At 33.9% G+C, this 115343-nt stretch carries 88 protein-coding genes, 1 tRNA gene, 1 other RNA gene, 2 pseudogenes, 1 riboswitch and 2 other annotated features; of the genes and pseudogenes, 68 read left to right on the forward strand and 24 right to left on the reverse strand.

The features are described 5' to 3' along the window. Window positions 1-20: 20 nt before the first annotated feature. Window positions 21-1114 (reverse strand): annotated as a pseudogene (locus ACYUJ6_RS01305) ([FeFe] hydrogenase, group A); the annotation flags it as partial. A gap of 365 nt (window positions 1115-1479) precedes the next feature. Between ACYUJ6_RS01305 and hcp the strand changes: the two are divergent. Next, entirely contained in the window at window positions 1480-3132 is a 1653-nt protein-coding gene (gene hcp, locus ACYUJ6_RS01310; RefSeq protein WP_461844098.1) for a hydroxylamine reductase, read from the forward strand. A gap of 227 nt (window positions 3133-3359) precedes the next feature. Here hcp and ssrA read toward each other — a convergent pair. The 4 genes from ssrA to ACYUJ6_RS01330 form a co-directional block, all read right to left on the reverse strand. After that, window positions 3360-3720: a transfer-messenger RNA gene (ssrA, locus tag ACYUJ6_RS01315) on the reverse strand. A 187-nt stretch (window positions 3721-3907) separates the two neighbouring features. Further along, entirely contained in the window at window positions 3908-5302 is a 1395-nt protein-coding gene (locus tag ACYUJ6_RS01320; protein WP_461844099.1) for a hypothetical protein, read from the reverse strand. Window positions 5303-5437: 135 nt separating this feature from the next. Then, a complete protein-coding gene (locus ACYUJ6_RS01325; RefSeq protein ID WP_461844100.1) occupies window positions 5438-5773 on the reverse strand; it encodes a cupin domain-containing protein in 336 nt (111 codons plus the stop codon). 443 nt (window positions 5774-6216) lie between these two features. Beyond that, on the reverse strand, window positions 6217-6369 hold the full coding sequence (locus tag ACYUJ6_RS01330; protein WP_461844101.1) for a hypothetical protein: 153 nt from the start codon (window positions 6367-6369) through the stop codon (window positions 6217-6219). A 153-nt stretch (window positions 6370-6522) separates the two neighbouring features. Between ACYUJ6_RS01330 and ACYUJ6_RS01335 the strand changes: the two genes are divergently transcribed. Beyond that, complete coding sequence (locus ACYUJ6_RS01335; protein ID WP_461844102.1) at window positions 6523-7440, forward strand: fused DSP-PTPase phosphatase/NAD kinase-like protein; 918 nt, start codon at window positions 6523-6525, stop codon at window positions 7438-7440. Window positions 7441-7512: 72 nt separating this feature from the next. Here the strand turns inward: ACYUJ6_RS01335 and ACYUJ6_RS01340 are convergent, their stop codons facing one another. After that, window positions 7513-8193, reverse strand: a complete 681-nt coding sequence (locus ACYUJ6_RS01340) for a hypothetical protein (RefSeq protein WP_461844103.1) — start codon at window positions 8191-8193, stop codon at window positions 7513-7515. 488 nt (window positions 8194-8681) lie between these two features. Here ACYUJ6_RS01340 and ACYUJ6_RS01345 point away from each other — a divergent pair, with 488 nt between their 5' ends. Further along, a complete protein-coding gene (locus ACYUJ6_RS01345; RefSeq protein ID WP_461844104.1) occupies window positions 8682-10553 on the forward strand; it encodes a cell wall-binding repeat-containing protein in 1872 nt (623 codons plus the stop codon). A 257-nt stretch (window positions 10554-10810) separates the two neighbouring features. On the opposite strand, the gene ACYUJ6_RS01350 is transcribed toward ACYUJ6_RS01345, so the two are convergent. Continuing rightward, the gene (locus ACYUJ6_RS01350) at window positions 10811-12415 is read right to left on the reverse strand and encodes a GxGYxYP domain-containing protein (protein WP_461844105.1); all 1605 of its coding nucleotides are present in this window, start codon (window positions 12413-12415) and stop codon (window positions 10811-10813) included. A 173-nt stretch (window positions 12416-12588) separates the two neighbouring features. Here ACYUJ6_RS01350 and ACYUJ6_RS01355 point away from each other — a divergent pair, with 173 nt between their 5' ends. The 9 genes from ACYUJ6_RS01355 to hydE all read left to right on the forward strand — a co-directional run bounded on the left by ACYUJ6_RS01355 (window position 12589) and on the right by hydE (window position 25387). Beyond that, window positions 12589-13350 (forward strand): DeoR/GlpR family DNA-binding transcription regulator, encoded by a 762-nt coding sequence (locus ACYUJ6_RS01355; RefSeq protein WP_461844106.1) that lies wholly within the window; start codon window positions 12589-12591, stop codon window positions 13348-13350. Window positions 13351-13367: 17 nt separating this feature from the next. After that, window positions 13368-14636, forward strand: a complete 1269-nt coding sequence (locus ACYUJ6_RS01360; RefSeq protein ID WP_461844107.1) for a four-carbon acid sugar kinase family protein — start codon at window positions 13368-13370, stop codon at window positions 14634-14636. Beyond that, window positions 14629-15624 (forward strand): 4-hydroxythreonine-4-phosphate dehydrogenase PdxA, encoded by a 996-nt coding sequence (pdxA, locus tag ACYUJ6_RS01365; RefSeq protein WP_461844108.1) that lies wholly within the window; start codon window positions 14629-14631, stop codon window positions 15622-15624. Before ACYUJ6_RS01360 ends, pdxA begins: the two co-directional genes overlap by 8 nt. A gap of 19 nt (window positions 15625-15643) precedes the next feature. After that, entirely contained in the window at window positions 15644-16891 is a 1248-nt protein-coding gene (locus ACYUJ6_RS01370) for an MFS transporter (RefSeq protein ID WP_461844109.1), read from the forward strand. A gap of 104 nt (window positions 16892-16995) precedes the next feature. Further along, window positions 16996-18129, forward strand: a complete 1134-nt coding sequence (locus ACYUJ6_RS01375; protein ID WP_461844110.1) for a glycerate kinase family protein — start codon at window positions 16996-16998, stop codon at window positions 18127-18129. A gap of 114 nt (window positions 18130-18243) precedes the next feature. Next, window positions 18244-18468: a binding site (T-box leader), on the forward strand. A gap of 82 nt (window positions 18469-18550) precedes the next feature. Further along, window positions 18551-19981 (forward strand): proline--tRNA ligase, encoded by a 1431-nt coding sequence (gene proS / locus ACYUJ6_RS01380; protein ID WP_461844111.1) that lies wholly within the window; start codon window positions 18551-18553, stop codon window positions 19979-19981. Window positions 19982-20271: 290 nt separating this feature from the next. Continuing rightward, entirely contained in the window at window positions 20272-22152 is a 1881-nt protein-coding gene (gene ftsH / locus ACYUJ6_RS01385; RefSeq protein WP_461844112.1) for an ATP-dependent zinc metalloprotease FtsH, read from the forward strand. A gap of 15 nt (window positions 22153-22167) precedes the next feature. Beyond that, on the forward strand, window positions 22168-24300 hold the full coding sequence (locus tag ACYUJ6_RS01390; protein ID WP_461845408.1) for a HelD family protein: 2133 nt from the start codon (window positions 22168-22170) through the stop codon (window positions 24298-24300). A 52-nt stretch (window positions 24301-24352) separates the two neighbouring features. Then, a complete protein-coding gene (hydE, locus tag ACYUJ6_RS01395; RefSeq protein WP_461844113.1) occupies window positions 24353-25387 on the forward strand; it encodes a [FeFe] hydrogenase H-cluster radical SAM maturase HydE in 1035 nt (344 codons plus the stop codon). Window positions 25388-25398: 11 nt separating this feature from the next. Here hydE and ACYUJ6_RS01400 read toward each other — a convergent pair whose 3' ends face one another. Further along, window positions 25399-26481 (reverse strand): PRK06851 family protein, encoded by a 1083-nt coding sequence (locus ACYUJ6_RS01400; RefSeq protein ID WP_461844114.1) that lies wholly within the window; start codon window positions 26479-26481, stop codon window positions 25399-25401. Window positions 26482-26637: 156 nt separating this feature from the next. After that, window positions 26638-26818: riboswitch (Lysine riboswitch) on the forward strand. Window positions 26819-27055: 237 nt separating this feature from the next. On the opposite strand from ACYUJ6_RS01400, the gene ACYUJ6_RS01405 reads away from it, so the two are divergent. The 5 genes from ACYUJ6_RS01405 to trpS all read left to right on the forward strand — a co-directional run bounded on the left by ACYUJ6_RS01405 (window position 27056) and on the right by trpS (window position 40222). After that, window positions 27056-28258: an aspartate kinase gene (locus ACYUJ6_RS01405; RefSeq protein WP_461844115.1), complete on the forward strand. Its 1203-nt coding sequence runs from the start codon at window positions 27056-27058 to the stop codon at window positions 28256-28258. 34 nt (window positions 28259-28292) lie between these two features. Continuing rightward, complete coding sequence (gene lysA, locus ACYUJ6_RS01410) at window positions 28293-29588, forward strand: diaminopimelate decarboxylase (protein ID WP_461844116.1); 1296 nt, start codon at window positions 28293-28295, stop codon at window positions 29586-29588. A gap of 96 nt (window positions 29589-29684) precedes the next feature. Beyond that, window positions 29685-38306 carry a GH36-type glycosyl hydrolase domain-containing protein gene (locus ACYUJ6_RS01415; protein ID WP_461844117.1) on the forward strand — a complete coding sequence of 2874 codons (8622 nt, stop codon included), beginning with the start codon at window positions 29685-29687 and terminating at the stop codon, window positions 38304-38306. Between the two features lie 121 nt (window positions 38307-38427). Then, window positions 38428-38802, forward strand: a complete 375-nt coding sequence (locus ACYUJ6_RS01420; protein WP_461844118.1) for a desulfoferrodoxin — start codon at window positions 38428-38430, stop codon at window positions 38800-38802. 108 nt (window positions 38803-38910) lie between these two features. Next, window positions 38911-39149, forward strand: a binding site (T-box leader). A gap of 59 nt (window positions 39150-39208) precedes the next feature. Beyond that, window positions 39209-40222 (forward strand): tryptophan--tRNA ligase, encoded by a 1014-nt coding sequence (trpS, locus tag ACYUJ6_RS01425; RefSeq protein ID WP_461844119.1) that lies wholly within the window; start codon window positions 39209-39211, stop codon window positions 40220-40222. Between the two features lie 82 nt (window positions 40223-40304). On the opposite strand, the gene ACYUJ6_RS01430 is transcribed toward trpS, so the two are convergent. The 3 genes from ACYUJ6_RS01430 to ACYUJ6_RS01440 all read right to left on the reverse strand — a co-directional run bounded on the left by ACYUJ6_RS01430 (window position 40305) and on the right by ACYUJ6_RS01440 (window position 43309). Beyond that, window positions 40305-41897 (reverse strand): peptide chain release factor 3, encoded by a 1593-nt coding sequence (locus ACYUJ6_RS01430; protein ID WP_461844120.1) that lies wholly within the window; start codon window positions 41895-41897, stop codon window positions 40305-40307. 137 nt (window positions 41898-42034) lie between these two features. Continuing rightward, window positions 42035-43021, reverse strand: a complete 987-nt coding sequence (locus ACYUJ6_RS01435; protein ID WP_461844121.1) for a phosphatase PAP2 family protein — start codon at window positions 43019-43021, stop codon at window positions 42035-42037. A gap of 132 nt (window positions 43022-43153) precedes the next feature. Further along, window positions 43154-43309: a hypothetical protein gene (locus tag ACYUJ6_RS01440; protein ID WP_461844122.1), complete on the reverse strand. Its 156-nt coding sequence runs from the start codon at window positions 43307-43309 to the stop codon at window positions 43154-43156. 199 nt (window positions 43310-43508) lie between these two features. Between ACYUJ6_RS01440 and ACYUJ6_RS01445 the strand changes: the two genes are divergently transcribed. Continuing rightward, entirely contained in the window at window positions 43509-44069 is a 561-nt protein-coding gene (locus tag ACYUJ6_RS01445; RefSeq protein ID WP_461844123.1) for an ECF transporter S component, read from the forward strand. A gap of 116 nt (window positions 44070-44185) precedes the next feature. Here the strand turns inward: ACYUJ6_RS01445 and ACYUJ6_RS01450 are convergent, their stop codons facing one another. Next, complete coding sequence (locus tag ACYUJ6_RS01450; RefSeq protein ID WP_369703707.1) at window positions 44186-44347, reverse strand: zinc-ribbon domain-containing protein; 162 nt, start codon at window positions 44345-44347, stop codon at window positions 44186-44188. Window positions 44348-44751: 404 nt separating this feature from the next. On the opposite strand from ACYUJ6_RS01450, the gene ACYUJ6_RS01455 reads away from it, so the two are divergent. The 3 genes from ACYUJ6_RS01455 to tyrS all read left to right on the forward strand — a co-directional run bounded on the left by ACYUJ6_RS01455 (window position 44752) and on the right by tyrS (window position 47885). Beyond that, the gene (locus ACYUJ6_RS01455; RefSeq protein ID WP_461844124.1) at window positions 44752-45900 is read left to right on the forward strand and encodes an AlbA family DNA-binding domain-containing protein; all 1149 of its coding nucleotides are present in this window, start codon (window positions 44752-44754) and stop codon (window positions 45898-45900) included. A 139-nt stretch (window positions 45901-46039) separates the two neighbouring features. Continuing rightward, window positions 46040-46450: a hypothetical protein gene (locus ACYUJ6_RS01460; protein WP_461844125.1), complete on the forward strand. Its 411-nt coding sequence runs from the start codon at window positions 46040-46042 to the stop codon at window positions 46448-46450. A gap of 214 nt (window positions 46451-46664) precedes the next feature. Beyond that, window positions 46665-47885: a tyrosine--tRNA ligase gene (tyrS, locus tag ACYUJ6_RS01465; RefSeq protein ID WP_461844126.1), complete on the forward strand. Its 1221-nt coding sequence runs from the start codon at window positions 46665-46667 to the stop codon at window positions 47883-47885. A 77-nt stretch (window positions 47886-47962) separates the two neighbouring features. Here the strand turns inward: tyrS and rimI are convergent, their stop codons facing one another. The 4 genes from rimI to ACYUJ6_RS01485 are packed head-to-tail and all read right to left on the reverse strand — an operon-like array spanning window position 47963 to window position 50940. Next, on the reverse strand, window positions 47963-48412 hold the full coding sequence (rimI, locus tag ACYUJ6_RS01470; RefSeq protein WP_461844127.1) for a ribosomal protein S18-alanine N-acetyltransferase: 450 nt from the start codon (window positions 48410-48412) through the stop codon (window positions 47963-47965). Then, the gene (gene tsaB / locus ACYUJ6_RS01475; protein ID WP_461844128.1) at window positions 48405-49118 is read right to left on the reverse strand and encodes a tRNA (adenosine(37)-N6)-threonylcarbamoyltransferase complex dimerization subunit type 1 TsaB; all 714 of its coding nucleotides are present in this window, start codon (window positions 49116-49118) and stop codon (window positions 48405-48407) included. The genes rimI and tsaB overlap by 8 nt, the downstream gene beginning before the upstream one ends. 4 nt (window positions 49119-49122) lie before the next feature. Next, complete coding sequence (tsaE, locus tag ACYUJ6_RS01480) at window positions 49123-49578, reverse strand: tRNA (adenosine(37)-N6)-threonylcarbamoyltransferase complex ATPase subunit type 1 TsaE (protein WP_461844129.1); 456 nt, start codon at window positions 49576-49578, stop codon at window positions 49123-49125. A 57-nt stretch (window positions 49579-49635) separates the two neighbouring features. Then, the gene (locus ACYUJ6_RS01485) at window positions 49636-50940 is read right to left on the reverse strand and encodes an HD-GYP domain-containing protein (protein WP_461844130.1); all 1305 of its coding nucleotides are present in this window, start codon (window positions 50938-50940) and stop codon (window positions 49636-49638) included. A 368-nt stretch (window positions 50941-51308) separates the two neighbouring features. Here ACYUJ6_RS01485 and ACYUJ6_RS01490 point away from each other — a divergent pair, with 368 nt between their 5' ends. From ACYUJ6_RS01490 to ACYUJ6_RS01515, 6 genes are all read left to right on the forward strand, one after another. Next, the gene (locus ACYUJ6_RS01490) at window positions 51309-52247 is read left to right on the forward strand and encodes a metal ABC transporter substrate-binding protein (protein ID WP_461844131.1); all 939 of its coding nucleotides are present in this window, start codon (window positions 51309-51311) and stop codon (window positions 52245-52247) included. An 83-nt stretch (window positions 52248-52330) separates the two neighbouring features. Beyond that, window positions 52331-52406 (forward strand) — tRNA-Trp (locus tag ACYUJ6_RS01495). Window positions 52407-52668: 262 nt separating this feature from the next. Then, the gene (locus tag ACYUJ6_RS01500) at window positions 52669-52884 is read left to right on the forward strand and encodes a hypothetical protein (RefSeq protein ID WP_461844132.1); all 216 of its coding nucleotides are present in this window, start codon (window positions 52669-52671) and stop codon (window positions 52882-52884) included. Next, the gene (locus tag ACYUJ6_RS01505; RefSeq protein WP_461844133.1) at window positions 52856-53050 is read left to right on the forward strand and encodes a type I restriction-modification enzyme R subunit C-terminal domain-containing protein; all 195 of its coding nucleotides are present in this window, start codon (window positions 52856-52858) and stop codon (window positions 53048-53050) included. Before ACYUJ6_RS01500 ends, ACYUJ6_RS01505 begins: the two co-directional genes overlap by 29 nt. Window positions 53051-53494: 444 nt before the next feature. Continuing rightward, window positions 53495-55375, forward strand: a complete 1881-nt coding sequence (locus ACYUJ6_RS01510) for an RNA-binding domain-containing protein (RefSeq protein ID WP_461844134.1) — start codon at window positions 53495-53497, stop codon at window positions 55373-55375. A gap of 106 nt (window positions 55376-55481) precedes the next feature. After that, complete coding sequence (locus ACYUJ6_RS01515) at window positions 55482-56882, forward strand: ISAs1 family transposase (protein ID WP_461844135.1); 1401 nt, start codon at window positions 55482-55484, stop codon at window positions 56880-56882. Between the two features lie 307 nt (window positions 56883-57189). On the opposite strand, the gene ACYUJ6_RS01520 is transcribed toward ACYUJ6_RS01515, so the two are convergent. Further along, window positions 57190-57369 (reverse strand): hypothetical protein, encoded by a 180-nt coding sequence (locus ACYUJ6_RS01520; protein ID WP_461844136.1) that lies wholly within the window; start codon window positions 57367-57369, stop codon window positions 57190-57192. Window positions 57370-58323: 954 nt separating this feature from the next. Between ACYUJ6_RS01520 and ACYUJ6_RS01525 the strand changes: the two genes are divergently transcribed. The 12 genes from ACYUJ6_RS01525 (at window position 58324) to ACYUJ6_RS01580 (ending at window position 70169) form a co-directional block, all read left to right on the forward strand. Next, entirely contained in the window at window positions 58324-59874 is a 1551-nt protein-coding gene (locus ACYUJ6_RS01525; protein WP_461844137.1) for a type I restriction-modification system subunit M, read from the forward strand. After that, window positions 59864-60640, forward strand: a complete 777-nt coding sequence (locus ACYUJ6_RS01530) for a restriction endonuclease subunit S (protein WP_461844138.1) — start codon at window positions 59864-59866, stop codon at window positions 60638-60640. The genes ACYUJ6_RS01525 and ACYUJ6_RS01530 overlap by 11 nt, the downstream gene beginning before the upstream one ends. A 157-nt stretch (window positions 60641-60797) precedes the next feature. Then, entirely contained in the window at window positions 60798-61649 is an 852-nt protein-coding gene (locus tag ACYUJ6_RS01535; RefSeq protein ID WP_461844139.1) for a hypothetical protein, read from the forward strand. A gap of 15 nt (window positions 61650-61664) precedes the next feature. Next, on the forward strand, window positions 61665-62009 hold the full coding sequence (locus ACYUJ6_RS01540) for an STAS-like domain-containing protein (RefSeq protein ID WP_461844140.1): 345 nt from the start codon (window positions 61665-61667) through the stop codon (window positions 62007-62009). 20 nt (window positions 62010-62029) lie between these two features. Further along, window positions 62030-62608 (forward strand): hypothetical protein, encoded by a 579-nt coding sequence (locus ACYUJ6_RS01545; RefSeq protein WP_461844141.1) that lies wholly within the window; start codon window positions 62030-62032, stop codon window positions 62606-62608. 210 nt (window positions 62609-62818) lie between these two features. Continuing rightward, window positions 62819-63067 carry a YgiT-type zinc finger protein gene (locus ACYUJ6_RS01550; RefSeq protein WP_461844142.1) on the forward strand — a complete coding sequence of 83 codons (249 nt, stop codon included), beginning with the start codon at window positions 62819-62821 and terminating at the stop codon, window positions 63065-63067. A gap of 125 nt (window positions 63068-63192) precedes the next feature. Beyond that, window positions 63193-66366, forward strand: coding sequence for a type I restriction endonuclease subunit R (locus ACYUJ6_RS01555; protein WP_461844143.1), 3174 nt, complete (start codon window positions 63193-63195; stop codon window positions 66364-66366). 26 nt (window positions 66367-66392) lie between these two features. Beyond that, the gene (locus tag ACYUJ6_RS01560; protein ID WP_461845409.1) at window positions 66393-66779 is read left to right on the forward strand and encodes a MarR family winged helix-turn-helix transcriptional regulator; all 387 of its coding nucleotides are present in this window, start codon (window positions 66393-66395) and stop codon (window positions 66777-66779) included. An 11-nt stretch (window positions 66780-66790) separates the two neighbouring features. Further along, window positions 66791-67291, forward strand: coding sequence for a GNAT family N-acetyltransferase (locus ACYUJ6_RS01565; protein ID WP_461844144.1), 501 nt, complete (start codon window positions 66791-66793; stop codon window positions 67289-67291). 138 nt (window positions 67292-67429) lie between these two features. After that, window positions 67430-68719 (forward strand): transposase, encoded by a 1290-nt coding sequence (locus ACYUJ6_RS01570; protein ID WP_461843288.1) that lies wholly within the window; start codon window positions 67430-67432, stop codon window positions 68717-68719. Between the two features lie 270 nt (window positions 68720-68989). Next, on the forward strand, window positions 68990-69757 hold the full coding sequence (aroD, locus tag ACYUJ6_RS01575; RefSeq protein ID WP_461844145.1) for a type I 3-dehydroquinate dehydratase: 768 nt from the start codon (window positions 68990-68992) through the stop codon (window positions 69755-69757). 202 nt (window positions 69758-69959) lie between these two features. Beyond that, window positions 69960-70169, forward strand: a complete 210-nt coding sequence (locus tag ACYUJ6_RS01580; protein WP_461844146.1) for a hypothetical protein — start codon at window positions 69960-69962, stop codon at window positions 70167-70169. Between the two features lie 277 nt (window positions 70170-70446). Here ACYUJ6_RS01580 and ACYUJ6_RS01585 read toward each other — a convergent pair whose 3' ends face one another. Further along, on the reverse strand, window positions 70447-71262 hold the full coding sequence (locus ACYUJ6_RS01585) for a hypothetical protein (protein WP_461844147.1): 816 nt from the start codon (window positions 71260-71262) through the stop codon (window positions 70447-70449). Between the two features lie 432 nt (window positions 71263-71694). On the opposite strand from ACYUJ6_RS01585, the gene ACYUJ6_RS01590 reads away from it, so the two are divergent. Further along, entirely contained in the window at window positions 71695-73167 is a 1473-nt protein-coding gene (locus tag ACYUJ6_RS01590; protein ID WP_461844148.1) for a hypothetical protein, read from the forward strand. A gap of 84 nt (window positions 73168-73251) precedes the next feature. On the opposite strand, the gene ACYUJ6_RS01595 is transcribed toward ACYUJ6_RS01590, so the two are convergent. The 3 genes and pseudogenes from ACYUJ6_RS01595 to ACYUJ6_RS01605 form a co-directional block, all read right to left on the reverse strand. After that, window positions 73252-73743 carry an exosporium glycoprotein BclB-related protein gene (locus tag ACYUJ6_RS01595; protein WP_461845410.1) on the reverse strand — a complete coding sequence of 164 codons (492 nt, stop codon included), beginning with the start codon at window positions 73741-73743 and terminating at the stop codon, window positions 73252-73254. Further along, on the reverse strand, window positions 73707-75176 hold the full coding sequence (locus ACYUJ6_RS01600; protein WP_461845532.1) for a hypothetical protein: 1470 nt from the start codon (window positions 75174-75176) through the stop codon (window positions 73707-73709). The genes ACYUJ6_RS01595 and ACYUJ6_RS01600 overlap by 37 nt, the downstream gene beginning before the upstream one ends. A gap of 13 nt (window positions 75177-75189) precedes the next feature. Next, window positions 75190-75705 (reverse strand): annotated as a pseudogene (locus ACYUJ6_RS01605) (DNRLRE domain-containing protein); the annotation flags it as partial. Between the two features lie 285 nt (window positions 75706-75990). Between ACYUJ6_RS01605 and ACYUJ6_RS01610 the strand changes: the two are divergent. From ACYUJ6_RS01610 to ACYUJ6_RS01725, 24 genes are all read left to right on the forward strand, one after another. Next, the gene (locus ACYUJ6_RS01610) at window positions 75991-76401 is read left to right on the forward strand and encodes a universal stress protein (RefSeq protein WP_461844149.1); all 411 of its coding nucleotides are present in this window, start codon (window positions 75991-75993) and stop codon (window positions 76399-76401) included. Between the two features lie 656 nt (window positions 76402-77057). Further along, window positions 77058-78953: an anaerobic carbon-monoxide dehydrogenase catalytic subunit gene (gene cooS, locus ACYUJ6_RS01615; protein ID WP_461844150.1), complete on the forward strand. Its 1896-nt coding sequence runs from the start codon at window positions 77058-77060 to the stop codon at window positions 78951-78953. Window positions 78954-79167: 214 nt separating this feature from the next. Next, complete coding sequence (locus ACYUJ6_RS01620) at window positions 79168-79944, forward strand: ATP-binding protein (RefSeq protein WP_461845411.1); 777 nt, start codon at window positions 79168-79170, stop codon at window positions 79942-79944. Next, window positions 79945-81621 carry a formate--tetrahydrofolate ligase gene (locus ACYUJ6_RS01625; RefSeq protein ID WP_461844151.1) on the forward strand — a complete coding sequence of 559 codons (1677 nt, stop codon included), beginning with the start codon at window positions 79945-79947 and terminating at the stop codon, window positions 81619-81621. A gap of 20 nt (window positions 81622-81641) precedes the next feature. Then, the gene (locus ACYUJ6_RS01630) at window positions 81642-82274 is read left to right on the forward strand and encodes a cyclodeaminase/cyclohydrolase family protein (protein ID WP_063600847.1); all 633 of its coding nucleotides are present in this window, start codon (window positions 81642-81644) and stop codon (window positions 82272-82274) included. Window positions 82275-82376: 102 nt separating this feature from the next. Further along, window positions 82377-83231, forward strand: coding sequence for a bifunctional 5,10-methylenetetrahydrofolate dehydrogenase/5,10-methenyltetrahydrofolate cyclohydrolase (locus ACYUJ6_RS01635; protein WP_461844152.1), 855 nt, complete (start codon window positions 82377-82379; stop codon window positions 83229-83231). 27 nt (window positions 83232-83258) lie between these two features. Then, window positions 83259-83909 carry a methylenetetrahydrofolate reductase C-terminal domain-containing protein gene (locus ACYUJ6_RS01640; RefSeq protein ID WP_461844153.1) on the forward strand — a complete coding sequence of 217 codons (651 nt, stop codon included), beginning with the start codon at window positions 83259-83261 and terminating at the stop codon, window positions 83907-83909. A gap of 23 nt (window positions 83910-83932) precedes the next feature. After that, window positions 83933-84814: a methylenetetrahydrofolate reductase gene (locus ACYUJ6_RS01645; RefSeq protein WP_461844154.1), complete on the forward strand. Its 882-nt coding sequence runs from the start codon at window positions 83933-83935 to the stop codon at window positions 84812-84814. A gap of 34 nt (window positions 84815-84848) precedes the next feature. Then, window positions 84849-86231: a dihydrolipoyl dehydrogenase gene (gene lpdA / locus ACYUJ6_RS01650; protein ID WP_461844155.1), complete on the forward strand. Its 1383-nt coding sequence runs from the start codon at window positions 84849-84851 to the stop codon at window positions 86229-86231. A gap of 181 nt (window positions 86232-86412) precedes the next feature. Beyond that, window positions 86413-87186: an ATP-binding protein gene (locus ACYUJ6_RS01655; protein WP_461844156.1), complete on the forward strand. Its 774-nt coding sequence runs from the start codon at window positions 86413-86415 to the stop codon at window positions 87184-87186. Between the two features lie 18 nt (window positions 87187-87204). After that, entirely contained in the window at window positions 87205-88149 is a 945-nt protein-coding gene (gene acsD, locus ACYUJ6_RS01660; RefSeq protein WP_461844157.1) for an acetyl-CoA decarbonylase/synthase complex subunit delta, read from the forward strand. A 37-nt stretch (window positions 88150-88186) separates the two neighbouring features. After that, window positions 88187-89539: an acetyl-CoA decarbonylase/synthase complex subunit gamma gene (gene acsC, locus ACYUJ6_RS01665; RefSeq protein WP_461844158.1), complete on the forward strand. Its 1353-nt coding sequence runs from the start codon at window positions 88187-88189 to the stop codon at window positions 89537-89539. Between the two features lie 107 nt (window positions 89540-89646). Next, on the forward strand, window positions 89647-90432 hold the full coding sequence (acsE, locus tag ACYUJ6_RS01670; protein WP_461844159.1) for a carbon monoxide dehydrogenase/acetyl-CoA synthase methytransferase subunit: 786 nt from the start codon (window positions 89647-89649) through the stop codon (window positions 90430-90432). Window positions 90433-90466: 34 nt separating this feature from the next. Continuing rightward, the gene (gene acsB / locus ACYUJ6_RS01675; protein ID WP_461844160.1) at window positions 90467-92593 is read left to right on the forward strand and encodes an acetyl-CoA decarbonylase/synthase complex subunit alpha/beta; all 2127 of its coding nucleotides are present in this window, start codon (window positions 90467-90469) and stop codon (window positions 92591-92593) included. Window positions 92594-92674: 81 nt separating this feature from the next. Beyond that, entirely contained in the window at window positions 92675-93049 is a 375-nt protein-coding gene (gene gcvH, locus ACYUJ6_RS01680; RefSeq protein ID WP_461844161.1) for a glycine cleavage system protein GcvH, read from the forward strand. A gap of 40 nt (window positions 93050-93089) precedes the next feature. Then, the gene (acsV, locus tag ACYUJ6_RS01685) at window positions 93090-95024 is read left to right on the forward strand and encodes a corrinoid activation/regeneration protein AcsV (protein ID WP_461844162.1); all 1935 of its coding nucleotides are present in this window, start codon (window positions 93090-93092) and stop codon (window positions 95022-95024) included. Between the two features lie 146 nt (window positions 95025-95170). Beyond that, entirely contained in the window at window positions 95171-95365 is a 195-nt protein-coding gene (locus tag ACYUJ6_RS01690; RefSeq protein ID WP_461844163.1) for a CooT family nickel-binding protein, read from the forward strand. 33 nt (window positions 95366-95398) lie between these two features. Continuing rightward, window positions 95399-95719: a zinc transporter gene (locus tag ACYUJ6_RS01695; RefSeq protein ID WP_461844164.1), complete on the forward strand. Its 321-nt coding sequence runs from the start codon at window positions 95399-95401 to the stop codon at window positions 95717-95719. 133 nt (window positions 95720-95852) lie between these two features. Next, the gene (locus ACYUJ6_RS01700) at window positions 95853-96485 is read left to right on the forward strand and encodes a DUF3786 domain-containing protein (RefSeq protein ID WP_461844165.1); all 633 of its coding nucleotides are present in this window, start codon (window positions 95853-95855) and stop codon (window positions 96483-96485) included. A gap of 73 nt (window positions 96486-96558) precedes the next feature. After that, on the forward strand, window positions 96559-97401 hold the full coding sequence (locus ACYUJ6_RS01705; RefSeq protein ID WP_461844166.1) for a formate/nitrite transporter family protein: 843 nt from the start codon (window positions 96559-96561) through the stop codon (window positions 97399-97401). 183 nt (window positions 97402-97584) lie between these two features. After that, a complete protein-coding gene (locus tag ACYUJ6_RS01710) occupies window positions 97585-99024 on the forward strand; it encodes an FAD-dependent oxidoreductase (protein ID WP_461844167.1) in 1440 nt (479 codons plus the stop codon). Between the two features lie 105 nt (window positions 99025-99129). After that, entirely contained in the window at window positions 99130-100389 is a 1260-nt protein-coding gene (locus ACYUJ6_RS01715; protein WP_461844168.1) for an NAD(P)/FAD-dependent oxidoreductase, read from the forward strand. 4 nt (window positions 100390-100393) lie between these two features. Beyond that, the gene (locus ACYUJ6_RS01720) at window positions 100394-100780 is read left to right on the forward strand and encodes a DUF1667 domain-containing protein (protein WP_461844169.1); all 387 of its coding nucleotides are present in this window, start codon (window positions 100394-100396) and stop codon (window positions 100778-100780) included. 161 nt (window positions 100781-100941) lie between these two features. Then, window positions 100942-101538 (forward strand): DUF1836 domain-containing protein, encoded by a 597-nt coding sequence (locus ACYUJ6_RS01725; protein WP_461844170.1) that lies wholly within the window; start codon window positions 100942-100944, stop codon window positions 101536-101538. A gap of 50 nt (window positions 101539-101588) precedes the next feature. On the opposite strand, the gene ACYUJ6_RS01730 is transcribed toward ACYUJ6_RS01725, so the two are convergent. Next, window positions 101589-102221: a RusA family crossover junction endodeoxyribonuclease gene (locus ACYUJ6_RS01730; RefSeq protein WP_461844171.1), complete on the reverse strand. Its 633-nt coding sequence runs from the start codon at window positions 102219-102221 to the stop codon at window positions 101589-101591. Window positions 102222-102428: 207 nt separating this feature from the next. Between ACYUJ6_RS01730 and tsaD the strand changes: the two genes are divergently transcribed. The 4 genes from tsaD (at window position 102429) to ACYUJ6_RS01750 (ending at window position 111371) form a co-directional block, all read left to right on the forward strand. Continuing rightward, window positions 102429-103454: a tRNA (adenosine(37)-N6)-threonylcarbamoyltransferase complex transferase subunit TsaD gene (gene tsaD, locus ACYUJ6_RS01735; protein ID WP_461844172.1), complete on the forward strand. Its 1026-nt coding sequence runs from the start codon at window positions 102429-102431 to the stop codon at window positions 103452-103454. Window positions 103455-103895: 441 nt separating this feature from the next. Beyond that, on the forward strand, window positions 103896-107330 hold the full coding sequence (locus ACYUJ6_RS01740) for a pyruvate carboxylase (RefSeq protein ID WP_461844173.1): 3435 nt from the start codon (window positions 103896-103898) through the stop codon (window positions 107328-107330). A 214-nt stretch (window positions 107331-107544) separates the two neighbouring features. Beyond that, complete coding sequence (locus ACYUJ6_RS01745) at window positions 107545-108399, forward strand: patatin-like phospholipase family protein (protein WP_461844174.1); 855 nt, start codon at window positions 107545-107547, stop codon at window positions 108397-108399. Between the two features lie 50 nt (window positions 108400-108449). Beyond that, window positions 108450-111371, forward strand: a complete 2922-nt coding sequence (locus ACYUJ6_RS01750; protein WP_461844175.1) for an insulinase family protein — start codon at window positions 108450-108452, stop codon at window positions 111369-111371. Between the two features lie 61 nt (window positions 111372-111432). Here the strand turns inward: ACYUJ6_RS01750 and ACYUJ6_RS01755 are convergent, their stop codons facing one another. Continuing rightward, window positions 111433-113217 carry a carbon starvation CstA family protein gene (locus ACYUJ6_RS01755; RefSeq protein ID WP_461844176.1) on the reverse strand — a complete coding sequence of 595 codons (1785 nt, stop codon included), beginning with the start codon at window positions 113215-113217 and terminating at the stop codon, window positions 111433-111435. 209 nt (window positions 113218-113426) lie between these two features. Further along, entirely contained in the window at window positions 113427-115217 is a 1791-nt protein-coding gene (locus ACYUJ6_RS01760) for a carbon starvation CstA family protein (protein WP_461844177.1), read from the reverse strand. Between the last annotated feature and the right edge of the window lie 126 nt (window positions 115218-115343).

The raw sequence follows: 115343 nt of genomic DNA on the forward strand, positions 1-115343 counted from the left end.
ATGAAGTCATAGGATGCTTCACCGGACTTGAGCTTTTCAAGCAGAATTTGAGCATTGGCAGTTCCGTGAGCCACAGCTGTTTTTATAGAAATATCCCCCACATTCAAGTCAGCCTGGCGGATTCCATCCATACCCCGTACTGGTTTTAAGTCAAGAAGGTTTTCAGGTGGATTTTCACCGGTGATTACGTAATAAGCTGTCCTAATTGCTGCTTCCATTACTCCGCCCGTATTGCCGAAAATTATGCCTGCACCGGAAGCGGATCCCATCAATTTATCATATTTTGAGGGTGAAAGAGTGTTAAAATTAATGTCTTCTTCTTTCATCCATTTTGCCAGTTCGCGAGTGGTAATTACATAATCCATATCACGCAGTTCCAGCATTTTGTTATAATATGCAGATGAGTTCATCTCCGGCCGCCGAATTTCAAATTTTTTGGCAGTACAGGGAGTAACGGCCACGTTGATGATTTTTCGAGGATCAATGCCATTTTCTTTTGCAAAATAAGTTTTGATTGTGGGACCCTGCATTCCAATAGGGCTTTTACTGATGAAAGATTTGGTATCATTTCAGGATAAAAAGTTTCTACAAATTTTACCCAGGCTGGACAGCAGCTGGTAAACTGGGGAAGTGGCTTTGTCTTTTTGGTTATACGTTCAACTAACTCGGCAGCTTCCTCCATAATGGTAAGATCCGCGGCAAAGTTTGTATCCAGCACATAATCACCGCCCAAAGCACGCAATGCAGCTACCATCTGTTCTTCCACAAAGGAGCCGGGTATTAGGCCGAATTCTTCACCAAGAGCTACTCGTACTGATGGTGAGGTGCTGAAAATAACTATTTTATCAGGATCACTTATTGCCTTATTAACTTTTTGGTATTCATAGACTTCTGTAATGGAATTTACAGGGCAAATATTTGCACATTGACCGCAGTGGATACAAATTGGAATATCCCCAGTGCTTTCAAGATCATATAAACCACCCACTGCAATGTCGTTTTCACATATGCGCCTACATTGTCCACATTTAATGCAAAGCTCTTCAATTCTTTTAATAGCTGGATTGTCTGCTTCAATTGGAATACGTATATCTGAGAAAAGATGTTTACTCATAAAAAAGCCTCCTTGATGTAAATAGGTTTTGTACAAACTTTAGTATATAATTGATTGTATGAAAATTTATACTTATGTAAGAATTATTATTAGTATAACATAAAAAATAGAACTTTTCTAGGAACAATAAAATTCGCAGGACCGCCATACAGCCATTTCTGTGAGATCTTATTTCACATTAGAGTAGTCAGGGTAATTTTCGTTTTTTATTTTAAGAAAAGTGATGAAAATTATGTTTTTTTGAAGTTTTTCAATAGTGATATTATTTTAAGGCTCAGTATTGATAGGGGTGTATCTATAATTTAGGCAGAGAGTGGAAACACTAATACAATAAAAAGTGTTTTTATTATAAAGGAGAGATACAAATGGAAAATTCAATGTTTTGTTATCAATGTGAACAAACAGCTGGAGGGAAGGGATGTACAAAAAGCGGAGTTTGTGGCAAAACACCAGAAATTGCAAACTTACAGGATTTATTAATATATCAATTAAAGGGAATTTCCTGTTATGCAAAGCCTTTAATTGAAGGGGGAAAAACTATTGATAAAGAAATAGTAAAAATTGTGGAGAATGGCTTATTTACAACATTAACAAATGTGAACTTTGATGCCGAAGTTCATGTAAGACTATTGAAGGAATCACAGAAGATAAAAGAAATTTTAAGAGAGCAGGCTCCTGAAGGACAGTATCCAGATGCAGCTGCATATAATCTAAGTGATACAAAAGAAGAGATGCTGAAGGATTCAGTAAAAGCAGGCATTATGTATGATCAGAATCTTGATGCTGACATTCGCTCCTTAAGATCAACTATACTATATGGATTAAAAGGTATAAGTGCCTATGGACATCAGGCAAGGTTCCTTGGATATAATAATAAACAAGTAGATAATATTTATTTCTTGGGGCTTGAGTCTACCACAAATGATAATTTAACTCTTGAGGATATGATACGTATGACCATGAGGGTTGGAGATATGGCAGTGCAGGTGATGCAGACTTTAGACAAAGCCAATACTTCTACATATAAAAATCCTTCACCTCATAAAGTGAATGTTAATATTAAAAAAGGTCCGTTTATTATAGTATCTGGTCATGACTTGAGAGATTTAGAAATGCTTTTAGAGCAAACAGAAGGAAAGCAGATTAATATATATACTCATGGGGAAATGCTGCCGTCACATGGATATCCGGAATTAAAAAAATACAAACATTTAGCAGGCAATTTTGGTTCTGCATGGCAAAATCAGCAAAAAGAATTTGATAATATACCAGGATGCATCTTAATGACTACTAACTGTCTAATGAGACCAAGAGAAACATATAAAGACAGAATATTTTCAACAAATGTTGTAGGATGGGATGGAGTAAAGCATATAGATGTTTTAGAGGATGGAGCCAAGGACTTCAGTGAAATAATAAATAAGGCATTAGAATTGGGTGGATTTAAAGAAGATGAAGAAGAAAAAGAAATACTGGTGGGATTTGGGCATAATGCAGTATTATCCAATGCAGAAACTATAGTCAATGCAGTTAAGGAAGGAAAGATAAGACATTTCTTCTTGATAGGCGGTTGTGATGGAGCAAGGCCAGGAAGAAGTTACTATACTGATTTTGCTAAAATGGTTCCAGAAGACTGCATAATTCTTACCTTAGCCTGCGGTAAGTACAGATTCAATAAATTAGATTTTGGAACAGTAGCTGGATTGCCAAGGCTATTGGATGTAGGACAGTGTAATGATGCATATTCAGCAGTTAGAATAGCAACAGGGCTTGCGGATGCCTTTGAAACAGATGTAAATTCATTACCATTAACAATTGTACTTTCTTGGTATGAGCAAAAAGCTGTTGCTGATTTATTAGCATTGTTGTCACTTGGAATAAAAGGAATATATTTAGGACCAAGTTTACCAGCTTTTATATCCCCCAACGTGCTGCAATATCTAGTAGATACTTTTGAAATAAAGCCTATTAGTACTCCGGAAGATGATCTAAGGAGCTCATTGAAACAATCGAATTAAGCTTGGCTTAACTATCAAAAACATTAAAGTGAGTTGATACTAATGCAGTTACTGCAGCAGTTCCTGCACAGCCCTAGAATAATTTTAATCCCAGGTCATGTATTTGGCCCGGGGTTTTATTTTTTTACTGCTTAATAAGTAGAAACTCCAGCTCAAATTAAGCTGGAGTTATGTTTTTATTTATGTATATTATGTCTATATTTTCTTATATCAATTGTGGACTTAATTGGTGGAGGCGAGGGGAATCGAACCCCTGTCCGAAAATGGAAACATTTGAGCATCTCCGAGTGCAGTCCTTAGTTTAACATTCCCTCTTTCAGACGCCTAAGGACAGGCTTCTGAATTTAGTAGCTTCATAAATTCCGTTTCCAGGTCAAAGCTTTGCTGGACTCGGTACCCCGCTGTCGACGCCAGGCACTGGATCGCGGGAATTCCAGGCTGACGGCTAGCAGACTACGCTGCTAAAGCTAAATTTTCGTTATTGTTTGCGTTTAAATTTAATCCTATAGTTTTTTAACGCGGGCCCACAGGTTCCCTCGACTCGCTTCTCAAACACATCTCATCCCCGTCGAAACCAATTGCGCCCCCGAGTTATAAGATATATTAATTTATACATACAGCAATAAGCTGATGCAGTATTAAATTATATCATCTATTATTTAATAAGTCAACTAGAAGAAATTGCTAATTTGGTAAAAGAGAGTGGACCTTGAAAGTGGCTCCAAGGCCCTTGGAGTATAACTATATATTTTTGTAAAAAACATTTTATCCCCTATTATATTAAAAATGATGCAAATATGGTAGTTACAAGCAGACCTATTATGACTGGTATCAGGTTTCTCTTTGCAAGTTCAAATGGATTTACTTTACATATGGCTGCAACAGGTATTACGGCCCAGGGTATTACAGTCCCACCACCAATCCATATGCCTGCTATTTGGCCCATGGCCGTTAATGTGGACACGCCGCTGCCTAGTGCCGTGGAAAATAATTTGGCAATGGAGCCTACCAGAGGTATTCCTGAAAAGCCGGATCCATCCAGTCCTGTTATGGCCCCTACTGCAGTTAAGGTTCCAGATGCAAGCAGCGGATTGGCAGGTGCAATATTTGAGAAAGCTATGCCCAGATCATTAACTATGCCATGGGAGGATGGAGGCAGTACCTTACCGAATATTTCAGTAAAAGCTGAGTCTCCCAGGTAAAAGAAGGCTGCTATGGGAATGACTATGCCAAATATTTTAAATCCGAATATAAGTCCGTCTACAATATGAGTCGTAATTTTCTCCAGGCACCTTTTACCATAGGCTATGATTGAAATCAAGCTTAAAATAAATACGGCAGTTCCGCCTATTAGAGCTGTAGCATCTCCTCCTTGAAGTTTACATGTATACATGATTACTATGTCCAATAAAAATATTAATATTGTTAAAATAGTCAAGAATTTTCTTAGAAAATTTGGTATGACAATAGTATCCTTTTCTTCCTGTGCAGCTATTTCTTCTTTTTGAAAACTCATATCTATATTTCCATTTTTCATGTCTCTTTTCAGCATATAAAAAGCTATCATCGTAGTGACTACACCCATTACTACAGTTAAAGGTATACTTGCAGATACAACGCTTGAGACCTTTATTCCCGCTGCATCAGCTGTAAGTTTCGGGGCTGCCTGTATTATAAAATCACTGGACAGGGCTATACCGTGACCAAATAAATTCATAGCTACTGCAGCACCTATAGGCGGGAGACCTACCTTTTTTGCTATAGGCAAAAATAATGCTCCTATAAGGGCTACAGCAGGAGAAGGCCAGAAAAACCAGGATAATGCCATCATTACAATACCTATAATCCAGTAACACATCCAATAGGATTTCATTATTCTCTTAAAGGGTGATACTAATTCCCTATTTATCCCTACGACCACTAATACATTGCTCATTGCAGTTATTATGGATATTATGAAAATAGTGGGCATGAGTTCCTTGGTGGCATAAACAAGGCTGTTGAAAACTCCCATAATGGATTTAGGTATAGAGCTGGTTGCAAGTATTCCCAGTGTGAAAATTCCAATTATACATATAAGTGATATGTCCCGCTTCAATGCCATGGCTATAATTATTATTAGAATAAAGATAATATAAATATAATGTAGGTTTGTTAGTATGATATTCATATGTGACCTCCGCATAAAATGAGTATATTAACAATTTATGCAGAAGGATTTTTTGAGGTGATTAAAATTTTAAAGAGAAAATCCTTGTAAAAGATAAAAGTCATCAAAGTAATGATGACTTTTATTCTGGAACAATCAACCTTTTATCACTGTCAGAATCATCTTGAATTTTTCACAGGCTTGAAGTGCATGGGGAACATTGGCAGGCATTACTATAGTCTGGCCCTCCTTTAGGGTAAAAGTATGGCCGCCTATTGTTATCTCAGCTTTGCCGTCCAGTATTTGAACCATGGCATCTCCTGGAGTTACATGGGAACTTATGCCTTCATCTTTATCAAGGGAAAACAAGGTAATATTTGCATTGGGCGTCTGGGCAAGAGTTCTGCTTATAACCTGGCCTTCCTCATATGATACCAGATCTTTTAAGTTTATTATCTTGGAAAATTCTATATTTTTTATTAAATTACTCATACATTTTACCTCCTTGTATTTCTTAATTATATTATAAACTTTTTGTGCATAGGTATATGTACCTTATGTTACCAAATATTAAAAGAATATACTGCCTCCATGACTTATTTGCCGTATGCTGCGGAAGAAAGGAATGCTGCGGCCATAAGCAATGGCCTGGTAAGGAAGCTGTCTGGGTCTTGAAAAGGTTGAGGACATAATATCTGATTTAATAGTAGAGCAGATTCTGAATACAGAAATACAGGAAGAAAAGTATAATTGATTTTTCCCTCCTGTACTTTTTAAAAAATAATTCCACCCGAGATCATTTATTTTGCTGAGTGTTTTTTTCTGGTCTTATTATGATTTTTTGCCTCTTCAGTAGGGGGTGTATTGCCCTTGCACTTTTTCATTCGGGCTTGTTTATTATCGGGTTGACTGTCTTTTGGCATTTTTTATCACCTCTAAATTAATCCTGCATCTTTGTTTCCGGTTTTAGCTTTACCCTGGATTTCTGATACAGGTTTTTCTGCGTTTTTCTTGATTTTCATTTTTTTATTGCTTTCAGTTCCGTGAGGCTGCTTTGGATCCGGTCTTCTCATACCTGCTTTAGTCATAAAAATATCCTCCTTGACTTTTAAAATAAAAGATATATTTTATCTTTTGCACCAGTCAATATAATATACATCTTTTTGCAATTAAATTCAGTAATAATATTTAAGTAAAATTGAAAAGATATATATGAAATCATAAAAGAGAGGTGAAATATTATGAATAAAAAATTTAGCAAATTGATAAGTATGTTTATCTGTGCAGTATTTTTTATATCATTCATAGGGATTATAGGAATATCTGCAGTACATTCTAAAGAAGTTTTCAATACCCAGAATAGTGAGTCCCATCTTAAGATAGATTCAAAGAAAAAAGCTAAGATGCCTAAGAGATTTAGGAAAACCACAGATAATATAGAAAAGAAAGATGTGAATTTAAAAGGATTATCCTCATTAAATGCTTCAGGAAGTGCACAATTTACTGGCAATAATATAAAAATGATGAAAGAGCAGATAGGTGATGTGCCTATAGCTGTAGTTGATTTAAGGCAGGAATCCCACGGATTCATAAATAATCTGGCAGTGAGCTGGGTAGGTGAAGACAATAATAAGGCAAATAAGGGATTTAGCAGAGATGAAGTCCTAAAAGATGAAAGTAGAAAACTTAAGGGTATTGAGTTAAATGAAGAAATGGATGTTGATGGAAAAGAGATAATTCCAACTAAAGTCCAAAGTGAGAAAGAACTTGTAGAGGAAAATGGCATGAGCTATATCAGGATACCGGTCACGGACAATGAAAGACCTTCGGATGAGATGGTGGATTATTTTATAAAGGAAGTTAAAAAAATGCCTAAGGATACCTGGTATCATTTTCATTGCAAGGCCGGAATCGGAAGGACCACTACCTTTATGACCATGTATGACATGATGAAAAATTCAAAAGATGTCAGTCTGGAAGATATAATGGAAAGGCAGGTTTTACTGGGAGGCAAGAATCTTCTTAAACCTTCATATAAACCTGGCAGTTTTTCTTCGGAAAGATCTGAATTCATAAAGAAATTTTATAAATACACAAGGGAAAACAAGGATGATTTTAATACCACCTGGTCACAGTGGCTTAAAACCAGCGGAAGCTGATAAAGCAAGTAAAATATTTTCAGGTAAAAAATAAGGAAAGGTCTCCAGGCAATTACTTGGCTGAGAGGCCTTTTATTTAATAATCTTCTCTAAGTCACTGAGTTTGAACTCATCTTGTACAGCAGATCTTTTTAAAATAATAGTACTATCTAAAGTTTCAGATGAATTTTCTGATATATTATCTAAATTCAACTCTTTTCCATCACTTGTTTTTTGTTGTATATTAAAAGCTCCATTAATTTCACCAACCATGGAGTATAATGGTTTATCAGAAGCAGTTTGGGGAATAGAAGGATAATGTGATATATCTGATAAATACAACAATACTGTACCAGTATCGGGAAGCAGATTATCAGTGTCGGTGTGAACTACTAGATTATCAACTGTTCCGCCAAGTGTTCTGACAGATATTTTGTCACCTGCTTTTATATCTTCATTTTGTTTATTCTTTAAAATTTTCAATATCTTTATGTTAGTATCTGTATAAACAACATCATCAGCATCTTTTGTATTTGCTTTAACTTTAACTGGAGAATCTTTACCTGCAACTTGACCAATAACAATCAAATCTGCATTTTTTGTTATCCATTCTGGTTTTTTAACTTCAGAATTATAGACGTTACCTGTAACAGTTACAACTTTAGGACTGTGAACTTTATTATAATTGGAAAAGGAAATGTATCCAACGCCAACAATGGCGGCTAGGGAAACCATAACTATTCCTTTTTTACTTAAAGATTTTAAATCTATCATATATATCCTCCCCTTTGTATAATAAGTTTAGTAGTCAATTTAAGTGTTATTTCCAGCAAGTAATCGGCAATAAAACTACTGTTTGCAAAATCTCAATTCTATGATTTTTATAAATTGTAAATATACCAGAAAATATGAAAAATATATTTAATAATATAGATATAAAACATATAATATTTCTTTTTTCACTGCCATGCATTCGGATTAATGCCTGTATTAATTACAGCACTTAAAAAAATTATTTTTTATAGTATATCTGATATACAGGCCATTGTCCAATATATTTAAATATTGCTAATTATCCATCAGGATCGTCTTATCCAAGTACATAGAAGTATTTATCTCCAATTTTAAGAAGTTGGGAGTATTAATAATAATAGCGTTCGGGTGAATTTATCAAAAGTTTCATTTTATGTCTGCATTATATAAAAAATGTATTTTCCCATAATCTGAGATAAGTGGACAAACTGTTAATAAAGTGTTACCATATGGAAAATGATGAAAGTGGAAACTTTAAAAAAGGAGCAAAAGATAGAGTGAATAAGAAAAAGATAGTTAGTTTACTGCTAACGTTAGGAATATTAGTTACACCGATTGTAGCACCACAGTATACAGCTGTAGGTAATTTAACTAATAAAGTATACGCATACGATGGTAGCATACAAGACGGAAATAAGGTACAGAAAGAGCCTTTGCAGACGGACACAGGTCTTGTTGGAGAGGGTGTTACCGCATCAGCCAGAATGTCGGAGTCATCAACCTATGAGGAACTTATGGCTTCGCCATATAAAGTAGAAATGCCTGCCGATGTTTTACAGCCAGATGGAAGTGGATATATAGGATTAGATATGACTAAATTAAACGTAGATGGGAAGATATATCACTATAGCTGGCTCAATGGAGAACTTAAAGAAGACAAGTTTGTAGAAGTACGTAAGATATATGTAGCAGAAACAGGAGCAATAGAAAGAATCTACTCCCATTGCATATTTGGTGGTGCTGAGCATAGTTTGATACAGTATGCAGATGCAGTTCCTTCCGCAACATCGGATAATGAACTAAATCCATATTTAAAGAGATATACAACAAACTGGGGAGACTTAATGAACCCAAAACCGTTTATTGACCCTAACGTGGGGGCAGATAATAACGGAAATTATGTAAATAAGGGCAGAAGTAATGCAAAACTAAAGCCAGATGCCAATGGATATGTGGTGGTTTATTCTGACTTACTTGATACTAAAGGTAGGACAGTCCATATAGGAACTACTAATGAGGACAGTGGATTTGTGCATTATGGACCAATAACAGGCGATGAACCAGTCAACTTCAGCAATGCTACTTATGATTCAAGTAAATACGATGATTTTGGGAATCGAAAGGATGAAACTACTCCTACGCAGCCATCTGATCCAACTACTCCTACTAATTTTAAGGGTATAAATGTATCACGTTTAGCTGGATTGGATAGAAAAGAAACTGCAATGAAAATAGCGGATAATTATTTAGGCAAGAATAAGGCAAATAATATAATAGTAGCAAACGGATATAACTACGCAGATGCACTTGCAGGAGCACCTTTAGCAAGACAGTTAAAAGCACCAATACTACTAGTAGGTGGATACGAAGATAGTCAAGACGTTTTAAATTATATAGAGAGCCATTTGGCGGGTAATGGAAAAGTAACTATACTTGGTGGCAGTGCTGTAGTACCTGACAGCTTTAAAAATTGGTTTATTGCCAATGGCGTAAGCTCTTCAAATATAACAAGATATGGCGGTAATGATAGGTATGAAACAGCCAGCAAGATAGAAGGAGCTATAACTACTCCGACTACAGACCCAATATTTATAGCAAGTGGGGAAAACTTTCCAGATGCACTTTCAGCATCTCCTATAGCATCTTCAAGGGGATACAGGATATTCCTTACAAGAGATAACGAGGAATCTAGCTATCTCAGTGATTATCTAACGAAGAATAAGCCATCAAAGGTTTATATTCTTGGAGGTACTGGTTCAGTCAGTACCGAACAAGAAAACAATATAGCCTCACAAGTGGGAAATAAGAATAATATAAAAAGGCTGGGTGGTACTACAAGGTTTGATACTTCAAATTCTATAGCAGAAGAATTCAAAGATGGTGCAACCAATGCTATCATAGTAAATGGGGATGATTACCCAGATGCAATCTCTGGAAGTATTATAGCAGATAAGACACCTTCGATAACCTTACTCACTCCATCGTATAATATTTCAGGAATAGAAACATTTTTAGGCAATAATGTGGGAATAAAAGATGGTTTATTGTTGGGAGGAGAAAAGGTACTTTCCGAAAGTTTAGAAAGTTCGCTGTCAAAGTAATCAAGTATTCTTAGGTTCAGATGGAGTTTACTTATAAGGAATGCTTACTCCGCCTATATAGGAATATAAAAGTTCAAATATAAAGTATTAAATTCGGTTGATTTTCGGTCTTGACTGAAAGTCCTCATTATTTGATATTTAATATTTGTTCTTTTAACTTTATATCAATGGCAGCGTTCGGATAAATGTTATCTAAATATACAACCAATAAAAATACCAGCTATTTTTTGTAGCTGGTATTTTACACAACAAGACTTTTATACGTGATTTACATTTTCCACTATTAGCTCCATGAAGGTATCCGGTGACACCACTTTTACAGCAGGATTCTTGTTCAGCTGCTTTACAACTTCATCTATGTCACTCATGCTTTTGCTCCAGGCATGCACGTATACAAAGGTATAGGCGTAAGGCGTACTTGTATCTGTATAGCCATCCTTTACATATCCATTTATTTTATTTATTAAATCACCATTTTCTCCTATTCCTGACCAGAGTAAATCTCTGCAGGATACTACAGGTTTGCCGTTACTCCATATTATTTTACCCTTGTAATCATCCTGCCTGTTGTAATTGAGATAAAATATACCTTGAATATTTGGATAGGCGGTGTATTTATCCCACAGATCTTTATTGTAAAATGACCAGTTGTCTAAGACAGATACGTATTTTTGATCCACATCTTTCATGTAACTGTTTAATCTTTTTAAATAGGGAGTTAGTGAATCCGGTTTGAATTCACTTGGATACATGTATCCATTGCCGGAAGGGGATACAATAAAGTAATCCCTGAAGGTGTTTGGAGAGGCACTTTTATAATACATTTTAAGTACAGTGGGTGCCAGTTCGTACAAGGATGGACTTATACTGAAGCCCATGTTGAAACTGCCTCTTTCAGCTGAACCATACCATTTGGAAGAGCCAAAATTACTTCCAAGATTCCACTGCTGATTGTCTCCGTCTGACATTATAAAGGTAACATAATGGGTGTTTTTGGGGGCTGAGTTTTTTATGGATTTCAATCTATTTTTTTGAATTAAAGGAGAAGAGGGGAAGGCACTTAATACTGTCAAGTTGTAGGACCAGTCTGCCGGAACCACGCTCACTCCATTTCTGGAAGCTGCACTTATGTTTCCCCCTTCGTCAGGGCCCCATCCAAGGCAGGTGGAGTCTTTACTCATAGATCCAAAAACCTTATTCCTTAGAGAAAAGTCTTTTGGGTCATCTTCGTAGAATACCAGGGATTTGCTCATTATACCGTAGTCTCTGAGAGCGGCATCTCTATTTGGAGACAGCTCAATTACTGTGGAATGGTTCAGCCCCTTATTCCACAGGTTGTTATATGCCCAGTATTTGTCGGTATTTCTACAGTCCTGCTGCATTTTTATGCCGTTATTCTTGACTTTGGTTTCCAGGGATTTGTCTACAGCTATGGAATCTTTTAAAGCTGCAAGAGAACAGGCATTGTTTATGGAAGGATCTTTTTTGGAGAAATTATCATAGAGTACATAGCCTTTTACAAAGCTTTTGAATTTATTCAGCAGGTACCAGGGATCCTCCACCATGCTGTAATTTACCCCATAATTTTCTTTCAGATCCTCCAGCCATATTTTATAGTCCGGCTGATTTTTATTCAAAGTATATATTTGAAAATCGGATTTATTTGATATAACTCCCTGGAGAGTAGTTATCATGGTATTTTCAGCAGGACTCAGGCTGTTTTGCCGTATTACGTAAAGATATTTTGGCATTTTGGAGTTCTTTATATAGTAGGAATGACTTGAAAAAGCACTTACATCTGTAACAAATAAATTGCTTAAAAAAATCAGGATAATTGCCGTAATTAAATTTTTTAATCTCATATAAGGTTACCTCCTGATTTTAGTATGTGGTTTTTTATATAATTGATTCCTGCAAGTATTTTTATAAAAACATTTTTATAATAAAGAAGGAATTTTAAATTATTTATAGAATATAACAGATATAAACATAAATGAACAAAAAATATGTTCGTTTTAAACATGGAGGACAAATGATGTTGCCTGAAGAAAGACGTAGTAAAATAGTGGATATCTTAAAAAAACATGGCAGGGCAGAAGTGGATATACTGGCAGATAAATTGAAGGTATCAAAAATGACAATACGCAGGGATCTGGAATTACTGGAGGATAAAAAACTTCTGCTGAGAACTCATGGCGGAGCGGTGTACAAAGACATCATAAGTTATGAAGTACCTTATATAGATAAAGAAGTCATAAATAAAAATGAAAAGGAGAGAATAGGCAAAAGGGCGGCAGAACTTATAAAGGAAGGGCAGTCATTGATACTGGATGCAGGAACTACTTGTCTTGAGGTGGCTAAGAATATAAAGACAATGGAGGATATTACTGTAATTACCAATGACATTAAAATAGTAATGGAATTATTTAAGTATACTAATATCAGGCTGTTTTGCACAGGAGGTATAGTCCAGGGAAAAGTGGGGGCTTTAATTGGAAGACATGCAGAATTATTAATACAATCTTTTAATGTGGATTATGCATTCATAGGAGTTACATCGGTGAATAGCAATTATGCTGTTTCTACACCAACTGCTGAAAAGGCTTACTTAAAAAGATTGATGATGAATAATGCCAATAAATCCGTACTTTTGGCAGATCATAGCAAATTCAACAAAACTTCTTTTTCAAAGGTTTGCAGTATAGACGAAGTGAGTATCTTGATAAGTGATATAAAATTAAAGGATAATATAAAAAAAGATTTGGAAAGGTTTGAAACAAAATTGTATTTTGTTTGATTTAAGGAGGTTTTTATATGCCGAGTGTTTTAGTGATAGCTGATGATTTTACAGGTGCAAACGATACAGGAGTGCTGCTGAAGGATGAAGGAGGGTTTGAGGCTGTTTCATTTTTAAGCTGTAATGATATAGAAAAATTTCATTATGATAAGGACGTATTTTGTGTAAATACTGATACCAGAGATAAGGAAAGTCAGTATTCTTATGCTTTGGTAAAGGATATAACCGGCAGGTTTAAAAAGGATGTAAAATTAATAAGTAAAAGAATAGACAGTACCCTTAGGGGAAATGTAGGAAGTGAAATAGATGCTGTACTGGATGAACTGGGGCCGGAGTATAAGGCTATAGTTGTGGCTTCTTATCCTTCCTCAGGGAGAATATGTTTGGGAGGATACATCCTGGTGAATGGAATACCACTGGAAAAGACTAATGTTTCCAGTGACGTTAAGACTCCCGTGAAATCATCCAATGTGATAAGTATTATAAAATCCCAAAGCAAAAAATCTATTGGATATATACCACTGGAGAATGTTTTAAAAGGTGCTGAATTTTTAAGGGGAGAAATAGAAAAGGATTGCAGCAGAATAATTGTGATAGATGCAGTATCCAATGAGGATATCATGGTTATAGCAGATGCCTGCACATCTTTGAAAGAAAAAGTGGTTTGTGTAGATCCGGGACCTTTTACTTCTTATCTTTCTATAAATAGATTAAAATCAATTAAACCCTCACCCTACAGATCATTGATGGTTATAGGAAGTATTACAGAACTGACCAGAAAGCAGCTGAAATATTTTAAAGAACACAGGGAAGTGTTGATTTATAATGTAAATGTGGATAATTTAATAAATGATTTTGAAGATGAACTTAAAAAGGCTTTGGATTATATGCAAAAAGGCTGTGAAAATTATAAATACATATGCATCACCACTTCTCTCATAAAAGCTGAGATAGAGAGCGGCATAAGTCTGGATGTATCCAATATTATATCTGACAGGCTCAATAGGATAGCTAGGGCAATTTTAGATATGAAAGACTTTAATATTAAATTGGTGTATTTAAGTGGGGGTGATACAGCTCAGGGATTTTTAAAAAACATAAATTCCATTGCAATGGAGATAATAGAGGAAATAATACCCCTTGCGGTTTATGGAAAGATAATAGGGGGCCAATTTCATGGATTACATGTATTGACTAAGGGAGGATTAATCGGAGATGAAGCATCTATGGCTTTTATAATGTCAGCTATAGAAAAAAATATTGAAAGAGGTAGCAGAGATGAGTAAAAAGATTATAGCAGTACCAATAGGAGATATAGCAGGAGTCGGACCTGAAATAGCAGTGAAATCCCTTAATAAAAAATTTATTTATGAAAATACAAAGCCTTTGTTGGTAGGTGAACTGAAAGCCATAAGGAGAGCATTAAAGTTAACAGGCATAGAACTGGAGATCAATGTAATAGACAGTGTTAAAGAAGCAAGATTTGAATTTGGGACTATTGATTTAATAGATTTAAACAATGTGGATTCAGATAGGATAGAATTTGGTAAAATACAGGCAAAGGCAGGCAGGGCAGCTTTTGAGTTTATAAAAAAATCTGTGGAACTTGCACAAGCTCATGAGGTGGACGCCATAGCCACCACACCTATAAATAAAGAGGCCTTGAAGGCTGCAGATATAAATTATATAGGTCATACTGAAATATTGGCGGGTCTTACAAACACTGATGATCCTATGACTATGTTTCAAGTACGCAATCTAAGAGTGTTTTTCTTGACCAGGCATGTGTCCCTGGCAGAAGCTGTGGAATCTATAAAGAGGGAAAGAGTGTATAAATATATTTTAAAATGTAATGAGGGACTTAACAGGCTGGGATTAAAAGATTCCAGAATTGTAATTGCAGGTTTAAATCCTCATGGCGGAGAACATGGATTATTTGGATGGGAAGAAGTGGACGAAATAGTACCTGCTGTAGAAGATGCAAAAAAACAGGGCATAAATATATCAGGGCCTATAGGAGCTGATTCCGTATTTCATATAGCATTAAACGGCGGTTATGATGCGGTAATATCACTATACCATGATCAGGGCCATATAGCTACCAAGATGGTGGATTTTGAGAGGACAATTTCTGTGACTGTAGGACTGCCATTTATAAGGACATCTGTGGATCACGGTACAGCTTTTGATATTGCAGGAAAAAATATTGTGAGCTCCGTCAGCATGGAAGAGGCAATTAAATTAGCTTATAAATATGCAGAAGTATACAAATAAAAAAGGAGTTGATATAAAAATGGAGTCATCATCAAAAAGATGGGTCAGAATTATACCAGTGGCATTTGTAATGTATATGACAGCTTATATGGATAGAATCAATGTATCCATGATACTGCCGTATATAGACAAGTCATTTAATCTGTCAAGTGCAGATATTGGTATAGCTGCAGGAATATTTTTTGTAGGGTACATGGTATTGCAAATACCGGCTGCCATATTGGCAGATAGGTGGAGTGCCAAAAAAGTTGTATTTATACTTATTATGCTTTGGAGTGTGGCAGCTATGTGTACTAGCCTGGTTCAAAGCAAAACACAGCTTTTTGTATTGAGATTGTTGCTGGGAGTTTTTGAGGGTGGTGTATGGCCATCGGTTTTGGTTCTTCTTGCAAAGTGGTTTCCATCAGGAGAAAGAGCTCGTGCAAATGCCTTCTGGATGATCAATATGCCATTATCCGCTGTTATCATGGCACCTATTACAGGCTGGTTGTTATCAATAACTAGCTGGCGTATAGTGTTTTTAATTGAAGGAATGCTGCCTCTTATATGGGGATTTGTATGGTGGTTTTCAATTGAGGACAGTCCAGCTGTTTCTAAATGGGTATCACCAGAAGAGAGAAAATATGTTGAAGATACAATTGCAAAAGAAAATGAGAATAAACCTAAGGGAACTGGATATGGCTCGGCTTTTAAAAATCCAACTGTAATCTGGCTGCTTGTTGCATATTTCTTCTGGATGTCAGGTTTTTATGGATATACTATGTGGGTTCCAAGTGTTATAAAGGACTTTAAAGGACTTAGTTCTTCTTTGGTTGGACTTATAAGTGCTATACCATTTATTTTTGCAATGATAGCAATGGCATTCAATTCATCTCTGTCTGATAAAAGAAGGCAAAGAGAAATACATGTTGCCATACCACTTCTGATTGGCGCTTTTGGACTTATTGGAGGACAGTATTTAGCACATACGGCAGTTACGAAAATGATATTTTTAGTTATATCAGCTATAGGAGTGTATGCACCTTATGGTCCATTTTGGGCAATACCTACAGATATATTGAGACCGGAACTGGCAGCAGCAGCTATGGGACTAATCAACGCCCTTGGAAATTTGGGAGGTTTTCTCGGACCATATATTGTAGGATGGATTCAGGGAAAGTTTGGTGGATATCTGGGTTTCATTGTTTTAGGAATATTTTTAATAATTACAGCTATTGTCTCCATGGGAATTAAGGCCAGCAGAAGTAAGGCATCTGAAGCTAAATAAAAAATTCATATTTTATTTAGATATGCTTTTCATATAAAGGTTTTCAATGTATTATTAATATGTACTTTAATGCACTATTAGTTAAATAATAGGAGGTAATAAAATTGAAAATACTTCTTGCGCCAGATTCATTTAAAGGTAGCTTGTCATCAAAAAATGTATGTACTGCACTTAAGGAAGGTATACTTAGAGCAGCACCTAATGCGGAAATAATTGAAGTTCCCATTGCAGATGGAGGAGAAGGAACTGTAGATGCAATTATTACATCTGAAGAAGGTAAAGAGTATACTGAATATGTTACAGGACCGCTGGGAGAAAAGGTGGAAGCCCATTATGGAATTTTAAAGGGCGGTACGGCAATTATAGAAATGGCTTCAGCTTCAGGGTTATATCTTATTCCCGAGGATAAACGAAATCCGCTTATAACTACGTCCTTTGGTACTGGCCAGCTTATAAAAAATGCTTTAGATAGAGGATGCAGAAGATTTATAATCGGAATTGGCGGCAGTGCTACAAACGATGGCGGGGCAGGAATGCTTCAGGCGTTAGGTGTAAGATTTTTAGATCAGCAAGATAATGAACTTTGCTATGGCGGCGGAAATCTTAATAATCTGGTAAAAATCGATTTGAATAAATTGGATAAGAGAATTTATGAAAGCCAATTCACTGTAGCTTCTGATGTAAATAATCCACTGTGTGGTGAAAATGGAGCTTCAGCTGTATATGGACCCCAAAAAAATGCCACCCCTGAAATGGTTAAAGTGCTGGATGATAATTTAAGGCATTATTCAAATGTCGTAAAAGATATTTTTAATAAAGATTTATCTGAAGTTCCAGGTGCAGGTGCAGCCGGGGGCCTGGGATTTGCACTTATTGTGTTCCTAAATGCAGAATTAAAAAATGGAATAGATATTGTAATAGACATTACAAATATGGAGGATAAAATTAAAAACAGCAATTTGATTATAACAGGAGAGGGAAACACTGATTTTCAAACTTCTTTTGGGAAAGCACCTTCTGGTGTTGCCAAGCTGGCGAAAAAGTACGACAAACCTGTAATCATATTGTCCGGCGGCCTTGGAAAAAATTATAAGGATTTATATGACATAGGAGTAACCTCATTGTTCAGCATTGTGGATAAGCCCATGTGTCTGGAGGATTCCATGAAATATACACCTGATTTAATCAAGAACAGGATAGAGGATATCATAAGAACCATATTGGCATTTTCCCGTTGATTTTTTGTATTTCGGATTTTAAGTTTTATTTTAAAAATAATGGCAAAATCTATTGACAATAAATAGTTTATATTCTATTATATAAAATAAGTTATGATAGTTTAATTAAATATTTAAAATTCAAAGAAGAGGATTAGTAAGCAGAACATTCTTTTTAAGAGAGGGGACGGCAGGTGGAAGTTTCCAAAAGAATATGCTGAACCTGCCTTGGAGTTCTGTACCGAATAACAGTAGGATACAGCGGCAACTGCCGTTAAAATCGCAAGTGAAGTGAGTATGTTTTATATTTAAATATATTAATCAGGGTGGTACCACCGAAATATAACCTCGGTCCCTTTTTTGGGGATTAGAGGTTTTTTTATATTTAAAATATATTTTACAAATTAAGTTAAAGTTTTATTAGATATTGGAGGTAGTTAAATTGGATAAAAAATTAGTAGAACAGATAACATCCAGAAGTGAAGATTTTGCACAATGGTATACTGATATTGTGAAAAAAGCAGAGCTGGCAGATTATTCAAGTGTAAGAGGATGCATGATAATACGTCCTTATGGATATGCAATTTGGGAGGGTATTCAGAAATATGTGGATACGAAAATAAAGGAAACAGGGCATGAAAATGTATATATGCCTATATTTATTCCAGAACATTTGCTGGAAAAGGAAAAAGAGCATGTTGAAGGATTTGCACCGGAAGTTGCATGGGTAACTGAAGGAGGAAATGAAGAGCTTACAGAAAGATTGTGTGTCAGGCCGACTTCAGAAACTTTATTTTGCGATCATTTTGCTAAAATCATTCACTCATATAAGGATTTGCCGAAACTCTATAATCAGTGGTGCTCTGTAATAAGGTGGGAAAAGACCACCAGACCATTTTTGAGAACAGCAGAATTTTTGTGGCAGGAAGGTCATACAATACATGCCACTAGAAAAGAAGCTGAGGAGGAAACCAGATATATATTGGATTTGTATTCCAAATTGTGTAAAGATGTCTTGGCCATGCCGGTAATTCAGGGTAAAAAAACCGAGAGCGAAAAATTTGCAGGTGCTGTAGATACTTATACTATTGAAAGCCTGATGCATGACGGAAAGGCTCTCCAGGCGGGAACATCCCACTATCTTGGTGAAAATTTTGCCAGGGCATTTGGAATCCAGTATTCTGACAAGGAAGGTAAACAGCAGTATGTGCATTATACTACCTGGGCTGTAACAACAAGATTGATAGGAGCTATAATAATGGTACATGGAGATGACAACGGCATGGTAATGCCGCCTAGAATAGCTCCAATACAAGTCATTATAGTACCTATAGCACAGCATAAAGCTGGAGTGCTTGAAAAGGCAAATGAATTAAAGAATATACTGTCAAAGTCTTTAAGGGTGAAAATTGATGACAGTGACAAGACACCAGGCTGGAAATTCAGCGAGTATGAAATGAAGGGCGTTCCCGTCAGACTTGAAGTAGGACCAAAAGATATTGAAAAAAATCAGGTGATATTGGCAAGAAGGGATACTGGAGAAAAGACAGTAGTGTCCATGGACAATTTGGAAAATGAAGTAACGGATCTTCTGGACAAAATTCATGATGCAATGTTTGAAAAGGCAAAATCCTTTAGGGACAATAATACCCATGATGCCCTAAACATGGATGAATTTAAGGATATAGAGGAAAATAAGACTGGTTTTGTCAGGGCTATGTGGTGTGGAGATCCTAAATGTGAAGAAAAAATCAGGGAGGTTACTGGAGCAACTTCAAGGTGTATTCCGTTTGAGCAGGAACATATTTCAGATACTTGTGTATGTTGTGGAAAGAAAGCGGATAAACTAGTTTATTGGGGTAAAGCATATTAAATCCATATGATGGTAAATTGGGAACAATGCGGAAATAGTAATTTTTGCATCATTCATTTATTTCAGTGAGTGAAAATATGATTTGAATATCAATGCTGATTATGATTAAAAATACTGTCAAATTTATTATTAATAAATGATTTTGACGGTATTTTTATATATAATTATATTGATTGGACTATTGGTTAAAAATAACTTTGAAAATATTTTGTAAATATTATTAGAAAATGGTACATTTATTGTTATAATATAAGTAGAACTATAAGCTGAAATAAAGTGGAGGCTATAATATGTTTAACAACAAAAAATTTAATAAGAACAAGTGGAAATATCTTATTTATTATGCATTATTGGCAGCTATGATTATATTCATAGCCAATGAGTATATTAACGGGGTTAAATCCCAGCATATAAAATACAGTGACTTCATGAATGATATTAATCAGAATAAGATTTCTGAAGTGCAGGTAAGTAAGGATAAACTGATTATAATTCCCAAATCTCAGGACATAGAAGATAAAGGAAAAGTTCTTTATACAGAAAGAATAGAAGATCCTGATTTAGTTAAAAAGTTAAATAGTGCTAAAATTCAATATGGAGGAATACCGCAGGAAAATACTGTACTAAAAGGATTTTTTACAAATTGGGTTTTGCCGTTTATAATAATTGCATTTTTGCTTCAGCTGTTTTTAGGAAAATTAAATAAGAAAATGGGCAGCGGAGTAATGTCTTTTGGTAAAAATACTGCCAAGATATATGCGGAAAATGAAACTGGTGTGAATTTCAACGATGTAGCAGGGCAGGAAGAGGCAAAGGAATCCTTGATGGAAATTGTAGATTTTTTACATAATTCCCAGAGGTATGTGGACATAGGTGCCAGACTTCCTAAGGGAGCTCTTCTTGTGGGACCTCCCGGTACAGGGAAGACTCTTCTTGCAAAAGCAGTGGCTGGTGAAGCTAAAGTGCCTTTTTTCTCAATATCAGGTTCTGCATTTGTGGAAATGTTTGTAGGAATGGGTGCTGCAAGAGTAAGGGACTTGTTTCAGCAAGCTCAAGAAAAAGCTCCTTGTATAGTATTTATAGATGAAATAGATGCTATTGGAAAAAGCAGAGATGGAAATATATCGGGAAATGACGAAAGAGAGCAGACCTTGAATCAGCTTTTGGCGGAAATGGATGGGTTTGATTCTTCTAAGGGAGTAGTTATACTGGCAGCTACAAATAGACCGGAGGTTTTGGATAAGGCTCTTTTGAGACCTGGAAGATTTGATAGAAGGGTTATAGTGGATAGACCTGACTTAAAGGGAAGGGAAGATATTTTAAAAGTACACATAAAGGGTGTAAAAGTTTCACCGGATGTGGATTTAAATGAAATAGCGAAATCCACTCCAGGAGCTGTAGGTGCAGATTTGGCCAATATAATAAATGAAGCGGCATTGAGAGCTGTTAAAAATCACAGATCTCAAGTAAGGCAGGAGGATTTGGAAGAAGCTGTAGAGGTAATTATAGCCGGTAAGGAAAAGAAAGATAGAATACTTTCTCCTGGAGAAAAACAGCAGGTGGCTTTTCACGAAGTAGGTCATGCACTTGTAGCAGCTCTTTTGAAGCATACGGATCCTGTTCATAAAATAACTATAGTTCCCAGGACCATGGGGGCATTAGGATATACCATGCAGCTGCCTGAAGAGGAAAAATATTTAAATACAAAGGATGAGATGATGGATCAGATATGCGTCATGCTTGGCGGGAGATCTGCGGAAGAAGTGAAGTTTAACAGTATATCTACAGGTGCGGCCAATGATATTGAAAGAGCTACCCAGACTGCCAGAAGCATGGTAACAATTTATGGAATGTCAGATAGGTTTGATATGATGGCACTTGAGTCCATTCAAAACAGATATTTGGATGGAAGACCGGTTCAAAACTGCAGTGCGGAAACAGCTTCAATTATTGATGAAGAAACTTTAAAGATAATAAGAAAATCCCATGAAAAGTCTAAAAAAATTCTTCAGGATAATATAGAACTGCTTGTGAACATATCTAAAAGGCTTATAGAGAAAGAAACCTTAATGGGGTATGAATTTATGAGCATGATAAAAGATTATAATGAAAAAAAAGGAGCAGGATCTCCTAGTACAGGAGTTTTGACTTCAGATTCTGATAATGTATAGGGTGGAGATATGAATATGTGGAAAGGTGATTTAAAAGGTGAGCCAGATAGAGAAGTTCAATTAAACCTTGAAGGAGAAAAGTTAAGAAAAGTACTGAATGAGATAAATACATATATGATAGATAGTATAAAGCTTAGAAAAGAAGTTATTGATTATATTTTGGATTTGAGGAAAAAGAATCTGGAACAATATGAAGATGATGAAGATAAGCTCATTGAGTATTTTGATCATGAAATATATACAAAAGAAGAGCAATTTAGATTGGTAAACAAGAGCATAAAAGAACTTACTATACTGAAGGATTCGCCTTATTTTGGAAAAATAATTTTTGAAGATGAGTATGGCAGGGAAAAAATATATATAGGCAGATTCGGAATGAGCAATAGAGAAGATTATGAGCCTGTCATAGTGGATTGGAGATCTCCTGTGTGCAGTTTGTTCTATTCAGGAAGCTTGGGGCGGGCTAGCTATAAATCACCTATGGGAACAATAGAGGCAGATATACTTGGTAAAAGGCAGTTTATTATAAAAAAGTCAAACCTTATTGGAATGTTTGATTCCAATATGGATGTAAAAGATGAAATATTACAGATGGTGTTAAGTAAAAATGCCGGTGAAAAATTGAAAGACATAGTGATGACTATACAGAAGGAGCAGGATGCTTTAATAAGGCAGCCCAGGGAAGGGGCTGTTGTAGTAAATGGCATAGCTGGCAGCGGAAAGACCACTGTGGCATTGCATAGGGTAGCTTACTTGTTATATAATTACAGAAAGTTACTCCAGGGAAAGGTGCTTATATTAGGACCCAATAGCATATTCATGGATTATATTTCTTTGGTATTGCCCAGCTTGGGGGAAGAAGAAGTTACTCAGCTTACATTTAGTGAATTTGCCCGTGGTATTCTGAACTTACCGGATATGATGGATCTGAGGGAGTACATGGAAAATATCTTAAGTGGAGATGAGCAGTTCATCCATGAAATAATTTATAAAAATTCTTTAAGATATGCAGCTGATATAGATAAACTAATCAGCAGCATAGAGAAAAATTATTTTGTGGCAGAGGATGTACTATTCTATGACAAAATAATAGTGACTAAAGAGGAAATGGAGAAAATGCTTAAATATTACTTTAAGGAGATGCCGCTGTTTAAAAGAAGCATAAGATTGAAAAAGGTCATATATTCAAGGATAAAAGATGAAAGAAATCTTTTAGTAAGACATATACAAAAAAAATACAGGAATAAGCTTGAGAGTATGACAGAAGAAGAATTAAATTCTCATCAGACAAATTTAGAATACAAAAAAAGAAATGAAATAGAAGAAGTTATAAAAGAAGTTGTAAAAATAAAAGGGAATAAATTAAAGTGGCTGAAAGAGCCGGATATAATGTCAATATACAGTGACTTTAATAAAAACAGGGAATTGATTCAGGAGGATTTAGCGGCTATTTTGTATTTGAAAATGAAATTAGACGGAACAAAATATAAAGATAAAATAAAGCATATAGTCATAGATGAAGCTCAGGATTATTCCCCGCTGCAGTTTAAGGTTATAAAAGAACTTACTGGCTGTAATTCTTTTACTGTAGTAGGAGATGTGAATCAGAGAATTATACCTTCAGATGAAAGACCTGCCATGATGAATTTGAATAATATTTTTTCGGATTTAAAGGTGAAAAATTTTTCGCTGGGCAGAAGCTATAGATCTACCAATGAAATAAATAATTATGCAAACCAGTATTTAAAAAGCGGTAAAGTCATATCTTTGATAAGAAGCGGCACAGAAGTTGTAGAAGAACAGATAAGCAGTTTAAATAAACTTGTGGATAGGATATTGAAAGATATGGTAGAATTAAAGGAAAAAGGCTATGAAAGTATTGCTGTAATCTGCAAAAACTTAAAAGACACAGAAATTTTAAGCAATTTAATAAAAAAAACCATGTACATAAAATTAATCAACGGAGAAGATATGATTTATTCCAGTGGAGAAGTTATACTTCCAAGTTATTTTGCCAAGGGGCTGGAATTTGATGCTGTTATAATGATAGACACTTCTTACAGTCATGAGGAAGATACATTAAAATATATAGTTGCTACAAGGGCGCTGCATGAGCTGCATGTATATAAGATTTCTTCCATTGGCTGATTATATAATTGTGGTCTGTTCAAATGTTTTTATAAAAGGAGGTTAAGACATTATGAATAATTTAATTTCGCTGATTAAAAAAACTGAATTTAATCATTCGCTTACTAAAAGTGAAATAACCGAGTTATTTAAAAACGATGAATGCAATAGGGAACTTTTTAAAGCAGCAGACAGGGTGAGGAAAAAATATGTGGGAGATGAGGTCCATTTAAGGGGGTTAATAGAGTTTTCTAATATATGCAAGAGAAATTGCATGTATTGTGGATTAAGACGTGATAATAAGAAAATTAAGAGATACAGAATACTACCGGATGAAATAATCAAGCTGGCCAAAAAAGCAGTGGGTTATGGTTATAAAACCATAGTCATGCAATCTGGAGAAGACGATTACTATACAGTGGATAGATTAAAATATATAATATCAGATATAAAGAAAATGGATGTGGCGGTAACCTTGAGCATAGGAGAAAAGACGTTTGAGGAGTATAAGGCCTTCAAAGAGGCTGGAGCAGACAGATATTTAATACGGATAGAGACAACTGATCCTGCATTGTATGCAAAAATGGATCCGGGCATGAGTCATGAAAACAGAAAACGCTGTCTGAGGGATCTTAAGGCTTTGGGATATGAAGTTGGAACGGGATGCTTGATTGGACTTCCGGGTCAGAGTTTTGAATCACTGGCAGACGACATATTGTTTTTTAAAGATATAGATGCAGATATGGTGGGAGTAGGACCCTTTATTCCAAATGAAGATACACCTTTAAAGAATGAAAGGGGAGGGGATTTTTTAACCAGTCTTAAGGTAGTGGCAATAAGCAGATTATTAATGCCCAATATCAATATCCCGGCCACTACAGCTATGGAAACCCTGAACCCCAGGGGAAGGAGTATAGCTCTTCAAAGTGGAGCCAATGCAGTAATGCCGAATGTAACAGAAGGTGTATACAGAAAACTCTACGCTCTTTATCCAGGCAAGATCTGTACTGGTGATACTCCTGCAAACTGTAGAAATTGTATAACCGGCAAGATAATTACCATAGGCAGGGCTGTTTCTGCCTCTAAGGGATTCAGAGTGAAAGCATAATGGAGAACCCATCATGCTTTTTGATTTTTTTCATATTTTTTTATTTTGCTAAAGAATTTCTCACAGGTAATGCTTAGGGCATCTGAGTCTATATTTTCAAAATAACATTTTTCCAGATTATCCTGGAGCTTTTTATTCGAAGACAATATAGATAAACTTTTATTGAGAAAGAGATAGAAATTTGTTTTATCTTCTTCTACATCTGCTTTATTTATTTTACTGTAGTCAATTAAGTTATTCATATATATTTGTATGCCGTTAAATTGAGTTTTGTTAATCTCATTGGAGGTTATGACGGCAGTATTTAACCGGGGAATTATAATGTGATCTATCTTATCTGTTATGAGAGGATGGTGATATACTTCCACATATAGCCCTCTTTTTACAGCTTCTTCATAAAGAGTTCTAAGAACCAGTGTTTTTCCAGTACCGGGATCACCATTCAGCACATATACTTTATCCATATCGTTATACAGGGTATCTATAAAAGATACTATACCGTTTCGAGTAAGGGCGGTGGCAAACAGATGACTGCTTTTTCCCTGGTTTCCCGGGCTGACGTCAGGTAATATTTTTGATCCGAGATCTTCCATGGTTGCAGTCAGTTTTGAATAATCAACAGCATCTTTATTATAGTGTTCCCAGTCTTCCTGCATAAGTTTTGCAGTTTTTATAAACCTGTAGGATCTTTTGGATATATTTTTGATTTCTGCATTGATGCAGTTTTCCTTCTCCACATATCCTTCAAAATTATTTTTATTTAAATTTTCCTCTAAATCTAGTATTTCATATGACAATTGAGAGTCTATTACATTTAATAGACTGCTGTTTAACAATGCTATGTTCAATTTTTTTATAATTATTCCATCCAATAAGTTTTCATCATAAGGACAATGGTAACATTCTATATCATATCCATTTTTGTTAAAATACTCACTTATATTTTCCATCAGGGAAGATTTTAAAAGCATGGACTTGCTTTTAAAAAAGAATTTCTTGTTTAATGTTTTCTGATTTGTTATAAAGTCCGAAAACAGGTGAAGTCCTTCCCAAGTATTTCCCCCTGTAAAGAAATGTCTCATTTTATCATTCATTATACACACTCCTACCTATTACAATCATTAATATAATATGCTGACATTTTTTATAGGTTCCACTAAAGGATATAATATTGTTTCAATGGAATTTAAAAAAATAGTTGAAATCAGTAAATATTTATGATAAACTTAGAACAATTTAATAATTTAGCTACCTAGGGTAGAGGTGCTGTAATTAATAGTATTTATTTTGAGTTGGCAGACATTTGAAAAATAAAGAAAGGAATTGCGGCCGAAAAATTAGTTTGGCAAAACTGATTTTGGCTTTGTATAGAATATGTACAGAGTTGTCATTAAAATATTTATTTATTTTTAGTGGAGAGCTACAAAGGTACACAACCATGTATGTTTGTACAGTATAGGTGTGTTCCTCTACTGTACTTATTTTTTATCCGATGACTGCCATTGCTGGCACCTACAGCTTTTTCAAAGCCCAGGGATTCCAGGCAATGTTATGTTTATGGATTGGTTCTTCTAAGGTTCAGGTATGGAAGGTATTAGTATTCCCTGTGTGAAAACTCCGCTTGAATCCAAGGATAACTTGATAATAAAAGATTTTGGGGGGAGTATTATGGCGATTATTGTTCAAAAGTATGGAGGGAGTTCTGTAGGAACTCCGGAAAAGATAAAAACTGTGGCAAAGTCAGTAGTAAATAAGGTTAAGGATGGTAATAATTTGGTGGTTGTAGTATCGGCAATGGGGGATACTACAGATAATCTCATAACTCTTGCAAATAAAATTACAGATAATCCGGATAAGAGAGAACTGGATGCACTTTTGTCTACCGGTGAGATGAGATCCTGTGCGCTGCTTGCTATGGCAATTAAGGATTTAGGATATGATGCTGTAAGTTATACAGCTTATCAAATCAGGATAAAAACCAGCGGACAGTACGGAAAGTCTCTCATAGATGACATAGATGAAGATAAAATAAAGAGAGCCCTAAGCAATGGGAAAATTGTAATTGCAGCTGGATTCCAGGGCATAAATCATGAAGGTGATGTCACTACCCTTGGAAGAGGAGGATCAGATACTACAGCAGTTGCCATAGCAGTGAAATTAAATGGAACATGTGAAATTTATACTGATGTAGATGGAATATACAGTGTAGATCCCAGGGAATATAAAGATGCTAAAAAGCTGGACGAAATAGATTATGAGGAAATGCTTGAACTTTCAAGTCTGGGAGCTCGGGTCATGCATTCTAGATCTATAGAACTTGCCCAGAAATATAATATACCTGTATATGTGGGTTTAAGCAACAGTGATACAAGAGGAACAGTTATTAAGGGGGTAGATGATATGAATTTGGAAAGTAAGCCGGTAACAGGATTGGCTACTAGTGATGAGGATGTAGCAATTACAGTGAGAAATATTGACAATGATATAAATATTATTGCCAACTTGTTTGAAAAAATAGCCGACAAAAGAATAAATGTAGATATGATAAGTCAGACGGCACCTATAAATAACAGGGTAAATATATCTTTTACCATACCTAAAGATGATTTGAAGGAATGTTTAAGTATTTTAAAGTCCTATTCAAATAACGAAGTCCAAATTGATATAGATGAGGATATAACCAAATTCTCCATAGTTGGCATAGGTATGAAAACAACATCAGGAGTGGTTGCCAGGATGTTTAAATTATTTAGACAAAATGATATAACTGTAAAAATGATAACTACATCAGAAATAAGAATTACCTGTGCTATAAATCAGAAAGATAAAGTCAGAACCATAAATGTTATAGCCAGGGAATTCAATCTTTAGTATTCATGCAAAAACTTTTGGGAGGAAAACCAGTATGAGGTTATTTGGAAATATGGAAGTTAAAAATAATATTTTGTATATTGGCGGAGTAAGTGCAGAAGATTTGGTAAAAAGGTTTAAAACTCCTCTTTATGTAATAGATGAAGACTTTGTAAGGGATAAATGCAGGAGGTATCATAAAGCTTTTGAAGCAGATAAGAATAATAAGATAACCTATGCTGGAAAGGCATTTTTAACGTTAGCCATGTGCAATATAATAAACAGTGAGGGATTACATTTGGATGTAGTATCAGGCGGAGAACTTTATACTGCTTTAAAAAGTGGTTTTCCCATGGAAAAAGTTTATTTTCATGGTAATAATAAAACACCGGAAGAAATTGAAATGGGATTAAATTTTGGAGTGGGCAGATTTGTCGTAGACAATCTCTGTGAAATGAAGAAAATAAATCTTTTGGCACAAAAAAAGAATATAGTGCAAAAGGTGCTGCTCAGGGTAACTCCGGGTATAGAGGCCCACACCCATGAGTATATAAAGACAGGACAGGTTGATTCAAAATTTGGATTTACCATGTTAAAGGGTGAATACATGGATATGATAAAAAAAGCAATGAGTATGCCTAACTTAAAGTTTGTGGGTGTCCACTGCCATATAGGTTCCGAAATATTTGAAATAAAACCCTATGAGGATGAAGTTGAAATCATGCTTAAACTGGTTAGAAGAATAAAAGACGAAACGGGTTATGAAGTGGAAGAATTAAATTTGGGCGGGGGATTCGGGATATATTACAATGAAGGTGACAAACCCAAATCCATAGAAGACTTTTGTGGTATTATACTGGAAAGTGCAAAGCTAAAGTCAAAAGAACTTAACATAAAACTTCCATCCTTAACAATAGAACCGGGCAGATCCATAATAGGCAATGCAGGAACGACCCTTTATACTATAGGAGCCATAAAAAATATTCCCGGTATAAGAAAATATGTATTTGTAGACGGGGGTATGGCGGATAATATAAGACCTGCCCTTTATGGCGCCAATTATGAATGTGCTGTAGCAAATAAAGTTCACAGCAGTTATGAAGAAACTGTAACCATAGGGGGAAAGTGCTGTGAATCCGGAGATATATTAATAAAGGATGTAAAGCTTCCGGAAGCTAAAACGGGGGATATCCTGGCGGTATCTACCACAGGTGCATATGGATATTCCATGGCCAGCAATTACAATAAGATTCCGATTCCAGCAGCGGTTCTTGTAAAACATGGAGAGGCAAGGCAGATTGTCAGAAGACAGAGTTTTGATGAAATGATAGAAAATGAAATAATGATTTAATTTAAATCTATCCTATCTGTGAATTAATATTTTGTGCTTTATTGGAAACAATAAGTACTGCACAACTTTTTTTTACAGGAAAGGATGGATTTTTTTATGATTTATATTATAGGTTTGACTATAATCATACTGCTTGTGGTAATTTATAATAATCTGGATAAATGTGGTGATGTAAGCGATAATATGGGAGATGATATTTCTTCCTTCAATGTAAGCAGAGAAGAATTAAAAAAATATGCCAGGAAAATATCCATTGTTCCAGCAGCTGACAGAAAGAGAAGCTGCAAGAAAAAGTTAATGCGGAGTTTGAACGAAGAGTATAAGAACATTTTAAATGGGCGCAGCTTTTTTGAGGATGAGATCAAAAGAAGAATAGAAATAGTACCCTGTGCTGAATGGCTTTTGGATAATCTGTATCTGATAAAAAAGGAATACAAGGATATTAAGACCAGCATGCCGGAGAGCTGTTACAGAGAGCTACCTGTTATAACAGAAGGCATTATGAAAGGGTATCCCCGAATATATTATATTGCCAAAGAAATGCTGTCACATACATATGGTACTGTAAATGAAGATACCATAGAAGACTTCATAAATACATATGAGGAAAATACAATATTAAAGAATTGTGAGCTTTGGGCACTTCCTGTAATGATAAGAATAGCCTTAATTCAAAATATCGGCATTATAACAAAAGATATAATTTTTATGCAGAAAGAGAGGAATAGGGCTGAAGCTGCAGCAGAGCAAATTATAAATTCAGGAAAGAAAGTAAATGATGGGATAGAAAAGCTGAGGAAAGAAAAAATCAAATTTACATCTCATTTCACAGAAAAGTTTATAACGATATTAAGAGATAATTTTATAGAGGACTCCAGAGTATACAACTGGATAGATGAAGAATTAGGCAAGATAGACAGAACTGTGAAGGTAATGGTAAACATTGATCACCAGAAACAGGGAATATGCCAGATCTCAATGGAAAACTTCATTAATGGTATAAGAGAGATAGGTGCTCTAAACTGGAAAGAAAATTTTAAACATCTCAGTTATGTAGAACGGATTTTAGAAAAGGATCCTGCAGCAATCTATAGTAAAATGGATTTTTATTCAAGGGATTACTATAGACATAGAGTAGAGAAATTATCCAAAGCCATAAATGTGCCGGAATCATTTATAGCAAAAAAAGTATTGGAATGTGCTGAAGAAGCTTCTAAATCTGGAGAAGAGTATGAGAAGCATGTAGGTTATTATTTAATGGATGAAGGCAGGGATTGTTTAAAGAAAAAGATAAAAAACAGTGGTGAGGAATACAGGAAAATTGATTTTAAAATTACAGAAAATATAACTGTAGACTTCTATATAGGAACTATAATGTTTGGAACTATTTTTTTAGATGCCCTTATAACAGGAATAAATTTTTATCTGGAAGGCTTATCTTTATGGCAGTACATAATAGGGGCAATTGTGCTTCTAATACCAAGCAGTGAGATATTTTTATCCATATTTAACTGGAGTATAAATAAACTTTCAGAACCCAGGTTCATACCAAAAATAGAATTTAAACAGGGTATACCTGAAGAGTTCAGTACTGCAGTGGTAATACCTGCGCTTACAAGTGACGAACATAGAATAAGGGATCTTATCAGTGACATGGAAGTGTATTACCTGGCAAATAAAGAGGAAAATCTATATTTTGTACTTCTTGAAGACTTCAAGGATAATACTGGAGAGGAAGATGATAAAGATAAATCCATAGTGAGTACTGCATTGCATGAAGTGAAAAAGCTTAATAAAAAATATGGGTGTCAGGGAAAAGATAAATTCTATTTTTTAAGCAGACACAGAAAATACAATGAAAAGGAAGAAAAATGGATTGGATGGGAAAGAAAACGTGGTAAATTAATGGAGTTCAATTCCCTGATAAGAGGAGATAAGACTACAAGTTATGAGGTTATAAGCGGGGATATAAAAAATTTGTATAAGGTGAAATATGTAATAACTCTGGATGCAGATACTATGATCCCCAAAGATACAGCTAAATTACTTATAGGAGCTATGGTTCATCCCTTAAATCTGCCTTATTTGGATAATAAAAAGATAATAAGAGGGCATGGGTTAATGCAGCCAAGAGTAAGTGTGGGCGTATTGAGTGCAAATAAGACTTTGTATTCAAGCATTTTTTCCGGCCAGACTGGTATAGATGTATATACTACGGCTATTTCTGATGTGTATGAGGATCTGTTTGATGAAGGAATATTTACAGGTAAGGGAATTTATGATGTGGATGTGTTTAATAAGGTTTTAAAAGATGAAATACCTGAAAACACTGTGTTAAGCCATGATCTGTTGGAGGGGTCCTATGTGAGGGCTGCTCTTTTAACGGATGTAGAGCTTATAGACGGATATCCGGCCTATTATGATTCCAGCTGCAAAAGGCTGCACAGATGGGTCAGGGGTGACTGGCAGCTAATACCCTGGATTTTCAAGAAAGGATCTTTGAATAAATTATCCAGATGGAAAATATTTGACAATTTAAGAAGAAGCATGGTATCTCCAGGCATAATGATACTCATTATAATAGCTCTAACTGTATTTGAAAGTCCGGATAATCTTCTGATTGTGGCATTGATTTCATTGTTATGCCCTATATTTTTTGATGTATCGGAAACCGTAGTATGCCCTGCCGGGGAAGCAAGCCTTCCAGGGAAAATAGGGAATTCTAAAAATGCAGTGGAACAATTTTTCCTTATATTAAGCTTTTTACCTTATCAGGCCTATTTAATGTGGGATGCTATCACAAGAACAGTTTACAGGGTATTTATAAGTAAAAAGCATCTGCTTCAATGGCAGACCTCAGCAGATACGGAAGCGGTTTCCACAAAAACATTTAAAGGTTACCTGAAATCCATGTGGATATGCAGTGTTACCGGGGTGGTTATAGCTCTGCTGGCCTTTAGGAATAATATAGATACTGTATTTTTAATGCTGCCCTTTTGTATAATTTGGTTTTTTGCACCTTGGACGGCATTTAATGTAAGCAGGGAAGAAAAGGATAATGAAAAAATACAGATGAAATGTGAAGAAAAAGAACTGTTGAGAAGGTTGAGTAGAGAAACCTGGGCTTATTTTGAGGATTTCATGCTGCCGGAAAATAATTGGCTACCACCAGATAATTATCAGGAGAACCCTTATAAGGGTATAGCTTGTAGAACATCTCCAACTAACATGGCCATGGGGATCACGTCAAATATAGTAGCTTATGATTTGGGGTATATTGGAGTAAGACAGCTCCAGTACAGACTTGAAAATATAATTTTGAATATGGAATCATTGGAAAAATATAAGGGCCATTTTTATAATTGGTATGATATAAAAACTAAAATCCCTCTTGAACCTAAATATATATCTACAGTGGATAGTGGAAATCTGGTGGGATATATGTGGCTTGCAGAGGAAGCACTGGAGGAATACATTGGTTACCCCCTTGTAAATAAAAATATTGTTTTGGGACTGGAGGATACGTTAAAATTAGCTGATGAGGAAATAGGTGAAAAATTTAAAATTCAAAATATATATAAAGATTTTATTGATGCAGAAAACAAATCTGATGTATTTTTTATAAAAAACTTTTTAAATGAAATTATAAAAAAATCACGAAGAATCAGTGAAGAGCAGGGTGACTTGTATTGGAATAAAAAAGTTGAATACATGGCATCTGATTTTGAAGAGGAAATAAATGAATTTTTCCCCTGGGTTGATTTTATAAATAAAAATGAAAAACTCGGACACTTTAAAGCAGGGTTGGGTGAATTGGCGGATAAGACACCTTTGAAAGAAATGCCCGGGGCAATTGATAAATTTCTTCACTGTGAATTTAAAGATTACTGTAAAGATGAAAAAGATTGTAATAAAAGTATAGATGATTTGAAAAATTTGATGGATAATACCAGCTGCAGAATAGGTGATCTTGTTTTTAAAGTGAAAAATATAAAAGATAAACTTGTAAAAATGAGTAAAAACCATGACTTTAGTATATTATATGATAAAAAAAGGCAGCTTTTTGCTATTGGATATAATGTGGAAAATCGTACTATAGGTAATAATTATTATGATTTACTTGCGTCAGAAGCCAGACAGGCCAGTTTTGTAGCCATAGCCAAGGGGCAGGTAGAAAAATCCCATTGGTTTAATTTGGGGAGGGCTATGACTTGTGCTGGAGGAGGCAAGGCTCTTGCTTCCTGGTCTGGAACTATGTTTGAATATTTAATGCCGCTAATAATTATGAGAAGTTTCCCCAATACCTTATTGGGAAATACTTATAAATATATAGTTGAGGCACAAAAAAGATATGCTGCCGGCAAGGATGTGCCCTGGGGTATTTCAGAATCCGCATATTATGATTTTGATTTGAATTCCGTATATCAGTACAAGGCATTTGGAATTCCTGGAATTGGATTAAAGAGAGGTCTTGTTAATGAATTGGTAGTTGCTCCCTATGCTTCTGTAATGGCTCTTCAGGTGGATTTTAAAAATGCCTTGAATAATATAAAGTCAATTGTTAAATTAAAGGCCGAGGGAAGGTATGGATTTTATGATGCTTTGGATTATACAAAGAAAAGACTTCACAAAAACCAAAAAAATGCCTTGGTAAGGTGTTTTATGGTACATCATGAAGGGATGAGTCTTATGTCATTGGACAATGTTCTCATGGGAAATATACTTCAGAAAAGATTTCATAGAATACCAAGGGTAAAGGCTGTAGAGCTTTTGCTTCAAGAAAAAGTATCCGGGAATATTGTTTATGACAGAGAAGAAGATGTTAGAGAAACTAGGATAGCTTTTCACAATGAAAATATAATCACAAGAAGATATGATACTGCAAAGACAAAGATACCGGAGGTAAATATAATTTCCAGTGGAAATTATTCTCTAATGGTGACAAATAGCGGCAGTGGATATAGCAAGATGGATGATATCATGGTATATAGGTATCGTGAAGATGTTGTTGCAAATGATACGGGAATGTTTTTCTATGTAAAGAATATAAATTCCAACGAATATTGGAGTGCCGCCTATGAACCTTGTAAATGCACACCTGAAGAATATGAGGCTGTATTCTCTCCGGATAAATCGGAGTTTAAAAGAAAAGATGGGAATTTAAGAACTCATACAGAAATTACACTGTCTCATGAGGATAGGGGAGAGATAAGAAAAATTTCAATTGCAAATATGAGCAATTCTGTGAGGGAGGTGGAGATCACCAGTTATTTGGAAGTGACACTGGCACCTTATAATGCAGATTTGGTTCATCCTGCCTTTGGAAATTTATTCATACAAACTGAATTTATTCAAAAGCCAGTCTGCATTATTGCAGGCAGAAGACCTAGAAATGCAGATGAACAGAAAAAATGGCTCATGCAGACTATAGCAGTGGAAGGTGAACAAGTAGGTGCAGTTCAATATGAAACCAGCAGGGATAATTTTATAGGCAGAAATAGAAATCTTGTGAATCCAAGAGTAATGGATAATGATGTACAGCTTACCCAGTCAGTGGGAGCGGTAATTGATCCCATAATAAGCATGAGAGTTAGAATAAGGATAGAACCAGGTAAAATTGGCGTGGCAGTTTACAGTACCATGCTGGCAGATTCTAAAGAAAATGCAGTTAAACTTGCGGATAAATACAGTGATATATGTAATGTAAATAGGATGTTTCAGATTTCATGGACTGAAACTCAACTGGAGATGAAATACCTTGGAATAAAATCAAACCAGATAAATGTGTATCAGAAAATGGCTTCTAAGATTTTATTTTTCAATGATTCATTTCAAAACAGATGCAAGTATATCATGAGTATAAAAAGTGGTCAGTCGGCATTGTGGCGCTATGGAATTTCAGGAGATTTACCTATAGTTCTTCTTGTCATAAGAGGCCAAAATCATATGAGTCTTGTAAGACAATTTTTATGTGCCCATGAATACTGGACTCTGAAAAATCTTCCGGTGGATTTGGTTTTGTTAAATTTGGAAGATAGTTCTTATACACAGCCTCTTCAGGATAAATTAAGGGATGCTGTAAATTCTAGCTTGTCTAGAATTAAAAGAAATAAAGGCGGGAAAATATTTATCTATAATAGGAGTTCAATACAAGAGCAGGATGTGGATTTCCTAAAAGCTGTGTCCAGGTTTGTAATAGATGGAGAAGATGGAGAATCATTTAATCAATTTATGGATAATGTGGATTCCATAAAAGGTGAGACAAAGAAGGACTGCAGAAATTACAGGCATAATGAAAGGGCAGGTTCCTCCTATAATTTTGAAATACCCCCACTTCAATATTTTAATAATACGGGTGGATTTTCTAAAGACGGAAGGGCATATATAATAATATTAAAAAACTATAACAATACACCTGCACCATGGATAAATGTGATTTCAAATAAAAAATTTGGATTCCATATTTCTGAAAATGGAGTATCCTATACATGGAATAAAAACAGCAGGGAAAATAAGCTTACAACCTGGTCTAATGATGCGGTTGTGGATGGTGAAGCAGAAGAAATTTATATAAAAGATGAGACAACAGGGCATGTATGGAGTATATCCCCCAAGCCGGTTAGAGATTCTGGAGAGTATGTTGTAGAACATGGCTTTGGGTATTCTACTTTTAAACATGAAGCTGACAGTATAATAGGTGAGATGACTGTATTTGCAGATAAAGAGGATAGTGTGAAGGTTTGCAGGATAAGATTGAAGGATATAAGCGGACATAAAAGAAAACTTTCAGTAACTTACTATGCAAAGCTGGTATTGGGGGTCTGCCATGAGCAGACGGCACAGTATATATATACCGGATTTGATAATGAACAAGGATTTTTATATGCAAGGAATCCGTATAGTGAATATTTTAAAAATGGAATATGTTATATGAAAATTTTAGGTGGTCAAGGTTTGTCCTATACTGGAAGCAGGAAGGAATTTATAGGGAGACAGGGGGACATATCTTATCCTGAAGCTCTTCAGTTTGAAAACTTTTCAAATAAAGTTGGTGCCGGAGTTGATCCCTGTATGGCCCAGAATGTGAAAATAGAATTGGATAAGAACTCACAGGGAGAAATTATAATTCTTCTGGGACAGGAGGATAATTTTGAGCAGATAAGCAGAGTTGTTGAAAGGTACAGTAATGCGGAAAATGTCAGTATGGAATTAAAAAAAGTTCAGGATTACTGGAAAGACCTGGTTGATACTATATACGTTGATACACCGGATGCTTCCATGAATATTATGTTGAATGGATGGCTTATATATCAGGTATTATCCTGCAGGTATTGGTCCAGAACTGCATTTTATCAATCGGGAGGTGCTTATGGATTCAGGGATCAGCTTCAGGATGTAATGGCTCTTTCCTATGTGGATCCTGTCATAACAAGAGATCATATAGTATACAGTGCTTCCAGGCAGTACCTGGAAGGTGATGTTCAGCATTGGTGGCATCCCTTTATAGGAAGTGGAATTAGGACCAGATTTTCAGATGATTTGCTCTGGATGCCCTATGCAGTGGAAGATTATATCCAAAATACGGGAGATTACAGTATATTGGATGAAAAAGTATCATATTTACAGGATGAACAGTTAAAAGAGGGAGAAGATGAAAGATATAATATATCCAATATATCCGAAGAAAAAGGAAATGTTTATGAACACTGTATAAAAGCCATTGAAAGATCTTTGAGATTTGGACCACATAATATACCTCTTATGGGCTCGGGGGACTGGAATGACGGTATGAATACTGTAGGCAATAAGGGTAAGGGAGAAAGTGTATGGCTTGGATGGTTCCTGTACAGTATACTGGATAAATTTATACCAATATGCAGGTTTATGGGAGATAATGAATATGAAAATAAATATTTGAAGTCAAAGGAGTTTATAAAGGATAATCTGGAGAAAAATGCCTGGGATGGAAGCTGGTACAGAAGGGCATATTTTGATGACGGAACTCCGCTTGGATCTGCTAAAAATGAAGAATGTCAAATTGACTCCATTTCTCAATCCTGGTCTGTTATATCAGGAGCGGCAAGGGAATCCAGGGCTAAAGAAGCTGTAGATGCCCTGGATAGAAACCTTATAAAGAAGGATAAAGGCATAATATTGCTGCTTAATCCGGCATTTGACAAGTCTTCTTTGGAGCCGGGATATATTAAGGGATATGTACCTGGTGTCAGGGAGAATGGAGGACAATATACCCATGCAGCCATATGGGCAGTTATAGCTCTTGCCAAAATAGGTGATAATGACAGGGCCTATAGGACCTTTTCCATGATAAATCCCATAAACCATGCCAGGACTTATTTGAATTGTCAAGTTTATAAAGTAGAACCATATGTAGTCTCAGCGGATGTATATGCTGTGGACACTCATATGGGAAGAGGAGGATGGAGCTGGTATACAGGTGCAGCGGGATGGCTGTACAGGGCAGGTATAGAGACAATACTGGGAATGAAGTTCAAGGAGAAGTCGGGATTCACCATTTCTCCTGCTATACCGGACAGCTGGAAGGGTTATAATATACGATACACCAGAGGAAAATGTCTGTACAATGTGGAAGTTGTCAAAAGTGAAAAGAAGGGGATATGGCTGGACGGAAATGAACTTCAAAATGGAATCATACCTTTTTTAAGGGAAGGCAGCCATGAGGTTAAAGTAAATATATGAACAAGGTCTTATTAAAATAAAAATCAATTATATGGGATTAAAAATGCTGGGTTTCAGAAGGACTTTATATTGTAAATGTAGAAGTATTATCCATACAAGATAGTATGAGGAGGAATGGATTATGATAGAAGTTAAACAAGTTTATAAGTGCGAAGTATGCGGTAATATAGTTGAGGTCCTTTATAAAGGCGGCGGAGTTTTAGTCTGTTGTGGTAAACCTATGAAATTGATGGAGGAAAATACTGTAGACGCTGCTGTTGAAAAACATGTACCTGTAGTTGAAAAAATAGATGGCGGAGTGTTGGTTAAGGTTGGTGCAGTGGAGCATCCAATGACACCGGAGCACTATATTCAATGGATTGAAGTTCACACTGAAAATAAAATTTATAGAAAGTATCTGAAACCAGGTGAAAAACCGGAAGCTGCATTTAAATTAGATGAAAAAGTGGTAATGGCAAGAGAATATTGTAATTTACACGGGCTCTGGAAAAAATAATATTTTGTATTGACAATAACTCCCCTGTAAAAATCAGGGGGGTTATTGAAAATAAAATAAATATACATAGTATTTTTTGAGTATTTATAGTAAAATATATAATATAGTTTAAATCCTTTGAAAGAAAGCAAGTAGATTTAAAAACAGATTTTAAGCGAGTTGTATGTGGTGAAAGTACAATAATCATGTTTGAATTGAATGGGTTCTGGAGGAGTAAAATGAATTAAATTAGTAGTTTTAACCGTAATTCTTACGTTACAAGATAGGATTCTGTGATCTATTTAAAGGGGAAGATTATTTTTAATCTTTTTGAATTTAGGTGGTACAGCGTTAATAACGCCCTATAATTTTATATTATGGGGTTTTTTGTCAATAAAAATGTTGCAGTGTTGGAGGTAATAAAATTATGGAAGACAAGAAAAAAGTAATATTTAGCGGGATTCAGCCTTCAGGAAACTTGACTATAGGAAATTATTTTGGAGCTTTAAAGAATTGGGTAAAGCTTCAAGATAAATATGATTGTTATTTTTGCGTAGTGGACCTGCATGCTATAACTGTAAGGCAGGAGCCAAAGGATTTGAGAAGAAGGACTCTTGAAGTATTAGCCATATATCTGGCTGCAGGTATAGATCCGGAAAAAAACACCATATTTATTCAATCTCATGTTTCCACTCATAGTGAAGCAGCATGGCTTTTAAACTGTTTTACTTACGTAGGAGAACTTGAGAGAATGACTCAGTATAAAAGCAAATCTAAAAAGTATGGAGCTGAAGGGGGAGCTGTAAGTGCGGGACTTCTTAATTATCCGGTACTGATGGCTGCGGACATATTACTCTATAATGCAGATCTTGTGCCTGTAGGAAAAGATCAGACTCAACATATTGAAATTACAAGAGATATAGCTGAAAGGTTTAATAATGCATATAGCCCTACGTTTACTTTGCCTGAAGGGTATATACCAGAAGATGGAGCCAAGATAATGGATTTACAGGATCCTAGGAAGAAAATGTCTAAGTCATCAGATAATCCCAATAGTTATATATTGATTATGGATAATCCTGAGGTTATAAGAAAAAAGATAAACAGATGTGTTACCGATAGCTTGGGAAAGGTGAGATATACCGATGATCAGCCTGGAATAAAAAATCTTATGAATATATTGAGTGCCATTACAGGTATGAGTCATGAAACAATAGAAAGTAAGTATGAAAATAAAGGATATGCCGAATTTAAAAATGATACAGCAGAAGCTGTAATAAACGAACTTGCACCAATACAAAATAAGGTAAAGGAATTACTTGGGGATAAAAAGTATTTGGAGGATATATATAAAAAGGGAGCAGAAAAGGCCTATTATGTATCCAATAAGACCTTGAGAAAGATGCAGAAAAAAATAGGGTTTATACCTGTTTCAAGGTAAAAAGTCTTTTAAAGTAAACTTTTGAAATTTATCTGTTATAATAATGGAGAGCAAATTAAAAAGGTTAATTTGCTCTCCATTATTATTCTGATTTTCCTATGTCCGACAATTCAAGACCTTTATTGTGTTCCAGTGCCCAGCTGATGGTCCATTCACTTTGAAATATCAATATATCTCTTCCCTTTAAATCTTTTACTTTTTTTGTGTCACTTGTTAAAACCAAATCATCCAATTTTACATTGGAATTTTCTATCCATCTTATAGCTCTATAAGGTAATACATCTATTTTTATATCTACATTATATTCACTTTTCATCCTGTATTCCAACACTTCAAATTGAAGCAGACCAACTACTCCTATAATGATTTCTTCAATACCTATATTTAATTCCTTAAATACCTGAATTGCACCTTCTTCAGAAATTTCACTTATTCCCTTTATGAATTGTTTCCGCTTCATGGTGTCTATGGTTTTGACTCTGGCAAAATGTTCAGGTGCAAAAATAGGAATACTTTCAAATTTGAACTTTTTATCCGCAGAGCAGAGAGTATCCCCTATACTGTAGATCCCCGGATCAAATACTCCTATTATATCTCCTGCATAGGCCTCTTCAACTATTTCTCTATCCTGGGCTAAAAATTGTTGTGGCTGGGAGAGTTTAACCTTGCTTTTTCCCTGCATGTGGAATACTTCCATTCCCTTTTTAAATTTTCCTGAACATATTCTCATAAATGCAATCCTATCTCTATGTGATGGATTCATATTTGCCTGTATTTTAAATATAAAAGCTGAAAACCCAGGATCAAAGGCATCTATTTCCCCAATGTCAGATTTTCTAGGCAATGGTGCTGTGGTTAAACTTAAAAATTCTTTTAAAAAAGGTTCTACACCAAAATTTGTAAGGGCACTTCCAAAAAATACCGGTGTCAATAAACCATTTCTAACCTCTTTGGCATTGAATTTATCTCCTGCTATATCTAAAAGCTCTATGTCCTCCTGAAGTTTTTGGTGAAGAGGTTCCCCAAGTAAATCTTTGAATACAGCGTCATCTACAGTGCCTTCTACAGATGCTACTGCAGTCTGGCCATGATTGCCGCCATTGAAAACTTCTATTAAGTTTCTTTTTCTGTCATACACACCTTTAAAATCCTTGCCGGATCCTATAGGCCAGTTTATAGGGTAGGACTTTATGCCGAGAACATTTTCTATATCTTCCATTAATTCAAAAGGATCCTTGCTTTCTCTATCCATCTTATTTATAAATGTAAATATGGGTATACCTCTTAAACTGCACACATTAAAGAGTTTTTTTGTCTGGGCCTCAACTCCTTTTGCAGCGTCAATAACCATTACAGCACTGTCTGCTGCCATTAAGGTTCTATATGTATCTTCACTGAAATCCTGATGACCTGGCGTATCTAATATATTTATACAGTAATTATCATAATTGAACTGCATTACTGATGATGTTACAGAAATACCCCTTTGCTTTTCTATTTCCATCCAATCGGATACTGCATGTTTTGAAGCTTTTCTAGCCTTAACTGAACCTGCAAGCCTTATAGCACCGCCATATAACAATAACTTTTCAGTAAGGGTTGTTTTACCTGCATCTGGATGAGATATTATCGCAAAGGTTCTTCTTTTTTCTATCTCTTTTCTTAAGTCTGCCACTACCTTTTCTCTCCTATTCTTTATTAGTTTCATTACTGATTTTAACTTTATTATATATTAATGTCAATGCCATTTGAACTAGTGAAAATAAAAGGTCCTAAGTAAAATACTTAAGGCCTGTATGTTTTTAAGATAAATTAGTTTTTCATAGTATATAAATAATAATTTTTAACATAAATGGGTTTGCTCTTTTTATAATAAAATGCATTTAATGGTTTTTCAAGTAATATTTTAGACTTGTCCAATATAAAATCTGATAATTTTACAGTTACATATGCCAGAATCATGCCGGCAATTACATCTATTACCCAGTGAATTTCAAGATATAAAGTTGAATATATTACACTTAAACAGAAAAAGCCAAATACGAATTTGAATATTTTATTACGTTCTCTAAGTGCTAGCAGAAACATGGCAAAACATATGGACGTGTGCATAGATGGAAAACAATTCAGCGTAATACCAGCAGCAGCTTGGGGACCTAGGTGTCTAGCCAAGCCATCAGGTTGTCCAAGTACATACCATACTTCCTGAAGATGAAAAGTAAGATAAAATGGAGTTATTAAAAATATTTGTAAAACATGAGCTGATAATGCATATTGAATCATTTTCCTAAAATCCTTAATCAGGGCGGATCTGTATATCGCCAATAGAACAGGCAGTACAAAACCATTATTATATACCATCCTAAAAAACCAGGTTAAGGTTTCCGACTTGTATATTCTTGCAAAACTGCCATCGTTAAAGGGTATTTTGCTGAAAATAGGATTCAAGTTCACTATTATGCTTTTGCTTATTTGCCATCTCAACATCTTTCCCCAAAATTCATATCCATGTTCATTTATATAAAATATAAACAAGAAAAAAACAGAACATAACATCAAGAATGGAATTAATTTAACATCCTGTCTAATATCTGAATAAGCAGTAAAACATATTAAAACAATCATAAACATATATATTTTACTAGTTAAACTAATGGACAAATAAGGTGCCAGGTGTAGAGCCTTATGTAAAAAAAACAAACCTATAAGCACAAAATAATATCTGTTTAGTAGTTCCAAAAGTTCTGACCATATATATTTTATTGTTTTCCCTATATTTTTTTCTACAAGTTTCTGCATAAAATTATAACCTCCCTATGTACAAAATAAATTATATCATGAGTAAAACAGTAAGTATACAAAATATTTAAGGATAATTTGGTTTTTAAAGTACATAAGGGAATAGGTGGAAGAACTTAAAGAATTGCAGAATTATATATGCTTTTTTCTAACAACCAATATATCTATTATAAAAACCAGAATACATATTAAAAGTAAAATACTTATAGACAATCTCCCTGTTTTTAATATCAATGCCATTAAAAAGAATATCAATATAAGGCTGCAGAGCCATTTGAAAAATACCATAGTTTTCTCCTTTTAAGTTTATTTATCAAAAGCATTCAGGGGCAAACCCTGTCTGAACTTAAAGATTATTTGATCTGTAAATAGTATTACCCTTATGAAACAAAGTTATTAGATATTAAGGTGTACCCATACATTTTGACTTTTGTAGAAATGTAAATATAATATTACTAACTTATAATTAAAGAGGGGATTGACTGTAATGGAACAAAAAAAATTAAGTATTAGTGATTTAAAAGTCCGGGATATGATTCAAGTAGCACTTATGGCTGCAGTAACCTATATTGCTACATCTGTAATTAACATACCAACAGGGGTTGTGTTTAAAGGAGTTGTACATCTTGGAGACAGTATGGTACTTTTGGCAGCAGTATTATTGGGAAGGAAAAAGGGTTTTTTATCAGCTGCCATAGGAATGAGTTTATTTGACATTTTGTCACCTTATGCTATATGGGCACCTTTTACATTTTTTATAAAGGGTATTATGGCATGGATTGCAGCCACCATTGCTTATAGGGGAGAATATAATGGAGAAAGGCTGTGGAATAATGTGCTGGCATTTATTATGGCTTGCATTTGGATGATAGCTGGATATTATATGGCTGGAGTTTTAATGATGCATTATGTAACCAATATAAGTTTCTCACAGGCATTTGTTCTATCGGCAGCAGAAATTCCGGGGAATATTGCACAGAGTATTGTTGGAATAGTTATAGCACTTCCTCTGGCAAAAGTCTTGAAAAAAGCCAATTTAGTCAAATGATTGTATAAGCATTCATGTAAAATAAGGTCATACAAAGTTAAAAACTTTATATGACCTTTATCAGTTCCATAATTTGTATAATAGGTAAAAGAGAGGCAAATCATCTCTCTTTATTTCTATCTTCTCATCCTGTTCTTTTCAGACTTTCTCTTTTTCCTGCATTCCGGGCATCTTACAGGGTCGTTTTCAAATCCTTTTTCTTTATAAAATTCTTGTTCACCTTCAGTAAATACAAATTCTTTTCCGCAGTCCTTACACACGATTGTCTTATCTGCCATTTAAATAAACCTCCTTAACCAGGACTAATTTTATTCTTGATAATCTACCTCCTAGGGTTAAGGAGAATATAGTACCTTGAAAAAATTTGACCTAATATACATAAATATTATAATTAGAGTAAAACTCTAGATTTATTATACCATATTCTAATAAAAAAGCAATGTTTTAGAAAAATATTGCTTTTCTAGATTCATTGGTATCACTAAAATACAGCAGATATAAGGGCAGTTATTATTTTAGATTCTATTAGCAAATAAAGGAAGAACCTGGAGGAATTAAAATATGTCAATTGGCAGTGGGAATGGAGTATAATTGATTTATATGGATTAATTATGGAATTTTAATAAAAGCAGTATGCAATAAAGGGCAAAATCATGTATATAATAAAGTCGAGGTTATCTTTATGAATATAAAAAAGTTTCTCAATCTATTGAAAAGAATAGAAGGACCTAAATTAGATTTTAAACAATGTATGAATATTGAAAATGATAGTGGAAGAAAGGAGCTGGCCAAGGACATATGTGCTATAGCTAATTCCAGAGGGGGCAGAGGTTATTTGATAATAGGAATTGAAGACAAGAGCAAGAAAGTACTTGGTATTAGTGAAATAAATTTTAGTGAAGAAAAAATACAACAGATAGTCAGTTCCAGAATTGATCCTCCAATACCGGTTTCACTTGAAATTTTACAGTATAACGGGAAAAATATAGCTGTAATAAATATATATGACAGTCCTCAAAGGCCTTATCAAATGCGGGACAATGGAGCCTTTTATATAAGGAGAGGCTCAACCAACGATACTATGCGCAAACAGGAGATAATTTCTGCCCTTCAGGAAAATTTAAGTATAAATGTGGAATTATGCCCTATACCCCATAGTGATTTGAATTGTATAGATGATTCTATAGTAAGGAGATATTTTCTATCACAGGGGATAGAAATTACCGATGAGAATAGAGTAGAGTTAATGGAAAATGCTTCAATAATATATATGGATAAGAACTCCGGGAAATATATGAGTACTTTAGGCGGGCTATTGGTCTTTTCTAAAATTAATAATGTATGCATTCCACACAATATGATAAAAATAGTTAATAAGATTAATAGAAATTCAAATCCTGTGAGTATAATTCAAGGGGATTTGATTTCTATGATGGATGAGGCAGAGAAGATAACTAGGGATATTATAACTATAAAATCATATCCTGTAGAAGTGGTGAACGAGGGAATAAGAGAAGCTATGGTATATAGGGACTATTCAGATTTCTCCAGAGGAATAGAGGTTGTATTGGGGTATAACAGCATAGTGATAACCAGTCCTGGCGTTTTAACAAATAGAAAGAATGCAAATTTCTATAATTATATAAATAGAAACATGTGGATATATGAGAAGATAATAGCCTTAGATACCAGAGAGAGATCCCTGAGTATTGCATCTGGTTTTAACAGGATGAGAAAGGAATTTAAGAATAAGGGAAGAGTTAAATTTATAAATTCCATAAAAGACCATGATTTTAAGGTGGTTTATCCTGGCATTAAAAATTTTAAATGACAATATTAATCTGATAATGTAGAAATATGTAGTAATTTTTATGATAAATTATATATGGAACTGTTGAAAAAATATTCTGAACATTATATAATCTAATTATAAGGATGGCATCTAAATATCAAATTAAGGGGTGATAAAGATGATTCATGTATTTTGCAGCAAAAGAGGTTCAGGAAAAACTAAAAAGTTAATTGGCTTGGCCAATGAAAAGGCAATGATAGGAAGGGGTCATATTGTTTATGTAGATGATGATAAGCGGCCACTATGTGAACTGAATAGGAAAATAAGATTTATAGCTACAAGTGATTTTAATTTAAAAAAGATGGAAACCTTTTATGGTTTTTTGTGCGGCATACTTTCAGAGGATTATGATATTGATACAATTTTTATTGATGGATTGTTCAATATTATAGATGGGAATCTTAAAGATATGTCGCACTTGTTTTATGATATTGAAAAGTTGTCAGTGGAATACAGAGTGAATTTTTATATAAGCATAAATGAAGAGGAAGAAAAAATACCTGAATTTATTATGAAGTATGTAGCATAGCTATAGCTGCATTATTGGTGAGAAAACAATTTTATATTTTATATAGTTAAGACTGGAAACCTTTCCAGTCTTAATATTTATTTCTGGAATATAATTATTGCTATAAAATTTATATCTTGATAATATATGGGTACAATATTGAAAAAGATGATTTTTAAATATATACTATAAATTATAGTAACTGTATTGATTATTTGAAAGGTAGGGATTTGGATTGACTAATGTTTATGACATATTATTAGAACGTGGTTACATAAAACAAACTACTCATGAAGAGGAGATAAGAGAATTATTAGGAAAAGAAAAGGTAACATTTTATATAGGATTTGATCCAACTGCAGACAGCCTTCATGTAGGACATTTTTTACAGATGATGGTTATGAGCCATATGCAGAAAGCTGGTCATAGACCTATAGCATTGTTGGGCGGTGGTACAGGTATGGTTGGCGACCCAACTGGGAAAACCGATATGAGAAAGATGCTGACTCCAGAACAAGTACAGCATAATGTGGATTGTTTTAAGAAACAATTTTCAAAACTTATAGATCTTGATAATGGGAAAGCCATAATAGAAAACAATGCCAAATGGCTGTTGAACTTGAATTATGTTGAATTTTTAAGAGAGGTAGGAGTTCACTTTTCTGTAAACAAGATGCTTACAGCAGAATGTTTTAAACAGAGACTTGAAAAGGGATTATCCTTCCTTGAATTTAATTATATGCTGATGCAGGCTTATGATTTTTTAGAATTGAACAGAAGATATAACTGTGTACTCCAATTCGGAGGAGATGATCAGTGGTCAAATATAATTGCAGGCGTGGATTTAATTAGAAGAAAAGAAAAAAAACCTGCTTTTGGAATGACCTTTACTCTTTTAACTAAAAGTGATGGCAAAAAGATGGGAAAAACTGAAGGGGGAGCTATATGGCTGGATAAAGAAAAGACATCACCCTATGATTTCTATCAGTATTGGAGGAATGTAGACGATGCTGATGTGGAAAAATGTCTGGCACTTTTGACTTTCCTTCCAATGGATGAAGTGAAAAGACTTGGATCACTTCCTGGAGAGAAGATAAATGAGGCTAAAAGGATACTTGCTTATGAAATAACTAAAATTGTACATGGACAGGATGAAGCTGAAAAAGCCAGAGAAGCTGCAGAGGCCTTGTTTGTTGGCGGACAGGATATGAGCAGCGTACCTACAGTAGAAATAAATAAAAGTTCCCTGGGATGCTCTATAGTTGAATTTTTAGCTGATTTACATATACTGTCATCTAAGAGTGAAGCTAGAAGACTTATAAATCAGAATGGTCTAACTGTAAATGATAAAAAGATTTCAGATCCAAATTTTATAGTTAAAGAAAGTGACTTTAAAAATGGCTATATGCTTGTAAAAAGGGGTAAGAAAAATTATAATCGAATTGTAATTAAATAAATAGAAACTGCTTTATATATCCAAAGTGTATATAAAGCAGTTCCTTATTTAGATAATTATTTTAAATACCATATAGTTCAAATGTCATATTTCCACATTATTAGAGCATCTTCTTTATTATCTGCATAATATTCTTTTCTTATGCCTTCCTCTACGAATCCATACTTTTTGTAAAGATTTTGAGCAATCAAGTTAGATTTTCTAACTTCTAAAGTCATACTGGTTATAAATTCAATTTTACATATTTCTATAAGTGCTTCCAAAAGAAGATTTCCGGCACTTATCCCCCTGTATTCAGGATGAACTGCTATATTTGTTATATGTCCTTCATCCAATATGCGCCACATACCTGCATATCCCATTACTATACCGGATTTTTTGGCAACTACATATTTTGCAAGAGTGTTGTTTTCAAGTTCTTTCTCGATGGATTCTCTGGACCAGGGTATAGTAAAACATAGATTATTTATTGCAAATACACTGTCAATATGTTCTGGTTTTAAAGGACATATTTCCATGTCAATCATTTTTACAGGACTCCAATTTTTTTTCATATTCTCTTTCGGCTTGAGATTTTCTCAAATAGACAGGGGCAAATTCATAAAGATCATCCTTGAAACCGGAATTCAGGAGTTTTAATCCCAATTCACCTAATGAGGAGGCCTTTACTACGTTTAAGTGAACAGGTGCAAAATGAGCATCTTTTATTTTGGACATTAGCTTCTCCCTAAATTTTGGTACACCATCTCCTAGAAAATATACAGGTTTATTATGATGGTTTAATAGTCCAATTAAATCATCAATGGCAATAATCATATATTTGCTTGCAATATTTAAATTGTCATTTGTAAAATTATAGAGTGCAGTGTAGACATTCCCTCTAAGAGCATCCAATATGGGACATATAATTCCGGAAGTATAGCATAAATTGTAAGCCAGGGCATCCAGAGAGGATACTCCTATGAAAGGTTTTCCAGTACCCTGGCTTAACCCCTTGATTACAGCAGCTCCAATTCTAAGACCTGTAAAAGAACCAGGACCTTTGGAAACAACGAATCCATCTAAAGAGTTTATATCTATACTCAGATCTTTTAAAAGTCTGTCTATCATAGGCATTAGAACTGTAGAATGTTGTTTCTTGTAATTGAAAGTGATTTCACCAAATAATTTATGTTCATCTAATATAGCACATGTTGCCGATTCAGTAGAAGAATCTAAACTTAAAATTTTCATAATTCTATTTTAACTCCTTTATATAATCATATCTGTTGCCATGATATTTTATTATTATTTTTCTAAAATCAGGACCTTTTTGGGGAATTTTATAAATATTTACCCATATACACTCCCCTGGTATTAGTTCTTTTATATAATCAGCCCATTCTATTACACTTACAGCATTGCTGAAGATATATTCATCAAAACCTATGGCTGCTATTTCGTCTATATCATTAACCCTGTATACATCAAAGTGAAAGAGTTTTAACCTGCCTTCATATTCATTTACTATTGTAAAAGTAGGGCTTGTTATAGGTTCATCTATTTTAAGACCCTCTGCTATGCCTTTAGTAAAATAGGTTTTACCTGTACCAAGATCACCTGTAAGGCAAATTATGTCACCGGCATTTAACATATTTCCTAGTCTTTTGCCCAAATCAATGGTATCCTTGACATTATCCAAAATATATTCCAATTACTTCATCTCCCAGATATTTTATAGTATGGTATTAAAAGAGCAGATGTTAGTTCCTCATATTTGTTTTCTGTTGTAAGAAGCAGATATGTATTTTCTAGAAGAACCTGAAGAAGCAGATACAACTTCTTTTAAATAATTTAATGCATTGTTGCATATGAAATTTTGGGACACCATATTATCCATTATATTAAAAGTTTTTTCAGTACAGAGGCCTTTTCTATAAGGTCTATCTTCTGTAAGTGCCTGATATATATCACATACTGCCATAATTCTAGATTCTTCGGATAAATCTTCTGCTTTTAAGCCCCGGGGATATCCTTTACCGTTTAATTTTTCATGATGATTTGATGCCCATTCACTTATATTTGGTATATCGTCTATTTTATCCAGAATTATTTTAGTATAATAAACGTGGGATTTTATTATATTAAATTCTTCATCTGTCAAGGAATCATTTTTATCTAATATGTAAAGAGGGATAGCTAGTTTTCCTATATCGTGAAGAAGGCCTGCAATTTTCATTTCACGGCATTTTTCTTCAGAATATCCAATATGATTTGAAACTACATAGGCTAGGTTTGCTATGCCTTTGGAGTGAGTTGCAGTAAATTTACTCTTACTATCTATTATATTTGCAAATATCTTGGATATATCCTCAAATTCCTCTATACCCATAAACATATTTATGGTAGGGTGCATTTTATCTAATATAAAGCTGGCAAAAGATATATTTTGAAGGTTGAGCCAAAACATATCATGCATTGCACTTTTAAAAAAAGCATTTACAATTGTTTTAGAGAAAATTTTATTACAATTATTTTTAATCCATTTTATAATATTATCTTTTTGCTGAAAGTTAGACAAGTTTTCATTATACAATATTTCTATTAAATCGGAAATTCTTATTATTTGACTTTCTATGGGAATCTCATTTTTAAATAATCCCATAGGCCCGCTGCCATTAAAGTTTTCATGATGGTATAATATTATATTTGATAGATTATCGAATAAAGGAAAATGATTAGTTATTCTAGCACCAATTTCACAGTGCTCTTTTATAAAGAGATCTGCAGAATGGCTCTTAGAAAGAAAATTTGCGGCACCTATATCATGGAGCAGCGCTGATATATAAATCCTAGTTTTGCAGTTTTCATCCAAATTCAAGTGATTTGCGATTTCCAATGCTATATATGAAGTCCTCTGAGAATGGTGCATAAACCTATGATCAGAGTAATTTACATTTGTTATATTCTCAATAATAGGATCATTCCCGGAAAAATCGTTGTATTTCGAACTTATTTGAGCTAAATCAAGAGCTATTGACATGGCTCTTATTGTTTTATCAATACTAACTTTCATGGTTAAACCTCCATTTAGTGGTATATTAACGACATATATAATTTTATCACAATAAAATGAGCTGATAAACATATTATGATTAAGTATATAAAAAATGGAGTATAAAATTATAAAAGTAATTTGCAATGTTAAACTACTTTATGTAAAATATATTTGTTATTATTTATTTTATCTGATGGATGCCATTTTGCTGTATCTCGAATTTGTAAAGCAGGAATATGAGTACTGCTGCGCTTCACATATAGGTGTTCCTAAAGATTTGGTGAAAAAAAGTGTCTCTTGTGAGAAAACTCCAACATGCCAAAGAACCACTTGATAATAAATATGCCATATATAATACATTTTTATTTTAAAGTGTAGGGAGAAAGGTGAAAAACTTGAAAAAATTACTGAGCTTAATTATACTTTTTTTTATAGTATTTTTTGCTGCGTGCAGTAATAAAGGTTATAGTGATACAGGCGAGGGTGTTAGTAAATTAGCGGTGAGAAAAGATATGGAGTTAAATATAGTGACCACCGATAAACTTTTATATAATATGGTAAAATCCATAGTTAAAAATAGACATATGGTAGAATATATGTTCAATGACAGGCAAAGTGAAATAAATTTTAAATTTACAGGAGACAGTGTGAGCAATATATCTAAAAAGGATCTCTTTTTTTATGTAGGAGCAGGTTTTGAACCCTGGATAGATAGCTTTGTAAATAAATTAGATAAAAATAAAGTGGGAGTAACCAATGTCTCTAGAGGAGTGAAACTTTTAAACTATAACAAGGCAGTAAAATATGATGATACGATTTTAAAATATAATCCATATTATTTTACCAATATTGATAATTATAGAATAATGTTGATGAATATAAAAAATGCACTTCAGGATAAGGATCCGCAAAACAGGGATGTTTATGAGAAAAATTTTTCCGATACATTAAAAAGTCTTGACAATTATAAAAATGATTTGAAATCTGTAGATGATCAGCTGAGCAATTACAATTTTATTGTGGCAGAAGACCAGTTAAGCTATTTCGCAAGGTATAATAATTTAAATGTTTTAGAGATAAACCCGGGAGAAAGCGGCAGTATAATTCCCACAGATCCCATTGCCAGACAGAATTTAGAACAAAGATTAAAAAGCAGCAATATGGTATTCTTGTACAATGATGAATCTGTATTAAAAGATAACGCTGAGGTATTGAAAAATTATAATATAAAGGCTGTAAAAATAGAAATTTATAATGGAAATTTTACCTATGAAGAAATCCTTAAATATAACATTAATAATTTGGAGAATATTTATAAAAGATAAAAATAAAGTAAAAGATAAAGCAAGAGACAAGAGATAAAAAACTTGCAATTTGTTATTCTATGTTATATAATAAATATCGTCTTAGGGGTATAGCTCAATTGGTAGAGTAGCGGTCTCCAAAACCGTTGGTTGTAGGTTCGAAGCCTACTACCCCTGCCAGATATCAATGCTTTCACGATTTCGTGAAAGCATTTTTTATATAAAATAACACAACCATAACACAACCCAGAAAAAAATATATAAACACAAATAAAAAAAGCGCCCTAAAACTATAGGGCAAATAAATGATTAATTCTATCAACTGCTTTGATTTTTTGCTTTGGTAAAACATGAGTATAAATATTGGCTATAGTAGAAATATCTGCGTGACCCAAAGGGTCATGGTGCGGTAGATTATGCTTTATTTATTGGTAAAAAATTAGTGGGATTTATAGAAGCTAAAAAGTATTCTAAGGATGTTGCAGGTACTATAGTAGAGGCTAAGGTTTATGCAAAAGGTGTAAAAGAGGAACATAGTGATTATGTAATTTCCAATTGGCGTAATTATAAAGTACCTTTTTTATTTTCTGCTAATGGAAGAAAGTATATTAAAGAGATTAAGGATAAGAGTGGAGTGCATAGTAATTGTTTCAGATAAACAAGATAGGGTAGTGTCACATACAAGGGGATATGGTAAAGGTAAGAAACCAGAAGATTATATTGATGAGTTTAGAAAGTATATTGAAGAAAATAAAAATACTATTCAGGCTTTAGAAGTTGTATGCACAAGACCAGAAGATTTAACGAAGAAGTCATTAAAGTAGCTAAAAGCCATATTAGATAACAATGGCTTCAATGAGGAATATTTAAATACTGCCTGGAAGGATTTAATGAAAAAAGCTATTCTTGCAAAAGCTTTCCGCGGAGAACTTGGAACTAATAATCCGGAGGAAGAAAGTGCTGTTGAATTGTTAAAAGAAGTTTTAAAGGAAAAGCTTTAATAAAAAACATAAACTAAAAAGCCACTGATTAATTATAAGTCAGTGGCTTTTTAGTATTTAAAATCAAAAGGAATATTAATTGAAAAATGAAACTGAATAATATAAACTTAATATAATAATATGGATGAAATGTAATTATTATATAAAAAATATATATTATAATGTAAATAATTATTAATGACTTTTAATTAAAACAATTGATATAATTGCAGTATAAGAAGGTTATAAAAATGAGGATTAAGATAGATAACCAGTGGAGGTTAGGTTATGAATGAAAAAGAATTACTTGAATTAATACAGGATGATGAAAATGCTGAGCTTGAGTGTAAAAAATCAGAAAAAAACTTACCTAACGACTTATGGAAAACTTATTCAGCCTTTGCTAATACAAATGGTGGTATTATTTTACTTGGAATAGAGCAAAAAGGTTATAATTTTTTCGTAAGAGGTGTTCAAGAGGTCGGAAAAATATTAAGAGATTTTTGGAGCATAATAAATAATATAAATAAAATAAGTTCAAATATTTTAAGAGATAGCGATGCAGAAGTAATAGAAGTAGATGGGAAAAAAGTAATAAAAATATTTATCCCAAGGGCGCATAGAAGGCAAAGACCTATTTATTTAGGATCTAATCCAATTACAGGAACGTATAGACGTAATTATGATGGTGATTATAAATGTTCAGAAGATGAAGTAAAAAGGATGCTAGCAGATCAATCCGATTTTTCACAAGATGAAAAAATATTAAGAAATTATACTTTGAAAGATATAAATAAAGAATCATATGAAAAATACAGAAAGAGGTTTAGTATATTAAAGCCAACACATCCGTGGATTAATTTAGATGATAAAGAATTTCTCTTAAGAATAGGTGGCTGGGGAAAAGACAGAGAAAATAATATTGAAGGATTGACAATTGCTGGATTGTTAATGTTCGGAAATGAATGGGAGATTACTAAAGAAGTACCAGAATATTTCCTTGATTATAGAGAAAAAAGTAATAGTGAAGATAATGTGAGATGGAATGATAGGGTTACATCTCAAGATGGAACTTGGAGCGGAAATATTTTTGACTTCTATTTTAAAATTATAAATAAATTAACGGAGGATATTAATATTCCCTTTAGACTTAAAGGAATTGTTAGGAAAGATGATACATCAGTTCATGAGGCATTCCGTGAGGCACTTGCCAATGCACTAATACATGCTGATTACTACGGGAAACAAGGCATAGTGATTGAAAAGTATGGAAACTACTTTAAATTTTCAAATCCAGGTGAACTTAGAATTTCTGTTAAACAGGCAATTCGAGGTGGTATTAGTGATCCAAGAAATAAAAGTATTTTTAAAATGTTTTCCTTGATTGGTATTGGTGAGAGAGCAGGATCTGGTATTGAAAATATATATAAAGTTTGGAATGAACAAAGCTGGAGAAAACCTGAAATTATAGAAAAGGTTCAACCGGATAGAACTATAATGATACTTAGGACTATTTCTTTATTACCAGAGCAAAGTATTTTAGTTTTAAAAAATACATTAGGAGAAAATTTAAAAAGTTTATCTAAAGATGAAGTAGTAGCTCTTGTTGCAGCACTTGAAGAAGGTCAAATAACTAATACTAGACTTCAGATATTAATAAATAAAAGCTCTATTGAGGTAAATAAAATATTAAGCTCATTAATAGATAAAAAATTATTAAAAACGGAAGGGCAGCGAAGAGGAACAATATATTTATTATCTAATATGTTTAATCACAGCAGTTATTTAAATGAGAACTCCATAAATAGTGAAATGAACTCCATAAGTAAGGAGGTTAACTCCATAAAAAAGGAGGCTAACTCCATAAATAACAGCGATAACTCCATAAATAATAATGAAGATATACAAAAAAAATTAATTGACATAGCAAAAAAAATAGAAAATAAAAAAAGAGTAAATTTAAGTCTTATGGAGGATATTATATTAAAATTATGTGAAGTTAAACCTATGAAATTAAGTGAATTGGCAAAACTATTGAATAGAAATGATGTAGGTCTTAGAAGTAATTATTTAAATAAATTGGTTAAACAAAATAAATTAAAACTTTTATACCCAGGACAAATTAATCATCCTAAACAGGCATATGTAACAGATAAGTCAGAAGATTAGGAGAGTATAATTTATTTAATGGTAGATTTTAAAAATCAATATTTTCCATTATGCAAAAAAATGGTAAGCCACCGTCCTTTTACCTGTATAATCAAATAAAAAGGCGGTGGTTACCATAGAAGAGCTTGTTAGGAAAGCCAAATCCGGCGACAAAAACTCCATGGATTCTATCATTGCAAAATTTAGCTGCTTCATAATAAAAAAGGCATGTAAATACAATATTCCTTCCTATGACTTTGATGATCTAGTGCAGCATGGGTACCTTTCTGTAATAAAAGCAGTAAAACTCTACAAAATTGGAAAAGGCTCTTTTACAACCTACTGTACAAATTCCATAGTAAATAACTTTAATGCCCTTTTAAAAGGCCAGATAAAGCACTTTAGAGAAGTACAGGATGAAGGGGTGCTTTCAATTCAGCCCTATGACTTTACACTTGAAGATGAAGTTATTGCATTTGATCAGGCAGAAAAAATAAAACTTGTACTTTGCAAACTTCAGGATATAGAGATAAAAATAATTAAATCCGTGTACATGGAAGGCAGGACACTTAAGGAAACCGCTGAAATACTTAACATAAAATATTCTCATGATACCTTGCAAAGAGTTTTTGAATGGATTGACCCAAAAGAATTTAGAAGTAGTTTTATGAAATGGATAGAAGAAATATCAGCAAGTTTGAATGGATCTATTATAGCGATTGATGGAAAGACTGTATGCGGAGCACGTAATATAGCTGAAGAAAAATCAGCAATACATATAGTAAGTGCATGGGCAAGTAAATATAGAATAGTTATAGGACAGGTAAAAACTGCCGAAAAAAGTAATGAAATTACGGCTATTCCAGAACTTCTAAAATTACTAGATATTAATGGATGTATTGTAACTACTGATGCAATGGGATGTCAGAAAGATATAGTAAAAGCGATAGTGGATAAGAATTCTGATTATGTGCTTGCACTAAAAGGAAACCAGAAGCTTTTTTATGAAGAAGTTAAAGAATATTTAGATGATGCAGTAGAAACGGGCTTTAAAGGTATTCCATACAATTATACAATGACAGTAGATAAGGGACATGGAAGAAATGAAGTACGAAAATACTACATTACAGAAAGTATAGATTGGCTCAGTACACGCAGTGAATGGAAAAGTTTAAAAAGTATAGGAATAGCTGTACGAAAGAGTGAAGAAAAAGGGAAAATAACAATAGAGAAAAGATACTATATAAGTTCTCTACCGGCTGATGCTGTAAAATTTTCAAATGCTGTGCGTAAGCACTGGGGAATTGAAAGTATGCATTGGGTACTTGATGTAGTGTTTAATGAAGATTCTAACAGGACAAGAAAGGAACACAGTCCAGAGAATCTATCATTACTTAGGAAGTTTGCACTTAATATACTTAGAAATATAGAAACAGAAAAACCTATGAGTGGCCCAAGGAAAAGGGCTAAAGCAATGACAAATGAAGATTTTCTTGATTCAATTGTAAAGCATACATTTTTGGCTTGATAAAATAGGGCTTATTTTTGATGTCACGGGATATATCCAATAACAAGGACTATCTGGTTAATTAAAAAAAAGCTATTGGTTCATACCAACATGTGTGAAAATTTAGCAATGATAGAATTTATTCCAGAGTTTATCTGGGACATAAGAGATTATAACTTTTCATGCGTTTGCCCCGATAATATATAACTTTAGCGTTATATTTTTGACGTTATTGTGGTATAATATCAGTAATAAGAGGGTGGATTATGAATTTAGTCTGCTTTATAAAATTTACATTTCGCAAATAATAGATAGTTTGAGCAAAGGGCTATCTATTATTTTTTTTAGAATTATTTATGTTTATTTTGGTATCAGATGATATTTCATCAGGTCTCAAAGTTATTTTATTTTCGATTTTAATATCTGACTTTTTATCAGACAACGCCACTATACAAATAGCAGTTATTGAAAATAAACTGAGGAACAATATTAAATATCCTTCTGCCATAAATGCATCACCTCTTCTTCATACGCAGACATTATTAACCATAATCCACCCATGAATAAAGAAGAGGTAACCATGTAAATTTTTCTTATTACATTTTAGATTATATCATAGAATATGGGTGCTGAAAACGTAAGTTTATTTATGTAGGTAGGTGTAAAATGATATCTGCCTTTAAAACGAACGTAGAGCTATTTTAAGGCAGATTTTATATTAAAAGAAATTATACTTCTGAGCATATAAAAGTTTAAAATAGGGGCAATTTGAAGACATGACATATATGTATCTATGATAAGATGATTTGGTTATAAAATTATTTTAAGTATAGGACAAAATGACCGGTACTGAAAAGTGTTGATATTACTGCAGTTATACATATAAAAATTTCCCTCCATTTTCCCTCCAAAGTTTTGGATGGACATAAAAAATAGTGATATTCAATAATATGATATAAGACATAAACTATTGATATTAAGGCATTTTGAAAAATAGTAAAAAATAGACAAGCATTCAAGTCAAAACCGTTGGTTGTAGGTTCAAAGCCTTCTACCCCTGCCAGACATCAATGCTTTCACGATTTCGTGAAAGCATTTTTTATATAAGATAACACAACCGTAACACAACCCAGAAAAAAATATATAAACACAAATAAAAAAAGCGCCCTAAAACTATAGGGCAAGTAAATATTTGAATTTCTTCTTTATCAGTTATCTTAGGTTGATGGTATTGTTAGAGTTAACACATGGAATAAGTTTTTTGGATAAATTAATATTACTTTGTGAAAGGCTAACGTCATTTTATGATATTGGTCTTTTTACCTTATTGTAGTACATGATTATAATTGCAGTTATTTAACTTTGCTGACTAAAAAGGTAATTCATCTAGGCAATAAAAGTAAAAAATATGATAAAATATAAATATATTTAAGAGACAGACTTAAAATAGGAGGAAATTAAAGTGGCACAAACAAATGATGGTTCGTTAGACTTTGCAGCAAAACTATGGTCAACGTGCGATAGATTAAGAAATAATATGGAAAGTGCAGAATATAAGCACATTGTTTTAGGACTTATATTTTTAAAATATATTTCTGATTCATTCGAGGATAGGCATAAAGAATTAGCGGAAATGGTTAAAGACCCCAACAATCATGAGTATTATTGTACTGATGAAGAAGAAAGAATTGAAATATCAGAAGATAAAGATGAATATACATCTCAAAATATTTTTTATGTTCCAGAAAAAGCAAGATTTAGTTATATACTAAAAAATGCGACTCAATCTGATATTGGTAAAATTATAGATAATGCCATGGAACTTATAGAAAAAGAAAATCCAAAGCAATTAAAAGGTGTACTTAATAAAGTATATACAAGAGCTCCACTTGATTCACATACTTTAGGAGAAATTATTAAAACCATAGGAAGTATTGAGCTGTACAATAAAAATGATGAAATGGACATCTTAGGCAGGGTGTATGAATATTTCTTAGGAAAGTTTGCACAGCAGGAAGGAAAAGGCGGCGGAGAATTCTTTACCCCTGATTCTGTTGTTAGACTACTTGTAGAAATGATAGAACCTTTAAATGGTAGAGTCTATGATGGCTGTTGTGGTTCAGGTGGTATGTTTGTTCAGAGCATGAAATTTCTTCAGGCACATAAAGGGCAGAGAAAGAACATTTCTATTTATGGACAGGAATCAAATCCTACTACACTTAAACTTTGCAAAATGAACCTTGCAATTAGAGGATTAAGCGGTGATATCAGGTATGGAAATACATATATAGATGATCAATTTAAGGATTTAAGAGCACAGTATGTTTTAGCAAATCCACCTTTTAATGATAAACTGTGGGGAGCAGATAGAACAAAAGGAGATGCTAGGTGGGTCTATGGATTGGCACCGGAAAATGACGCAAACTATACTTGGCTGCAAAATTTTTTATATCATTTAGATAGTGAAGGTGCAGCAGGTATAGTACTTGCCAATGGTTCTATGACTACATCTCAAAGTGCAAACCTTGAAATAAGAAAAGGAATGATAGAGAGCGGAAATGTAGTAGATTGCATGGTGGCACTGCCTCCTCAGCTATTCTTTACAACAGGCATACCCGCTTGTCTTTGGTTTATGAGAAAAGGAAGAACTATAAACAAAGTTTTATTTATAGATGCAAGAAAAATGGGGACAATGCTTGATAGGGTTTTAAGAAAACTAACGGACGAAGATATTAAAAAGATAGCAGATACATATCATGACTGGAGAAAAGGCAAAGGTTATGAAGATGTACAAGGTTTTTGTTCAGAAGTAGATAGAGAAACTATAGCTGAAAATGATTATGTATTGGCACCAGGAAGATACGTTGGAATAGAAGAAACAGAGGATGATGGAGTTCCTTTTGAAGAAAAAATGACAGAATTAACGGAAAAACTTTATGCTCAGATGAAGGAGAGTGTAAAGTTGGATGAAGTTATAAAGAAGAACTTGGAGGAACTTGGGTATGGAGAATAATTGGAAGAAATGTAAGCTAGGAGAAGTTTATGAATTTGCATCTGGATTGTCTAAAAAAAGAGAAGAGTTTGGGTTTGGTTATGAATTTATAACATTTAAAGATATATTTAATAATTATTTTATACCAGATCAGCTAACTGAATTAGCTAATTCAACTGAAAAAGAAAGAAAAAAATGTTCAGTAAAAAGAGGGGATGTTTTTCTTACCAGAACAAGTGAGAAATTAGAAGAACTGGGAATGAGCTCTGTTGCACTAAAAGATTATCCATATTTAAGAGTAACAGATGTCACTAATGGATATATAGATATAGAACAAATAAAATATATAGATTATGATACTAGAAGTAAGATTAGCAAATACATAATTAGATATGAGGATGTTTATATTTCTATTGCAGGTACTATTGGGGTTGTAGGAACTATATATAAGGATATTGATAATGCTAGTTTGACCGAAAATATGGCGAGAATAATAGTAAGCAATAGCAATGTTTTTAGAAATTATATAAGAATATATTTGCAATCAAGAGAAGGGCAAAACAATATAAAATCTAGAACAGTAGGTTCAACACAGCCTAAGTTACCACTATATGCCATAAGGGCGATTCCGATAATAATACCTCCTAATAAAATAATAAATGATTTTGCTAAATTTGTTAACCCAATGATTGAAAAGATTGAAAGTAATCTAAATGAAATAAGTTATTTAAAAGCCATTAGAGATACATTATTACCAAAGCTTATTTCAGGTGAAATAAAACTATAAATAATTTATCGGAATTATAAGTAATGTGAAATTTCTCTTCCATCGTATGAAGATGGATATACTATGTTGCAGTGTTCGTATTAAAGAGAAAAATTTTAAATATGGTAAAATAAAGTAATTTTTAAAGAAATGGAGGTGTTGAGCTATTGATAAAGAATTGATTATAGAAATTAATTATAATATTAATCCTAATCCTACGGATATTTCAAAGTTAATAAAAATACAGAATGATTTTTTATTAGGAGATTATGAAAAATTAGTTTTAAATTTTACTGAATCAAAATTTATAAATGCAGCAGTAGCAGTAATTATAGGAACATTATGTGTTTATGCAAGAATAAAAAATAAATATGTGAAATTTAAATTTGAAAATGAAACTAATAATCCAATTTTTAAATTTATGAAACAAGTTGGGATTTATGAATATTTTATAAAATGTGATACCCAATATTCAACTAGTCATTCTATTAGATTTGGGAGAATATCTAATGAAGATATGATGGAAAATTATACGGATAAAATTATGAGATTAGCTCCAATAGAAATAACGGAAGAAGCAAAAGATATACTTTCATCATATTTTTATGAAGTATATCAAAATTCATTATATCATGCAAAGAGCCCAATTGGTGTATTTTCATCTGGGTATTGGATGGATAAGAAGAAACAATTAATATTTTCCATATATGATATGGGAATAGGTATAGCTAATAATGTTAGAAATCATATAGATAGTAGTATGACATCAAGGGAGTGCGTAGAATGGGCCTTAACCGAAGGAAAATCAACTATCGAGGATGATTTGATAAAAAGAGGTTTAGGTCTTAGCAGACTTGAAAAATTTATTAAATTAAATAAAGGTACAATGTCTATATATACAGATAACATTTGTTGTATAATTAAGAGTACAGGAAGAAAATATATTGATTTAGAATATCCAATAATGGGAACATTAATAATAATTAATATTATTGCAGATAGTGATCATATATACATAGTAGGAGAATAATCAGGAGGTATAACCATGAAAACTATTATTGTAAATGAATTTATTAAAAGTGCATTTTCTCAAGAGAAAGCACTTATGTTAAGAAAAAAAATTGAAGAATGTTTTTCTAATGATGATAAGATAGTACTGGATTTTTCCGGAATAACTAAATTTACAACTTTATTTTTTAATTTTAGTACAGGATATATTATTTCAGCATTTGGTCCAGACAAATACAATAAAAAAATATCATTAATTAACCTTTCGCCTTTAGGACAAAGCACTTATGAAAGTTCATATAGGAATGCAGTAGAAAAATACAAACCTAATAAAGAGATTCAAAAGAAAATATTGGAAGTAATAAAAAATCCTGAAGAGTAAAGATATTAGGAGTGATGAAGTTGCCATCAAATGAGTATAATATTGATACACTAGATGTTTCAAAGATTGATACAAAAGATATTTTTGCATTAGATACAAATGTTTTATATTGGACACATTATTCTAAAGCAAGTGATCCTAATTTAAAAGTTCATCCATATCAAGTAACTAAATATCCTAATTTCGTTGAAAAATTATTGGAAAATGGAAATACATTAGTAACTACAATATTTAACATCACTGAGTTAATACATGTGGTAGAAAATAGTGAGTTTAAGATATATAAGGCAATAAATAATACTAAGCATATTAAGAAAAAAGATTTTAGAAATATGGAAGAAGAACGTATAAAATATAAGAATGAAATAAAAACAATATTACTACAAATAAATTCTTCATATGAAGGACAGATTAAAGTAATAGATCTAAATGAAGATGATATTAATAATTTTGTAGAGAATATAACTAATAATAGTTGTGATGTATTTGACTATGTTGTTATTGAACATTTAAAAGATATGGGAATAAGTAATTTTATTACAGACGATAAGGATTTTAAGAGCATTGATGGTATTAATGTATATTTTGCATGTGATTAAAGTTAGAATGCAGGAAGATAATAAATTGGTTGTTGAATATTATAGTTAATAGTAATGATACTTCAAAAATAGAAAAGCGGATTAGAAATGATAGATAAAAGTCATACTTCCTTAGAAAAGTATGGCTTTTCCATTACACATCAAAAAAATAGAGGACGAAGTATGGGAATGCATCGGAAATGTTTTAAAAAGAAGGGAGATGCATAAATAATGAGTATGAAATGCTATATTTGTAATCATGAAATGGAAAAGAAAGTCACTGCAATTAATACAGGGTGGGGTAATTATAAGGTTACTGTAAATGGTATAAGTGCATATGTATGTCCGGAATGTGGAGAAATGGTACTAGATAGTGAAAATGTAATAATGCTTCAAGAGCTTAGTAAGAGCTTAGAAGATATAAAATCGAAAGATAAACCAGATGTTTTAAATCTAACAGAGGTTGCAGATTTTCTTTGAGTAAGTAATCAAACTATATATAAGCGGATAGATTAAAATATAAGCAGTAGAGAAAAGTCATACTTCCTTAGAAAGGTATGGTAAAATTATAATATATAAACATAAAGTGACAAGGAGTGGCAAAAATGGCTATTAACTCTCAGTTTGAATCTCTAGTGGAACAAGCAGCAATTAAGTGGTTTAAAGACTTGGGTTATGATTATATTCACGGCAGCAAAATATCTGCTGAAGATAGAAAAGATACTACAGAAATAGTTTTAAATAAGGTTCTGATGGATAGTTTAAAGAAAATTAATCCTAATGTTAAAGGTGAATGTATACAGGAAGCTTATGAAGCCTTAAAAACTTTTAACTATCCTACAATAGAAAATAATAATAAGGATATCCATAAGTTAATTAGAGAAGGGGTAAAGGTTACCTATAATGATAAAAGCGGAGAAGAAGTGGGGAATATAGTTAATGTAGTTGACTATATCAATCTGGAAAATAACTCTTTTATTGCCTGCAATCAAGTAACTATAAAGGGACCTAATACCCCTAGAATTCCAGATATCCTTGTATATGTTAATGGATTGCCTATAGGTTTGTTTGAACTTAAAAATCCATTGGATGAAAATGCAACTATAGAAGGAGCTTACAGGCAGATTAATCTTTATAAAAAGGATATACCAGATATATTTTATTATAATGAAATGTGTGTTGTTTCTGATTCTACAGAGGCAAAGGCAGGCACTTTAACTGCAAATTTTGAAAGATATTCTGCATGGAAATCTATTGATACTGGAAATGTAGAAAAAGAAAAAACAGCTTTGGAAGTACTTATAAAAGGTATGTTTGATAAAGAAAGATTGCTTGATATTATAAGAAACTTTATTACTTTTGAAGATGAAAGTGCTGTAGTCAAAAATAAAAAGAAGAAAAAGAGAATAGTTTCAGATAAGAAAGAAAAGAAAAAAATAATTGTAAAAAAAATAGCTATGTACCATCAGTATTATGGTGTAAATGATGCTATTAGAGAAACTTTAAGAGCTGCAGGGGAAAATGGAGATAGAAAGATAGGAACTTACTGGCATACCCAAGGGTCAGGTAAAAGCTTGTCTATGGTCTTTTATACAGGAAAGGTTATTAGGGAAAAAGCATTAAATAATCCAACTATAGTAGTTATAACTGATAGAAATGATCTTGACGATCAATTATATGAAACTTTCTGCAATGCAAGTGATTTGATACCCTATCCCGTACAGGTAGATAGTGTAGAAGATTTAAAAGAAAAAATACATACTCTTGCAGCTGGTGGAATTATATTTACAACTATTCAGAAGTTCCAAACGGATAAAGAAAATATAGAAGGATTAGATGTAAATAGGAAGATGAAGAAGGCTATAACAAGGGGCAGTGAGTATCCACTATTGTCAGATAGAAGCAATATAATTGTTATGTGTGATGAAGCACATAGAAGCAATTATGATTTTTTAGATGGTTTTGCTAAAAATATAAGACAGGGACTTCCCAATGCTAGCTTTATTGGTTTTACAGGTACGCCAATAGATTTTGAAGATAAATCAACACTTCAGGTGTTTGGCGATTATATTTCTGTTTATGATATGAAACAGGCAGTTTTGGATAATGCTACTGTGCCAATTTTTTATGAATCCAAGGTAGTTAAGTTAAAACTTGAAAACAACGATATTGACCTGGATTTTGAAGAAGTAACCGAAAATGAAGAAGAAAACACAAAGAATAAATTAAAATCTAAATGGGCAGCTCTGGAAGCATTAGTAGGTACTTCTGAAAGACTGGATATAATAGCAAAAGAGATTGTAGATCATTTTGAAAAGAGACTGAAAACCTTAGATGGAAAAGGCATGATAGTTTGTATGAGTAGAAGGATTTGCGTTGATTTATATGATAAAATAATAAAATTAAGACCAGAGTGGCACTCTGATGATATAGATAAGGGTGCTATAAAAATAATAATGTCTGGCAATGTATCAAAAGATCCTGAAAATTTTGCACCTCATCTTTTAAGTAAAACCCAAATGAAAGAAATAGAAGGAAGGATGAAAGACCCTGATGATCCTTTAAAATTAGTTATTGTTAGAGATATGTGGTTAACTGGCTTTGATGCTCCTCCAGTTCATACTATGTATATAGACAAGCCAATGAAAGGCCACAACCTAATGCAGACTATTGCTAGAGTAAATAGGGTATTTAAAGATAAACCGGCAGGATTAGTAGTAGATTTTATAGGAATAGCTGAGGATTTAAAGAAGGCTTTAGAGCATTACACACAAAGTACAGGTGGAAATGAGGCAGCTGCTTTTCCAATAGATAAAGCACTTAGATTAATGAAAGAAAAGCATGATATTTGCAAAGCATTTTTCCACAAGTTATTAATATCCAATTGGGAAAACCAGGAGCCAGATAAGAAACTGAATTTACTAAAAAAAGGTATGGATATAATAAACTATTCAGAAGAAGTGAAAATGAGATTTTTGAAACATAGTGCAGAATTAAAAAAGGCATATGCACTAGTTGCTCATGATGAAAGAAGCAATGCTTTTAGAAGAGATATAGCATATATGCTTGCTGTTAGAAATAATGTAGTTAAATATACACCGCCAAAAGGCCAAACTATGGAGGAACTGGATACGGCAATAAAACAAATAGTATCAGAAGGTGTAGGGGCAGCAGAGAAACCTATAGATATATTTGCAGAGGCCGGCCTAAAAAATCCCGACTTATCAATTTTAAGTGAAGAGTTTTTGGATAAAATGAGCGGCAGGGAAAATGAAAATCTTCAAATTGAGCTTTTGAGAAAATTATTGAATGATGAAATAAAAGTTAAGCAAAAGAAAAATGAAGTTAAATATAAATCCTTTAAGGATATGCTTGAAAATATAATAAATCAGTATCACAACAGGGCATTAACTTCAGCTGAAATTATTAAAAACTTAGTGGATATGGCAAAGGAAATGCAAAAGGAAGATAAAAGAGCAGCACAAATGGATATGACAGAGGAAGAAATAGCATTTTATGATATTGTAAAACAAGGCCATGAAGCTATTTTGCAGGATGAAAAGACAAAAGAGATAGCAAAGAACTTAGTTAGGATAATAAGAGAGAAAACTCAAAATGCTGTTGATTGGACAAACAGGGAAGATGTTCAGGCAAATATAAGGGCAACAGTAAAAAGGCTGCTTAAGAGAAATGGCATAAAGGATTCAGAAGATCTTGAAAATACAATTAAAATTGTAATGAAACAGGCAAGTAATATTTTTGATAATAATATAGCTTAGTATCATGATTTTGTAGATTATAAAGAATAAAAAGATACATATGCAAAGAGATAAAGCTACAAAAAGGTCAATTTAGGTTTCTAACCAGAATATGTGAGAATCCTGGAGTCAACCAGGTGGATTTGTCAAATCTTTTAAAAGTGGATAAAACAACTACAACAAAAGTCATACAAAAACTTACTGAAGCTGATTATGTAAATAGAGAAAGAGATGATTCTGATAAAAGAATGTGGAGGCTTTATCCAAGTGAAAAGGCGCTGAACATATATCCAGTTATTATTGATGAGGAAAATAGATATATTCAAGTTTGCTTTTGTAATCTCAATGAAAAGGAAAAAAAATCAGCTTATGAATTAGTAAAAAAAATGAGAGAAAGTATTGAGGATATCTGGAAAAAAGCAAAAAATTTTTAGGAGCGATTATTATGATAAGAAAGGCAAGTATGAGTGATATAGAAAATGTAATGAAAATTATAAAGAAAACCATTGAAGAAATGAGTACATACAACAACACTCAATGGGATGAGAAGTATCCACGAAAAGAGGATTTTATAAATGACATTCAAAAAGAAAATTTATTTGTATTGAAAAGGGAGGAAAACCTGGTTGGTTTTGTATGTATTAATAAAATAGAACCAACTGAATATAGTGGCTTAAATTGGACATTAAATGAAAATACCATGATTATCCATAGAATGGCAGTTGATTTAAATTGTAGAAGAATGGGAATTGGCACTGAACTGTTGAAATTTGCTGAGAAACTTGCTTTAAAAAGTAATATCAGATACTTAAAAACGGATACATATTCGGTAAATATAAAGATGAATTCATTATTTAAAAAGTGCGGGTATAAGTTTATTGGAGAAATAAATTTTCTGGGAAAGGAAAAACCATTTTACTGCTATGAAAAAATAGTAGCTACCTAGATTTCGTACAAACTAAATCTAACTAATATGAACAAATTTCCATGGTATTATATCCAAAAAGTAACTAAAGGATAATAGCACACCTTTCTAGAAATAGTTTCTTTGGAAAAACAATCATGAAAGGTGGTATTATCCTATATGAATAAGATAACATTTTCTCAAAGTGACTGTAAAGAAGAAACTACTTCCATTTGGCTTATTTCAGTAATGCAATATGGGCTAAAGCTTGAATTTTTCAAGCCCTTAGAGAATTTTAAACTAAAGATGAAAGAAGTAAAATTCTCAGTTTATCAGAAACTAATCACCATAATAATGTCCATAGTTATAGGCTGTGAATTTATGAAAGACATTAATGAGAACCTTGGTCCAGAAAAATTATCTGCAAATCTATTCAATATGGATAGTTTTCCTGATCAATCACAGATTAACAAAGTTTTAAACCGTTTTGACATTGACTCTATATCCCAGTTTGAGGATATACATCATAAACTTTTCATTAAAAATAGTAATTCAGTTTTTATTGATAAAAATGTCGTTGTAGATTTTGATCAATCTGGATTAATTGCAAATGGAAAATCCTATGAATTAACTGCAAAAGGATATTTCTCAAAGAAGAAAAATCAACGTGGATACCAAATGTCAGCAGCATTTACAGGAAAACACTCTGAAACAATTGCAATATATCTTGATTCTGGAAATACACACTGTCAAGATCATTTTAAAGATTTGCTTAAATCTACATTGTCAAAGTACACAGACTCATTGAATAATGGTAATTTAATTATACGGTCAGATAGTGGATATGGCTCTACAGATATAATTGAACTAATGAAATCCATACCTAACTTAAAGTTTGTTACCAAAGGTTATTCTACTGTAAAAGCAAAAAATATTGCCAAAGGAATACCATATTCTGAGTATACCCAGGCTGATGAGGCTGCATGGGTTTATGAACTTCCTAATACTGATGGATTGAGGATTATAATAGTTCAAATTCTCACTAAAAGTGGTAAATTAAAATATACAATGCTTGTAACCAATATTGATTCAAATGATATGAATGCAGTTGAATTATTCCACTTCTATAATGAACGTCAAACAATTGAAGCATTTTTTAAAATGGCTAAAAATGTATATCATATTAAAAACCTTAGAACTACTTCTTTTTATGGCATCTATGGATTCCTCTGGTTGGTTTTCTTAACTCACAATCTTATAACCTGGTTTAAAACAACAACATTGCATAATACTGAATTAGAAACTGTTGGGGTTAGAGTTCTAGTAAAGAAAGTTGGCAATATAAAAGGTTTTGTAAGACGAACTATTGATAAAATAGAGGTTAATATTCCTTCGCTTACCAAACTTTCTAAAATTATTGCAGACACACTATGTGGACCTTCATATGAGCAACTATGTTTTAATATTTAAAAGTGTAATGAAATATAATCCATTAATGGTAAATCTATTTTACCTATATTAAGCAATTTGTTTTTTAGGGCTACCACATTAAACCAGCAGGCTCTGCCTAAAAAAAGGATTAATTTAGTAATTATTGGCTTAAATTTACTGGCATTAAAATCAAAAATATTATTTTACATTGGTACAAAACTTAGGTAGCTAAAAACAGATAGACTATTAATAGAATAGCAATTTCATTTAAAAAAATTATGGCGGCAAATATGGAAGGGAAGTGGAAATATGGGAAATGTAGTAAAAGTAGGGAATGTAAAGCTGGGAGATGGAATTCCCAAAGTTGCTGTACCTTTTATGGGATCTGATGATAAAGAAATCAGAAGGGAAATAGAATATTTGAAAACAATCAATTTGGATTTGGCAGAATGGAGAATTGACTATTATAAATATGCAGAGAACATTGAAAAAGTAAAGGGGATTCTTGCACAAATTAGAAAAAGTTTAGGTGATATTCCTATAATATTTACTTTTAGAACCGCTAAAGAAGGAGGAGAAAAGGAAATTACAGTAGAATACTATGTAAAACTTGTAAAATCAGTTGCGGCTACCGGAAATGTGGATATTATTGATGTTGAATTATCTATTGGAAATAATGAATTAGTAAAAGAAATCGTAGATACAGTACACCAATGTGGTGTAAAAGTAATCATGTCCAGCCATAATTTCCAAATGACATCTGAGAAAGATGAATTAATAGAAAAGATGTGTGAGATGCAGAATCTAGGGGCAGATCTACCTAAGATTGCAGTAATGCCCTGCAGCGTCAAAGATGTTCTTAATTTATTAACTGCTACTAATGAAATGGTACGTTATCATAGTAAAACTCCAGTTGTTACTATGTCTATGGGTTCGTTAGGTGTGGTCAGCCGTATAGCAGGTGAAACTTTTGGATCGGCAATTACTTTTGGAGCAGCTAAGGCTGTATCAGCTCCAGGACAATTGGAGGCAGATCGGCTGTATAAGGTACTTCGGTTTATTTCTGCAAATAGATGACCATAGTATATAGAAGTGTTTATTTTTCACTTTGATAATCCGGAGATGTTCACAACAATAGCTATTAGCCATGGGATGAAATATAAAAAATCGTAAATAGGGAATATTATTCTTGACTTATTTATTAATTTATAAGTACCGGTAAATTAGATGGTACTTGGTTTTTATATTTATAAAAATGTCTAATGGAGGAAGTTATGAAATGAATAGTTCTAAAATAATTATGAACAGCGGTACTGAATATTTTGTAAATAAAAATTCTAAGCAAATTATGTCACAGTTGGATTATATGAAGAATAGATTTCTAGAAATTGAAGATTGCAGGAATAATAACAGGGTAGTTATTAATATAAATAATATATCTTCAATTGAACCATGTAAATATAAAAAATATGTAGTTACATTGGAATGATAAACAGAATATGTATTTAATAGAGAAGCATATGAATGTATAAAAATTTAATTAATATGCTTCTCTATGATAGAGAAATCCACTTGGACTTATTTTCAAGAGACAATAGGACAGTTATATAAAGCAATATAATAATTTATATTCGAAAATGAATTTTATATAATTCTCCCTTAGAATTTTAAAATAAGCATTTTAATGTGTAATATAGTATATTATTATGAAGTCTATATTAAAATGTGAAAAGCAACATTAAATTTAAATATATTGTTGCATTTAATCAATTGCTGCATCCGGTGTCTTCTTCAGATTCTGACTTACAATCCGGTTTATAATCTGGTTCACAATCACAGTCAGGAAATAGTTGAGTAAGATTTTGATCTGGATAAAATTTTGGAATTGGTGCTCTATTAAATTTATCACATACATTTTCTTCAGGTTCAGGTTGACATGGTTCTTTAGGAATTGGACAATAATCATAAGCAGGCATAAGAAGCTGCACTATAAGTTCACATTTTACAATTATATAATATCCTAAAGTGATATCCAAAACTTTGCAATTATTTTCATCTTCATGTAATACAGCCTGAAGTACATCAGCTACCATTTCAAGTTTTATAATATTTTCATCATTATTTTTTGAGCAGTTAGAAGTTAGTTGACTAGCAGATGCCTTGGATAATGAATCTGGACAATAAAATTTGCCAATCACATCTTGTCTGTTAATTTCAAATAATTCAGATCTATTTACTGCATCACAGTCAATAAAGTCTGCATAAAATGAAATGGTGTAACAAATAATTAATTTTTTAAAACCATCCTCACATGAAAGAGGTATTTTTTCTAATGATGTCAATGTAATCTTAAAATCTCTGCAACCGATGTATATTTTTGGATTATCCAGAGGATTGCTTCTCAATTCATAATCTGTTGTATTTGTGTCAGGACCTTCATTATAAGAGATACATCTTTTAATCAAACATTGATCAAAAACTTTAGGAATTTCTACACAAACTAATTCTGAAGGATCTGGCAAATGTCCTTGCTTATTTACCAGGCCTGGACGCGGTATAAATTTATTAAAATTTATGGACATAGATTTTCCTCCTTTTAAATATTATAATTTAACTGTCTGCGGTATACCGCAGGCATTGGTTTACTTAATTTTTTACCTTTGGGACTTTATATTTTTCTCCACTCTGAGAAAATAAATCGATACTATACAACATAAATAACTCATAGGGAGGAAAAAATATATTTTGTTCTAATAAAATGAAGTAACTCAATATTTTCACAGATGATTTATAAAGCCGTCCTTCTTTATTTGTAAATTTTTTATGCCCTGTTTTTTTACTAATGTAAAAAACTGCATGACTTATATAGAAAAGGTTATATCGTCTTACATTATATATTATGTTTGAGTACCGTAGTTGTGATATACAAACATAACATATTTAATAAAATTTTATTAAATATGAGTTATAAATTATATTAATAAAAATATAATTAAAGTGGGGTGAAAGATATTATGGCAAATATATATCCGTGGATATTTAATATCAATAATAATATATGGAAAGTTTATTTAAATGATACTGATGTATTAATGTATAAATTCATGTATGATCAGGGAAAATGGACTAAGGAGAAATTTATTGATGTGGAAGTAATTGAATTCGCTGCTTGTATTGAAGATGAAATAATTCATATTATATATGTTAACAAAAAATATGAAATGAGATATTGCACTATGAAAGATGGTAAATGGTTCGGAAAATTACTTTATCATATAGATATGGGCCAATTTAAAATTGAAGATCTAAATGCTGTAATTCTAGGGGGCAAATTAAACTTTTTTTATTTGCTTAAAGCGTCTGATGACAGTAAACATGGAATTTTAAAACATTACATATGGGATGGAAAAGAAATAAAGTTTTATACTATCCAACATATAGTTTTATCAAATAAAGTTGATAAATATTATGAAATACAAATAGGATATGATAGTTGTATTAATGCTTTTTTCCTTTCAGACAGAGGAGATGAGATATCATTTGGGTATTGTAAATATGATGGTAACTCGTGGACTTCTGATAAAAGACTTTATGGATTACAAGGTGATAATATATTGTTCAAGGCAGCAAGTGATTCCAATACATTTAATATAATCAATAGGACTAGGGAAGATACAATATATCTTCTGGAGCATGTTTGTGTTGAAAATAATATTTATATGAGAAAATATGAAGTTTATAAAAGTAAAATCAAACCTATTGAACCAATTGTATTTTATAGAAATAATAAACTCTTTACATGCTGGCAAGAGGGCAGTAGTGTATTTTGTTCGAGTTATAGATATGGGAAGTGGAGTAAACCGGTTGCTTTCAATAAGGAACTGAAAACTCCAATTAAAATATATAATTTTATCGACATGAGTGATAGCAGACAGCCATATATGATTTATGGAACAGAAGGAGATGTATCATGTACTTTTTCATTTATGGATTTAGTGGAAAACAGTATGAAATCATTAGAACAAAAAACAAATAAGAGCAGTTTAAATACTAATCAGGAAGATGAAAGTATTGAAGAGATAAAAGAAAAGTTTAAAAATATCTGTTATGAAAATATTATTCTTAAAGAGAAAATTGATTCTTTTAGTATGCATTTACAAAAGAAAAAGCATGCTGCAGATGAATATGAAAATAAAATTTCTAAAATTGCCGAACAAAAAAGAAAGCTGGAAGAAAATTTGGACTTTTTTATGGAAGTTAAAAAAAATATTGAAATAGAAATGGATGACATAAAGAAACAATTTTTAAATCAGAAAATTATTACAAAAAATGTACAAGATAAGCTGGATGAGAAAGAAGAAAATAATGAGCTTTTAAAGGAAAAAGTAGACTATCTAATAGAGGAAAATAAAAAGCTTAAAGATCAACTAAAGCTTGAAAGAAATCAATCACTTATTACAAGATTGTTTGGAAAAAGGGATCATTAATAAAGTGGTTATTATTTAGAAGGGAAGCTTGTATAATACAAACTTCCCTAAATTAAAGAGTAGATTTATTAATATCCAGGAGTGTTATTCTATAGTGATACCTGCACTTGCATAACCTTCTATTATGCTGCTGAAGGCAACATCTGATGTTGATACTGAAAATACCATTAATAAACGGGTTTGTGGATCAATTGGTATATTCAAATCAAAATTAATATTATTTGTGACGGTATCAATAATTTCACCAGTTAGAGAAGGAAGTATAACGCTGGCACCTGGAATCGGCGCAAAAGTATTATCTGGCGTATTTGAGCTGTACAATTGAGCTTTAATAGTTGCTGAACCAGTTCCCAGTGAAAATGTGTTGCTAACGCTGAAATATGCTGCTATTGAAGTTATGGTTCCACTTCTAGGGACGGAAAAGGCTATATTGCGGATTCCACCAAGATAAATTTTATTCTCATAAATATTAATGTTATTAATTGAATTTCCAAACCCTATAAGGCTTACTGTATTAGTTGTTCCATTTAAAAAAGTAGTTAGTATAGCAGGATCATTTGATGCAAATGGGATGATAGCACCATGTCCAGCATCACCTTTGTCACCTTTAGGGCCTTGAGGACCAGGACAGCCAGGTCTGCCTTGAGGACCTTGCGGTCCGGGACAACCGGGATCACCCTTAGGACCTTGAGGCCCGGGACAACCGGGATCACCCTTAGGACCTTGAGGCCCGGGACAACCAGGTCTGCCTTGAGGGCCTTGCGGACCAGGACAGCCGGGGTCACCTTTAGGGCCCTGTGGACCAGGACAGCCAGGTCTGCCTTGAGGGCCTTGCGGACCAGGACAACCAGGTTTACCTTGAGGGCCTTGCGGACCAGGACAACCAGGGTCACCTTTAGGACCTTGAGAGCCGGGACAACCAGGTCTGCCTTGAGGGCCTTGCGGACCAGGACAGCCGGGATCGCCTTTAGGACCTTGAGGGCCAGGACAGCCGGGCTCACCTTTAGGACCTTGAGGTCCGGGACAACCAGGTTTGCCTTGAGGGCCCTGTGGACCAGGACAACCAGGCTTGCCTTGAGGTCCTTGAGAGCCAGGATCACCTTTGTCACCCTTAGAACCTTGAGGACCTTGGGAACCAGGATCGCCCTTGTCTCCCTTAGGACCCTGGGAACCTTGAGAGCCGGGATCACCCTTGTCACCTTTAGGACCTTGAGGGCCTTCACAACCAGGATCACCCTTATTACCTTTAGGACCCTGAGGGCCCTGAGAGCCAGGATCACCTTTGCAGCCCTTAGGGCCTTGCGGGCCTTTAGGACCCTGAGGACCTTGAGCACCGGGATCACCCTTGCAGCCTTTAGGGCCTTGTGGACCTTGTGGTCCTTGAGTACCGGGATCACCTTTGCAGCCCTTAGGACCTTGCGGACCAGGACAGCCAGGATCACCCTTGCAGCCTTTAGGACCTTGAGCACCGGGATCACCTTTGCAGCCCTTAGGACCTTGCGGACCTTGTGGACCCTGCGGACCTTGAGAACCAGGGTCACCTTTGCAGCCCTTAGGGCCTTGCGGACCTTGAGAACCTTGAGGGCCTTGAGAACCAGGGTCACCTTTGCAGCCCTTAGGACCCTGAGGACCAGGACAGCCAGGGTCCCCCTTGCAGCCCTTAGGACCTTGTGGACCTTGAGGACCAGGACAGCCAGGGTCCCCCTTGCAGCCTTTAGGGCCTTGCGGACCTTGAGAACCAGGGTCACCTTTGCAGCCTTTAGGACCCTGAGGGCCAGGGCAGCCAGGATCACCTTTGCAGCCTTTAGGGCCTTGAGGGCCAGGGCAGCCAGGTTTGCCTTGAGGGCCTTGAGGACCAGGACACCCAGGATTACCCTGCGGACCCTGAGGACCAGGACACCCAGGCTTGCCTTGCGGACCTTGAGGGCCTTGAGGACCAGGACGACCAGGTTTGCCTTGAGGGCCTTGAGGACCAGGAATACAATCTGAACATGATGAATCACAATCATATTCTATAGATAAATAAGGGGAATTAGAAGTTCTGCTGCTATTATATCCAATCAAGCTATCAACGATATTTTCTATTCCTACTAAGGTTATACCGTTATTTGGAATAGAATTATTATGCCAATCAGCTACTAGGCTTGTAATGTTTATTTGTATAAAGGTTCCTACATCTGCGTCTGATATTATTTTTTTATATGAGGTTATGGAAATATCAGGTGCGTTATTCCATGTAACTGTATTTCCATTAAAATTGTCTAAATTAGTATAAATAGTTATGGATTGACAAGGATGCTTGCAATCAAGTGTATTTTTCCTATTTACATAAAGATATAAATTTGCATTTGATATTGTAGATCCGTATGGTATTGAGTTTGCAATATCAAATTTTAATAAACTTGCATAAGCATCCGGACATCCATTATATTGGGTATATTCTCCACTATATAAAACCGGTGATGAGATAAAATTTGTATTTGAAAAGAATTGTGATATATATACATCATCGGTTGGATAAGCTGTAAAAATAGCCATAAGATTGCCTCCTCATTTTCGAGTATTATTCCGCCGTAATGAAAAAATTATATAGTATGGTTTAAGGTTGAGTTAATTATAATATATGGAATTATATAGGCTTTGGTTACATACTGCATTTTTATAATGAGTAAAATTTCCATGATAATAATTTAAAATTTATTATTGTAGAAATAAGTAATAGATTGATATAAACTAGTTATATAAGGTATTTTAATTAGAAAGTCACTGGTTAGCGTAAGAAAAATTAAAAAATATTGATTTTAAATTAAGGGGATGTTTAAAATGAAAAAAACTAAAATTTTAATACCTATAGATGGCACAGAAAGAAGCATGCATTCAATAGATTGGGTAAAGAAGTTATTTAAGAAGGAAGAAGTGGAAGTTACTCTTATGAATGTTACTGAAATAGTCATAGTGAATGATATGATAATTACAGATGAGATTGACAGGGCACAATTAACCAGTGAGTCTATATTAAATAAAGCTAAAGAGAAAATTAGCGATTATAAGGCAGATACATTTTTTACATTTGGTTATGCTTCGGATGAAATATTGAAAAAAGCTTCTCAAGACGATTTCAATATTATAATAATGACTAAATCCACCAAAAAAGGTTTAGCCAGGATGATTGGTTCTGTTACAAGCAAAGTGGTTAAAAATTCACGTCAATTAGTTATAATTGTCCCAGAATAATAAGAAGACTTTTTAAAGTCTTCTTATATATTAGTATTTGTTAAATATATACCAAACTGATATAGATATATATTATATAATTTTGCATTTAATAGTATATTTACCATATGATAATTTGGAGTTTTATTTAGTGGATATTTTACAGAATTTTTATAAAAGCGGTTATTGATAATATTGTATTTAATATGTATATATGAAAATGATTTAAAAAATTAAAGAATTTTATAAAAACATCTTTTCAAATCAAGCATTATTGTGTTAGTATATAGATAAAACAATGATTAGAAAAGTTTTTCAGATATTTTACGAAAAATTGCCAATATTTGAATATTTTGATGTTAAGGTTTTCAAATGCTCTTATTTTTAAGTCGAATTTTATAAAGAAAATTTCAGAACCTTATAGTAATATAAAAAGTTTCTTCTGAATTAATTAATAGGTGATAATTTATACTAAAATTATATGTTTATTTTTTAACATTTTTTCTGTACGCTGTTCATAAATATAAACAAATACCTTTGTGAGAACGAAAAGTTATAACTATAATTGTATCTAGATACAATTATTTTGAATAGAAATATCAGGGCTTTAGGTAAATTAAGTTGATTCAAGAAATAATTATTTAAAGTGTTATTTTGGTGAGGAGGGAATTATTAAAATGGAAGAAAAAGCAAAATCAATTGATCAGGCTACTTTACAATTATTGGACAAGGCAAAACAAGATGGGGTCGAAACAGTTTGGGATAGAAAAGCAGACATGAAGGTACAGTGTGGATTTGGATCAGCAGGAGTTTGCTGTAGAAATTGTAGCATGGGTCCCTGCAGAGTAAGTCCAGTGCCAGGAAAAGGTGTAGAAAGAGGTATATGTGGAGCTACAGCAGATGTAATTGTATCTAGAAATTTTGCAAGAATGGTTGCAGCAGGTACTGCAGCACACTCAGATCATGGTAGAAGTATAGCACTTAGTTTATATCACACTAGTAAAGATGGAGATATAAAAGTTAAAGATGAAAAGAAATTGAAAGAAGTTGCAAAGAGCTTTAATGTTGAAACTGAAGGCAGAGACATATACGATATAGCTCATGATGTAGCAAAAGAAGGATTAAGTAATTATGGTAGACAGCTTGGAGAAGTTTATTTACCACCTTCCCTACCAGAAAAGAGAAAAGAATTATGGAAAAAACTAGGAATATATCCAAGAGCAGTTGATAGAGAAATAGCTGCAGTTATGCATTCAACACATATAGGATGTAATGCAGATGCAGAAGCTATGATTAAAATGTCTATGAGATGTTCATTAACTGATGGATGGATGGGTTCATTCATGGGAACAGAATTCAGTGATATAATGTTTGGAACACCTCATTCTGTTGATACAGAAGCAAATCTTGGAGTACTTGAGAAGAATTCTGTAAATGTAGTTTTACATGGACATGAACCACTTCTTTCAGAAATGGTAGTAGAAGCAGCATCAGATCCAGAACTAATTGAACTTGCTAAATCAGTAGGTGCTGATGGAATAAACTTATGTGGAATGTGCTGTACTGGAAATGAAGTTTCCATGAGACATGGCATCAAAATAGCAGGAAACTTTATGCAGCAGGAATTGGCTGTAGTTACAGGAGCAGTAGATGGACTTATAGTTGATGTGCAGTGTATTATGCCGGCGTTGGCAAAATTGTCCAAGTCATATCATACTAAGTTTATAACAACTTCACCAAAGGCACACATCACAGATTCAATTTATATGGAGTTTGATGAAGAAAACCCACTTGATTCAGCTAAAAAGATTTTAAAGGAAGCAATATTAAACTTTAAAAATAGAGATCAGAGTAAAGTAATGATTCCTGAATTAAAATCAAAGGGAATTGTAGGGTATAGTGTAGAGGAAATTATAAATAAATTGGACAAAGTTGTAAATACTGAAATAGGACCAATGCAAACTGTAAAACCTTTGGCAGATGTTTTAGTATCAGGAGTATTAAGAGGTGCTGCAGCTGTAGTTGGATGTAATAATCCTAAAGTTGTACAAGATTCTGCACACATTGAAACTATAAAGGGATTAATAAAAAATGATGTAATTGTTGTTGTTACAGGCTGTGCAGCTCAGGCAGCAGCAAAATATGGCTTGTTGCAAAAAGAAGCAGCAGAAAAGTATGCAGGACCAGGACTGGCTACTGTATGTAAGCTTGTAGATATACCACCAGTACTTCATATGGGTTCTTGTGTTGATATAAGCCGTATATTGGATTTAGTTGGAAGAGTGGCTAATCTTCTTGGAACTGATATGTGTGACCTTCCAGTTGCAGGTGTAGCACCAGAATGGATGTCAGAAAAAGCTGTAGCAATTGGTACTTATGTAGTAACTTCAGGTATAGATACTTGGCTTGGAGTAGCACCTCCAGTAACAGGCGGACCGGAAGTTGTTGATATCCTCACCAATAAAATAGAGGATTGGGTAGGAGCTAAATTCTTTATAGAAACAGATCCTAAAAAGGCAGTTGAACAAATTGTAAATAGGATGAATGAAAAACGTAAAAAAATAGGAATTTGATATAAGGTCTCTAAAAGAATACAGCAATTAGTGTGCCAATATTGAGAACGAGTTAATAACTGGTTTTAATCTTGCAGGGATTTAAAATGATACAAAAATATGTTATCAAAGTGATACACAGGCATAATGATGTATCACTTTGAGAAAACATTTTACAATAATTAATATAATTTAGACAAAGCAACTAGTGGAAAAAGGGGGACTACAGATGAAAATGAAGATGGCTATAACGGGTAAGGGCGGTGTGGGAAAGACTACATTTGCAGCAATAATAAGTAGAGTATATGCAGAAGAAGGATATAAAGTTTTGGCTGTAGATGCAGACCCTGATCCAAATTTAGCACTGGCCTTGGGATTCCCAAAAAAAATAACGGAAGAAATCGTGCCAATTTCTGAAATGAAGAAATTAGTAGCAGAGAGAACCAAATCTACTCCGGGAGCGTTTGGAAAAATGTTCAAGATAAATCCTAAAGTAGATGATATACCGGAGAGATATTGTAAAGAATATAATGGAGTAAGGCTTTTAACCATGGGAACAGTTGATACAGGCGGAACAGGATGCTTTTGCCCGGAGAATGTTTTGCTGAAAAAGCTCACTTCGCACTTACTCCTTCAAAATAAAGACATTGTGATAATGGACATGGAAGCTGGCATTGAACATTTAGGCAGAGGAACAGCTCAGGGTGTGGATGTATTCATTGTTGTCGTAGAACCTGGAATAAGAAGTATACAAACTTATAAACATGTAAGAAAACTGGCCAATGATATAGGAATAGAAAAGGTATTTGCAGTATCCAATAAGATCAAAAATGAAGAAGATAAAAAGTTTGTACTGGAGAATATAGATGAAAAAGAGTGCCTTGGCTTTATGCATTATAGCGGTGCAGTGGGAAGTTCTGACAGAGTTAATAAATCTCCCTATGATTCCGACAAGGAAACCGTGGAGGAGGTAAAAAAAATAAAACAAAAATTAGAGATGGGGGTATTTTAAATGACTTATAAATCAGACATAGAAATAGCTCAGGAATGTAAAATGGAGGACATAAAAGACATTGCTAAAAAACTCGATATTTCCGAAGATGACATTGAATTATACGGTAAGTATAAAGCAAAAGTGAATTATAACCTGTTAAAGACTACTCCTAGTAAAAATGGAAAACTTATACTCTGTACAGCTATAAATCCGACTCCGGCAGGAGAAGGAAAAACTACTACGGCAATAGGCGTGGCAGATGCATTATCAGAACTTAACAAATCAGTAGTTGTTGCACTGAGAGAACCATCTATGGGACCTGTATTTGGTATAAAAGGCGGAGCTGCCGGCGGTGGATATGCTCAAGTAGTACCTATGGAAGACATAAACCTACACTTTACAGGTGATATACATGCACTCACTGCTGCTAACAATTTACTTGCAGCAATGATAGACAATCATATATATCAGGGCAATAAGCTTAACATAGACCCAAGAAGAATTGCTTGGAGAAGATGTGTAGACATGAATGACAGACAACTCAGGTTTGTAGTTGATGGATTAGGTGGAAAAGCCAATGGTACACCTAGAGAAGATGGATTTGATATAACAGTTGCTTCAGAAATAATGGCTATATTCTGTTTATCAAGTGATATAATTGATTTGAAGAAGAGAATTGCTAAAATAGTTATAGGATATACTAGAGACGGCAAGCCTGTAACAGCTCATGACTTAAAGGCTGAAGGAGCTATGGCAGCACTCCTTAAAGATGCATTAAAACCAAATCTAGTTCAAACTCTTGAAGGAACGCCAGCATTTGTACACGGCGGGCCATTTGCAAATATAGCTCATGGTTGTAACTCAATAATGGCTACTAGAATGGCTCTTCACTTTGGTGATTATGTAGTTACAGAGGCAGGCTTCGGTGCTGACCTAGGTGCTGAAAAATTCTTGGATATTAAGTGCAGAATGGCAGGATTAAAACCAGATGCAGTAATAATAGTTGCTACAGTTAGAGCATTAAAATACAATGGCGGAGTTCCAAAGGCTGATTTAAATAATGAAAACTTAGAAGCTCTTGAAAAAGGACTTCCAAATCTGCTAAAGCATGTAGAGAATATAACTAAGGTATACAAATTACCAGCAGTAGTTGCATTAAATGCATTCCCTACAGATACACAGGCAGAATTAAAATTAGTAGAAGATAAATGCAAGGAATTAGGTGTAAATGTAAAATTATCAGAAGTTTGGGCTAAAGGCGGCGAAGGTGGAATAGAAGTTGCCAAAGAGGTACTTAGACTTATAAAAGAAGAGAAAAATGACTTCCAGTTTGCTTATGATGAAAAGTTACCAATCAGAGATAAGATAAGAGCAGTAGCTCAGAAGATATATGGTGCTGATGATGTTACCTTCACAAATCAGGCAGATAAAGAAATTGATGAACTTGAAAAGTTGGGATTTGGCAAAACTCCAGTATGTATAGCAAAGACTCAATACTCCTTAACTGATGACCAGACTAAACTTGGAAGGCCAACAGGATTTAATATTACAGTAAGACAGGTTACAATTTCTGCTGGAGCAGGTTTTGTAGTTGCAGTAACTGGTTCAATAATGAAGATGCCAGGTCTTGGAAAAGTTCCATCTGCTGAAAAAATAGATGTAGATGAAAATGGAGTAATAAGCGGATTATTCTAAAACATTTAGGAGGAAACAATATGAAATTAGCAGATAAAAGCTGCACGGATTTTATAGAAGTTCTTGCATCTAAAGCTGCCACACCTGGTGGAGGCGGAGGATCAGCTATTACAGGTGCTATAGGAATGGCACTTGGAGGCATGGTATGTAATCTCACCATAGGTAAGAAAAAGTATGCACAGTATGATGAAAAGGTAAAAGGCATACTTAAAAGATCTAATGAGCTTCAAGCAGAGCTTTTAAAGATGATGGATGCAGATGCAGAATGCTTTCTGCCTCTTTCAAAGGCTTATGGAATGCCAAAAGACACCGAAGAGCAGAAAAAAATAAAAGAGGAAACTCTAGAAAAGTGTCTAAAACAAGCATGCAGTGTTCCAGTAAGCATTGTTAAACAAGCTTATGAAGCAATAAAACTCCACGAGGCACTTGTAGATAATTGCTCCAAACTTGCAATAAGTGATGTTGGTGTAGGAGTTCAATGTCTAAGAGCTGCTATTATTGGAGCACAGCTTAATGTCATAATCAACATTAATTCCATTAAAGATCAGGAGTATGTTAAAAAGGTAAAGGCAGAGACGGAACCTTTAGTTGAAGAAGGCATTAAGATTGCAGATAAGGTATATGAAAAAGTAGTTAGTGCACTTTCCAAATAAAATTATTATTCTCCGGAGGAAACTTGAGTTTCTTCCGGAGGCACTTGTAAATTAGTTTAGTATGGTACAGATAGCTAATTTTAATATGAAGGAGATATAAGTATGGGTCAGATAATTAAAGGTAAACCAGTGGCAGATGCTATAAGTGAAACTTTAACTAAAGAAGTTAATGATTTAAAGGTAAAGGGTATTACTCCAAAGCTTACATTAGTAAGAGTTGGAGCAAACGGAAGTGACCTTGCTTATGAAAAAGGAGCTCTAAAAAAGTGCGAAAAAGTTGGAATAGAGGCAGTTGTTAAAGAGCTACCAGCAGATATATCACAAGACAAGTTTATTGAAGAATTGAAAAAGATAAATGAGGACAAGACTGTAAATGCAATAATGGTATTTAGACCATTTCCTAAGCAATTAGATGAAAGTGTTATAAAATATATAATCGCCCCTGAGAAAGATGTAGATTGCTTTAGTCCTGTAAATGTTGCTAAATTGATGGAAAAAGATACAACAGGGTTTGCACCTTGTACACCATCTGCTGTTATAGAAATTCTTAAACATTATAAAGTTCCTATGAAAGGAAAAAATGCAGTTGTAGTAGGAAGATCTATGGTAGTTGGAAAACCAGCGTGCATGCTGCTCTTAAATGAAAATGCTACAGTTACCGTATGCCATTCAAAAACTACTGATATGCCAAAGGTTTGTTCCCAGGCAGACATACTGGTAGTAGGCATAGGAAAAGCTAAAATGATAGATTCAAAATATGTAAAAGATGGTGCCGTAGTTATAGATGTAGGCATAAATGTAGATGAAAGTGGAAAGTTATGTGGAGATGTAGATACAGAAGACTGTGAATCAAAAGCTTCGATGATAACACCAGTTCCTAGAGGAGTAGGCTCAGTTACTTCATCTATACTAGCACAGCATATTGTAAAAGCCTGTAAGTTACAGAATAACCTATAAACCTGTGAAATAAATGGAGGAAAAAATATGATTATTTCAGAAAAAAAATCTTTTGATGAATTATTGGATTACCTTAAGGACAGTGAAAAAGTAATAATCACAGGATGCTCTTTATGTGCAACTACCTGTAAAGTAGGCGGAGAAGAAGAAGTATTAGCAATGAAAGCCAAGTTAGAAGAACAAGGTAAAAAAGTTTTAGGATATAAAATACTTGATCCTTCCTGCAATCTTTTAAAAACAAGAAAAGATTTAAAGTCCTTAAAAGCTGAATTAAAAGAAGCAGATGCAGTAGTATCTCTAGCTTGTGGAGATGGAACTCAAACTGTAGCAAAGTTAGTAAAGATTCCCGTTTATCCAGGTAATAACACTATGTTTATAGGTGAAGTAGAAAGAGTTGGACAATATGCAGAAGCTTGTAAAGCTTGTGGAAATTGCCAGCTTGGATGGACAGGGGGAATATGTCCAATTACAATGTGTGCAAAGGGACTTTTGAATGGACCTTGCGGTGGTGCAAGAGATGGTAAATGTGAAGTTGATCCTGAAAATGATTGTGCTTGGATATTAATATATAATAAATTAAAAGAACTAGGAAAACTAGACAATCTAGACGAGCTAAGAGAACCAAGAGATTATCAAATAAGTGCTCATCCTAGAAAGATAAATTTAAATGCTAAGTAGTAATCAGAAAGGGGATTAAAAAAATGAGCTTATTGAAGGAAGCTTTTGAAAAGGGAGAGTTTGCAGTTACAGCTGAAATGGCACCTCCAAAGGGAACGGATCTTTCTCATTTAATTGAATGTGCCAAAAAGATAAAAGGAAGAGTTCATGGAGTTAATGTAACAGATTTTCAGTCTGCTACGTTAAAAGCTACATCTTTAGCTACTTGTAAAGTATTAAAGGATGCAGGGTTAGAACCTGTATTTCAAATAACAGGAAGAGATAGAAATAGAATAGCAATTCAAGGAGAATTGTTATCTGCAGGTGTTTTTGGAATTGAAAATGTTTTAGCTCTTACTGGAGATTATACTGCTACAGGAGATCACCCTGGTGCAAAACCAGTTTATGATCTAGATAGTGTTGGAATATTACAGGTGGCAAGTATTTTAGATGGAGGAAAAGATATGGGTGGAACTGATTTAAAAGGGAAGCCAGATTTCTTTTTAGGGGCCTGTGTTACACCTAGATATGATCCACTAGAGCTTCAAGTTATAAAGATGAAGAAGAAAATTAAAGCTGGAGCTAAATTCTTTCAAACTCAAGCTGTTTATGATATGGAAACTTTAAAGAAATTCAAAGAAGAAACTAAAGCTCAAGGTATAGATGCTAAAGTTATGGTAGGCATAATACCTTTAAAGTCAGCTGGTATGGCTAAATATATGAATAAAAACGTACCTGGTATATTCGTACCTGATGAACTTATAGATAGAATGAAGAATGCTGAGAATAAAGTTCAAGAAGGCATAAAGATAGCAGGAGAATTTATAAAGGCTGTAAAAGAATCAGGACTTTGTGATGGAGTTCATATAATGGCAATTGGTGCGGAAGAAAATGTGCCATTAATATTGGATGAAGCAGGATTATAAAAATATAGGATTAAAAAATAAGGGGCGATTGGAAATGAAATTAGTTGTAATTGGTGGAGGACCAGGAGGATATGTAGCTGCATTACAAGCTGCTATTTTAGGAGCAGATGTTACTGTAGTTGAAAAAAAATATGTGGGAGGAACTTGTTTAAATGTAGGATGTATACCTACAAAAGCATTACTTGCTTCTACAGATATTTTAAGTGCAGTAAAAGAAGCATCAAAATTTGGAATTAATGTTGAAGGTGAAGTAAAAGCTGATTTTGATGCAATTATGAAGAGAAAAAATAAAGTGGTAGATCAGCTTGTAAAAGGTATAGAATTTATGTTTGAGCATAGAGGAGTAAAACTTGTAAGAGGAGCGGGAAAACTTATAAGCAATAAAGAGATAGAGGTTACAAAGCAGGATGGTTCTAAAGAATCCATAACGGCAGATAAAATTATACTTGCTACTGGTTCTGTGCCTGTTACACCTGGAGTATTCAAGTACGATGGTAAAAAGGTTATAACTTCAGATGAAGTTTTAAATTTGGAAAAACTTCCAAAGTCAATGATATTAGTTGGTGGAGGTCCTATAGGCTGCGAAATAGGATATTTCCTAAATAGTATGGGAGTAGAAGTTAAAGTTGTCGAAGCTCTTCCTCATCTTGCACCACTTGAAGATGAAGATGTGGCAAAACAACTGCAGAGAATTTTTAAACAGCATAAGATAAAATACTTTGTAGGTGATGGTATAACTAGTGTAGAAGTTAAAGGCGATACAGTAACCGCTACATTAGGCAGCGGAAGGGTTTTGGAAGCTGAAACACTTCTCATAGCAGTTGGAAGAAGAGCTTATGCTGAAGGTTTAGGTTTAGATGATATAGGTATTAAAAAAGATCAAAAAGGAAGAATAATTGTAAATGAATATTTAGAAACCAATGTAGAGGGGGTTTATGCAATAGGAGATTTAATTCCTACTGCTGCTCTTGCACATGTAGCTTCAAGAGAAGGTATTGTAGCTGTTCAAAATGCAGTTTTAGATAAAAAGAAGAAGATGAGTTACAAAGCAGTACCTGGCTGTACATTTGTAGAACCGGAAATAGCTTCTGTAGGTATGAAAGAGAAAGATGCTGAAAAAGCAGGAATTCAATATAAGGTTGGAAGATTTGATTTTAGAGGACTTGGAAAAGCTCAAGCTATGGGCAAATTCCAGGGATTTGTAAAGATTATTACAGATGAAAAGGACGTAATAATTGGAGCTGCTATTGTAGGTGATAGAGCAACAGATATGATTTCAGAATTAGGTGTTGCTTGTGAGCTTGGTTTAACAGCAGAACGAGTTGGTGAAGTTATTCATCCACATCCAACTTTGTCTGAGGCAATGATGGAAGCTCTTCATGATGTACACAAACAATGTGTTCATTCTGTTGATTAAGTTACATGATATTAGGTAAAATTAACCTTATAGTTTTGGTTATTTAGTGTGCATAGGGTTTTTGCGCCCTATGCACGTAAATATATATTTTCTACATAAAAAGCATAAAATTTATGATGGGCTTTTTATAATGAAATGCTGGAGTAGTCTTTTAAACATAGCAATATAAGGAGGTCGTACTATGGGATACAAAATAGCTGTAGCGGGAAAAGGTGGAACTGGCAAAACTACTTTAACGGGTCTTTTAATAGATTATTTAATAAAAAAAGGTGAAGGACCTATTCTGGCCGTAGACGCTGATGCCAATTCTAATTTAAATGAAGTACTTGGAACAGAAATTGAAGAAACTATTGGACAAATAAAAGAAGATGTAAACAAAAGGTCACTTGCAGGAGACAGCTTTCCCGCAGGGATGATGAAAGCTGATTATTTAAAATACAAACTAAATGCTTCAGTAACTGAAGGTAATGGTTATGATTTGATCGTTATGGGAAGATCCCAGGGACCAGGATGTTATTGTTATGTAAATGGAATACTTAAAGCACAGGTGGATTCACTTTCAGGTAATTACGAATATATAGTAGTGGATAATGAAGCTGGAATGGAACATTTAAGCAGAAAGCTTATAGATCCTATTGATACCCTATTTTTAATAAGTGATTGTTCCAGAAGAGGGATACAAGCTGTTGGAAGAATAAAGCAGCTTGTTGCCGAATTGAAATTAAAGGTTGAACAAATTTACCTTATAGTCAATAGAGCTCCAGAAGGTAAATTGAATTCGGGAATAGAGGAGGAAATAAAAAAACAGGAGCTGAATTTAATAGGAGTTGTGCCAATGGATCCTATGGTTTATAACTATGATTCAGATGGGAAACCATTAATAGAACTTCCAGAGAATTCACCATGTAGAAAGGCATTAAATGAAATACTGTCAAAAATTCAGTTGAAAAATTAAGTTTAGGAGGCATACATTATGTTCAAAAAACCAACACAAAGATTTTCAGGTAAAATTGGCGAAGTTGAAATTGGAACAGGAGAAAAAGCGTTAAAATTAGGAGGGGAATCTGTACTGCCATTTTATACTTTTGATGGAGATACAGGAAATCCTCCAAGAGTTGGAATGGAAATTTCAGATGTATATCCAGAAGATTGGATAGATGCTTTAAAAGATCTTTATAAAGAGGTTGCTGAAGATCCAGCAAAATGGGCAAAGTTTGTAGAAGATAAATATAGTCCGGATTTTATATGCTTAAGGCTTGTAAGTGCTGATCCAAACGGCGGTGATGCATCGCCAGAGGATTGCGCAAAGACAGTTAAATCGGTAGTTGAAGCCATAAAGACACCTTTAGTAGTGGCAGGTACAGGAAATCATGAAAAAGATGCTAAATTATTTGAGAAGATTGCTCAGGAAACTGAAGGACATAATATACTTTTGATGTCGGCAGTAGAAGATAACTACAAAACAATAGCAGCTGCAGGTGCATTAGCGTATAATGACAAAGTTGCAGCTGAATCCTCAGTTGACATAAATCTTGCAAAGCAGATAAATATTTTAATAAATCAACTTGGAGTTTCAAATGAAAAATTTGTGGACAATGTAGGATGTTCAGCAGGCGGCTATGGTTATGAGTATGTAATATCAACCTTGGACAGGGTAAAACTTGCAGCACTTAGCCAAAATGATAAAACTCTTCAAGTACCTATCATAAGTCCAGTTTCCTTTGAAACATGGAAGGTAAAAGAAGCAGTAGAACCTGAAGCAGATTCACCACAATGGGGAAACCAGGAGGACAGGGGAATTTCAATGGAAGTTTCAACAGCAACTGGAATATTGGCATCAGGAAGCAATGCTGTAATACTTCGTCATCCAAAATCTGTAGAAGTAATTAAAAAATTTATTAAAGAGTTATTAGCTTAATGAAGTTTACAATGGGATTAAATAAGGAGGGTAAAAAATGGCTTTAACAGGATTAAATATATTTAAGTTAACACCAAAAAAGAATTGTAAGGATTGTGGTTTTCCCACTTGTCTGGCTTTTTCAATGAAGGTTGCAGCGGGAGCTGCAGAAATAGGAAAATGTCCTCATATGAGTGATGAGTCAATAGAAAAATTGGCAGAGGCTACTGCACCGCTTATGAAGACAATAACTCTTGGTAAAGGAGATACTGAATATAAATTAGGTGGAGAAACTGTTCTTTTCCGTCATGAGAAAACTTTTGTAAATAGAAACAGGTTTGCAGTTGCTTTTTCTGATGATATGGAAGATGCACAAATAGATACTAAGATTCAGCATATAAAAGATGTAAATTATATTAGAATCGGTGAAGAAATGAAAGCTGAATTTGTGGCATTGAAATATACTGGAAATAAAGATAAATATCTGGGCTTGATAAATAAAATAAAATCCAGTGGATTAAAGGTAGCCTACGTTCTGGCCTGTGAAGATCCGGAAGTTGTTAAAGAAGCTCTGCCTTTGGTTAAAGATGAAAATCCGCTGATTTATGGAGTTAATAAAGATAATTTTAATGAAATGGTTGAATTGGTAAAGGCAGATAAAATAGCATTAGGCGTAAAAGCAGATGGATTGGAAGCACTTTACACATTAGTAGAGCAAATTCAAAAATTAGGATATAAGAATTTAGTATTGGATCCAGGAGCAAAATCCATTAAAGAAGCTTTTGAAAATACAGTTCAGATAAGACGAATAAATCTTCAAGGGCAGGACAGGACTTTTGGATATCCTTCAATACTGTTTCTGGATGAACTTGCAAAAGATGATAAATTTCTTGAAATAGCTTTATCCACATTATTTACTATGAAATATGGTTCATTGCTTGTCTTAAATGATATGGATTATGCAAGAGCACTTCCTCTTTATGGTATTAGACAAAACATATTTACAGATCCACAAAAACCAATGAGGGTTGAAGTTGGTGTATATGGATTCAATGAGGCAGATGACAACTCGCCTGTAATGTGTACCGTTGACTTTGCGTTGACTTATTTCACAGTTTCAGGTGAAGTTGAAAGATCTAAGGTTCCAGTATGGATGGTTATACCTGATGCAGGTGGATATTCAGTTCTTACATCATGGGCTGCAGGTAAGTTTACAGGAACTGTAATAGCCGATATGGTAAAGAAAAGCGGAGTAACAGAGAAGACTAAAAACAGAACTCTTATAATTCCAGGAAAAGTTGCAGTTTTAAAGGGAGAATTAGAAGAAGAACTTCCGGATTGGAACATAGTAGTTGGTAGTACAGAAGCTATGTATATCCCTAAGTTGTTGAAAGAATTAACCGCAAAATAAAGAGTATCACTGATTAAAATGAAATACGGCTGATAAATTGGAAATATTTGATTTATCAGCCGAAAATATAAAATTAATAAATAAGGGAAATAGGAGGTCATCTGAACATGGATAAATTTATGATCATAGGCGAAAGAATTCACTGTATATCTCCAACTATAAGGAAGGCTATTGAAGAGAGAAATCCTGAACCAATATTTAAAAGAGCAAAAGAACAATTGGATGCAGGAGCTAATTATCTGGATTTTAACATAGGACCAGCAGGAAAAGATGGAGAAGAAGTAATGCAGTGGGGTGTTAAAGCTCTTCAAAATGAATTTGACAATGTACCATTGGCACTTGATACAACAAATAAAAAAGCTATAGAGGCAGGACTTAAAGTTTATAACAGGGAAAAGGGAAAGCCTATAATAAATTCTGCAGATGCAGGCGGAAGAATAGGAAATATAGATCTGGCTGCAGAATATGATGCTATCAGCATAGCACTTTGCGCCAAAGAAGGTATTACAAAAGACAATGATGAAAGAATAGCATATTGTACAGAAATGCTTGAAAAGGCAATGGGCCTTGGAATGGAACCTACAGATTTATTGTTTGACCCATTATTTTTAGTAATAAAGGGTATGCAGGACAAACAAAAGGAAGTATTAGAGGCTATTAAGTTAATAAGTGAAATGGGTCTTAGAACTTGCTGCGGACTAAGTAATGTTTCAAATGGAGCTCCTAAGGAAATAAGGCCGATAATGGATGCAACCTTTGCAGCTATGGCAATACAAAGCGGACTTACCTCTGCAATAATGAATCCTTGTAATAAGAGATTAATGGAGACAATAAAAACCTGTGATGTTATAAATGGAGCTGTGTTATATGCAGACTCCTACTTAGAATTATAATATTATAATATTTTAAATTGGGAGGGGCTAAAAAATGAATTTATTTCAAACTATATTCACTGGATCAAAACAGGCTTTAGCAGCAGCAGAGGGCATAGTTAAACAGGCTGTAGATGAAAAGGGCAAAGACTATAAGGTAGCATTTCCTGATACAGCATATTCATTACCAGTAATTTTTGCAGCTACAGGAAAGAAGATAACTAATGTAGGGCAATTAGAAGAGGCTTTGGATATAGTCAGAAGCCTGATAGTAGAAGAAGAAATTCTTGACAAGGCCTTAAACTCAGGACTTGCAACAGCTGTGGCAGCAGAAATAATAGAAGCTGCTAAATATGTGCTTTCAGATACTCCATATACGGAACCTTGTGTAGGATTTGTATCAGATCCAATAATACGTTCGCTTGGAGTACCACTGGTTACAGGTGATATACCAGGTGTAGCAGTTGTACTGGGAGAATGTCCGGATTCAGAAACAGCAGCTAAAGTTATAAAAGATTATCAGTCCAAAGGACTTCTTACGTTTTTAGTTGGAAAGGTAATAGATCAGGCTATAGAAGGAAAAGTTAAGATGGGACTTGACCTCAGAGTTATTCCTCTTGGTTATGATGTTACATCTGTAATACATGTTGTAACTGTAGCTATAAGAGCTGGACTTATATTTGGAGGAATTAAAGGCGGAGCACTGCAGGAAATGTTACAATATACTGCTGAAAGAGTGCCTGCCTTCGTAAATGCTTTTGGACCGCTTAGTGAACTTGTAGTTTCAGCTGGTGCAGGAGCTATAGCACTTGGTTTCCCTGTAATAACTGATCAGGATGTAACAGAAGTTCCTACATTGCTGTTAACTCAAAAAGATTATGATAAAGTTGTTAAAACTTCACTGGAAGCTAGAAAGATAAAGATAAAGATAACTGAGATTCCAATTCCAGTTGCTTTTGCCGCAGCTTTTGAAGGTGAGAGAATAAGAAAAAATGATATGTTTGCAGAATTTGGAGGAGGTAAATCCGAAGGCTGGGAATTAGTTTTGAATGTGGATTCAAGTCAGGTTGAAGATCACAAAATAGAACTTATAGGACCGGATATAGATACCATAGAGAAAACACCAGGAAGAATGGATATTGGAATGTTGGTGAAAGTATCTGGGGCTAATATGCAGAAGGACTTTGAGCCCGTACTTGAAAGAAGGCTTCACTATTTTCTGAACTATATAGAAGGAGTAATGCACGTTGGGCAAAGAAATCTTACCTGGATAAGAATAGGTAAGGAGGCTTATGAAAAAGGATTCAGATTGAAACACTTTGGAGAAGTGATATATGCTAAAATATTAGATGAGTTTGGTTCAGTTGCTGATAAATGTGAAATAACCATAGTAACTGATCATGATAAAACTGTAGAGCTTAAAAATAAATATGCTATGCCAAGATATGCAGAAAGAGATGCAAGACTTGAGTCTTTAATTGATGAAAATGTTGATACTTTTTATTCATGTAATCTCTGTCAGTCCTTTGCACCTGCACATGTATGTATAGTAACACCGGAAAGACTGGGACTTTGTGGAGCAGTTTCATGGCTGGATGCCAAAGCTACACTTGAATTGAATCCAACAGGACCATGTCAGGCAGTACCAAAGGAAGGTGTAATTGATGAAAATGCAGGTATTTGGGAAAAGGTAAATGAAACTGTTTCAAAGATTTCTCAAGGCGCTGTACAGAATGTTACATTATATAGTATATTGCAGGATCCAATGACTTCCTGTGGATGTTTTGAGTGTATAACAGGTATAATGCCAGAAGCAAATGGTGTTGTAATAGTTAATAGAGAATATGCCGCTTCAACTCCTCTTGGGATGACATTTGGTGAACTGGCATCCATGACAGGCGGTGGAGTTCAAACTCCAGGATTTATGGGACATGGCAGACCTTTTATATCATCAAAGAAGTTTATGAAAGCTGAAGGCGGAATTGAGAGAATAGTTTGGATGCCAAAAGAATTAAAGGATTTTGTAGCAGAAAAATTAAATAAGACAGCTAAAGATTTATATGGTATAGATAATTTTTCAGATATGATATGTGATGAAACTATAGCTATAGAATCTGATGATGTAATGAAATTTTTAGAAGAAAAAGGACATCCTGCACTTACCATGGATCCTATAATGTAGTAAATTTAATACAGGGATAATAGGGACAAATAATTGTTGCTATTATCCTAACAACCTAAAATTGTAAAAGGGGTGGTATTCATGAAGTTTCCAAAAGAATTATATTATAGCAAGGAGCATACATGGGCTAAGGTGGAAGAAGATACGGCACTTATAGGTATAAGTGATTTTGCACAGGATCAGCTGGGTGAAATATTATTTGTAGAAATGCCGGAAGTGGGAGATGAAGTTGTAAAGGATACTTCTTTTGGAGTAGTTGAATCCTCTAAAAAAGCATCGGACACAATATCTCCATTATCTGGTGAAGTAATTGAAATTAATGACAAGTTGGATGATGAACCTGAATATATAAATGAAGATCCTTATGACGCATGGATAATAAAAATAAAAATAAAGGATGATAATGAAGTTAAAAGTTTATTAAGTTCGTCTGAATATGAATTAGGATTGAAATAGAATAGGAGCTGCTTTTTGTAAGGGGGGGTATTTACAAAATATGGTGAAAGTAAAATTTAATCCATACAATAGGGAAATAGAAGTTTCACAAGGAGATAATCTATTAGAAACCGTGAGGAAATCAGGTATATTTATGGATACTCCATGTAATGGAAGCGGGGCCTGTGGGAAATGCAAGGTCAAAGTAATTAGCGGGAATGTGATTTCAACAAACAGCAGGCATATTACTGATGAAGAGAAAAAAAATGGGTATGTGCTTGCCTGCCAAAGTACCATTGCAGGTGATGCAGTTATAGAAATACCTGAAACTGAATCATCTGCAATGCATGGAATGAAAATAGAGGATTTTTCCAGCAAAAGAGAAAAAGATATCTTTCAAAGATCCAAGGAACAGATATTTAAAAGTGGTATGAAATTTGGCACCTATGTAAAAAAAGAGTATTTGGAACTGGATCCACCAACTTTAGATGATAATATATCTGATTTTGAAAGATTAAAAAGGCATGTAAAGAAACAACTTAATTATAATAATGTATTTTGTAGACTGGCCATATTGAGAAAAATACCTAAACTTTTAAGAGAAGCAAATTTTAAAATTACCATAACCCATATACCCAGAGGAAAAGGGAAGACTACAATTATCAATATAGAAGAAGGAGATAAAACCAAGGAACTTTACGGAGTGGCGGTAGATATAGGAACTACTTCTGTAGCAGCTTGTTTGGTTGATTTATATAATGGCGAATTAATTGCAAAGGCCTCTTCCGGAAATGCCCAAATAAAATATGGAGCCGATGTTATAAACAGGATAATGTATTCTACCAAGGGCAATGGACTTGAGAAATTGAATCATGCAGTGATACAGGAAACTATAAATCCCCTTCTGAATAAGATGTATATGGATTCCAACATAAATAAAAATCAAGTGGTATCTTTTATTGTAGCGGGAAATACTACCATGTCTCATCTTTTTTTAGGGATATACTCAAACTTTATCAGGATGGAACCTTTTATACCAGCTTTTGTAAAGGCACCTTTTATAAAGGCCTCAGAGCTCAATATAGAGGTCAATCCTGAAACATTTATATATCTGGCACCTTGTGTAGCAAGTTATGTAGGAGGCGACATATCTTCAGGGGTATTGTCTTCAGGAATGTGGGATAGTGAGGAAAATATTCTTTTTATAGATCTAGGGACCAATGGTGAAATAGTATTTGGGAATAGTGAATATCTAATGACCTGTGCCTGTTCTGCAGGACCGGCCTTTGAAGGTGGAGAAATAAGCTGTGGAATGAGAGCATCAGCTGGTGCCATAGAAAAGGTCAGGATCGATAGCAATTATGAGCCCACCATCAGTGTTATTGGACAAGAGCAGCCTCTTGGCATATGCGGCTCAGGCATTATAGATTTAATATGTGAAATGATGTTTACAGGAATTATAGATAGAAGAGGTAAAATCATAAAAGATTTGAATACCAACAGAATCAGATTTGACGAACATGGAATTGGAGAATATATTTTATCATTTAAGGAACAGTATGATTTGGACAGGGATATCAGTATAACAGAAGTGGATATAGACAACTTCATCAGAGCAAAAGCAGCTATATATTCTGGAATTACTACATTGCTCAATAATTTGGCTATAGATTTTACTGCAATTGATAAAATATATATAGCAGGTGGTATAGGAAATAGCCTGGATATAGGTAATGCAGTGAAAATAGGAATGCTGCCGGATATAGAGCAAAGTAAAATTCAGTATATAGGCAATAGTTCTCTTATGGGATGTTATTTGACACTTATGAGCGAAGATGCAAGGCATAAATTGGAAGAAATAGCTAGTAATATGACTTATGTAGAACTCAGTGTTGAATCGCAATATATGGATGAGTTTGTATCTGCCTGCTTTTTACCACATACGGATATAGATAAATTTCCTACCGTTAAAGAATGCCTTAATAAGTCTGTTTAAAAAACTTCAGGTTGGTATAATTAATATACTATTTTAATAGCATATTAAAAAGAGTATACTTAAATTAAGTAAGAAAGTATATAAAAAGTATATAATCTGTAAGTTGATAATGAGGTTTTTGTGTGAGTTAAAGAGGAGGTAATAAAATGTGTGAATCAACGGCATACTTGGTAACACCACAAGGTGAACAAAAAATTATGGAATATGTAGTGAATGTAATTCCAAAGGAAAATGGAAAGCTGTTTTTAGCGGATATTTTAGGAGAAGAGAAAATAATAGAGGGCATGTTAAAAGAGGTAAATCTTTTGGAAAATAAAATAGTCATAGAGAAAGCTGTGTAATTGCTGTTAAATGCAATATAGGAGGGATTTACTATGGATAATGAACATCAATGCCACACTCATGAGCATAGCCACCATGACCACATTCATACACATGAACATTGTCATGAAGGGGAGCATCATAACCATGCCCATGATATATTGAGCGGTGAGGGAACTAAAGAGGAAAAAACATTAAAAATACTATTGGGTCACTGGATAGAGCATAATAAATCTCATGAAGAAGGATTTTTGGAATGGATGAACAAGGCCAGGGATATGGGAAAAGTAGAGACTTCACAATTTATTCAAAAAGCAGTTGAGTTTATGAAACAAGCGGATGATATGTTAAAGAAGGCAGAAGAACATATGTAATATGCTATATTTTATATTTTTAGATAAATTTGATTTTTGAAGCATATTTTAGAAGTCGAATTTATCTAAATTATTAGTTAAAGCTGTATTAGTGCTGAGATTAAATAAAATTTAGTTTGAGGAGTGTAAACAGATGGATGATAAGATTAATGTAGAGAAAAACAGGAAGGATAAAATACCCTATGATCATTACAAAACTGTATTTAAGGATTTTAATCCTGAGGTAATGGCTAAAAATACAGGATGTACTTTTAATAAAAATACAGGAGAAATACTTGTAAGGCTGATGGGACGGGATTTAATGGTAAAATATCCTTCTGGAGAGATATACAGCGGCCATGGTTCTCAACTTGAAGCTTATCCTCCAAAAACCTTGATTTTAAGGTATTTAATTCATGGCAAAGGTGTGGAACCTTCCGATAAATACATAACCTATAGAGAAGTAGATGGGGGAAATGTATATTATAACAACTTCTATGGAAGATGTATTTTGAGGTTATCCAGAACTTTTGGAAATGACGTGAAAAGGTTTGAAAAAATATTTAAAAAATTAGGAGCAGAGAAAGTAGACATGGGTGATGCTGCTTATAAATTTCAATTTTTAAATAACATATACGTTATTTTTGCAATTTGGGAAGGTGATGAAGAGTTTCCGCCCTCATCCCAGATATTATTCAACAGCAATGTGCCTTTTTATTTTACAGCAGAAGATTTAGCAGTAGTAGGAGATGTATCCATAGGAATTATAACAAAACTGACCTTATAATATATAATTAGCATCTTGATTATATTTAGAATGTATGAGTTTAAATACAGATGTTATAAAGGGAGGGAAATGCATGGAAAGTAATATGTTAAAACCTAATGAAATATGTGATGCTGCAGTGGGAGTTGGATGTACTAAAGCAAAATTAAGGGTTTCTCAACAAGCAATATTGGGAATGCTGGCAGGGGCATTTATTGCAATAGGGGGAGTGGTTTCAGCAGTAGTATCTCATGGCATAACCAATGTGGGACTTTCAAAATTTGCAGGAGGTGCTGTTTTTCCTGTAGGACTTATATTGGTTGTTATATGTGGAGCAGAACTTTTTACGGGAAATTGTCTTATGGTTGTACCTTTAGCAGGAAAAGAGATAAAATTCAGACCCATGATTAAGAATTGGGTGATTGTGTATATATTTAATTTTGTAGGATCAGTTCTCATAGCTTTTTTGGTATTTAAAGCAGGGGTTTTTGGAATGAATAGTGGAAAATTAGGTGGAACAGTTATAAAGGTGGCTTCAACAAAAGCAGCACTGCCTTTTTGGACTGCTTTCTGCAGTGGAATATTATGTAATTTTTTAGTTTGTCTTGCAGTATGGGGAGCTTTTGCCGCCAAGGATATAGTAAGCAAAGTGTTAATAATATGGTTTCCCATAATGGCATTTGTAACCTGTGGATTTGAGCATTGTGTTGCCAATATGTACTATTTAACGGCAGGAATATTTGCAAAATCTAATGCTTCTTTTGTTGCGGCTTCGGGACTGTCACAGGATAAAATAATAAATGGCATGGGAATTATACACAATCTAATACCTGTAACCCTTGGAAATATAGTAGGGGGAGTTGTACTTGTAGGTATATCCTATTTTATGGTGTATAAACATAAACCTGCCAGAGAAAAAAGTCTTACTTATAAGTAGAATGCAATTATAACAATTTATTGTCTTTTACTATTGAATATTATATATTCATATGATAAACTTAATTTAAATTAAGGAATATAATAATGTATGGCAGAGTAAAAAGAGAGCCAAATTTTAAGATGTATATACGTCTTAAGGTTAGCTCTTTTTCTTTTTTACTATTATAAGGAGGTATTTTTTATGTTTGATGTGACTGTTATAGGAGCTGGAGTTATTGGAAGTGCCATAGCAAGAGAGTTATGCAGATATAAACTTAGTATATGTGTTATAGAAAAAGATTCTGACGTGGGAAATGGAACCAGCAAGGCCAACAGTGCCATAGTTCATGCTGGATTTGATGCCAAACCACATACTCTAAAGGGTGAACTAAATTCCAAAGGGAATAAGATGTTTGATAAACTTTCCAAAGAATTGGATTTCCCTTTTAAAAGGATAGGTTCACTGGTAGTTTGTTTTAATAAAAGTGAAATTGGAAATCTTGAAAAATTAAAGCAGCAGGGAATTGAGAATGGAGTTCCCCATATTGAAATATTAGATGGAGATAAAGTAAGGGAAATGGAACCTAATTTATCAAAAGACGTGGCTGCCGCACTATATGCTCCCACAGGAGCAATAGTCTGCCCTTATGAAATGACTATAGCACTGGCGGAAAATGCAGTTGTAAATGGGGCAGAGTTTAAATTGAATACTAAAGTGATTTCCATAACTAAAAGTAAGGGATCCTATTTAATAAAGACTGACAAAGGTGATATAGAAAGTAAAATTGTAGTTAATGCGGCAGGTGTATTTTCAGATGAGATAAATAATATGGTAAGTGATAAAAAGATACACATAGTTCCAAGAAAAGGAGAATATTGCTTGTTTGATAAAGCAGTTGGAGATACGGTTTCAAGAACCATATTTCAATTACCTACAAAAATGGGAAAGGGAGTTTTAATTACTCCTACAGTAGATGGAAATCTTTTAATAGGCCCTGATGCAGAAGATGTAGGTGATAAAGAAGATTTAAATACCACCAGTGAAGGACTGGACTTTATAATTTCTAAGGCAGCTCTTAGTGTAAACCAATTGCCAATGAGGCAGGTTATAACATCATTTTCAGGATTGAGGGCTCACGGTACAGGGGATTTTATAATTGGAGAAGCGGAAGATGCTGAAAATTTTATAAACGCAGCAGGCATTGAATCGCCTGGTTTATCAAGCTCACCTGCCATAGCAGTCATGGTTGGAGATATTATAGCTGATAAATTAAAACCGGAAAAAAATAGCGGGTTTAATCCTATAAGAAAAGGAATATCTAAATTCAGAGAAATGACTAATGAAGAAAGAAAAGATATTATTGCCAAAGATCCTAAGTATGGAAAAATAATATGCAGATGTGAAACTGTTACAGAAGGTGAAATAGTAGATGCTATAAGAAGGCCGCTGGGAGCAAGGAGCATAGATGGCGTTAAAAAGAGAACAAGAGCAGGTATGGGACGATGTCAGGGTGGCTTTTGCGCACCTAGAGTAGTAGAAATTCTGGCCAGGGAACTGAAGATTTCACCACAGGAAGTAACTAAATTTGGAGATCACTCAAACTTATTGGTTGGAAAAGATAAGGAGGATGTTTCAGTTTAAGTGTCAAGTCTGGTGAATTTTCGGTGCAGCCGAAAATGTTCATCAATTATGAACTGTGTATTGTGAATCATGAATTGTGAATTGGATAAATTGGAGGTTAGGGATATGGAAGAATATGACGTAGTAATAATTGGTGGCGGTCCTGCAGGACTTGCAGCAGCCATATCGGTGAGAGAAGAAGGCATAGACAATATATTGATACTGGAAAGAGACAATCAGCTGGGCGGAATATTAAATCAGTGTATTCACAACGGATTTGGACTTCATACTTTTAAGGAGGAACTTACAGGTCCTGAATATGCCCAAAGATTTATAGACAAAGTGAAAGATATGAAGATTCAATATAAGTTAAATACCATGGTGCTTGATCTCAATAAGGATAAGATCATAACAGCCGTCAATGAAGAAGATGGTATAATTGAAATAAAAACTAAATCCGTAATCCTGTCAATGGGGTGCAGGGAAAGACCAAGAGGAGCAATAAATATACCCGGAAGCAGATGTGCAGGAATATATACAGCTGGATCTGCTCAAAAGTTTGTAAATGTGGAAGGATACATGCCTGGAAAAGAAGTAGTGATATTGGGTTCCGGAGATATAGGACTTATAATGGCCAGGAGAATGACACTGGAGGGCGCAAAGGTCAGGGCAGTAGTAGAGCTTCTGCCTTATTCCAGCGGCCTTAAAAGAAATATAGTACAATGTCTTGATGATTTTGGAATTCCATTGAAGTTAAGCTATACGGTGACGGATATAAAGGGAAAAGAAAGAGTGGAAGGTGTGACTATTGCGCAGGTCGGCAAAGATAAAAAAGTTATCAAAGGCACAGAAGAGTATATACCTTGTGATACATTGCTTTTATCTGTAGGTCTGTTACCGGAAAATGAGCTTTCCAGAAAAGCTGAAGTAAAATTGTCAGATATAACCGGAGGTCCTGTAGTGGATGAGAGTCTGGAAACCAATGTAGATGGAATATTTGCCTGCGGAAATGTACTTCATGTTCATGATTTAGTTGACAATGTTACTATAGAAAGTGTAAATGCAGGTAAAAATGCTGCTAAATATGTGAAAGGAAAAAGATTTAACGGTGATAAAATAGAGGTCTTGGCTGTAGATGGAGTGAGATACACAGTGCCTCAATATATAAATCCTGAAAATGTGGAAGATTCAATAGATGTTAGATTTCGGGTTGGCGCTGTTTTTAAAGACAGTTTTATAGCAGTATATTTTGATGATGTCAGGGAAATGCATATAAAGAAGAGAATACTTACCCCGGGAGAAATGGAAAAAGTTAAGCTTACCAGGGTTTTATTGGATAAATATCCTCATTGTAAAAGAATAACCATAAAGGTAGAAGGGGAGTAATAGCATGGATACAAGAGAATTAACCTGTATAGGTTGCCCTATGGGATGTCAGCTTCTAGTTAAACTGGATGGAGCTAAAGTGGTGGAAGTTACAGGGAATACTTGTAAAAGAGGAGAAGAGTACGGAAAAAAGGAATGTACTAATCCTACTAGAATAGTTACTTCTTCCGTATACGTAGAAGGTGGAGAAATAGATGTAGTCCCTGTAAAGACAGAAAGTGATATACCTAAAGAAAAGATATTTGACTGTATAAAGGCACTAAAGGGAATAGTGGTGAAGGCTCCTGTAAATATAGGAGATGTCATATTGGAAAATGTAGTGGACTCAGGAGTAAATATTATAGCTACCAAGAAAATTGATAAGATTAACAAAAATAATAAAACTGCATGATGTAAAAGGCGTGGAAAATTTCTACGCCTTTTTTATAATAAACAATAATAATTATATGATACTTAAATTAGGAAGGCAGTTATTCTATGTTATAATAGTATTGTTGGATATAAAGAAAATTTAATATATAATGTATTACTTGTGAAGTGGAGGATTTGAATATGGATAAAAATACATTGGAAAAGTTAATAGAGGAACTTCAGAATTTTACACAATTAAAACTTGAAAATATACCGGATATAGATCTATATATGGATCAGGTGACTACATTTATCGAAGACAAATTAGGATATTTGAAAAGAAATAAGGAAGATAATACCATTACTAAAACCATGATAAACAACTATACCAAAGCAGGTATACTCATGCCTCCCAAGAAAAAAAAATATTCCAGACAGCATATGATTTTAATTATATTGACTTATTATTTAAAACAAATCTTATCCATAAGTGATATCCAGAATCTATTTTCACCTATAGTAAATTCTATAATGTCAGGAGAAGATCATGAAGAAAGTTTAAACAATGTATACAGAAGGTTCTTAAAGATAGAAAATGATCAGGTAGAATCTTTTGTAGAAGACTTTGAGAATAAAATTAAGGAAGACAATATTTCAGATGAGAATTCGGGAATTCATAATGGAGATCCACAGGAAAATTTAGATGAACTTGTAGTGATTGTAATAATGCTGGTTGTAAAAGCCAATATAGAGAAAAGAATGGCGGAAAAGATAATTGATAATTTTTTTAAAAAATAAGATATATACATAAATTTATGTACTGGTATAAATTTATGTATAGTCAATAATTACTTAAACAGCCTGTTAAAACAATTTTTACATATTAGGGTATTTCCCTTGTCTGCGGATATTATTTCATTAGCCTGAAGAATTTTGCCGCAGATCTGGCATCTGGGATTTGAAGATTGTTCTCTGGAAATTTGTATTTTTTTGTTGTTCTTATAGGATTTTTTCCTGTTAGGGGGCGGCGAGTAATTTATTTCATCTTCTACGGTGTCATTTTCAAAAATATTATATTTTAGATTATAATGGCTTTCACCAAATAACTCCAGTTCAAATCTCGGATTGCCTTCATCATAAAACTCCTCTATTATTATTTTACGAATTTGAGCATCATTTATTATGAGACCGCTTTTCTCAATCCCGTCAAATATACTTTTAGTTATGTTGCTGGTATCCGGATGCCTTTTTTTGCTTTTATAGTATACTTTTAATACAGCTATTAAGGATTCGGATATAACTGTTCCAGGATTTTGACTCCTGCATTCATAAGCTATTTGTTCTTCATAAAGCGCATATCTGTCATGATATTTACCTGAATTGCAGGGTAGAATGGCTCTCCCGTTTATATTGAATAATTTAAAATTTGATTTGGTTATAGGAGAACCTTTTACCATAATTTTAGCATAGGATTTATTCATATTTCACTCCTCGGTATATTATTGAATTTAAAGATTAAATATATCTTTATCATACATTATACCATATATGATTTTACAATAAGCATTAAAGGTATGTTGATCCATTAAACTTGAAACCACACTATACTGTAAAAAAAATAAGTAGTATAATTCAATGGTATAGATATAAAATTGTAATAACTTAAATGGAAAGGTAAAAGGTTATCTATGGATAAGGATATAAAAATATTGGCTATTGAAAGCAGCTGCGATGAAACTTCTGCAGCTGTAGTGATTAATGGGAGATATGTGTTGTCTAATATAATATCTTCACAAATAGATATTCATAAAAAATTTGGAGGCGTGGTGCCGGAAGTGGCATCTAGAAAGCATATAGAAGTTATAAGCATAGTAGTAAAGCAGGCTCTGGAAGAAGCTAAAATTGAATTTAAGAATATAGATGCCGTGGGAGTTACCTATGGACCGGGACTTGTAGGTGCACTTCTTGTAGGACTGCAGTACGCAAAAGGACTTGCCTATGCACTTCACAAGCCTTTAATCGGAGTAAATCATATAGAAGGCCATATAAGTGCTAATTTTATACAATATAAGGATTTAGAGCCGCCTTTTGTGTGCCTGGTAGTGTCTGGAGGGCATACCTATCTGGTCTATATGAAGGATCATGGAAAATTTGAAGTACTAGGCCAGACCAGAGATGATGCTGCAGGAGAAGCTTATGACAAGGTAGCTAGAGCTATAGGACTGGGATATCCGGGAGGGCCTAAAATTGACAAATTGGCTAGAGAGGGAAACCCGGGAATTATTAAATTTCCAAGGGCCAATTTTCATGATAATAGTTCTCTTGATTTTTCCTTCAGCGGGTTGAAATCTTCCGTATTAAATTATTTAAATCAGAAGGAAATGAAAAATGAACCTATAAATAGAGCTGATGTAGCAGCATCTTTTCAAGAAGCCGTAGTGAGTTTTTTGGCTGACAACGCATTAAAAGCATGCAAGTTGAAAAATGTAGATAAAATGGCTGTGGCAGGAGGAGTAGCAGCCAACACTTATTTAAGGGAGACATTGATTAAGAGAGGACACCACAATAATATAGAAGTTATGTTTCCGGATTTTGTGCTCTGTACTGATAATGCAGCAATGATAGGAAGTGCTGCCTATTTTGAATACATTAAGGGTAATACCAGTCCCTTAAGCTTGAATGCCATCCCCAATCTAAAGCTGGGAGAAAGATAAGCAGAGAACCCAAATCTTCGATTTGGTGTGAATCGCTTACTCATTCTACCGAAGGGGAGAAGGAGCTTTACTGTGACATACTATTGGATATTTTATCATAAATATAGAGTAACATAAATAATATATATGGTATACTATTTACAAAAGTGTTTTTAGGATATATAATGATTTGTATCAATATTGATTTAGTAAATGAAAAAAAATTGCAAATATATACTGGGTGCTAAACAAGAAAATCTATGGCAATTAAAGGTTGAATATGGAATGAGGTATTAATTACCTGGGGACTGATTAAAACTAATATATGCAGGTGTAAAAAAATTCTAATTCAATTGAAATAATTTTAATACTTATATATAATAGTATTATGTTGCTTGAATTTAATGACATAATTAATAAATATGCAAAATATATAATTTTTATAAAGGGGATGGGTAATTTATGAGCAAATTTAAAAGAGTACTTGTAGCAAACAGGGGTGAAATCGCAATAAGAATATTCAGAGCCTGTGAAGAATTGGGAATAACCACTGTGGCAATATACTCAAATGAAGATAAGAGATCTCTTTTTAGAACCAAAGCTGATGAATCTTATTTAATAGGAAAGAGCAAGAATCCGGTGGAGGCGTATCTAAATATTGATGAAATAATAGATATAGCTTTAAGAAAAAAGGTTGATGCAATACATCCTGGATATGGTTTCTTAGCAGAAAATCCTGAATTGGCAAGAAGATGTGAGGAAGCCGGTATCGAATTTATTGGACCAACTTCAGATATGATGGAAATGCTTGGTGATAAGATAAAATCCAAAGTGGCAGCCAAGGAAGCAGGGGTGCCTACCATACCTGGAGTTCAGAAACCAATAAGAACAGAGCAGCAGGCCTTGGAATTTGCCGGTTTTTGTGGATATCCTGTTATGATTAAGGCAGCAGCAGGCGGCGGCGGCAGGGGAATGAGGATAGTAAGAAAAGAAGAAGATCTTGTAGAAGCATATAATAGTGCCAAAAGTGAATCTAAAAAAGCTTTTGGTTCGGAAGATATATTTATTGAAAAATATATTGAGGGTCCAAAACATATTGAAGTTCAGGTGCTTGGAGATAAATATGGAAATATAGTGCATTTGTATGAAAGAGATTGTTCCATACAGCGAAGACATCAAAAAGTAATAGAGTTTACGCCATCCATAGCTTTGTCAGATGAGAAAAGAAGTGCTATATGCGAAGATGCACTGAAGATTGCAAGAAGTGTAGGATATAGAAGTGCAGGTACATTGGAATTTTTATTGGATAAAAATGGAAATCACTATTTTATAGAGATGAATACCAGAATTCAAGTGGAACATACAGTAAGTGAAATGGTTACTGGAATAGACATTGTTCAGAGCCAGATACTCGTTGCTGAAGGTTATGCGCTGAACTCAAAGGAAATAGGCATAAATTCTCAAAATGATATTAAATTAAATGGATATGCTATACAATGCAGGATTACCACAGAGGATCCGCTTAACAATTTTGCACCGGATACGGGAAGAATAGACATGTATAGGACAGGATCCGGATTTGGAATAAGACTGGATGGCGGGAATGGATTTACAGGAGCAGTTATAAGTCCTTATTATGATAGTTTACTTGTAAAAGACATATCCTGGTCAAGGACTTTTGAAGATGCAATAAGAAAGTCCATACGCTCCATAAGGGAAACAGTTATATCAGGAGTAAAGACAAATGTGGATTTCTTGATAAATGTATTGAATAATGAAAAATTCCACAGGGGAGAATGTGATACAAATTTCATTGAAGATACCCCGGAATTGTTTAACATAGTTCCCAAGGTAGACGGAGAATTGAGAATAATGAAGTTTATAGGGGAAAAGGTAATTAATGAAACCCATGGTAAAAAGCCAAGTTTTAATGTCCCCGTTGTTCCAAAAGTGCAGGAAGAATTAAAACTTAAGGGAACAAAACAGATACTGGATGAGAAAGGACAAGAGGGCCTTGTCAATTGGATAAAGTCTCAAAAGAAACTCCTTATTACAGATACTACTATGAGGGATGCCCATCAATCTCTTATGGCTACTAGAATGAGAACCAGGGATATGTTAAAGATAGCACGGGCTCAATCAGTACTTGCAAAAGATCTGTTCTCCATGGAAATGTGGGGGGGGGCCACTTTTGATGTAGCATATAGGTTTTTAAAAGAATCACCCTGGGAAAGGCTTGAAAAACTTAGAGAAAAAATACCTAATGTCTTGTTTCAGATGCTTTTAAGAGGAGCTAATGCAGTGGGATATAAGAATTATCCAGATAATGTTATAAGAGAATTTATAAAGCAGTCAGCTAATTCAGGTATTGACGTTTTTAGAATATTTGACTCTCTAAATTGGTTAAAAGGAATGGAAGTTGCTATAGATGAAGTGTTAAATCAAGGTAAAATAGCAGAAGCTTGTATGTGTTATACAGGAGATATTATAGATGAGCATAAAGATAAATATACTTTACAGTATTATGTAAATTTAGCCAAAGAGATAGAGAAAACTGGAGCCCATATTTTGGGTATAAAGGATATGTCTGCATTGTTAAAACCTTATGCTGCGTATAAACTTGTCAAGGCACTTAAAAATGAGATATCCATACCAATACATCTTCATACTCATGACACCACCGGTAATGGAGTTGCCACACTTATCATGGCTTCACAGGCAGGCGTGGATATCGTAGATACTGCTTTTAGCAGTATGTCAGGGCTTACAAGTCAGCCTTCATTAAATTCTATAGTGACAGCACTGCAAAATACGGAAAGAGATACTCAGCTTGATGTGGATAATCTTCAAAAAATATCTAATTACTGGGAAGATGTAAGGCCTGTATATAGCCAGTTTGAATCCGGGTTAAAATCAAGTACTGCAGAAATATATAAATATGAAATTCCTGGAGGACAATATTCCAATCTCAAACCTCAGGTGGATAGTTTTGGATTGGGAGATCGTTTTGAAGATGTGAAAGACATGTACAAAAAAGTAAATAACATGGTTGGAAACATAGTTAAGGTAACACCTTCTTCTAAAATGGTAGGGGATTTGGCTATATTCATGGTACAAAATAATTTAGATGAAAAAAACATATATGACAAGGGAAAAACTCTGAACTTTCCTGATTCCACAGTTTCATATTTTAAAGGTATGATGGGTCAGCCTATGGGCGGATTTCCCGAGAAACTTCAAAAGTTGGTATTGAAGGGTGAGAAGCCTTTAACGGGAAGACCGGGGCAATTTCTTCCACCTGAAGATTTTGTAAAGATAAAAGAATATTTAATGAAAAAGTATAAAAGAAAATTTGATGAAAAAGAAATTATCAGTTATGCTCTTTATCCTGATGTATTTGAGGATTATCTAAAGTATGTAGATGACTTCGGAGATCTGAGCCATATGGAAAGCAGTACCTTTTTTTACGGTCTCTCTGAAGGTGAATTTTGTGAAGTTGAAGTGGGTCGGGGACGCAGTTTATATGTACAATTATTGGATATCACAAAAGCCGATTCCGAGGGTTATAGATTTCTGGTATTTGAGGTAAATGGAAATAAAAGAGATATAAGAATAAAAGATAAATCACTTTTTGCTGCTTCTGGGATTCAGGAAAGTTCATCTGTTATGGCGGATCCGGATAATGATAAAGAAATAGGAGCAAGTATTCCGGGGAATATTATCAAGATACTGGTAAAAACAGGAGATGAAATTAAGAAAGGCCAGAGTTTAATTGTAATAGAGGCCATGAAAATGGAGACAAATGTTACGGCATCTGTTTCAGGTGCAGTTGAAGGGGTGTTTGTAAAAGAAGGACAAAGAGTTAAAACCGGTGAACTCTTAATCAAATTGAAATAACAAAACTGAGAAAAATAATAATGTGATAGGCACTGTTGAAAATTCCTGGCCAAATAGAATTTCAACATTGCCTATTTATTTTATCAAGTGCATATATCTTTTAATTTAATATCATAACTTCACTAACTGAACTAGATATGTTAGAATAATATATTAATAATAAAGTTTTACCTGGGAAATATATAATATACAGAGTGAAAGAAGGGCAAAATGTATGGAGAATATAGGATTGGTTTTAGAAGGCGGAGGAATGAGAGGACTGTATACTGCCGGGGTATTGGACTTATTTATGGAAAAAAATTTATATTTACCTTATATTATAGGGGTTTCTATGGGAGCCTGTAATGCATGCTCATATATTTCGAGACAAAAGGGAAGAAATAAAAAGATAAATATAAACTATATAGATGATCCCAGATATTTAAGTTGTAGAAACCTCATATTTAAAAAGGGAATTTTTGGGGCGGATTTTATATTTAATGAGATACCAAACAAACTGGACATATTTGATATAGATACCTTTAATAATGCAAAAGAAAAATTTGTAGTTGGTGCTACAGACTGTAATAGTGGTAAATCCGTATATTTTGAGAAGAATGAGTGCCAGAACAAAGAAATATTTAAAGCAATAAGAGCCTCCAGCAGTCTGCCATTTATGGCCTCCATGGTGAAATTCAGAGGATTGAATTTATTGGATGGAGGGATTTCGGATCCAATACCCATAAAGAAATCTATAAAAGATGGCAATAAAAAAAATATAATTATTTTAACCAGGAATAATAATTATATAAAAAAACCTTTTAAGATGAAACTTTTAGCCAGGAAAATATATTCTGGTTATGACGGACTGGTTGAGGCAATGATAAACAGATACAGAAGGTACAACAGCACTTTAAGTTATATAGAAAAGCTTAAAAGAGAAGGTAAAGTTTTTGTAATCAGACCTAAACAGCCACTAAAGGTGAAGAGAATAGAAAAGAATAAGCACAGACTTACAGAATTATACAATCAGGGGTATAAAGAGGCATCAGAGTGTTATGATAAATTAGAGAGTTGGATTAATGAATAGGAAAATCCATATAGGTAAAGTAAATAAAAGTATAAAGGAGAATTGATGACATGCATGTAGGGAAAATGTATAGTGGTTTTAAACTGCTGGAACAAAAAAAACTAGAGGAGATAAACTCCGTTGGAATGCTTTTCCATCATGAAAAAAGCGGTGCAAGATTATTCTTTTTAAAAAATGAAGATGATAATAAAGTGTTTTCAATAAGCTTTAGAACTCCGCCGGATGACAGCAGAGGAGTACCTCATATACTTGAACATTCTGTACTATGCGGTTCGAAGAAATTTCCAGTGAAAGAACCTTTTGTAGAATTGGTAAAAGGCTCACTTAACACTTTTTTAAATGCAATGACCTTTCCTGATAAGACCATGTATCCGGTGGCCAGTGTAAATGACAAGGATTTTATAAATCTTATGGATGTATATCTTGATGCAGTTTTTCAACCTAATATATATAAATATCCTGAAATTATGATGCAGGAAGGATGGCATTATGAGCTTAACAGCAGAGAAGATGAAATTACTTATAAAGGTGTGGTTTACAATGAGATGAAGGGAGCATTTTCATCACCGGAGTCAATATTATTTAGAAAGATGCTTGAATCACTTTATCCTGATACTCAATATGGAGTAGAATCCGGAGGTGATCCGGAGGTGATACCGCAGCTTACGCAGCAGCAATTTTTAGATTTCCACAGCAGGTATTATCATCCATCCAATAGTTATATATATCTGTATGGTGATATGGATATACAGGAGAAACTTAAATTTTTGGATGATGAATATTTAAGCCATTTTACTAAGAGAGATGTGAACTCCCACATATTGACACAGAAACCTTTTGACAGGCAGAGAGAAATGATAATAGAATATCCTATTTCCAGCGGGGAAAAAGAAAAGGATAAGACTTTTTTAAGTATGAACTATTCTATAGGTACAGCTGTAGATAATGAATTATATTTAGCATTTGATATACTTGAGCATCTGCTTTTGGAGACACCATCTTCTCCTCTTAAAAAGGCACTGATTGATGCCGGTATAGGTAAAGACGTGTTTGGAGTGTTTGAATCCGGCATGCTTCAACCTATGTTTGGAATAGTAGTTAAAGGTTCCAATGAAAAGGAAAAAGACAGATTTGAAGAAATAGTTGGGAAAACTTTAAAGGATATTGTAACCAGGGGTATTGATAAAAAGTTGATGGAGGCGTCTATAAATATAAAGGAATTTCAGCTTAGAGAAGCAGATTATAAAGGATATCCCAAGGGATTGATATATGGAATGAAGTGCATGGACGGATGGTTATATGGTGAAGAGCCATGGACTCATCTTACTTATGAATCCGTATTAGACAAGATAAAATCCCAATTGGACAATAAGTATTTTGAAAACCTTATTGATAAATATATTCTAAAGAATAAACACAGTTCCATGCTTATAGTCAAACCTAAAAGAGGACTTGAAGAAAAAAAGGATGTACTGTTAAAGGAAAAATTGAAGGCCTTTAAAAACAGTCTTTCGGATAATGAAATTGAAAAGATAATTCAAGATACATTAAAATTGAAGAAAAGACAGATAACCCAGGATAGTAAAGAGGATTTGATGAAAATACCTCTTTTGTCCATAGAAGATATAGAACCTGATGCTAAAAACCTGCAGCTTGTAAAAAAGAAAATTGGGGAAATGGAAGTATTGTTTTATCCTGTGTTTACTAATGGAATTTATTATATAAACATGTATTTCAATACAGAGACTGTAAGAGAAAAATTGATTCCATATATATCAATTTTAAGTACAGTGCTTGGAAAGATCAGCACGGAAAATTATTATTATGAGGATTTGGCAAAAGAAATAAATATATACACAGGTGGAATAAACTATTCATCTCAGCCTTTTGCAAAAAATGGAGACAGCAGAGAGTTTTATCCTAAGTTTATAGTAAGCTCCAAGGCACTTGTAAATAATCTGGGAAAATTGATTTCAATATTAAATGATGTAATAAATCATACTAAATTTAATGAGAAAAAAAGGCTGAAGGAAATAATTCAGGAAACCAAATCCAGAATTGAAATGACTATTTTTGAGAAAGGTCATGTAGTGGTTGCAAATCATGTATCTTCATACTTTTCTCCTATGAGTAAATATGAGGATATGTTGGGAGGACTGGAATTTTATAAATTTATATCCCATCTGGAAAATAATTTTGAAAGTAAGGCAGAGGAAATAAGTGAAAATCTAAAGGAAGTTTCCAGGGAGATATTTAATAAAAATAATTTGATTTTAAATATTACCTGTGATGAAGCGGATTATAATAATTTTGAAAGCAATATAGATGGTTTGTTGTCTGGATTGAAAGACAATAAGGTACCTAAGATTCCATATAAGTTTGATTTGGAAGCCAAAAATGAGGGGCTTATGACCTCTTCAAAAATACAATATGTAGCTAAAGCATATAATTATATGGAGCTTGGATATTCCTATAGTGGAAGTCTGCAGGTTTTAAGATCCATAGCAAATTATGAATATTTATGGAACCAGGTAAGAGTTCAGGGGGGAGCATATGGAAGTTTTGCCTCCTTCCAGAGAAATGGAAATATGTTTTTTACCTCTTATAGAGATCCCAATTTGAAACATACAATTGAAGTGTATGACAGGGCCGGTGAGTTTTTTAAAAATTTCAATGCAGATAATAGACAGATGAATAAATATATAATAGGAACCATATCAGATCTGGATTCTCCACTTTCACCCTCTATGAAAGGAGAACGTGCCGTGGAAAATTATATAAGGCATGTGACTTACGAGGATTTACAAAAAGAAAGGAAGGAAATATTAAATACCAAGGTGGAAGATATAAATAGGTTTTCAGAACTTATCTCCAGCGCAATGGGTAAAAATAATATATGTGTTCTGGGAAATGAACAAAAAATAAAGGAGAATAAGAATATATTCAAGAAGTTGGTAAATTTATTTGAATAGATAAAGTCTCTGTAAAAATCCACAATGTGAATAAGTTTTTATTCACATTGTGGATAAGTTTTTATGCCATAGTATCTTTTTCAGGAGATTTTATATTTTTAATATCCCTTATCCATACTTTAACACTTTCGTATATTATAATTACAAGAAGTACCAGAAGTATTATGGAAAGTACCGCCAGAAGTATTTCACCTTTAGGCAGGTAATTGCCGAATATATTTGAAAAGGCAGCTGTAACAGTTATTATGGTTATAGCTATCATTGGAATTATGGTTATCATGGCATATTTTTGTTTGCCCATTTTTATGATTATTGTAGTACCAATGGCAAAAGCTATAGCCGCCAGCATCTGGTTTGCCGTACCAAACATCGGCCAAATAGTAGAGATATTACCGGTATAAAGCAGGTATCCCCAGGTAAAGGACATCAAAAGACTAAAGAATACTATATTTGGCCAGGAATTTTTCTTTGCAAAAGGTTTGTACACTTTGCCAAATAGATCTTGAAGTAAATACCTGCCTACTCGGGTGCCTGAATCTATGGTAGTTAAAATAAATAATGCCTCAAACATTATACAGAAGTGATACCAATAAGACATTAGGCTTTTCATACCCGGTATTTTGTAGAATACGTAAGACATTCCCACTGCCAGTGATACGGCACCACCAGGCCTGCCTGCCAGGTTTTCCCCCACCATTTGTGACAGCATAGGCAGTTCTTTTGGAAACATACCTAGTTTTGCAAACACAGCCGGTGTTGAATTTATTGCAAAATAATCTGCAGTGGGGAGGCAGGTTGCAGCTATTAGTGCCATCAGTGCTATAAAAGATTCTATGAGCATTGAACCAAAGCCTATTGGAAGTATATCTCTTTCATTTGAAATAAGTTTGGGTGTAGTACCAGAACCTATAAGCGAGTGAAATCCTGACAGTGCACCACAGGCTATAGTTATAAATAAGAACGGGAATACCTTCCCGGGTACAATAGGTCCTCCACCCCCTATAAATTTAGTAAGAGCCGGCATCTGAAGGGTCGGTCTAACCAATATAATACCTATCACCAGTAATGCTATAACGCCTAATTTCATGTAGGTGCTTAGATAATCCCTCGGCAGCAGCAAGAGCCATACAGGTAAAACGGCAGCACAGAAACCGTATACAGCTAAAATAAGTGACATCTGTTTGGTGTTAAAAGTTAAATAAGGAGCTAAAGCAGTATGCTGAATATAAGGTCCCAGTATAACTCCTACTAGTATAAGCACCATGCCTATGACTGTACCCTCGGCTATTTTACCAGGTCTTATAAATCTAAGATAAATACCTATGAAAATTGCTACTGGAATGGTAAAACCAACTGTAAAGGTACCCCATGGACTGTTGTAAAGTGAATTTACAACAGGAAGTCCGAGACCTGCCATGCTTATTATCAGTATGAATATAACTGCAATTGAAGTTACAAATCCCATTCTTTCCCCCAGGTTTTTTCTGGCAATTTCAGCAATGGATTCACCATCTTGTCTAACAGAAGCAAATAGGATTACCATGTCGTGAACAGCACCTGCAAATACACCTCCAATTAAAATCCAGAGCGTACCCGGCAGATACCCGAACTGGGCGGCTAAAACTGGTCCGATTAATGGACCTGCACCTGCTATTGCAGCAAAATGGTGTCCGAGTAATATCCATTTGTTTGTAGGAACATAGTCATGTCCATCTTCAAACTTTTTAGATGGAACTTCTCTGGTTTCATCTAAAACCAAAACCTTGGCGGCTATAAAGGATCCATAAAATCTATAGCCTAAAACCAGTACAAGAGCACCTATAATTACCAGTACTATCGAGTTCATGTAAACTCCCCCCTATAAAATATTGACATAAATTGTCAAGTATATTATAGCACGAATTTTCAATTAATTCAGCTAATATAAGATGAATTGACAAAAATAGAATATAAATGGTATAAATTTGGATGTAAACGATATCTGAAAATCTTAGGTCCTGATTCCGGAATGTTAAAAAAGACTGTCTCAAAATTTATTCTGAGACAGCCTTTTTGTTAGATAACTTTGTTTTCACTGACTTTGTCAAAGTCTCCGGATTTTAAATCTGAAATCCAGTGTCTAATGCTTTCATAAAGTATAACTACTAATATAGCTATTAGTATAAAAGATAATATTGTAAGTAAAGTCTTACCATTTGGTATATAATTTCCAGTTATGTTTTCAACTGATGCTGTTAATGTTGCCACACTTATAAAAGCCATTGGCAATACTGTAAGCGGTATATATTTTTTCTTGCCCATCCGTATAAGCACCGAAGTACCTATGGCAAAGGCTATGGCCGCCAAACTTTGATTGGCTACACCAAATAGTGGCCAAATGGTTGATATATTACCTGTATACAGCAAGTAGCCCCAGGCAAATGACATGATAAAGCTAAATAATATTATGTTGAACCAGGAATCTTTTTTAGCAAAAGGTTTGTATAGTTTACCTACTAAATCCTGAATTAAATATCTGCCTATTCTGGTACCTGAGTCTATAGTGGTTAAAATAAACAATGCTTCAAACATTATGCAGAAGTGATACCAGTAGGACATTAATCCTTTAAAACCAGGAATTTTGTAAAATACATAGGACATACCAACTGCAAGAGATACGGATCCTCCTGTTCTTCCTGCCAGTTGTTCTCCCACCATCTGAGAAAGCATAGGTAATTCTTTTGGAATCATGCCTAATTTTGCGAATACAGCTGGTGCAGAGTTTATTGCAAAGTAATCAGCAGTTGGAAGGCAGGTTGCAGCTATTAAAGCCATCAGCGCTATAAAGGATTCTATAACCATGGAACCGTATCCTATAGGGAGAATATCCTTTTCATTGGAAATAAGCTTAGGTGTAGTACCTGTACCAATTAGTGAATGAAAACCGGATAAGGCACCACAAGCTATAGTTATAAATACAAATGGGAATACTTTACCGGGAACAATAGGTCCTCCGCCTCCTATAAATCTAGTAAGTGCCGGCATCTGAAGGGTTGGCCTAACCAGTATAATGCCTATTACCAGCAATGCTATAACGCCCAGCTTCATGTAAGTGCTCAGATAATCTCTTGGCAGCAGTAAAAGCCATACAGGAAGAACAGCTGCACAGAAACCATATATAGCTAAAATAAGTGACATCTGTTTGGTATTAAAAGTTAAATAGGGAGCCAGAGCAGTATGCTGAATATAAGGGCCTAAGATAACCCCCAGCAGTATAAGTGCCATACCAATAATTGTGGCTTCAGCTATTTTGCCTGGCCTTATAAATTTAAGATAAATACCTATGAAAATTGCTACTGGAATGGTAAAACCAACTGTGAATGTTCCCCAGGGACTATTGTAAAGCGAATTAACAATTGGAAGACCCAAACCTGCCATTGTTATTATTAATATGAATATTACTGAAACCGATGTGATATACCCCATTCTTTCGCCCAGGTTTTTTCTGGCAATCTCTGCAATAGATTGTCCATCCTGCCTGACTGAAGCAAATAGGATTACCATGTCATGGACTCCTCCAGCTAGTACACCACCAATTAATATCCAAAGCGTACCAGGAAGATAACCGAATTGAGCAGCTAAAACTGGTCCGATTAGTGGCCCGGCACCTGCAATTGCAGCAAAGTGATGACCAAGTAATATCCACTTGTTAGTGGGAACGTAATCATGTCCATCTTCAAATTTTTTAGATGGCACTTCTCTGGTTTCATCTAAAACAAGTACTTTGGCTGCAATCCAGGAGCCATAAAACCTATAGCCTAAAACCAGTACAAGAGCACCTATAATTACAAGTACTATTGAATTCATAAAAAGACCTCCTCTAAAATTTAGCAAGTAATGCAGTAATTAATGTTTAATGGTTTACATACTTAATGATAATATGAATTTAATAATTTTTCTATCTAAATACTCTGAAATGATAAAAAACTACAA

The organism is Clostridium sp. JNZ X4-2 (assembly GCF_054889485.1).

What these genes read in the sequence shown, in the direction of transcription:
- hcp (WP_461844098.1), top strand. Translation starts at nt 1,480, where the DNA reads ATGGAAAATTCAATGTTTTGTTATCAATGTGAACAAACAGCTGGAGGG.
- ACYUJ6_RS01320 (WP_461844099.1), bottom strand. Translation starts at nt 5,302, where the DNA reads ATGAATATCATACTAACAAACCTACATTATATTTATATTATCTTTATT.
- ACYUJ6_RS01325 (WP_461844100.1), bottom strand. Translation starts at nt 5,773, where the DNA reads ATGAGTAATTTAATAAAAAATATAGAATTTTCCAAGATAATAAACTTA.
- ACYUJ6_RS01330 (WP_461844101.1), bottom strand. Translation starts at nt 6,369, where the DNA reads ATGACTAAAGCAGGTATGAGAAGACCGGATCCAAAGCAGCCTCACGGA.
- ACYUJ6_RS01335 (WP_461844102.1), top strand. Translation starts at nt 6,523, where the DNA reads ATGAATAAAAAATTTAGCAAATTGATAAGTATGTTTATCTGTGCAGTA.
- ACYUJ6_RS01340 (WP_461844103.1), bottom strand. Translation starts at nt 8,193, where the DNA reads ATGATAGATTTAAAATCTTTAAGTAAAAAAGGAATAGTTATGGTTTCC.
- ACYUJ6_RS01345 (WP_461844104.1), top strand. Translation starts at nt 8,682, where the DNA reads ATGGAAAATGATGAAAGTGGAAACTTTAAAAAAGGAGCAAAAGATAGA.
- ACYUJ6_RS01350 (WP_461844105.1), bottom strand. Translation starts at nt 12,415, where the DNA reads ATGAGATTAAAAAATTTAATTACGGCAATTATCCTGATTTTTTTAAGC.
- ACYUJ6_RS01355 (WP_461844106.1), top strand. Translation starts at nt 12,589, where the DNA reads ATGTTGCCTGAAGAAAGACGTAGTAAAATAGTGGATATCTTAAAAAAA.
- ACYUJ6_RS01360 (WP_461844107.1), top strand. Translation starts at nt 13,368, where the DNA reads ATGCCGAGTGTTTTAGTGATAGCTGATGATTTTACAGGTGCAAACGAT.
- pdxA (WP_461844108.1), top strand. Translation starts at nt 14,629, where the DNA reads ATGAGTAAAAAGATTATAGCAGTACCAATAGGAGATATAGCAGGAGTC.
- ACYUJ6_RS01370 (WP_461844109.1), top strand. Translation starts at nt 15,644, where the DNA reads ATGGAGTCATCATCAAAAAGATGGGTCAGAATTATACCAGTGGCATTT.
- ftsH (WP_461844112.1), top strand. Translation starts at nt 20,272, where the DNA reads ATGTTTAACAACAAAAAATTTAATAAGAACAAGTGGAAATATCTTATT.
- ACYUJ6_RS01390 (WP_461845408.1), top strand. Translation starts at nt 22,168, where the DNA reads ATGTGGAAAGGTGATTTAAAAGGTGAGCCAGATAGAGAAGTTCAATTA.
- hydE (WP_461844113.1), top strand. Translation starts at nt 24,353, where the DNA reads ATGAATAATTTAATTTCGCTGATTAAAAAAACTGAATTTAATCATTCG.
- ACYUJ6_RS01400 (WP_461844114.1), bottom strand. Translation starts at nt 26,481, where the DNA reads ATGAATGATAAAATGAGACATTTCTTTACAGGGGGAAATACTTGGGAA.
- ACYUJ6_RS01405 (WP_461844115.1), top strand. Translation starts at nt 27,056, where the DNA reads ATGGCGATTATTGTTCAAAAGTATGGAGGGAGTTCTGTAGGAACTCCG.
- lysA (WP_461844116.1), top strand. Translation starts at nt 28,293, where the DNA reads ATGAGGTTATTTGGAAATATGGAAGTTAAAAATAATATTTTGTATATT.
- ACYUJ6_RS01415 (WP_461844117.1), top strand. Translation starts at nt 29,685, where the DNA reads ATGATTTATATTATAGGTTTGACTATAATCATACTGCTTGTGGTAATT.
- ACYUJ6_RS01420 (WP_461844118.1), top strand. Translation starts at nt 38,428, where the DNA reads ATGATAGAAGTTAAACAAGTTTATAAGTGCGAAGTATGCGGTAATATA.
- trpS (WP_461844119.1), top strand. Translation starts at nt 39,209, where the DNA reads ATGGAAGACAAGAAAAAAGTAATATTTAGCGGGATTCAGCCTTCAGGA.
- ACYUJ6_RS01435 (WP_461844121.1), bottom strand. Translation starts at nt 43,021, where the DNA reads ATGCAGAAACTTGTAGAAAAAAATATAGGGAAAACAATAAAATATATA.
- ACYUJ6_RS01440 (WP_461844122.1), bottom strand. Translation starts at nt 43,309, where the DNA reads ATGGTATTTTTCAAATGGCTCTGCAGCCTTATATTGATATTCTTTTTA.
- ACYUJ6_RS01445 (WP_461844123.1), top strand. Translation starts at nt 43,509, where the DNA reads ATGGAACAAAAAAAATTAAGTATTAGTGATTTAAAAGTCCGGGATATG.
- ACYUJ6_RS01450 (WP_369703707.1), bottom strand. Translation starts at nt 44,347, where the DNA reads ATGGCAGATAAGACAATCGTGTGTAAGGACTGCGGAAAAGAATTTGTA.
- ACYUJ6_RS01455 (WP_461844124.1), top strand. Translation starts at nt 44,752, where the DNA reads ATGAATATAAAAAAGTTTCTCAATCTATTGAAAAGAATAGAAGGACCT.
- ACYUJ6_RS01460 (WP_461844125.1), top strand. Translation starts at nt 46,040, where the DNA reads ATGATTCATGTATTTTGCAGCAAAAGAGGTTCAGGAAAAACTAAAAAG.
- rimI (WP_461844127.1), bottom strand. Translation starts at nt 48,412, where the DNA reads ATGATTGACATGGAAATATGTCCTTTAAAACCAGAACATATTGACAGT.
- tsaB (WP_461844128.1), bottom strand. Translation starts at nt 49,118, where the DNA reads ATGAAAATTTTAAGTTTAGATTCTTCTACTGAATCGGCAACATGTGCT.
- ACYUJ6_RS01485 (WP_461844130.1), bottom strand. Translation starts at nt 50,940, where the DNA reads ATGAAAGTTAGTATTGATAAAACAATAAGAGCCATGTCAATAGCTCTT.
- ACYUJ6_RS01510 (WP_461844134.1), top strand. Translation starts at nt 53,495, where the DNA reads ATGAATGAAAAAGAATTACTTGAATTAATACAGGATGATGAAAATGCT.
- ACYUJ6_RS01520 (WP_461844136.1), bottom strand. Translation starts at nt 57,369, where the DNA reads ATGGCAGAAGGATATTTAATATTGTTCCTCAGTTTATTTTCAATAACT.
- ACYUJ6_RS01530 (WP_461844138.1), top strand. Translation starts at nt 59,864, where the DNA reads ATGGAGAATAATTGGAAGAAATGTAAGCTAGGAGAAGTTTATGAATTT.
- ACYUJ6_RS01540 (WP_461844140.1), top strand. Translation starts at nt 61,665, where the DNA reads ATGAAAACTATTATTGTAAATGAATTTATTAAAAGTGCATTTTCTCAA.
- ACYUJ6_RS01550 (WP_461844142.1), top strand. Translation starts at nt 62,819, where the DNA reads ATGAGTATGAAATGCTATATTTGTAATCATGAAATGGAAAAGAAAGTC.
- ACYUJ6_RS01555 (WP_461844143.1), top strand. Translation starts at nt 63,193, where the DNA reads ATGGCTATTAACTCTCAGTTTGAATCTCTAGTGGAACAAGCAGCAATT.
- ACYUJ6_RS01565 (WP_461844144.1), top strand. Translation starts at nt 66,791, where the DNA reads ATGATAAGAAAGGCAAGTATGAGTGATATAGAAAATGTAATGAAAATT.
- ACYUJ6_RS01570 (WP_461843288.1), top strand. Translation starts at nt 67,430, where the DNA reads ATGAATAAGATAACATTTTCTCAAAGTGACTGTAAAGAAGAAACTACT.
- aroD (WP_461844145.1), top strand. Translation starts at nt 68,990, where the DNA reads ATGGGAAATGTAGTAAAAGTAGGGAATGTAAAGCTGGGAGATGGAATT.
- ACYUJ6_RS01580 (WP_461844146.1), top strand. Translation starts at nt 69,960, where the DNA reads ATGAATAGTTCTAAAATAATTATGAACAGCGGTACTGAATATTTTGTA.
- ACYUJ6_RS01585 (WP_461844147.1), bottom strand. Translation starts at nt 71,262, where the DNA reads ATGTCCATAAATTTTAATAAATTTATACCGCGTCCAGGCCTGGTAAAT.
- ACYUJ6_RS01590 (WP_461844148.1), top strand. Translation starts at nt 71,695, where the DNA reads ATGGCAAATATATATCCGTGGATATTTAATATCAATAATAATATATGG.
- ACYUJ6_RS01600 (WP_461845532.1), bottom strand. Translation starts at nt 75,176, where the DNA reads ATGATTGTGATTCATCATGTTCAGATTGTATTCCTGGTCCTCAAGGCC.
- ACYUJ6_RS01610 (WP_461844149.1), top strand. Translation starts at nt 75,991, where the DNA reads ATGAAAAAAACTAAAATTTTAATACCTATAGATGGCACAGAAAGAAGC.
- cooS (WP_461844150.1), top strand. Translation starts at nt 77,058, where the DNA reads ATGGAAGAAAAAGCAAAATCAATTGATCAGGCTACTTTACAATTATTG.
- ACYUJ6_RS01620 (WP_461845411.1), top strand. Translation starts at nt 79,168, where the DNA reads ATGAAGATGGCTATAACGGGTAAGGGCGGTGTGGGAAAGACTACATTT.
- ACYUJ6_RS01625 (WP_461844151.1), top strand. Translation starts at nt 79,945, where the DNA reads ATGACTTATAAATCAGACATAGAAATAGCTCAGGAATGTAAAATGGAG.
- ACYUJ6_RS01630 (WP_063600847.1), top strand. Translation starts at nt 81,642, where the DNA reads ATGAAATTAGCAGATAAAAGCTGCACGGATTTTATAGAAGTTCTTGCA.
- ACYUJ6_RS01635 (WP_461844152.1), top strand. Translation starts at nt 82,377, where the DNA reads ATGGGTCAGATAATTAAAGGTAAACCAGTGGCAGATGCTATAAGTGAA.
- ACYUJ6_RS01640 (WP_461844153.1), top strand. Translation starts at nt 83,259, where the DNA reads ATGATTATTTCAGAAAAAAAATCTTTTGATGAATTATTGGATTACCTT.
- ACYUJ6_RS01645 (WP_461844154.1), top strand. Translation starts at nt 83,933, where the DNA reads ATGAGCTTATTGAAGGAAGCTTTTGAAAAGGGAGAGTTTGCAGTTACA.
- lpdA (WP_461844155.1), top strand. Translation starts at nt 84,849, where the DNA reads ATGAAATTAGTTGTAATTGGTGGAGGACCAGGAGGATATGTAGCTGCA.
- ACYUJ6_RS01655 (WP_461844156.1), top strand. Translation starts at nt 86,413, where the DNA reads ATGGGATACAAAATAGCTGTAGCGGGAAAAGGTGGAACTGGCAAAACT.
- acsD (WP_461844157.1), top strand. Translation starts at nt 87,205, where the DNA reads ATGTTCAAAAAACCAACACAAAGATTTTCAGGTAAAATTGGCGAAGTT.
- acsC (WP_461844158.1), top strand. Translation starts at nt 88,187, where the DNA reads ATGGCTTTAACAGGATTAAATATATTTAAGTTAACACCAAAAAAGAAT.
- acsE (WP_461844159.1), top strand. Translation starts at nt 89,647, where the DNA reads ATGGATAAATTTATGATCATAGGCGAAAGAATTCACTGTATATCTCCA.
- acsB (WP_461844160.1), top strand. Translation starts at nt 90,467, where the DNA reads ATGAATTTATTTCAAACTATATTCACTGGATCAAAACAGGCTTTAGCA.
- gcvH (WP_461844161.1), top strand. Translation starts at nt 92,675, where the DNA reads ATGAAGTTTCCAAAAGAATTATATTATAGCAAGGAGCATACATGGGCT.
- acsV (WP_461844162.1), top strand. Translation starts at nt 93,090, where the DNA reads ATGGTGAAAGTAAAATTTAATCCATACAATAGGGAAATAGAAGTTTCA.
- ACYUJ6_RS01690 (WP_461844163.1), top strand. Translation starts at nt 95,171, where the DNA reads ATGTGTGAATCAACGGCATACTTGGTAACACCACAAGGTGAACAAAAA.
- ACYUJ6_RS01695 (WP_461844164.1), top strand. Translation starts at nt 95,399, where the DNA reads ATGGATAATGAACATCAATGCCACACTCATGAGCATAGCCACCATGAC.
- ACYUJ6_RS01700 (WP_461844165.1), top strand. Translation starts at nt 95,853, where the DNA reads ATGGATGATAAGATTAATGTAGAGAAAAACAGGAAGGATAAAATACCC.
- ACYUJ6_RS01705 (WP_461844166.1), top strand. Translation starts at nt 96,559, where the DNA reads ATGGAAAGTAATATGTTAAAACCTAATGAAATATGTGATGCTGCAGTG.
- ACYUJ6_RS01710 (WP_461844167.1), top strand. Translation starts at nt 97,585, where the DNA reads ATGTTTGATGTGACTGTTATAGGAGCTGGAGTTATTGGAAGTGCCATA.
- ACYUJ6_RS01715 (WP_461844168.1), top strand. Translation starts at nt 99,130, where the DNA reads ATGGAAGAATATGACGTAGTAATAATTGGTGGCGGTCCTGCAGGACTT.
- ACYUJ6_RS01720 (WP_461844169.1), top strand. Translation starts at nt 100,394, where the DNA reads ATGGATACAAGAGAATTAACCTGTATAGGTTGCCCTATGGGATGTCAG.
- ACYUJ6_RS01725 (WP_461844170.1), top strand. Translation starts at nt 100,942, where the DNA reads ATGGATAAAAATACATTGGAAAAGTTAATAGAGGAACTTCAGAATTTT.
- ACYUJ6_RS01730 (WP_461844171.1), bottom strand. Translation starts at nt 102,221, where the DNA reads ATGAATAAATCCTATGCTAAAATTATGGTAAAAGGTTCTCCTATAACC.
- tsaD (WP_461844172.1), top strand. Translation starts at nt 102,429, where the DNA reads ATGGATAAGGATATAAAAATATTGGCTATTGAAAGCAGCTGCGATGAA.
- ACYUJ6_RS01740 (WP_461844173.1), top strand. Translation starts at nt 103,896, where the DNA reads ATGAGCAAATTTAAAAGAGTACTTGTAGCAAACAGGGGTGAAATCGCA.
- ACYUJ6_RS01745 (WP_461844174.1), top strand. Translation starts at nt 107,545, where the DNA reads ATGGAGAATATAGGATTGGTTTTAGAAGGCGGAGGAATGAGAGGACTG.
- ACYUJ6_RS01750 (WP_461844175.1), top strand. Translation starts at nt 108,450, where the DNA reads ATGCATGTAGGGAAAATGTATAGTGGTTTTAAACTGCTGGAACAAAAA.
- ACYUJ6_RS01755 (WP_461844176.1), bottom strand. Translation starts at nt 113,217, where the DNA reads ATGAACTCGATAGTACTGGTAATTATAGGTGCTCTTGTACTGGTTTTA.
- ACYUJ6_RS01760 (WP_461844177.1), bottom strand. Translation starts at nt 115,217, where the DNA reads ATGAATTCAATAGTACTTGTAATTATAGGTGCTCTTGTACTGGTTTTA.